This is a genomic window from Kroppenstedtia guangzhouensis (genome assembly GCF_014637345.1).
GTDB lineage: Bacteria > Bacillota > Bacilli > Thermoactinomycetales > DSM-45169 > Kroppenstedtia > Kroppenstedtia guangzhouensis.
In genome coordinates, this window is the sequence record NZ_BMEX01000001.1 from 109,140 (window position 1) to 224,482 (window position 115,343).

General features: G+C 54.6%; 102 protein-coding genes, 2 pseudogenes, 1 CRISPR repeat array and 1 other annotated feature (2 of these 106 cut by a window edge). Of the genes and pseudogenes, 90 read left to right on the forward strand and 14 right to left on the reverse strand.

Features of this window, described 5'->3' with window-relative positions:
• The 24 genes from IEV46_RS00740 to ileS form a co-directional block, all read left to right on the forward strand.
• A protein-coding gene (locus IEV46_RS00740) for a stage V sporulation protein D (protein WP_188428785.1) crosses the window boundary here: on the forward strand, nt 1-1,907 show its 3' portion. It extends 10 nt beyond the left edge of the window; the window shows 1,907 of its 1,917 coding nt (coding positions 11-1,917); its start codon lies off the left edge, out of view; it ends in the stop codon at nt 1,905-1,907.
• A gap of 258 nt (nt 1,908-2,165) precedes the next feature.
• Nucleotides 2,166-3,644: a UDP-N-acetylmuramoyl-L-alanyl-D-glutamate--2,6-diaminopimelate ligase gene (locus tag IEV46_RS00745; RefSeq protein WP_188428787.1), complete on the forward strand. Its 1,479-nt coding sequence runs from the start codon at nt 2,166-2,168 to the stop codon at nt 3,642-3,644.
• Between the two features lie 11 nt (nt 3,645-3,655).
• Nucleotides 3,656-5,047 (forward strand): UDP-N-acetylmuramoyl-tripeptide--D-alanyl-D-alanine ligase, encoded by a 1,392-nt coding sequence (locus IEV46_RS00750; protein ID WP_188428789.1) that lies wholly within the window; start codon nt 3,656-3,658, stop codon nt 5,045-5,047.
• Nucleotides 5,048-6,049, forward strand: a complete 1,002-nt coding sequence (mraY, locus tag IEV46_RS00755) for a phospho-N-acetylmuramoyl-pentapeptide-transferase (protein WP_188428791.1) — start codon at nt 5,048-5,050, stop codon at nt 6,047-6,049. It abuts the gene before it with no gap.
• The gene (gene murD / locus IEV46_RS00760) at nt 6,046-7,413 is read left to right on the forward strand and encodes a UDP-N-acetylmuramoyl-L-alanine--D-glutamate ligase (RefSeq protein WP_229735795.1); all 1,368 of its coding nucleotides are present in this window, start codon (nt 6,046-6,048) and stop codon (nt 7,411-7,413) included. Before mraY ends, murD begins: the two co-directional genes overlap by 4 nt.
• A 41-nt stretch (nt 7,414-7,454) precedes the next feature.
• Entirely contained in the window at nt 7,455-8,552 is a 1,098-nt protein-coding gene (spoVE, locus tag IEV46_RS00765) for a stage V sporulation protein E (protein ID WP_188428795.1), read from the forward strand.
• A gap of 298 nt (nt 8,553-8,850) precedes the next feature.
• Nucleotides 8,851-9,966, forward strand: a complete 1,116-nt coding sequence (murG, locus tag IEV46_RS00770; protein ID WP_188428797.1) for an undecaprenyldiphospho-muramoylpentapeptide beta-N-acetylglucosaminyltransferase — start codon at nt 8,851-8,853, stop codon at nt 9,964-9,966.
• 117 nt (nt 9,967-10,083) lie between these two features.
• Nucleotides 10,084-10,992 carry a UDP-N-acetylmuramate dehydrogenase gene (gene murB / locus IEV46_RS00775; RefSeq protein WP_188428799.1) on the forward strand — a complete coding sequence of 303 codons (909 nt, stop codon included), beginning with the start codon at nt 10,084-10,086 and terminating at the stop codon, nt 10,990-10,992.
• A gap of 14 nt (nt 10,993-11,006) precedes the next feature.
• Entirely contained in the window at nt 11,007-12,278 is a 1,272-nt protein-coding gene (gene murA / locus IEV46_RS00780) for a UDP-N-acetylglucosamine 1-carboxyvinyltransferase (protein WP_188428801.1), read from the forward strand.
• Between the two features lie 138 nt (nt 12,279-12,416).
• Nucleotides 12,417-13,151: a cell division protein FtsQ/DivIB gene (locus tag IEV46_RS00785; protein ID WP_188428803.1), complete on the forward strand. Its 735-nt coding sequence runs from the start codon at nt 12,417-12,419 to the stop codon at nt 13,149-13,151.
• 165 nt (nt 13,152-13,316) lie between these two features.
• Nucleotides 13,317-14,552 (forward strand): cell division protein FtsA, encoded by a 1,236-nt coding sequence (gene ftsA / locus IEV46_RS00790; protein ID WP_229735796.1) that lies wholly within the window; start codon nt 13,317-13,319, stop codon nt 14,550-14,552.
• 40 nt (nt 14,553-14,592) lie between these two features.
• Nucleotides 14,593-15,702, forward strand: a complete 1,110-nt coding sequence (gene ftsZ, locus IEV46_RS00795; protein WP_188428805.1) for a cell division protein FtsZ — start codon at nt 14,593-14,595, stop codon at nt 15,700-15,702.
• Nucleotides 15,703-15,891: 189 nt separating this feature from the next.
• Nucleotides 15,892-16,800 carry a sigma-E processing peptidase SpoIIGA gene (gene spoIIGA, locus IEV46_RS00800; RefSeq protein WP_188428807.1) on the forward strand — a complete coding sequence of 303 codons (909 nt, stop codon included), beginning with the start codon at nt 15,892-15,894 and terminating at the stop codon, nt 16,798-16,800.
• A 55-nt stretch (nt 16,801-16,855) separates the two neighbouring features.
• Nucleotides 16,856-17,578 (forward strand): RNA polymerase sporulation sigma factor SigE, encoded by a 723-nt coding sequence (gene sigE / locus IEV46_RS00805; protein WP_188428809.1) that lies wholly within the window; start codon nt 16,856-16,858, stop codon nt 17,576-17,578.
• 173 nt (nt 17,579-17,751) lie between these two features.
• Nucleotides 17,752-18,531 (forward strand): RNA polymerase sporulation sigma factor SigG, encoded by a 780-nt coding sequence (sigG, locus tag IEV46_RS00810; RefSeq protein ID WP_188428811.1) that lies wholly within the window; start codon nt 17,752-17,754, stop codon nt 18,529-18,531.
• Nucleotides 18,532-18,591: 60 nt separating this feature from the next.
• The gene (locus IEV46_RS17930) at nt 18,592-18,720 is read left to right on the forward strand and encodes a cation diffusion facilitator family transporter (RefSeq protein ID WP_229735797.1); all 129 of its coding nucleotides are present in this window, start codon (nt 18,592-18,594) and stop codon (nt 18,718-18,720) included.
• A 37-nt stretch (nt 18,721-18,757) separates the two neighbouring features.
• A complete protein-coding gene (locus IEV46_RS00815) occupies nt 18,758-19,060 on the forward strand; it encodes a YlmC/YmxH family sporulation protein (RefSeq protein WP_188428814.1) in 303 nt (100 codons plus the stop codon).
• Nucleotides 19,061-19,124: 64 nt separating this feature from the next.
• Entirely contained in the window at nt 19,125-19,949 is an 825-nt protein-coding gene (pgeF, locus tag IEV46_RS00820; RefSeq protein ID WP_188428816.1) for a peptidoglycan editing factor PgeF, read from the forward strand.
• A 6-nt stretch (nt 19,950-19,955) separates the two neighbouring features.
• Nucleotides 19,956-20,654 carry a YggS family pyridoxal phosphate-dependent enzyme gene (locus IEV46_RS00825; protein ID WP_188428818.1) on the forward strand — a complete coding sequence of 233 codons (699 nt, stop codon included), beginning with the start codon at nt 19,956-19,958 and terminating at the stop codon, nt 20,652-20,654.
• 23 nt (nt 20,655-20,677) lie between these two features.
• The gene (locus IEV46_RS00830; protein WP_308420257.1) at nt 20,678-21,091 is read left to right on the forward strand and encodes a cell division protein SepF; all 414 of its coding nucleotides are present in this window, start codon (nt 20,678-20,680) and stop codon (nt 21,089-21,091) included.
• A 4-nt stretch (nt 21,092-21,095) separates the two neighbouring features.
• Nucleotides 21,096-21,362, forward strand: a complete 267-nt coding sequence (locus IEV46_RS00835; protein WP_188428821.1) for a YggT family protein — start codon at nt 21,096-21,098, stop codon at nt 21,360-21,362.
• Entirely contained in the window at nt 21,362-22,141 is a 780-nt protein-coding gene (locus IEV46_RS00840; RefSeq protein WP_188428823.1) for a YlmH family RNA-binding protein, read from the forward strand. Before IEV46_RS00835 ends, IEV46_RS00840 begins: the two co-directional genes overlap by 1 nt.
• A 127-nt stretch (nt 22,142-22,268) precedes the next feature.
• On the forward strand, nt 22,269-23,123 hold the full coding sequence (locus IEV46_RS00845) for a DivIVA domain-containing protein (RefSeq protein WP_188428825.1): 855 nt from the start codon (nt 22,269-22,271) through the stop codon (nt 23,121-23,123).
• 156 nt (nt 23,124-23,279) lie between these two features.
• Nucleotides 23,280-23,506: a binding site (T-box leader), on the forward strand.
• A 40-nt stretch (nt 23,507-23,546) separates the two neighbouring features.
• Nucleotides 23,547-26,312, forward strand: coding sequence for an isoleucine--tRNA ligase (ileS, locus tag IEV46_RS00850; protein WP_188428827.1), 2,766 nt, complete (start codon nt 23,547-23,549; stop codon nt 26,310-26,312).
• A gap of 201 nt (nt 26,313-26,513) precedes the next feature.
• Here ileS and IEV46_RS00855 read toward each other — a convergent pair whose 3' ends face one another.
• Nucleotides 26,514-27,275: an SDR family oxidoreductase gene (locus IEV46_RS00855; RefSeq protein ID WP_188428829.1), complete on the reverse strand. Its 762-nt coding sequence runs from the start codon at nt 27,273-27,275 to the stop codon at nt 26,514-26,516.
• A gap of 375 nt (nt 27,276-27,650) precedes the next feature.
• Between IEV46_RS00855 and IEV46_RS00865 the strand changes: the two genes are divergently transcribed.
• Nucleotides 27,651-28,586 carry a TetR/AcrR family transcriptional regulator gene (locus IEV46_RS00865; RefSeq protein WP_188428832.1) on the forward strand — a complete coding sequence of 312 codons (936 nt, stop codon included), beginning with the start codon at nt 27,651-27,653 and terminating at the stop codon, nt 28,584-28,586.
• Between the two features lie 346 nt (nt 28,587-28,932).
• Here IEV46_RS00865 and IEV46_RS00870 read toward each other — a convergent pair whose 3' ends face one another.
• Both IEV46_RS00870 and IEV46_RS00875 read right to left on the reverse strand, forming a co-directional pair.
• Nucleotides 28,933-30,162, reverse strand: a complete 1,230-nt coding sequence (locus IEV46_RS00870) for a cytochrome P450 (protein WP_188428834.1) — start codon at nt 30,160-30,162, stop codon at nt 28,933-28,935.
• 33 nt (nt 30,163-30,195) lie between these two features.
• A pseudogene (locus tag IEV46_RS00875) lies at nt 30,196-30,427 on the reverse strand (ferredoxin).
• Between the two features lie 425 nt (nt 30,428-30,852).
• Between IEV46_RS00875 and IEV46_RS00880 the strand changes: the two are divergent.
• From IEV46_RS00880 to IEV46_RS00950, 15 genes are all read left to right on the forward strand, one after another.
• Complete coding sequence (locus IEV46_RS00880; RefSeq protein WP_188429521.1) at nt 30,853-31,029, forward strand: alpha/beta-type small acid-soluble spore protein; 177 nt, start codon at nt 30,853-30,855, stop codon at nt 31,027-31,029.
• 281 nt (nt 31,030-31,310) lie between these two features.
• Complete coding sequence (locus IEV46_RS00885; protein WP_373284532.1) at nt 31,311-31,577, forward strand: DUF5665 domain-containing protein; 267 nt, start codon at nt 31,311-31,313, stop codon at nt 31,575-31,577.
• On the forward strand, nt 31,578-32,291 hold the full coding sequence (locus IEV46_RS00890; protein WP_188428838.1) for a TraR/DksA C4-type zinc finger protein: 714 nt from the start codon (nt 31,578-31,580) through the stop codon (nt 32,289-32,291). It begins immediately after the preceding gene.
• 235 nt (nt 32,292-32,526) lie between these two features.
• Complete coding sequence (gene lspA / locus IEV46_RS00895) at nt 32,527-33,009, forward strand: signal peptidase II (RefSeq protein ID WP_188429523.1); 483 nt, start codon at nt 32,527-32,529, stop codon at nt 33,007-33,009.
• Nucleotides 33,006-33,938, forward strand: a complete 933-nt coding sequence (locus IEV46_RS00900) for an RluA family pseudouridine synthase (protein WP_188428840.1) — start codon at nt 33,006-33,008, stop codon at nt 33,936-33,938. Before lspA ends, IEV46_RS00900 begins: the two co-directional genes overlap by 4 nt.
• Before the next feature lie 164 nt (nt 33,939-34,102).
• Nucleotides 34,103-34,636 carry a bifunctional pyr operon transcriptional regulator/uracil phosphoribosyltransferase PyrR gene (pyrR, locus tag IEV46_RS00905; protein WP_188428842.1) on the forward strand — a complete coding sequence of 178 codons (534 nt, stop codon included), beginning with the start codon at nt 34,103-34,105 and terminating at the stop codon, nt 34,634-34,636.
• A 141-nt stretch (nt 34,637-34,777) separates the two neighbouring features.
• A complete protein-coding gene (uraA, locus tag IEV46_RS00910) occupies nt 34,778-36,142 on the forward strand; it encodes a uracil permease (protein WP_188428844.1) in 1,365 nt (454 codons plus the stop codon).
• Between the two features lie 165 nt (nt 36,143-36,307).
• The gene (locus IEV46_RS00915) at nt 36,308-37,231 is read left to right on the forward strand and encodes an aspartate carbamoyltransferase catalytic subunit (RefSeq protein ID WP_188428847.1); all 924 of its coding nucleotides are present in this window, start codon (nt 36,308-36,310) and stop codon (nt 37,229-37,231) included.
• A 1-nt stretch (nt 37,232) separates the two neighbouring features.
• Entirely contained in the window at nt 37,233-38,528 is a 1,296-nt protein-coding gene (gene pyrC / locus IEV46_RS00920) for a dihydroorotase (RefSeq protein WP_188428849.1), read from the forward strand.
• Between the two features lie 28 nt (nt 38,529-38,556).
• A complete protein-coding gene (carA, locus tag IEV46_RS00925) occupies nt 38,557-39,645 on the forward strand; it encodes a glutamine-hydrolyzing carbamoyl-phosphate synthase small subunit (RefSeq protein WP_188428851.1) in 1,089 nt (362 codons plus the stop codon).
• Entirely contained in the window at nt 39,638-42,859 is a 3,222-nt protein-coding gene (gene carB / locus IEV46_RS00930) for a carbamoyl-phosphate synthase large subunit (protein ID WP_188428853.1), read from the forward strand. The genes carA and carB overlap by 8 nt, the downstream gene beginning before the upstream one ends.
• Complete coding sequence (gene pyrF / locus IEV46_RS00935) at nt 42,856-43,602, forward strand: orotidine-5'-phosphate decarboxylase (RefSeq protein ID WP_188428855.1); 747 nt, start codon at nt 42,856-42,858, stop codon at nt 43,600-43,602. Before carB ends, pyrF begins: the two co-directional genes overlap by 4 nt.
• The gene (gene pyrE / locus IEV46_RS00940; protein WP_188428857.1) at nt 43,595-44,185 is read left to right on the forward strand and encodes an orotate phosphoribosyltransferase; all 591 of its coding nucleotides are present in this window, start codon (nt 43,595-43,597) and stop codon (nt 44,183-44,185) included. The genes pyrF and pyrE overlap by 8 nt, the downstream gene beginning before the upstream one ends.
• Before the next feature lie 127 nt (nt 44,186-44,312).
• Entirely contained in the window at nt 44,313-44,708 is a 396-nt protein-coding gene (locus IEV46_RS00945; protein ID WP_188428859.1) for a hypothetical protein, read from the forward strand.
• A gap of 349 nt (nt 44,709-45,057) precedes the next feature.
• On the forward strand, nt 45,058-46,017 hold the full coding sequence (locus IEV46_RS00950; protein ID WP_188428861.1) for a polysaccharide deacetylase family protein: 960 nt from the start codon (nt 45,058-45,060) through the stop codon (nt 46,015-46,017).
• A 166-nt stretch (nt 46,018-46,183) separates the two neighbouring features.
• Here IEV46_RS00950 and IEV46_RS00955 read toward each other — a convergent pair whose 3' ends face one another.
• The gene (locus IEV46_RS00955) at nt 46,184-46,561 is read right to left on the reverse strand and encodes a DMT family transporter (RefSeq protein ID WP_188428863.1); all 378 of its coding nucleotides are present in this window, start codon (nt 46,559-46,561) and stop codon (nt 46,184-46,186) included.
• Between the two features lie 462 nt (nt 46,562-47,023).
• On the opposite strand from IEV46_RS00955, the gene IEV46_RS00960 reads away from it, so the two are divergent.
• Nucleotides 47,024-47,272, forward strand: a complete 249-nt coding sequence (locus IEV46_RS00960) for a hypothetical protein (protein WP_188428865.1) — start codon at nt 47,024-47,026, stop codon at nt 47,270-47,272.
• 180 nt (nt 47,273-47,452) lie between these two features.
• Here the strand turns inward: IEV46_RS00960 and IEV46_RS00965 are convergent, their stop codons facing one another.
• Nucleotides 47,453-48,448, reverse strand: coding sequence for an N-acetylmuramoyl-L-alanine amidase (locus IEV46_RS00965; protein ID WP_188428867.1), 996 nt, complete (start codon nt 48,446-48,448; stop codon nt 47,453-47,455).
• Nucleotides 48,449-48,655: 207 nt separating this feature from the next.
• Nucleotides 48,656-50,362 (reverse strand): Rqc2 family fibronectin-binding protein, encoded by a 1,707-nt coding sequence (locus tag IEV46_RS00970; protein WP_188428869.1) that lies wholly within the window; start codon nt 50,360-50,362, stop codon nt 48,656-48,658.
• Between the two features lie 303 nt (nt 50,363-50,665).
• Between IEV46_RS00970 and IEV46_RS00975 the strand changes: the two genes are divergently transcribed.
• Both IEV46_RS00975 and dapF read left to right on the forward strand, forming a co-directional pair.
• The gene (locus IEV46_RS00975; RefSeq protein WP_229735851.1) at nt 50,666-53,371 is read left to right on the forward strand and encodes a calcium-translocating P-type ATPase, SERCA-type; all 2,706 of its coding nucleotides are present in this window, start codon (nt 50,666-50,668) and stop codon (nt 53,369-53,371) included.
• Nucleotides 53,372-53,513: 142 nt separating this feature from the next.
• Nucleotides 53,514-54,353 (forward strand): diaminopimelate epimerase, encoded by an 840-nt coding sequence (dapF, locus tag IEV46_RS00980; RefSeq protein ID WP_188428873.1) that lies wholly within the window; start codon nt 53,514-53,516, stop codon nt 54,351-54,353.
• A gap of 118 nt (nt 54,354-54,471) precedes the next feature.
• Here dapF and IEV46_RS00985 read toward each other — a convergent pair whose 3' ends face one another.
• Nucleotides 54,472-55,515 carry a YeiH family protein gene (locus IEV46_RS00985; RefSeq protein WP_188428875.1) on the reverse strand — a complete coding sequence of 348 codons (1,044 nt, stop codon included), beginning with the start codon at nt 55,513-55,515 and terminating at the stop codon, nt 54,472-54,474.
• Between the two features lie 129 nt (nt 55,516-55,644).
• Here IEV46_RS00985 and IEV46_RS00990 point away from each other — a divergent pair, with 129 nt between their 5' ends.
• On the forward strand, nt 55,645-56,556 hold the full coding sequence (locus IEV46_RS00990) for a LysR family transcriptional regulator (RefSeq protein ID WP_188428877.1): 912 nt from the start codon (nt 55,645-55,647) through the stop codon (nt 56,554-56,556).
• Nucleotides 56,557-56,753: 197 nt separating this feature from the next.
• Nucleotides 56,754-57,992, forward strand: coding sequence for a threonine ammonia-lyase IlvA (ilvA, locus tag IEV46_RS00995; RefSeq protein WP_188428879.1), 1,239 nt, complete (start codon nt 56,754-56,756; stop codon nt 57,990-57,992).
• Nucleotides 57,993-58,481: 489 nt separating this feature from the next.
• Nucleotides 58,482-58,983: direct repeats of the CRISPR family, unit length 31 nt; unit sequence CGTTTAGAATGTACCTATGAGGAATTGAAAC.
• 517 nt (nt 58,984-59,500) lie between these two features.
• Here the strand turns inward: ilvA and IEV46_RS01000 are convergent.
• The 3 genes from IEV46_RS01000 to IEV46_RS01010 form a co-directional block, all read right to left on the reverse strand.
• On the reverse strand, nt 59,501-59,980 hold the full coding sequence (locus IEV46_RS01000) for a CarD family transcriptional regulator (RefSeq protein ID WP_188428881.1): 480 nt from the start codon (nt 59,978-59,980) through the stop codon (nt 59,501-59,503).
• 376 nt (nt 59,981-60,356) lie between these two features.
• A complete protein-coding gene (locus IEV46_RS01005) occupies nt 60,357-60,833 on the reverse strand; it encodes an S-ribosylhomocysteine lyase (protein ID WP_188428883.1) in 477 nt (158 codons plus the stop codon).
• A 38-nt stretch (nt 60,834-60,871) separates the two neighbouring features.
• The gene (locus IEV46_RS01010) at nt 60,872-61,588 is read right to left on the reverse strand and encodes a 5'-methylthioadenosine/adenosylhomocysteine nucleosidase (protein ID WP_188428885.1); all 717 of its coding nucleotides are present in this window, start codon (nt 61,586-61,588) and stop codon (nt 60,872-60,874) included.
• A gap of 447 nt (nt 61,589-62,035) precedes the next feature.
• Between IEV46_RS01010 and IEV46_RS01015 the strand changes: the two genes are divergently transcribed.
• Entirely contained in the window at nt 62,036-63,391 is a 1,356-nt protein-coding gene (locus IEV46_RS01015) for a glucose-6-phosphate isomerase (protein WP_188428887.1), read from the forward strand.
• A 142-nt stretch (nt 63,392-63,533) separates the two neighbouring features.
• Here the strand turns inward: IEV46_RS01015 and IEV46_RS01020 are convergent, their stop codons facing one another.
• The gene (locus IEV46_RS01020) at nt 63,534-63,770 is read right to left on the reverse strand and encodes a hypothetical protein (RefSeq protein WP_188428889.1); all 237 of its coding nucleotides are present in this window, start codon (nt 63,768-63,770) and stop codon (nt 63,534-63,536) included.
• Nucleotides 63,771-64,202: 432 nt separating this feature from the next.
• On the opposite strand from IEV46_RS01020, the gene galT reads away from it, so the two are divergent.
• The 13 genes and pseudogenes from galT (at nt 64,203) to IEV46_RS01085 (ending at nt 77,906) form a co-directional block, all read left to right on the forward strand.
• Nucleotides 64,203-65,180 carry a galactose-1-phosphate uridylyltransferase gene (gene galT / locus IEV46_RS01025; protein WP_188428891.1) on the forward strand — a complete coding sequence of 326 codons (978 nt, stop codon included), beginning with the start codon at nt 64,203-64,205 and terminating at the stop codon, nt 65,178-65,180.
• On the forward strand, nt 65,177-66,373 hold the full coding sequence (locus tag IEV46_RS01030) for a galactokinase (RefSeq protein ID WP_188428892.1): 1,197 nt from the start codon (nt 65,177-65,179) through the stop codon (nt 66,371-66,373). Before galT ends, IEV46_RS01030 begins: the two co-directional genes overlap by 4 nt.
• Nucleotides 66,358-67,377 carry a UDP-glucose 4-epimerase GalE gene (gene galE, locus IEV46_RS01035; protein WP_188428894.1) on the forward strand — a complete coding sequence of 340 codons (1,020 nt, stop codon included), beginning with the start codon at nt 66,358-66,360 and terminating at the stop codon, nt 67,375-67,377. The genes IEV46_RS01030 and galE overlap by 16 nt, the downstream gene beginning before the upstream one ends.
• Before the next feature lie 163 nt (nt 67,378-67,540).
• Complete coding sequence (locus tag IEV46_RS01040) at nt 67,541-68,722, forward strand: ROK family transcriptional regulator (protein WP_229735798.1); 1,182 nt, start codon at nt 67,541-67,543, stop codon at nt 68,720-68,722.
• Between the two features lie 174 nt (nt 68,723-68,896).
• Nucleotides 68,897-70,123, forward strand: a complete 1,227-nt coding sequence (locus IEV46_RS01045; RefSeq protein WP_229735855.1) for an ABC transporter substrate-binding protein — start codon at nt 68,897-68,899, stop codon at nt 70,121-70,123.
• Between the two features lie 135 nt (nt 70,124-70,258).
• On the forward strand, nt 70,259-71,155 hold the full coding sequence (locus IEV46_RS01050; RefSeq protein ID WP_373284533.1) for a carbohydrate ABC transporter permease: 897 nt from the start codon (nt 70,259-70,261) through the stop codon (nt 71,153-71,155).
• Nucleotides 71,152-71,970 carry a carbohydrate ABC transporter permease gene (locus IEV46_RS01055; protein WP_188428900.1) on the forward strand — a complete coding sequence of 273 codons (819 nt, stop codon included), beginning with the start codon at nt 71,152-71,154 and terminating at the stop codon, nt 71,968-71,970. The genes IEV46_RS01050 and IEV46_RS01055 overlap by 4 nt, the downstream gene beginning before the upstream one ends.
• An 83-nt stretch (nt 71,971-72,053) precedes the next feature.
• Nucleotides 72,054-72,551, forward strand: coding sequence for a DUF1648 domain-containing protein (locus tag IEV46_RS18540; protein ID WP_188428902.1), 498 nt, complete (start codon nt 72,054-72,056; stop codon nt 72,549-72,551).
• A gap of 21 nt (nt 72,552-72,572) precedes the next feature.
• Nucleotides 72,573-72,832, forward strand: a pseudogene (locus tag IEV46_RS01065) (carbohydrate ABC transporter permease); the annotation flags it as partial.
• A gap of 222 nt (nt 72,833-73,054) precedes the next feature.
• Nucleotides 73,055-73,879 (forward strand): MIP/aquaporin family protein, encoded by an 825-nt coding sequence (locus IEV46_RS01070; RefSeq protein ID WP_188428904.1) that lies wholly within the window; start codon nt 73,055-73,057, stop codon nt 73,877-73,879.
• Between the two features lie 117 nt (nt 73,880-73,996).
• Nucleotides 73,997-75,505, forward strand: coding sequence for a glycerol kinase GlpK (glpK, locus tag IEV46_RS01075; RefSeq protein WP_188428907.1), 1,509 nt, complete (start codon nt 73,997-73,999; stop codon nt 75,503-75,505).
• A 164-nt stretch (nt 75,506-75,669) separates the two neighbouring features.
• Nucleotides 75,670-76,251, forward strand: coding sequence for a glycerol-3-phosphate responsive antiterminator (locus IEV46_RS01080; RefSeq protein ID WP_188428909.1), 582 nt, complete (start codon nt 75,670-75,672; stop codon nt 76,249-76,251).
• Nucleotides 76,252-76,265: 14 nt separating this feature from the next.
• Nucleotides 76,266-77,906, forward strand: coding sequence for a glycerol-3-phosphate dehydrogenase/oxidase (locus IEV46_RS01085; RefSeq protein ID WP_188428912.1), 1,641 nt, complete (start codon nt 76,266-76,268; stop codon nt 77,904-77,906).
• A 51-nt stretch (nt 77,907-77,957) separates the two neighbouring features.
• Here the strand turns inward: IEV46_RS01085 and IEV46_RS01090 are convergent, their stop codons facing one another.
• Nucleotides 77,958-78,254 carry a DUF3817 domain-containing protein gene (locus tag IEV46_RS01090; protein WP_229735799.1) on the reverse strand — a complete coding sequence of 99 codons (297 nt, stop codon included), beginning with the start codon at nt 78,252-78,254 and terminating at the stop codon, nt 77,958-77,960.
• A 523-nt stretch (nt 78,255-78,777) separates the two neighbouring features.
• Between IEV46_RS01090 and IEV46_RS01095 the strand changes: the two genes are divergently transcribed.
• The 13 genes from IEV46_RS01095 (at nt 78,778) to IEV46_RS01155 (ending at nt 92,252) form a co-directional block, all read left to right on the forward strand.
• A complete protein-coding gene (locus IEV46_RS01095; protein ID WP_188428916.1) occupies nt 78,778-79,668 on the forward strand; it encodes a YicC/YloC family endoribonuclease in 891 nt (296 codons plus the stop codon).
• A gap of 59 nt (nt 79,669-79,727) precedes the next feature.
• Nucleotides 79,728-79,994 (forward strand): extracellular matrix/biofilm regulator RemA, encoded by a 267-nt coding sequence (remA, locus tag IEV46_RS01100; RefSeq protein WP_188428918.1) that lies wholly within the window; start codon nt 79,728-79,730, stop codon nt 79,992-79,994.
• A 142-nt stretch (nt 79,995-80,136) separates the two neighbouring features.
• A complete protein-coding gene (gmk, locus tag IEV46_RS01105) occupies nt 80,137-80,760 on the forward strand; it encodes a guanylate kinase (protein ID WP_188428920.1) in 624 nt (207 codons plus the stop codon).
• A gap of 1 nt (nt 80,761) precedes the next feature.
• Nucleotides 80,762-80,971 carry a DNA-directed RNA polymerase subunit omega gene (gene rpoZ / locus IEV46_RS01110; protein ID WP_188428922.1) on the forward strand — a complete coding sequence of 70 codons (210 nt, stop codon included), beginning with the start codon at nt 80,762-80,764 and terminating at the stop codon, nt 80,969-80,971.
• 45 nt (nt 80,972-81,016) lie between these two features.
• Nucleotides 81,017-82,216, forward strand: a complete 1,200-nt coding sequence (gene coaBC / locus IEV46_RS01115) for a bifunctional phosphopantothenoylcysteine decarboxylase/phosphopantothenate--cysteine ligase CoaBC (RefSeq protein WP_188428924.1) — start codon at nt 81,017-81,019, stop codon at nt 82,214-82,216.
• On the forward strand, nt 82,209-84,680 hold the full coding sequence (gene priA / locus IEV46_RS01120) for a primosomal protein N' (RefSeq protein ID WP_188428926.1): 2,472 nt from the start codon (nt 82,209-82,211) through the stop codon (nt 84,678-84,680). The genes coaBC and priA overlap by 8 nt, the downstream gene beginning before the upstream one ends.
• A gap of 5 nt (nt 84,681-84,685) precedes the next feature.
• Nucleotides 84,686-85,156 (forward strand): peptide deformylase, encoded by a 471-nt coding sequence (def, locus tag IEV46_RS01125; protein ID WP_188428928.1) that lies wholly within the window; start codon nt 84,686-84,688, stop codon nt 85,154-85,156.
• A gap of 3 nt (nt 85,157-85,159) precedes the next feature.
• Complete coding sequence (gene fmt, locus IEV46_RS01130; protein ID WP_188428930.1) at nt 85,160-86,107, forward strand: methionyl-tRNA formyltransferase; 948 nt, start codon at nt 85,160-85,162, stop codon at nt 86,105-86,107.
• Complete coding sequence (gene rsmB, locus IEV46_RS01135) at nt 86,104-87,486, forward strand: 16S rRNA (cytosine(967)-C(5))-methyltransferase RsmB (RefSeq protein ID WP_188428932.1); 1,383 nt, start codon at nt 86,104-86,106, stop codon at nt 87,484-87,486. Before fmt ends, rsmB begins: the two co-directional genes overlap by 4 nt.
• Before the next feature lie 54 nt (nt 87,487-87,540).
• Entirely contained in the window at nt 87,541-88,293 is a 753-nt protein-coding gene (locus IEV46_RS01140; protein ID WP_188428934.1) for a GAF domain-containing protein, read from the forward strand.
• A gap of 122 nt (nt 88,294-88,415) precedes the next feature.
• A complete protein-coding gene (locus IEV46_RS01145; RefSeq protein WP_229735800.1) occupies nt 88,416-89,987 on the forward strand; it encodes a spore germination protein in 1,572 nt (523 codons plus the stop codon).
• Nucleotides 89,984-91,141, forward strand: coding sequence for a GerAB/ArcD/ProY family transporter (locus tag IEV46_RS01150; protein ID WP_188428936.1), 1,158 nt, complete (start codon nt 89,984-89,986; stop codon nt 91,139-91,141). Before IEV46_RS01145 ends, IEV46_RS01150 begins: the two co-directional genes overlap by 4 nt.
• The gene (locus tag IEV46_RS01155) at nt 91,122-92,252 is read left to right on the forward strand and encodes a Ger(x)C family spore germination protein (RefSeq protein WP_188428938.1); all 1,131 of its coding nucleotides are present in this window, start codon (nt 91,122-91,124) and stop codon (nt 92,250-92,252) included. Before IEV46_RS01150 ends, IEV46_RS01155 begins: the two co-directional genes overlap by 20 nt.
• A 48-nt stretch (nt 92,253-92,300) precedes the next feature.
• On the opposite strand, the gene IEV46_RS01160 is transcribed toward IEV46_RS01155, so the two are convergent.
• Nucleotides 92,301-93,674, reverse strand: coding sequence for an FMN-binding glutamate synthase family protein (locus IEV46_RS01160; protein WP_188428940.1), 1,374 nt, complete (start codon nt 93,672-93,674; stop codon nt 92,301-92,303).
• Nucleotides 93,675-93,883: 209 nt separating this feature from the next.
• Here IEV46_RS01160 and IEV46_RS01165 point away from each other — a divergent pair, with 209 nt between their 5' ends.
• The 12 genes from IEV46_RS01165 to IEV46_RS01220 all read left to right on the forward strand — a co-directional run bounded on the left by IEV46_RS01165 (nt 93,884) and on the right by IEV46_RS01220 (nt 108,495).
• Nucleotides 93,884-95,269, forward strand: coding sequence for an FMN-binding glutamate synthase family protein (locus tag IEV46_RS01165; RefSeq protein WP_188428942.1), 1,386 nt, complete (start codon nt 93,884-93,886; stop codon nt 95,267-95,269).
• Between the two features lie 243 nt (nt 95,270-95,512).
• A complete protein-coding gene (gene rlmN, locus IEV46_RS01170) occupies nt 95,513-96,565 on the forward strand; it encodes a dual-specificity RNA methyltransferase RlmN (RefSeq protein ID WP_188428944.1) in 1,053 nt (350 codons plus the stop codon).
• Between the two features lie 50 nt (nt 96,566-96,615).
• Nucleotides 96,616-97,368, forward strand: coding sequence for a Stp1/IreP family PP2C-type Ser/Thr phosphatase (locus tag IEV46_RS01175; RefSeq protein WP_188428946.1), 753 nt, complete (start codon nt 96,616-96,618; stop codon nt 97,366-97,368).
• Between the two features lie 30 nt (nt 97,369-97,398).
• Complete coding sequence (pknB, locus tag IEV46_RS01180) at nt 97,399-99,048, forward strand: Stk1 family PASTA domain-containing Ser/Thr kinase (RefSeq protein WP_229735858.1); 1,650 nt, start codon at nt 97,399-97,401, stop codon at nt 99,046-99,048.
• A 126-nt stretch (nt 99,049-99,174) separates the two neighbouring features.
• A complete protein-coding gene (rsgA, locus tag IEV46_RS01185) occupies nt 99,175-100,050 on the forward strand; it encodes a ribosome small subunit-dependent GTPase A (RefSeq protein ID WP_188428950.1) in 876 nt (291 codons plus the stop codon).
• 3 nt (nt 100,051-100,053) lie between these two features.
• Entirely contained in the window at nt 100,054-100,731 is a 678-nt protein-coding gene (rpe, locus tag IEV46_RS01190) for a ribulose-phosphate 3-epimerase (protein WP_188428952.1), read from the forward strand.
• 11 nt (nt 100,732-100,742) lie between these two features.
• The gene (gene thiT / locus IEV46_RS01195) at nt 100,743-101,291 is read left to right on the forward strand and encodes an energy-coupled thiamine transporter ThiT (RefSeq protein WP_188428954.1); all 549 of its coding nucleotides are present in this window, start codon (nt 100,743-100,745) and stop codon (nt 101,289-101,291) included.
• Entirely contained in the window at nt 101,288-101,935 is a 648-nt protein-coding gene (locus tag IEV46_RS01200; RefSeq protein ID WP_188428956.1) for a thiamine diphosphokinase, read from the forward strand. Before thiT ends, IEV46_RS01200 begins: the two co-directional genes overlap by 4 nt.
• 111 nt (nt 101,936-102,046) lie before the next feature.
• Nucleotides 102,047-102,130, forward strand: a complete 84-nt coding sequence (spoVM, locus tag IEV46_RS01205) for a stage V sporulation protein SpoVM (RefSeq protein WP_040387229.1) — start codon at nt 102,047-102,049, stop codon at nt 102,128-102,130.
• Between the two features lie 568 nt (nt 102,131-102,698).
• Nucleotides 102,699-105,359: a hypothetical protein gene (locus tag IEV46_RS01210; protein ID WP_188428958.1), complete on the forward strand. Its 2,661-nt coding sequence runs from the start codon at nt 102,699-102,701 to the stop codon at nt 105,357-105,359.
• Between the two features lie 13 nt (nt 105,360-105,372).
• A complete protein-coding gene (locus tag IEV46_RS01215; protein ID WP_188428960.1) occupies nt 105,373-107,034 on the forward strand; it encodes an SWIM zinc finger family protein in 1,662 nt (553 codons plus the stop codon).
• Nucleotides 107,035-107,037: 3 nt separating this feature from the next.
• Nucleotides 107,038-108,495, forward strand: coding sequence for a reverse transcriptase family protein (locus IEV46_RS01220; RefSeq protein WP_188428962.1), 1,458 nt, complete (start codon nt 107,038-107,040; stop codon nt 108,493-108,495).
• Nucleotides 108,496-108,547: 52 nt separating this feature from the next.
• Here IEV46_RS01220 and rpmB read toward each other — a convergent pair whose 3' ends face one another.
• Entirely contained in the window at nt 108,548-108,736 is a 189-nt protein-coding gene (gene rpmB, locus IEV46_RS01225; RefSeq protein ID WP_188428964.1) for a 50S ribosomal protein L28, read from the reverse strand.
• A 242-nt stretch (nt 108,737-108,978) separates the two neighbouring features.
• Here rpmB and IEV46_RS01230 point away from each other — a divergent pair, with 242 nt between their 5' ends.
• From IEV46_RS01230 to recG, 6 genes are all read left to right on the forward strand, one after another.
• Complete coding sequence (locus IEV46_RS01230) at nt 108,979-109,344, forward strand: Asp23/Gls24 family envelope stress response protein (RefSeq protein ID WP_188428966.1); 366 nt, start codon at nt 108,979-108,981, stop codon at nt 109,342-109,344.
• Between the two features lie 9 nt (nt 109,345-109,353).
• Nucleotides 109,354-111,054 carry a DAK2 domain-containing protein gene (fakA, locus tag IEV46_RS01235; RefSeq protein ID WP_188429529.1) on the forward strand — a complete coding sequence of 567 codons (1,701 nt, stop codon included), beginning with the start codon at nt 109,354-109,356 and terminating at the stop codon, nt 111,052-111,054.
• Nucleotides 111,055-111,076: 22 nt separating this feature from the next.
• Complete coding sequence (gene fakB, locus IEV46_RS01240) at nt 111,077-111,934, forward strand: DegV family protein (protein ID WP_188428968.1); 858 nt, start codon at nt 111,077-111,079, stop codon at nt 111,932-111,934.
• A 47-nt stretch (nt 111,935-111,981) separates the two neighbouring features.
• Nucleotides 111,982-112,638, forward strand: coding sequence for an L-serine ammonia-lyase, iron-sulfur-dependent subunit beta (gene sdaAB / locus IEV46_RS01245; protein ID WP_188428970.1), 657 nt, complete (start codon nt 111,982-111,984; stop codon nt 112,636-112,638).
• 195 nt (nt 112,639-112,833) lie between these two features.
• Nucleotides 112,834-113,721, forward strand: a complete 888-nt coding sequence (gene sdaAA / locus IEV46_RS01250; RefSeq protein WP_188428972.1) for an L-serine ammonia-lyase, iron-sulfur-dependent, subunit alpha — start codon at nt 112,834-112,836, stop codon at nt 113,719-113,721.
• 1 nt (nt 113,722) lies between these two features.
• Nucleotides 113,723-115,343, forward strand: partial view of an ATP-dependent DNA helicase RecG gene (gene recG, locus IEV46_RS01255; protein ID WP_188428975.1) — the 5' portion only. Its footprint extends 425 nt past the window's final position; the window shows 1,621 of its 2,046 coding nt (coding positions 1-1,621); the start codon lies at nt 113,723-113,725; its stop codon lies beyond the right edge, outside the window.

A 115,343-nucleotide genomic window follows, 5' to 3' on the forward strand; every position in this document is an offset into this window, starting at 1 on the left:
CCGGCAATCTGGTTCGGAAACGGTTGTTTATCGCCCTGGTGGTGGGTCTTCTGTTGTTTGCCGGTTTGCTGACCCGTCTCGGTTATGTTCAGTTGGTTCAGGGTAAATGGTTGAATGAAAAAGCTCAGGATCTGTGGACGCGGGATATTCCCTTTGAAGGGAAGAGAGGGCGTATCCTGGATCGAAACGGTGAGGTACTCGCCTATAATGTCAGCTCCCCTTCAGTTCTCGCCATCCCGGCCCAGATCAAGGATCCTTCCATGACGGCCAGGGAATTGGCCCGGATCCTGGTGGCCCCGGAAGAGAAGATCTACCGGCAGATCACTAAAAAGGAACTGATCGTCCGCCTCAACCCTTACGGCCGGAAAATCAGCGAGGATCGTGCCCGAGCCATCCAAGACCTTCGACTTCCCGGGATCACCGTGGCCGAGGATAACAAACGCCATTATCCTTTGGGAAGTTTGGCCGCCCATGTTCTTGGTTTTGCCGGGATTGACAACCAAGGGTTGGCGGGTTTGGAGCTGGTCTATGACGAAAAGCTCCGGGGCACGAAGGGACGTGTCTCCTTCGGTGCCAACGCCAAAGGGGAAAAATTACCCGGCAGTGATGAGCGATACACACCTTCTGAAGACGGAATGGATTTGGTCCTCACTTTGGATAAGAGTGTACAGGCGATCATGGAGCGGGAAATGGACCAGGCCATGGCTCAGTATGAGCCGGACAACGTCTTGGCCATCGCCATGGATCCAAAAACCGGGGAGATTCTGGGCATGGGAAGCCGGCCCACCTTTGAACCGGCCAATTATCGCCATGCGGACCCCGAAGTGTACAACCGGAATCTCCCGATCTGGCGAACCTATGAGCCGGGTTCCACCTTTAAGATCATCACCCTGGCCGCCGCTCTTGAAGAGAATAAAGTCAATCTGAGAGAACGATTTCACGATCCGGGTTATATCAAGGTGGGGGGAGCGAGACTTCGCTGTTGGAAACATGGGGGACACGGATCCCAAACCTTTCTCGAAGTTGTGGAGAATTCCTGCAACCCGGGATTTGTCACTTTGGGGCAACGCCTCGGCAAGGAGAAGCTGTTCCAGTATATCCACAAATTCGGCTTTGGAGAGAAAACCGGGATTGATTTGAGTGGGGAAGCCAAGGGGATTCTGTTTAAACCGGAGAAAGTGGGGCCTGTGGAATTGGCCACTACCTCCTTTGGTCAGGGGGTTTCGGTAACCCCGATCCAACAGGTGACTGCGGTGGCGGCGGCGGTCAACGGGGGCAAGCTGATGGAACCCCGGTTGAACAAAGCATGGCAAGATCCGGAAAGCAAAGACGTGGTGAAAAAAACGGAACCCAAGGTGAAGCGCCGGGTGATTTCCGAGGAGACCTCGGCCCAGGTGAGGAGGGCTCTGGAGAGCGTGGTGGCTAAGGGAACCGGTCGCAGGGCCTTCATCGACGGATACCGGGTCGGGGGAAAGACCGGGACCGCCCAAAAAGTGGGCCCCGAAGGTCACTATCTTCGGAACAATCACATTGTCTCTTTTATTGGGGTGGCTCCCGCCGATGATCCGGAGATCGTGGTGTATGTGGCGGTCGACAATCCCAAGGGGATTCAGTTCGGAGGGGTGGTGGCGGCTCCGATCGTGCGAAACATCCTGCATGACAGCCTTCGTTATATGAAGGTGGAAAAACGGAAGAAACAGATTCCCCCTGAGACCACCCCCTTAACTGAAACCTACGTAAAAGTGCCTGATCTGATCGGAGAAGAGATTGCGGACCTTCGCAACAGTCTTTATGACACGCCTCTTCAAGTGAGCGGAAAAGGAAAAATGGTGATCAATCAGGCGCCCAAACCGGGAGAACGGGTGAAGAAGGGAACTCCCATCCGCATCTATCTGGGTGACAAATGAGCGCTGTCGGATTAAAATAAGGTAGAATAAACGGTTGTATGCCAGGAAAGCCCTGGCATTTCTCTTGTTTCACAAGGCATGACGGAAAACCCCGAGAAGCGTTGTGAAGAAGTCGTCACAGGAAGGGGTCGGTTTTTACATGGAGCGCTTTTGGCTCGTCAGAACTTTGGCGCCGGAATGTAACACCCAATCCCGCCCGACTCAGAATGCACGAAAACACAATGCTCTGACGGGGTGAACCGGTGAGGAGGGTCTTTGTTGAACCTGAAGACGCTGATCGATTCACTCGCGGTTGCACAGATCACCGGAAATACTGATCTCGAAATCACAGGTATGGAAGTGGATTCCCGGCGAGTCCGGCCGGGTGACCTATTTATCGCTTTGAAAGGATTCACCGTGGACGGGCACCGCTTCATCCGCCAGGCGGTGGAAAAAGGAGCTCGGGCCGTTGTTTTGGAAGAGGAGATGAAGGTGGGAGTGCCCAGTATCTGTGTGCGCGACACCCGCAGGGCCATGGCTGTTCTGGCAGATGTTTTTTATGGTCACCCCACACATGATCTGAACTTGATCGCGGTGACGGGAACCAACGGCAAGACCACCGTCACCCATCTGATCCGCAACATTCTCCTGGAATGCGGATATGAAACGGGTCTGATCGGCACCATCAACATGCAGATCGGGAATGAGACTTATCCGGTGAAGAACACGACGCCGGATGCAATCGACTTGCAACGGGGATTCCGCAAGATGGTGGATCATGGTTGCACTCATGCCGTCATCGAGGCTTCTTCCCACGCGTTGCATCTGGGGCGGACCCGGGGTTGTCAGTTTAAAACCGCTGTCTTCACCAATCTGACCCAGGATCATCTGGATTATCACGGCACGATGGATCACTACCGTGCCGCCAAAGGGATCCTCTTCGGTCAGCTGGGAAACGTCTATGCGGACAAGGCGGGGGATCAGTCACTGGCGGTATTGAACATCGATGATGAAGCGAGTGAGATGTATATGGAGTCCACCTCCGCTCAAGTGATTACATACGGAGTGGAACACCCGGCTGATGTCCGCGGGGAGAATATCCGCTTTTATTCCGGCGGAACTCGCTTCACGCTGAATACCTACCGGGGCAGCGTCGACATCGATATGAAGCTGATGGGAAAATTCAGCGTCTATAATGCTTTGGCGGCAGCGGCGGTCGCTTTGGGGGAAGGAATTTCCCCGGAGAAGATCGGCGAAGTTCTGTCCCGGGTCAAGGGAGTTCCAGGCCGTTTGGAGGCGGTGGATGCCGGTCAGCCCTTTCCTGTGCTGGTCGATTACGCTCATACCCCGGACAGTCTGGAAAATGTGTTGACCACGGTCCGTGGATTTACCAAGGGAAACATCATCTGCGTGGTGGGTTGCGGCGGGGACCGGGATCGGAGCAAACGGCCGCAAATGGCACGGATAGCCGCGGAAAACAGCAATCTTGTCCTCATCACCAGCGACAATCCCCGTACTGAGGATCCCCGTCGGATCATCGAAGACATGCTGGCCGGGGTGAAAGATTTTCCCGAAGACCGGATCCAAGTGACTCCGGATCGGGCGGAAGCGATCCGGTATGCCGTCCGGCACGCCCAAGCGGATGATGTGGTACTTATCGCCGGGAAAGGACACGAAACCTACCAGGAAATCAATGGAATCCGCCACGATTTTGATGATCGTAAAGTGGCGCGAACAGCCATCCTTGGCGAGGAATAGAGGTTAAGACCATGCAGAAAACTCTGAGAGAGATCACAAACTGGACCCATGGAAAACTTGTTGGCGGCGTTTCCGACCCCCATCTGCTCGTAGATGGGGTGTCCACCGACACGCGAACTTTGGAGCGAAATAATCTGTACGTTCCTTTGAAAGGGGAACGGTTTGATGGACACGCATTTTGGATGGATGCCGTCCGTGCCGGGGCTGCAGCCTCCCTCTGGAGCCGGGAGGTACCTCTCCCGAAGGATCCTCCCGTCCCATTGATCCAAGTGGAGGATACACTGATTGCCCTACAGGAACTGGCGGCGGAGTATCGCCGGGAGTTGAAAGTGAAGGTGGTGGGTATCACCGGAAGCAACGGAAAAACCACCACCAAGGATCTGACTGCGGCGATTCTGGCGACACGATATCGAGTTCATCACACACAGGGGAACCTGAACAACCATATCGGACTCCCCCTTACACTGTTGTCCATGCCATCGGCTACGGAAGTGGCCGTGGTGGAAATGGGGATGAACCACGCCGGAGAAATCGCCCGCTTGTCCAAAATCGCCGCCCCCGACCTGGCGCTGGTGACCAATATCGGGGAAGCGCATCTGGAATTTCTGGGAAGTCGGAGGGCGATTGCCGACGCTAAACTGGAAATTCGGGAAGGGATGCCTCCCACAGGAACTCTGATTATTAACGGAGATGAACCTCTCCTGAGGGAACGCCTCGCGGGTGAGAAACGCCCCGTGATCCGGATCGGTTTTGAGGAGTTCAATGATGATAGAATCCTGGATCTGGAAGTGAAGGGCAGGTCGGGGATTTCCTTTTCCTCCTCCACCACACACACCCGGTTTGAAATGGGGTTGATGGGTAAACACAATGCTTTGAATGCCCTGTTGGGCATTCATGCAGCCCGGTTGTTGGGATTGACGGAAACAGAGATCCGGCAGGGGGTGAAAGGGGCCGAGGGCTCGGGAAGGCGTCTGGAAACCTCCATAGCCTCCAATGGTATGCTCCTGGTTGATGATTCTTACAATTCCAGCCCGACAGCAGTACGGGCTGCCATCGACTGGATCATCTCCCTGGAGGATTGCAGGGAGAAATGGGTATTACTGGGGGATATGTTGGAATTGGGGGTCCAAGAGGAAACCCTTCATCGGGAAGTGGGCAGTTATGCCGTCCAACAGGGAATCTCCCGGGTGTTCACCCTGGGCGAGCGGGCCCGCTGGATTTCCGAGGGTGCCCGTGCCGCCGATCCAGATCTGCCTGTGCTCCATTTCACTTCGGTTGAAGAAGCAATCAACACCCTCCGCCGGCAGGGAGGACCGGGGGTGGCGATGTTGGTGAAGGCATCTCTGATGGCCCGTCTGGACCGGGTTGTGCAGCAACTTACAAAAGGAGAGATCCAAGGATAAATGGATATGAGGTTGATCCTGGTTCCCCTCGCCGTGGCTTTTGGCCTCGGTGTGTTGCTGGGACCTTTCGTCATTCCGATCCTGCGACGTTTGAAGTTTGGTCAGGCAATCCGGGAAGAGGGGCCCAAGGCCCACCTGAAAAAAGCGGGAACTCCCACAATGGGAGGAACCATTTTTCTGACCGTTCTGGTGTTGACGGCAATTCCGTTGAGCAATGTATTCTTTTTTGAACGGCTCTCGGATTTATTCTTTCTTCTGTTTGCCACACTCGGTTATGGGATTTTGGGTTTTATGGATGATTACATCAAGGTCGTGATGAAGCGTAACCTGGGACTGACAGCACGACAGAAGCTTCTGGGCCAGCTCTTCATCGGTCTGGTTCTCTTCTGGGTCTTGTGGGAAGTACGGATCGTCCGGGGAGAAAACCCGGCGATCTCCAATATCGGAATTCCGGGGACGGATATCCATTTCCAGCTGAGCTGGCTGTATCTGCCCCTGTTGGTGATCATGATGATTGCCGCATCCAATGCGGTCAATCTGACGGATGGTTTGGACGGCCTGGTGGCGGGAACCGCCGCGGTCGCCTATGGTGCCTATGCTGTCATCGGGATGGTCCAGAGCAACTATATGGTGGTCATCTTTTCCGCTTCGGTGGTGGGGGCTCTGTTGGGCTTCCTGGTCTTTAATGCCCACCCGGCCAAGGTGTTCATGGGAGACACGGGCTCCCTTGCATTGGGCGGGGGATTGGCGGCTCTGGCCGTCATCACCAAGACCGAACTTTTATTGCCGATCATCGGAGGTGTGTTTGTGATTGAGACGCTTTCGGTGATGCTCCAGGTCATCTCCTTCAAAATCAGGGGGAAACGGATCTTCCGCATGAGTCCCATTCATCATCACTTTGAACTGGTGGGTTGGTCCGAATGGAGGGTCGTCACCACCTTTTGGTTTGCTGGGTTCCTTTTTGCCGCCTTGGGCATTTACCTGGAGGTGTTCCTGAAGTGAAGCCGTCTGACGAGGGATATGCAGGCAAGAAGATCCTGGTGCTGGGTCTGGCCCGCAGCGGAGTGGCCGTGGCCCGGCTTCTCCACCGTCTGGGGGCTGAGGTCACGGTGAACGATCGCAAGCCCCGCAGGGAAGCACCGGAGGCGGAAGCGCTTGAGAAAGCGGGCATCCAAGTGGTGCTCGGCGGACACCCGGAAGATCTGATTCACCGGGAGTGGGATCTTCTGGTGAAAAACCCGGGAATCCCTTATCAGGTGCCATTGATACGGGAAGCGGAGACTTTGGGAATCCCTGTGGTCACTGAGGTGGAGATCGCCTGGCAACTGACAGAAGCTCCAATGATCGGGATCACTGGCTCCAACGGAAAGACCACCACTACCTCCTTGGTGGGGCGCATGTTGGACAGAGGAAAAATTCCGGCCCGGGTGGCGGGCAATATCGGAATGGCTCTGTCCGAGGTGGCACCGGGCATGGGCGAGGAGGAGTGGTTGGTCTCCGAGCTGAGCAGCTTTCAGCTGAAAGGGACGCTACAATTCCGGCCGCGGATCGGGGCATTGCTCAATCTTTTCCCCGCCCATCTCGATTATCACGGCTCCATGAAAGATTACCTGGACTCGAAGAAAAAGCTGTTTGTCAACCAACAACCGGGAGATATCGCCCTTTTGAACAAGGATTCCGGTGTGTGTCGCGAGCTGGCCAGAGAGATGAAAGGGGAAGTCTGGTGGTTCAGCCGTCAGGAAGAAGTGGAGCGGGGAGTGATGGTGAAGGAGGGGTGGGTGACGGCTCGCCTGCCCGTTGGGGAGGAATTCCCACTGTTACCCGCCTCCCAAGTCCGGTTGCCAGGGGTTCACATGGAGAACGCCCTGGCGGCATCCGCCATCTCTCTGGCGGCGGGTTGTCCGGCGGATGCCCTCCGGGAGGAATTGCGCAGCTTTACCGGGGTGGAGCACCGGTTGGAATTTGTGGCTACTATCGACGGTGTTCAATATTACAATGATTCAAAGGCGACCAACGGGAAAGCAGCCACCTCGGCGATGGAATCCTTTACAGAACCCATCATTCTGATCGCCGGCGGATTAGACCGTGGGGTTGATTTTCGTGAGTTGGTTCCGGTGTTTCAAAAACGCCTCAAAGGGATTGTCACCTATGGAGAAGCGGGGGATGTTCTGTTGAAACGGGCGAAGGAAGCAGGGGTTCCCTTGAGGGAAAGAGCGGAGGAAATCACCGAAGCGGTGGCCCGGGCCTCCCGCCTCGCCGCCGCTGGAGATGTGGTTCTTCTGTCCCCGGCCTGTGCCAGCTGGGATCTGTACACCTCATTTGAAGAACGGGGGAGCATGTTTAAACAAGCCGTGCATAATCTTTAAACAGGGCTTGCCCCAAACTCTTCACCGAGGTGAAAACGTCCATGGTCAAACCGCGGAGCGCACCGGATATGGTGATTATCATCATCATCCTGCTGTTATTGACGATCGGCGTCATCATGGTGTACAGTGCCAGTGCCGCTTATTCTCACCACAAGTTTGGTGACAGTTTCTTTTATGCGAAGCGCCAGATGTTGTTTGCCGCTTTGGGCGTTTTTTTGATGTGGGTTGTATCCAGGATGGATCCTGCGCTGTTTTACCGCTGGGCCAAACCGGGTCTGATCATATGTTTTTTTCTGTTGGTGCTGGTTCTCATCCCTGGCGTTGGCATGGTTCGTGGAGGTGCCCGCAGTTGGTTGGGGATCGGAGCCTTCAGCATTCAACCCTCGGAGTTTACGAAGTTGGCCGTCATCCTGTTTTTGGCTCGTTATCTGTCGGATCATGCCCGCCAAACCGTCACCTTCACCCGGGGAATGTTGTATCCACTGATCTACTCCGGGGCGGCTTTTGCCCTGATCATGTTGCAACCGGATCTGGGGACGGGGACGGTTCTGATGGGAACGGCTGCGGTATTGATCTATACGGCGGGAGCGAGGATGAAGTATCTTTTCAGCCTTTGTATGGCGGGAGCAGTCGGCTTTGCCGGTCTGGTGTTGGCGGCACCGTACCGGATCAAGCGAATCACTGCCTTTCTCGATCCCTGGGAGGATCCCCTGGGGGCAGGTTATCAGGTGATCCAGTCCCTGTTTGCCATCGGTCCGGGTGGTTTGATGGGATTGGGTTTTGGACTGAGTCGGCAGAAACATTTGTATCTGCCTGAACCGCACACGGACTTCATCTTTTCCATCCTTGCGGAAGAATTGGGCTTTCTCGGTGCCGGAACCGTTATCGTCCTTTTTGCTCTGCTGGTGTGGAGAGGGCTCAGGGTGGCGATTATGGCCCCGGATCAGTTTCACAGTTTGATTGCTGCCGGGGTGACGGGGATGATCGTGATTCAGGCTGTGATCAATATCGGAGTGGTGACGGGGGCGTTCCCGGTGACCGGAATCACCCTCCCGTTTTTGAGTTATGGCGGTTCTTCTCTCACCTTGACCCTGGCGGCGGTGGGGATTCTCTTAAACTTATCCCGCTACACCGATTGAGAACCCACACCAAGTGTGCTGATCAGCTGTATTTTTGGGGGGTAGATCGTGTATCCCACGTGACCGTTGCACCCGTAGCCGGTCTCGTTACGACACGACTCCCTTACTAACGCCTATTTTCTGATTCATCGACAGTCCTGGCGCCACATACTGAAGGGTTGTCGGGGCTTACCGGCTTGCACAAATCCGGATGTAATCCACTTTTCAAGAGCCTCATCCCGGGAGATGAGGCTCCATGGATGGTGGAACCCCATTCGGACCGACTCGAAAAAAGCAATCAAGGGAAACGGGTGATATCATGAACAGACTCATGCTCTCCGGAGGAGGAACCGGTGGACATATATATCCCGCCCTGTCGATTGCCAAGGCTTTTCGCCTTCGCAATCCGGGAGCGGAGATTGCATATATCGGAACCCAAAACGGACTGGAAGCCAAGATTGTCCCCAAAGAGGAAGGCATCCGCTTCTTTCATGTGGAAATCCAGGGGTTTCGCCGGAAGATTTCTTTGGACAACCTTCAGACTCTGGCCAAATTTGTCCGTGCTGTCCGCGATTCCAAGCAGTATATCCGTCAATTCCAACCGGAGGCGGTCGTGGGCACCGGCGGGTATGTGAGCGGTCCGGCCCTTTACGCGGCCGCCCAGCTGGGAATCCCGACATTGATCGTGGAACCCGATGTATTGCCGGGGCTGACCACCCGGTTTCTCTCCCGCTATGTGGATGTAGTGGCGATCAGCTTGAGCGGATCGGAGAAACATCTGACCAAGGCGAAACGTGTTCTGCACACTGGAAACCCCCGGGGAACGGAAGTGACCCACGCCCAGGCGGAAAAGGGAAAAGAATCCCTCGGCATCGCGGGAGAGGACAAGCCTCTGGTGCTCATCTTCGGCGGAAGCCGGGGCGCCAAGCCGATCAATGATGCTGTCAATGAGATGGTGCCCTGGATCCGTGAAGCCAACCACCTCCATTTTGTCTATGTGACAGGCGAAGTGCATTATGAAGAGGTTGCTGCTAAGATAGAGAGCGACGGGGAGATTCCCAATCTGACCATCCGGCCATTTCTCTACAATATGCCCGATGTGCTGGCGGCGACTTCCCTGGTGGTCGGACGGGCGGGGGCTTCCACTTTGGCGGAACTGACGGCACTTGGAATCCCGTCGATCCTGATTCCGTCACCTTACGTCACCAACAACCACCAGGAAGCCAACGCCCGCTGGTTGGAAGGACAGGGGGCCGGTCGTATGATCTTGGAACGAGAGTTAACCGGAGAGAAGTTGTGGAGCACTATTTGTGAGGTTGTGGAAGATTCCGGGTGTCGTCAGCAGATGAGTGAAGCGGCGCGCAAACTGGGTCGACCAGATGCAGCGGAGGTGATTGTCGATGAGCTGGAACAATTATCCCGCGGAAAAAGCTGAAACGATTCCAGGTGTATGCGGGCTTCCGTCACACAAATGGTTCATAGGCATAGACTATCGTATATCACACCCGGAACTCACCTTTGAGGTGAATATCGGCGAAAGGAGGACCCGCTTTTGGAAACGATCGCTCAGGAAATGAAGCAGGCCGATATCCGGGATGTACGCATCAACGAACCGCTGTCCCGCCATACGACTTGGAAAGTCGGCGGTCCCGCCGATCTTTTGGTCTATCCCACGGACAAGGGTGAACTGGAGCGGGCCATGTCAGTGATCCGAAAACACGGCATTCCCTGGCGGGTGATCGGCAGGGGTTCAAACCTGTTGGTACGAGATGGGGGAATCCGTGGCGCGGTGGTCAAAATGGGAAACGGATTGGACCATTTGCAGGTGGAGGGAGACCGTGTCACCGCGGGAGGCGGGTATTCCTTTGTCAAATTGTCGGTTATGGTGGCCAGACACGGCTTGACCGGACTGGAATTTGCCGGCGGAATTCCCGGTACCGTCGGGGGTGCGGTGTTCATGAATGCCGGTGCCCACGGGTCCGAAGTCTGCGAAGTGCTGGAAAAAGCGGAAGTACTTCTGGAAAATGGAGAGTGGGCTGTATTTCATAATGAGGATCTACAATTCAGCTACCGCACTTCCATTCTGCAAAAGGAAAAGCGCGGGGTGGTGACAGAAGCCACATTCCAACTGAGAGAAGGGAACCGGGAGGAAGTAGCGGCGGTCATGGCCCGGTTCAAAGAGCGACGCAGACAGACCCAGCCCTTGCAAGATCGTTGTGCGGGAAGTGTTTTTCGGAATCCTCCGGGGGATCATTCCGGCCGCCTGATCGAAGCTGCAGGGCTGAAAGGGTACCGGATCGGCGATGCAGAAGTGTCCACCCGGCATGCCAATTTCATCATCAATCGCGGAAACGCGACGGCAAACGATGTTCTCACCCTGATTAGGCACATCATCAGAACCATTGAGCAAGAGTACGGTGTCACTCTGGTACCGGAAGTTCAGGTGGTGGGCGAGGGGTAGACGGAGGTGGAACATTGGAGCAGTTTGTCATAAAAGGAGGGAAACCTCTGTATGGCACCATACGGGTTCAAGGTGCCAAAAATTCAGCTCTGCCCATCCTGGCAGCGACACTGTTGGCCGGGGGATTCCATGAGATCCGGGATGTCCCCCGCCTCTCAGACATCGATGTGATGGATCGCATTTTGAGAGCACTCGGTGTTAAATCGCGTTGGGATGGAAACCATGTCAAGTTGGAGACATCCACTCTCAAAACGACACGGATTCCCGAAGCGTTGATGCAACAGATGCGCTCCTCCATCTTCTTGATGGGGCCGCTTCTCGCCCGCACAGGGGAAGTGATCGTCACCCGCCCCGGAGGGTGTGCAATCGGGGCCCGACCCATCGATCTTCATCTGAAAGGGTTGCGGCTGTTGGGAGCCGAGATCCAGGAAGATCAAGGCAACATCCGTTGCTCTGCGGGTAAGTTGACAGGTGCGGATATCCACTTGGATCTCCCCAGTGTGGGAGCGACGGAAAACATCATGATGGCGGCGGTTTGTGCCGAGGGGGAAACCGTGATTCGAAACGCCGCCCGGGAACCGGAAATTGTCGACTTGCAACGTTTCCTGAACCGGATGGGAGCCGATGTTCACGGTGCGGGAACTGACAAGGTGGTGATCCGCGGTGTCAGACAGCTTCATCCGGTCTCATACGAAATCATTCCGGATCGCATTGTGGCCGGAACGTTGGCTGTCGCCTCCGTTGTCACCGGTGGAGAGATCCTGTTGACCCATGTCATCCCGGCTCATATGCGATCCACCCTCCATTTGTTGGAGCGTGCAGGCGCTCAGTTGAAAAGTGAGGGGGATGCCTTGTGGATTCGGGGTGGTGCCCGGCTGAAGGCGGTAGGCGAGGTGGTGACGGAGCCTTATCCGGGATTTCCCACGGATATGCAGCCCCAGATCGTTGTCTTGTTATCCCTGACCCAAGGGAAGAGCAAATTGTCCGAGAAGATCTTTAACGGGCGCCTGAATCATGTCCATGAGCTGATTCGAATGGGGGCGGATCTCACCGCCCGTGACAACCAGGTGGAAATCCGGGGAGTGCCTTATCTGAGCGGAGCGGTCGTGGAAGCGACCGACCTTCGGGCAGGTGCTGCCTTGGTCACGGCAGGATTGGCCGCCCGGGGAACCACCCATGTACATGGACTCAACCATATTGACCGGGGATATGAACGGCTGGATGCCACCCTTCAGCTTCTGGGCGGGCAGATTCAACGCTATCATGGAAAAGTGGCCTCTCTTTAATTGGCAGCAGCACATATTGTGCCGCTGCTTTTTTGGGATTTTGTCGACCCTGTCCGAAGATCTGGCACTTTGTGATAACATAGGGTGAGATTGCATCAGCATTTCCCTTTTCGGGGTATGTAAAGGAGTTGGATCTCCATGGAGCAGCGGGTCCCGCCCTTGCGTTCCCCAGGTCGGGGTCGAAAGCCTCCCTCGATTGTGGCCATCCTGTTTATTCTTCTGTTTTTCCTCGGGATTTCTATGGTTTTGTTCTTGAAGTCCCCCTTGAGTGAAATTCGGGAGATCCGTATTGAAGGAAACCGGTGGCTGAGTGACAGGGAAGTGATGGAGACCGCCCGTTTGATGAAAGAGGCCTCCTGGTTCCATTGGGATGCCAAGCGGGCGGAGGATCGCCTCCGGGATTTGCCGGAAGTGAAGGAAGCATCTGTGATCAAGTCCTTTCCCGGAATGGTACGGATTCAGTTGCGGGAAGTGAATCGGGTGGGCTATTTGTCGGAAAGGGGCCATATTTACCCGTTGCTGTCCGACGGTTCCGTCCTGAAGAAACGCCCGTGGAAGGGAAAGGTGGACCGTCCCCTGGTAAAAGGGCTGAATCAAAGTCCAGAGCGCAAAATGATCGCCGCGGGATTGGCTCAACTTCCGCTTCAGGTGTCAGCTGAGATTTCAGAGATCCGGCCCGGTGGGAACGATACATATCCTGATCTGGTCAAGGTGTATACCCTGCGCGATCATTTGATTCGCGTCCGCGCCCGGGATTTTGGCGAAAAGATGAAATACTACCCCCATTTCATGGACCGTCCCCCAGGAACGATCCATCTGTTGGAGAGCACATGGTATGTGCCTGGGAATCAGCTCTCCGGTGCAGAAGAATGAGGTGGAAGAAAAAGTTGGGTGGGAAAAAGGGTAAAAACTCCTTGGCGTTGAATAACTTTGGTACGAGCGGAATTCTCCCCTTCGCTTCTCCCCACTTATTTTTCAAAGAAAAAATCCATTTCCACCACCATGTCAAAAGTTCTCGGGCAAGGAGGTGCCCAGGATTTGAGCAGTGGAGAGTTTATTGTCAGCCTGGACATAGGCACATCCAAAGTTCGCGTGATCGTCGCCGAAGTCACCCGGGAGAACATCCAGATCGTCGGCGTCGGTTCCGCTTCCTCCAAGGGGACGAAGAAAGGGGCGATCACTGACATTGACCAAGCGGTTCAATCGATCCGTGAAGCTGTTGCACATGCGGAGCGGATGGTTGGTATAGAAATATCCAGCGTGTTTGTGGGAATCGCCGGAAACCATATCTCTTTGCACCCCAGCCATGGGGTGGTGGCTGTTTCCGGAGAGAACAAGGAGATCGACCTGGAGGACGTGGATCGGGTGATACAAGCTGCCCGGGTGGTGGCACTGCCTCCCGAGCGGGCGGTCATCGAAGTGGTGCCCAAGCAGTATGTGGTGGACGGCCTGGGAGATATCCAGGACCCTCACGGGATGGTGGGAGTTCGGCTTGAAGTGGAAGCCACCATCGTGACCGGTTCCAAAACGATCATCCACAATGTCCTCCGCTGTGTGGAAAAGGCCGATTTGTCGGTGGATGGAATCCTCTTGCTTCCGCTAGCTGCCGGGGAGATCTGTCTTTCCGACGATGAAAAGAACATGGGGGTCGTCCTGGCGGATATCGGAGGTGGAGCCACGTCCCTGGCTGTCTTTGACCAAGGGGATCTGGCCGCTGTCGGGGAACTTCCCATCGGTGGCGACTTTATCACCAATGATATCGCCTACGGACTTCGAACCCAAACGGAGACTGCGGAAAAATTGAAGCGGAAGTATGGTGTGGCCCTCGTGGAGGAGGCGGACAAGGAGGTCAACTTCGGAGTGCCCAGAATTGGCAGCAACCGAGAGAGGACCATCTCCCAGGAAGAATTGGCCATGATTATCGAACCTCGGGTGGAGGAGATCTTCCAGTTGATTCGGGAACAGGTGGAATCCCTCGGTTTGCCCGGGGAGCCTGCCGGAGGGTATGTTCTGACTGGTGGTGTAATGTCCACTCCTCATATTCTCGGGGTGGCCCGTTCCCAACTGGGACATGCTGTCCGGATGATCTCCCCGAAGGATATCGGGGCGGAGGATCCCTCCTTCACCGGCGGGGTGGGAATAGTTCATTACATCCAGCGACGCTGGCTGCACCGGCTCCCGGAATATGACAACCGGAGTCACTCTTCCAAGCGAAATAAAAACAAACCCTCAACCTGGGTGAAGATCAGGGATTTCATCGGGCAGTTCATTTGAGGGTGATACAGAGAATCGACAGATAATGGAGGGACAATCGATGTTGGAGTTTGATATGGAAGTTGAACAAATTGCTCAGATCAAAGTGATCGGTGTGGGTGGCGGTGGAAGCAATGCTGTCAACCGCATGATTGAAAGCGGGGTGCAGGGGGTCGAGTTCATCGCTGTGAACACAGATGCCCAGGCACTCAACCGTTCCCATGCACCGGTCAAACTCCAGATCGGTGAAAAACTGACCCGGGGACTGGGCGCCGGTGCCAACCCCAATGTGGGAAAGAAAGCCGCCGAGGAAAGCCTGGAGAATATCGAAAATGTCCTCAAAGGGGCCGATATGGTTTTTGTCACCGCGGGGATGGGCGGAGGTACAGGTACGGGAGCCGCTCCGGAAATCGCCGCAGCGGCCCGGGAACAGGGAGCGCTGACTGTCGGTGTGGTGACCCGTCCCTTCACTTTTGAAGGGAGGAAACGTTCTCTTCAGGCGGATCAGGGGATTGCTGCCCTCAAGGACAAAGTGGATACCCTGATTGTGATCCCCAATGACCGGTTGTTGGAGATCGTGGATAAAAACACGCCCATGCTGGAAGCTTTCCGTGAGGCAGACAATGTACTTCGCCAGGGGGTGCAAGGCATCTCCGATTTGATCGCGGTTCCCGGTCTGATCAATTTGGATTTCGCAGATGTGAAAACGATTATGACAGAACGGGGTTCCGCCCTGATGGGAATCGGTATGGCCACCGGCGAGTCCAGGGCGACAGAGGCAGCCAAGAAAGCGATCTGCAGTCCTCTCTTGGAAACATCCATCGATGGAGCTCGGGGCGTGTTGATGAACATCACCGGCGGTACCAACCTGAGCCTGTACGAAGTGAACGAAGCGGCTGATATTGTCGCCTCAGCTTCCGACCCGGAAGTGAACATGATTTTCGGAGCGGTGATCAACGAGGATTTGAAGGATGAGATCCTGGTGACGGTGATTGCCACAGGTTTTGATCACCAGAAGGAGCCGGAACAAGCCAAAGGAAAACCTCAGTTTGGACTGGATCGGGACGTCCGGCCCGCAGATAAACCGAGCCAGATCGATATCGTCAAACCCAAATCTGAAGGCGGGGGGCTCGAAATCCCCACCTTCCTGCGGCACCGTCGGAAGAAGTGAATCGATGGGTCGCCGCCCCAAAGCCCGAACAGGGCTCCTCGTACCAGGATGACCTCTATGGACCCGGAGGTCATCTTTTTTGCGTCAAGAACTGACAAAAAAAGTCCTCCCGCGTCTGCAAGTTTAGACAGACATTGAAATCGGATTGGGATATACTGATGACACCTTGAACGGGGGAAGGAACCAAAAATGGTTGTATATGCCGATATGGTCTTCACCCTTAACCTGTGTATCGACTTTCTTCTCTTGTGGCTGACATCTGCGATCCGTCGCCAGCAGACTTCTATCCGACGGATCTTGGCAGCTGCGCTTCTCGGTGCCTGCTATTCTGTAATCCATCTGTTTCAACCTTTGCTCCTTTCTTACACGTTTATCGGAAAGATGTTGTTTTCCGTGTTGATGCTGTGGGTGGCCATGGGATATCGCGGACCTCTCGCCTTTTTGCGCAACTTGGGAGTCTTCTACCTGATCTCCTTTGTTACCGGTGGGGGCATGTTTGCACTCCATTATTTCTTTTCCGGAGGGGTCCAAGCATCCGATGGGATGTTGCTGACCCAATCTTACGGGTGGGGTTCTCCTGTATCCTGGGTGTTCGTCCTGGTGGCGTTTCCCTTGGTTTGGTTTTATGCCCGGTTATCCTTCGGAACGATTCAAGAACGTCACAAGGTGAACCAGTTCCTGGCCCCTGTGGCGATATGGATCCATGGACAAAAGGTGGAATGTGTCGGTCTAATCGATACCGGAAACCAGCTGCGCGACCCGATCAGCCGGATTCCGGTCATGATGGTGGAATTGGAACCTCTGGCTCCCTTTCTGCCCCCTCCGTTGGTCTCCATGACACAGGAAAAGAATTGGGGAAGGTTGGGAACCGATTTGTCGGAAGAGTGGATGACCCGGATCCGCTTTGTTCCCTTTCGTGGAGCGGCCAGTGACGATGGCATGATGCTCGCCCTGAAACCCGACGGGGTAGAAGTGTTCCAGGAAGGAAGATGGCACGAGGTGGGGAAGGTGCTGATCGGACTGGACAGCAAGCGATTATCCACGGATGGGACGTATCAGGCAATTTTGCATCCCGCCAGTATGCCAGTTGCGGGATAAAATCCCGTTGAATCTCCGGGCTTGTCTTGAAAGATTGAAGGAGGAGGTCGTCCCTATGGTTCTGAAGTGGAAATTAGCGCTCCAATTACTGTGGTACCGTATCCTTATGCAGATCGGGTTGAAAGGAGAAGAGATATATTATATCGGAGGAAGTGAGGCCTTGCCTCCACCCCTGACCCGGGAAGAAGAAGAGCATCTGTTGATCCGATTGCCCAGCGGTGACGCGGCCGTTCGGGCCATGCTGATTGAACGAAATCTCCGGTTGGTCGTCTATATCGCCCGCAAGTTTGAAAATACGGGAATCAACATTGAAGATCTGGTATCCATCGGAACCATCGGTCTGATCAAAGCAGTCAATACCTTTGACCCTTCGAAGAAGATCAAGCTGGCCACATATGCCTCCCGCTGCATCGAAAACGAGATCCTGATGTTTCTGCGACGAAATAACAAAATCAGGTCAGAGGTTTCTTTTGACGAACCTCTAAATATGGACTGGGACGGCAATGAGCTGTTGCTCTCCGATGTGATGGGGACAGATAACGATACGATCTATCGCAACATCGAAGAACAGGTGGACCGGAAGATTTTGCGCACGGCTTTGTCCCGATTGTCCGAGAGGGAGCGAAAGATTATGGAGCTCCGGTTTGGCCTCAATGGTGGAGAAGAGAAGACTCAAAAAGACGTGGCGGACCTTTTAGGGATCTCCCAATCATATATCTCCCGTCTGGAGAAGCGTATTATTAAGCGGCTTCGCAAGGAATTTAACAAGATGGTGTAGCTTGTGGCGCAATGCTCTTGTAAGGAGGGGAAAACCCTCCTTTTTTGATGCGAAAGGGAGCCTCATGCAACCGCGCTTATAACGAGTCGGGGGCCGGATTCATATATGGGACATTATAATTTTTCCTCCTCAGGAGATACTTAACAGTAATTGTTTCCGTAGGAGGGGAATCCATGGCGCGAAACAAAGTGGAAATATGCGGAGTTGATACTTCGAAATTGCCTGTTCTAAAGAACGAAGAGATGCGCGCCCTTTTTCGTTCCCTGCAGGAGGAGGGAGACCGCTCAGCTCGGGAGAAACTGGTCAACGGCAACCTCCGGCTGGTCCTGAGTGTGATTCAGCGCTTCAATAACCGTGGGGAAAATGTGGACGACCTGTTTCAGGTGGGTTGCATCGGTTTGATGAAAGCGATTGACAACTTCGACCTGAGCCAAAACGTCAAGTTTTCCACTTATGCGGTCCCGATGATCATCGGGGAGATCCGTCGTTATCTTCGGGACAATAACCCGATCCGTGTTTCAAGGTCTCTGAGGGATGTAGCCTACAAAGCGCTTCAAGTGAGAGACTCGTTGACCTATCGCCATTCCCGGGAACCGACGATCCAGGAAATCTCCGAAGAGCTGAATGTATCCAAGGAAGAAGTGGTATTCGCTCTGGATGCCATTCAGGACCCGGTTTCCCTTTTCGAACCCATCTACCAGGATGGAGGCGATCCCATCTATGTGATGGACCAACTTGCAGATGATGGGAACAAGGACCTGCACTGGGTTGAAGAAATTGCTCTCCGGGAAGCGATGGGTCGATTGAACGATAGGGAGAAAATGATTTTATCCATGCGTTTCTTTGAAGGGAAGACACAGATGGAGGTGGCGGAAGAGATCGGCATCTCCCAGGCCCAAGTCTCCCGTCTGGAAAAGGCAGCGATTCAACAGATGAATAAATATATTCTCTGACCGCACGGGAGTGCGGTTTTCTTTTGAATCGGCCTGAAAAAACTGTGCTCACAGAGAGGGTTGGGTTTTACATGGAGTGATTTTGGCAGTTCGGAACAACGAAAAGGTCATGTGAAACCCAATCCCGACCACTTGGCTAGCACTCATTCACATGGCTTCCAGGGTATATCCCGATCCTGTCTCATATAATGGAAAGTAAACGACTCAAACGACAGGGTGGGGGGTCATGATCAAGATATCCGAACTGCAGGCAAAAGATGTGGTCAATGTCAGCGACGGGCGGAAACTGGGACAGATCTACGATCTGGAGATCGACCTCAGGCTGGGAAAGGTGAAGTCCCTCATCATTCCCGGGGAATCCCGTCTGTTCGGCCTGTTCACCGGCGGGAAAGAATGGGTGATTCCCTGGAGTCAGATTGTACGGATCGGAACAGACGTGATCTTGGTCCGTTTGGAACCCCGGCGGAGTTATGAAGAAGTGCCTGAGCCCCGCCCTCTTCTGTCCACCAACCTGGATTCTGAAAACTGACGTCTTGACCAACTGCTTTGTCTCCTTCCGGGGCTGTGGTAATATGGGGGGGGAGGGGAGCCAGATGGAACCTTTTCAGCTGCAAAGGGAGATGGGTGTGCCATATTTTGTTCTCGTTCCATGGAAAAGGGATTTTCCGGAGGTTTTGGCAGGAATGAGCGCAAGGGATGGAGAATCCATTGAAGACCCGGACCGCACCAATTATGCATTACACACTGGCGCCCCGGCAGAACGTGTAATCCAAAACCGGAGACGGCTTTTAACACAATTGGCTGTCCCATTCTCCGCATGGACTTGCGGGGATCAGGTGCACGGGGTGAACATCCGGGAAGTGACCGCCGACGAATGTGGAAGGGGCGGGAAGAGCATGGAAACCGCCATCTCCGGAACCGATGGGTTATTCACCAGGGAGCGGGGCATCCTCTTGACCTCTTTTTACGCGGATTGTGTCCCATTGCTGTTTTACAGCCCCGACGCGGGGATCGCCGGGGTGGCCCACGCCGGATGGCGAGGAACCGTGGGCGGGATCGGCCCGCGGATGGTCCGTGAACTGGTTCGCTGCGGAGCGGCGAGGGAGAACATCCGGGCGGCCATCGCACCATCGATCGGCGGCTGTTGCTATGAGGTGGACGAACATGTGGCGACACCTGTTGCAAAACTGTTGCCCGATGCCGGTCCAGAAATCTTGAATCCGACTGAAGAAGGTAAATGGAAGTTGGATCTCAAGGAGGCGAATCGCCGTCTGTTGCTGAAGGAAGGTTTGAAAGAGCACCGGGTCCTGGTTACGGGCTGGTGCACCAGCTGCCATCCGGAACTCTTCCATTCCCATCGCCGGGACAAGGGCCAAACCGGGCGAATGGTTTCTTTTATTGGAATGGGGAAAGGATGACGAAGCATGGATGAGATCAAAGAGCAGTTGGATCAAGTGCAGAAAAATATCCTCAAAGCATGTGGACGTGCCGGACGAAGTCCGGAAGAGGTGAATGTGATTGCCGTCACCAAGTATGTCGACGTGGAGACCACCCGCCGGGTGTTGGATGCCGGTCTGACCGACATCGGGGAAAGTCGTGCCCAGGAAGCTATCCCCAAATGGGAAAGGTTGGGAGATCGGGGCGTCTGGCATTTTATCGGCCATCTCCAGCGCAACAAGGTGAAAGCGGTGGTGGGGCGCTTTACATATGTTCACTCCTTGGATCGTTATTCTCTCGCTCGGGAATTGAACAAGCGTTCGGAAGCGTTGGAGCAGCCGACGCGCTGTTTTATCCAAGTGAATGTGGCGGGAGAAGAGTCCAAGCACGGGTTGAAGCCGGAAGAAGTGATCGATTTTGTCCGTGAAGCGGCGGAGCTTCCCTGGCTCCGGTTGGTGGGATTGATGACGATGGCTCCGTTTACGGAAGATCCGGAGGAAGTGCGTCCCGTTTTTCGACAATTAAGGGGCCTTCAGCAAGAGATCAGGAAGCTCGGGGATTCCCGCCTGGAGCTTCCCCACCTTTCCATGGGGATGTCTCGGGATTATATGGTGGCCGTCGAGGAAGGTGCAACCTTTGTCCGCCTGGGTTCCGTTTTAGTGGGTGGACCTCCCGGGCGACGGTGAGGAGGCGGTTTCCGTTGAATTTCATGGAGCGTGTAATGATGTTCTTTGGAATCAACGAAGAAGAGAGACAAGGCCGATTTGCCGCAGACTCCGACGAAGAGCAACCGTCGGGCGTCCGGGGCCGGGGAAATGTGGTCTCTTTGCATTCCGCACAAAAACAAGTGCGGGTAATGCTGGCCGAACCACGCTCTTTTGATGAAGTGCAGAGTATCGCCGATTATCTGAAAAACAATCGCACAACAGTGGTCAGCCTTCAACGTCTTCCGAAGGACGAGGCCTTTCGGGTGATTGATTTTTTAAGCGGAACAGTTTACGCTTTAAACGGGAACATCAGCAAACTGAGTCCGGAAACCATCATCGTAAGCCCATCCAATGTGGATATCCAGGGATCCATCAGCGAACTGATTCCCGATGACGCCAATGACTTATTGAGGTGACCTCATGATCTTCCAAATCGTTAACACATTGTTCACCATATATCAATTTATGATCTTCGGTTATATCCTTCTTTCCTGGTTCCCCAATGGGAGGGAATCACCCATCGCTCTCTTTCTCGGCAGGCTGGTGGAACCCTATCTGTCCATATTTCGCAGCTTTATCCCGCCCCTGGGCATGATCGATATCTCTCCAATCGTCGCTTTAATTGCGTTGAGATTTGTTGAGCAAGGCGTCTATTTTATCCTGCAGCTGATCTTGGGTGCTTTTTAATGGTTCATAAGGAAGATTTGTTCCGTCATTTTCGGTCGGACGAGCGCCCTTTTGCGGAGCGGGTGCTGGATTGGATGGATCAGGTGGAAAGACGGTCCCGCCCTGTTTTGACCCCTTTTCTCAATCCGAGGGAACAAACCATCACCGATACGCTGGTGAAAAGGGCCCCTGAACTCGGCGTCGCCTTTGACGGGGGCTTTTTCGATGCAGAGCGAAAGCGGGCGCGCATTTTTCCACCTTGGCAAGAAGATGGGGACAACGGTTTGGCTTTTTTGGAGCTGAAATCGGTGGATCGTTCCAGCCCGTTGAAACACCCGGATGTGCTGGGTTCACTGCTGGGCTTGGGAGTGAAACGGGAAGTGCTCGGGGATCTTCTGCCCCGGAAATCTCACTGTCAGGTGATCATTGCCGGGGAAATTTCGGACTTTATCCGGATGCAACTGAATCGGGTCGGAAGAATTCCAGTTCGGCTGATGGAAATCAAACGGGAAGAGATCCGACCGCCGCGACAAGAGACGGAGATGGTGACGGTATCCGTCGCCTCTCTCCGGGTGGACGCGCTGGCGGCGGAGGCTTTCCGTCTGTCCAGATCGAAAACGAATCTTTTGATCAAGAACGGAAGATGCCATATCAATTGGAAATCGGCAGAAAACCCTGCGGAAACGGTCTGTGAAGGGGATGTGATCTCCTTGCGCGGACAGGGCCGGGTTCGTGTCGGGGAGATTTTGGGTGAGACGAGAAAAGGTCGCCGCCGGATTCAGCTCATCCGTTTCCTATGACAGAAAAGAGAGAGCACTTGTCCGGAAAGTCAATGAACTGGGATAAGTTGGTGTAGCCAATTGGAAGGAATTCTGCTAACATTGTAGAATAGAAAATGGCGAGGCCAATTCCTGAGGAGGTGTCAGCATGCCGCTTAGTCCTTTGGATATACACAATAAAGAGTTTAAACGCTCCTTTCGCGGCTATGACGTAGACGAAGTCAACGACTTCCTCGATCAGATTATCAAGGATTTCGAGTTTCTCATCCGTGAGAAACAGCAGTTGGAACAACAGGTGGAGGAATTGCAACAAGAGTTGGAACAGGTGATGGATGAGCAATTGTCTGCTACCGCCCAACACACGCCCCCACCGGCACCACCACAACCTCAACCGCCGCAACCCCGCTATCCGCAACATGCGGAACCGCCGGCACCGATTCAACAACAGCCTTCGGCCACTTCGCTCTCTTCTATGGAGCAGAGCATCCACAAGTCGATCCGCGTGGCTCAGGAAGTGGCTGAAGAGGTGCGCCTGAACGCCAAGAAAGAAGCGGAACTCATCGTTCAAGAAGCGGAGAAAAACGCGGATCGGATCATCAACGAAGCCTTGCAGAAAGCCCGGGATGTCCATACCGAATTGATGGATCTCAAACAAAAGGCGACGGTGTACCGGGCCCGCTTCCGCACGTTGGTGCAATCTCATCTTGATATTCTTGACAATACCGACTGGGAGTCTCTCGAGGAACTTGAAGAAGGTCTGGAAGAGGCGGGCAAGCAGCTGGACCAATATGCGGAAGACCGGAACGATAACATGATATTACAACAGCCTGGAGATGATTACAGACAAACCCAGGATTACAGTCAGGATTCCTTTGTCTCCCACTCTCCCTTGGAGGATACGAACCCTCCCTACGACCAGAGAGCATATATGGGAGAAGAAGAGGAGCCCCATCGCGATTTGCGTCGAACATCCCGAAAAATGAAACGGAAAGCGATGTTCTGATTTCCTGCCTTGACATTTTCAGTTATATTCGGTATTATGATCCAGATTCAAGGGTGAATTTCGCCAAACTGTGGCGCATTGAAGACAGGGTGGGGCGAGATCACCCGGCCCTGAAAAACTATGGCAAACCCTGTGTATGCGGCACGGGGTTTCGCTGTACAGGCGAAGAACGGGAGAGTAGGCAGCAGGGTTTCGGTTCAGCGAGTTAGGGAGGGTGAAAGCCTAACACGATTCCTCTGTCGAAGATCACCCGGGAGCTGCCCCCTGAAACAGAGTGAGTAAGGGAGGCCGCCTGATCCCCGTTACGGATCATCAAGCGGGTCCTTCCGTTCCGACTGAAGGGCTTATTAGGGTGGTACCGCGGGTAACTTCTCGTCCCTGCCGGGATTGAGGAGTTTTTTTATTTTGGAAGGAGTGAGGGAAATGGACTATAAACAGACGTTGAACCTTCCACAGACCAAGTTCCCGATGCGGGGCAATCTGCCCCATCGGGAACCGGAGATGCAAGCTTGGTGGGACGAAAGAAACATTTACCATCAAGTCCGGGAAAAACGCAAGGGAGAACAGAAATTTGTTTTGCATGACGGACCCATTTATTCCAATGGGAATATTCATATCGGCCATGCCATGAACCGGGTACTGAAGGATATGATTGTCCGGTTTAAATCTTTGCAAGGCTTCGATACTCCCTATATTCCCGGATACGATACACATGGGATGCCGATTGAGCATGCGGTTATCACAAAGAAAAAACTGAATCGCAGAGATATGGATCCTGTCCAATTGAGAGAAGAGTGCAGAGAGTACGCGCTCTCTTTTGTGAACCGACAGAGAGACCAGTTTAAACGGTTGGGAATTCTCGGGGATTGGGAGAATCCCTATGTGACCCTGGCGCCCCGGTACGAGGCGAAACAGATTCGCATTTTCGGTGAAATGGTGAAAAAGGGCTATGTTTATCAGGGATATCGGTCCATTTTTTGGTCCCCTTCTTCGGAATCCGCGTTGGCCGATGCGGAGGTGGAGTACAAAGAGAAACGTTCCCCCTCCATCTATGTCACTTTCCCGATCAAAGAGAGTCGTGGGCTCTTCCCGGTGGAAAATGCTTATGTAGTGATCTGGACTACCACTCCCTGGACGATTCCCGCCAACCTCGGAATCGCTGTGAATGCCGACTTCACCTATGCACTGGTGAAAACAGGGGAGCGTCATCTTTTGTTGGCTGAGGAATTGGCGGATGATGTGATGAAGGTGGTGGGGGTTACATCCTACAAAACCGTTGCCTGTTTCAAGGGAGCGGAGCTGGAGGGGGTGGTTTGCCGGCATCCCTTTTATGATCGGGAAAGCCCGGTCATCTGTGGTGATCACGTGACGCTGGACGCCGGAACCGGTTGTGTACACACGGCACCGGGCCATGGAGCGGAAGACTTTGAACTCGGAAAGAAGTATAATCTCGGCGTTCTTTGTCCTGTGGACGAAAAGGGGCGGTTTACGGCGGAGGCCCCGGGGTTTGAAGGAATGTTTTATGACGATGCCAACAAGGCGGTCACGGAAAAGCTGGAGAAGCAAGGGGATCTGTTGAAACTCTCCTTTATCACCCATCAATATCCTCATGACTGGCGTACCAAGAAACCAGTCATTTTCCGGGCGACGGAACAGTGGTTTGTTTCCATCGACGGTTTTCGGGAGAAGTTGCTGGAAGAGATCCGCAAGGTGAAATGGACACCTGCCTGGGGTGAAGTGCGACTGGCCAATATGGTGAAGGATCGGGGAGACTGGTGCATCTCCCGGCAACGGGTGTGGGGTGTGCCGCTTCCCATCTTCTACTGCCGCTCTTGCAACCATCCCTATGTCACCGATGAATCTATCGACAAAATCGCCAATATCTTTGCCGAAGAGGGTTCCAACGCCTGGTTTTCCAAAGAGGAGAAGGAGCTACTTCCGGCAGGGGCGGTCTGCTCCCAGTGCGGACACGACACCTTCCGTAAAGAGACGGACACGATGGATGTCTGGTTTGATTCCGGTAGCAGCCATGCCGCCGTGTTGGAGCAACGGGAAGAGGCCCGGTGGCCGGCGGATCTCTATCTGGAGGGTTCTGATCAATACCGGGGTTGGTTTAACTCTTCCTTGTCCACTGCCGTGGCCACCAAAGGAACCGCGCCCTACCGGCAGGTGCTCTCCCACGGATTCACTTTGGACGGGGAAGGGCGCAAGATGTCCAAATCTCTGGGCAACACGATTGATCCTCTTCAGGTGATGAAGACCTATGGCGCCGATATTCTTCGTCTTTGGGTGGCTTCCGTCGATTATCAGGCGGACGTCCGGGTCTCCGAGAAGATCCTGAAGCAGATCGCCGAGGTTTATCGCAAAATCAGAAACACCTTCCGATTCCTTCTCGGCAACCTGTCCGATTTCCATCCGGAAACGGACCGGGTGGAGCCCCAACGGTTGGATGAATTGGATCGTTATGCCCTGATGAAGCTGCAACGGCTGGTGGAACAGGTGGTCAAAGGCTACGAAGAATATGAGTTCCATTCCGTCTACACTCACATCCATCACTTCTGCACAGTCTTCCTCAGCCAGTTCTATCTGGATGTGTTGAAAGATCGCCTCTATATCCTCCCCCAAGGGGATGAAAAACGGCGGTCCTCCCAGACGGTGATGTATGAAATCCTGCTGGGACTGGTCCGGATGGTCCATCCGATCCTTCCTCATACAACGGAGGAGGTGTGGAGGTTCATTCCCGGAGTCCGGGAGGAGAGTGTCCTGTTGACCGATTTTCCCCGGATGGAGACCGACCTGCTTGACTCAAGCCTGGAAAGTAAGTGGGATGCGCTGATGGAGATGCGGGATGTGGTGCTGAAGGCTTTGGAAGAGGCGAGAAATGAAAAGGTGATAGGCAACTCTCTCGGAGCTCGGCTGGAACTGTATCCCTCCGAGGAAAACTTCCGCTTGTTAAACAGTGGGGTTCATTTGGAAGAGCTGTTCATCGTCTCCCGGGTCCATCTGTTCCAACCCGGGGAGAAAACCGTGAACGGTGCCGGCCTGGAGGTGAAAGTGAAACCCGCACAGGGGGAGAAGTGCCAACGTTGCTGGATGATTACCTCCACCGTTGGCCAAAGTGAACACCACCCCGACCTCTGCCACCGCTGTGCCGAGATTGTGGAAAAGCATGTTGCGGAAATGGAGTGAAAAAGTCATAAAAGAACCGCCGATTCCATGCGGCGGTTCTTTTTAACGGTGAATAACAGTCGCTGAAAGGGTCGTAAAGTCCATCAGAGGGAGGTTGTGTTCCGCGGAGTGCCTTGGCTCGTCAGTACAACGAAACGAAGCGGAAAACACCATCCTTGCCGGAGACCGGATCCAGTGATGGATTTTATTATAGACACCTCCTTAAAAGGCGGCGGTCCAACCGGCATCTGCTGTAATCACTGCACCGTTTATAAAGCTGGAATCATCGGAAGCCAAAAAGAGGGCAACCTGTGCGATTTCCTCCGGTTTTCCGATCCGCGGCATGACAGCCTGCCCCAACTGTGTGCGACTGGCACCGAATTTATTGATGTTTTTCATTGTGGAAGCAATGTTTGTTTCCACTCCACCTGGGGCGATGGCATTGCAACGAATGCCTTTTTGGGCATACATAAACCCGGTGTTTTTTGTGATACCGATGACAGCATGTTTGGATGCGGTATAAGCCACACCGGCATGTGCTCCGTTGAAGCCCCCTGTTGACGCGGTATTGATGATGACACCCCGTTGTTTCTCCAAAAAGATCGGCAATGCTTTGCGTGTTGCGCGCATCACACCTTTAGTATTGATGTCGAATATGAGATCCCACTTTTCATCATCGATCTCACCCACAGGTTCCATGCTGTCCGAGATCCCGGCGTTATTCACGAGTATATCCAGTGTTCCGTATTCTTTTACAGCTGTGTCAATCATATTTTCGACATCTTTCAACTCTGCAACATTTGCTTTTACCGCTTTAGCCGTTCCGCCATGACTCTCGATTTCTTTTACAGCGGTTTCAGCACCATCAACATCAAGGTCGGCTACAATCACTTGAGCCCCTTCCTTGGCATACAAATTTGCGATGGCCTTCCCCATGCCCGATGCTGCTCCGGTTACTACGGCAACCCGATCCTGAAGTTTCATCAAAAACCCTCCTCGAATGCATCACATCCACATGATTTTACCAGGAAAGTGGTTTCAATTGGGGAGCGCCGCCTTTGGATCGCCAAAACTTTGATTCCGAAATGGGCCCCTCAACTGCAGGAACGCACGAAATCACAACGCTTCTAGCCAAGCTTTCTGTCATATATTGCCCAATTTCTTCGATGGACTCACGTCCTTTTGGAGCATTTGCTGCCTCCCCCGCCGATTGCAATCTTTTCAGGAGAGACTACGGATGAAATAGGCGATTGATACGCCGTAATCGCGTCTTTAATCGCAGCCGGATAAGGATGTTCGGGGGAAGCCTGTACCTAAAGAGAGTGCACGAGTAGCTGTTTTGCGCTGTATTATGATAATATGTATGATTATTACCACGGTTCAGCAATCTTACAAGGTGATATGCCCATGAGAAGGAAAGATGTTGATAAAAGGAGACATATCTTAATAACGGCGATGAGACTTTTCTCATCCAAAAATTACAACCGTACATCCATGCAGGAAATCGCTGACATTTGCGGCATTTCGAAAGGGAGTCTGTATGTGTATTTTAAGTCAAAGGAGGATTTGCTTTTAAATATTCTTCAATATTACTTTCAATATATTGAGGATCAAATCATGCTTGTTGAAGAAGATACTTCCTTGTCCACAAGGGAGAAATTCATGAAGGAGCTTGAAATCAAATTACGTCATTATATTGAAAATCAGGAGTTCTACAGGTTGCAAGGGCAGGAATTTTCAGGTCTGATGGATCCGAACATTTATCGCTATATACATCGGCAAAATATTGCGCAGGTTAAATGGTTTGAACAGTATTTGATTAAAATATATGGAGATCAAATGAAGCCTTATGCTGCCGACGGGGCATTTTTGTTGATAGGAATGATTAAACAATATATGGAACTGATCATCTTGAAACAGTTCCCGCTAAATGTAAAAAAGGTCGTTCTGTTTTTAACGGATCAAATGGACTCTATGATCAAAGGGATGTTGGACGGTGATTGTGAACCGTTAATGAATGAACATTTATGGTCTTTATACTTGGCGGAAGCCGGTGGTGAAGAAAGGGTCCATCCGCTTGAATTGATCAAACAGATGAAGGACCGAATAAAAGACGGGTCGATCCCGGAAATCCAAAGAGAAGAAGCGGATCAGTCCCTGACGATCCTGGAACAGGAGCTGATGAGCATGCAACCGCGAACCGCCATTCTCAAGGGAATGCTTCATAACCTGGAACCGATTCATTCGCTGAAATCGCTGAGGATGAAGCTTGCCGACAGTCTGCAGATAAAATAAAACCCAAGCGGATCAGAGATGGAATCTGTATAGACTGAACGATTTGTGTAGAATTCAGCTCAGCGTCGGTGATTACAGTCGGCAAGGTTTTCACAAAAAATCCTCCCAAACCCGGGGAGGGTTTTTTGTGAGCTAAAAAGCCACAAGTTCATCTCTATCTTCGCTAAACAGGTGAAAGACTACATTCTCCAGAGGTTAGATCTGGAATATTCATAACCCTCTTCCCTTCACAACAATCGTTCGCTTCATGCATGGACATAGTTCTTTTTTTGAGTCACTATTTCTTTCCTCCAAAAAAAACCGTTGCATGAGTGTTGGAATTTCCAGAGGATGTTCCGCCCAATTTTTATTTATATACTTTCATAGGTAGATGAGTTAAGGTCTGACCGGTAGCCGAGTCGGTTAAATTTGCCTCCAAATCGAAGGATTCCACTGGTTCGATCCGGGAGAAACTTTGTAAAAATGTCTTTAATGCAAAGGTTAACTCCAATCGTGCAAGAGGAGCACCCAAACAAAAATGCGGCCCTTTTCCGAATGTCAGATGCTTTTTGTTGTTTGGTCGATGAATATTGAGAGAGAAGGGATCGTCAAACATCTCTTCATCCATGTTGGCCGCACTCATCCATGCAATGACCATATCCCCTTTTTTCAGCTCAGGACCCAATAACTGATTGTCTTGTTTAACGGTGCGGTCCCTCTTTGAAATATGAAAACGGTAGCGAAGCATTTCCTCCACAGCCTTTGGAACCAGGTCCAAATCATTTCGAAGTTTTTCATACAGTGACCGATCATCGTACAGCATTGAATAAAACGTATTTGCCAGCGCATGACTGGTGGTTTCAACACCTGCCCCCAATATGAACATCGATATCCGTACAATTTCATCATCCGTAAACTTGTCACCATCTACCTCGGTCAGAATTAAGTCAGAGAGGATATCATCGGATGGGTGGGATCGTTTCTGAACCACGACAGGGTACAGATATTCGTAATATTCCTTGGCAGCCACTTGTTTTCTCAGACTCACTTCTTCTTGGGTTGCTTTGTCATAAGGCTGAAACAGAATATCCACCCAATGTTTAAACTGGGCTCGATCCTTAACGGGAACACCAAACAATTCAGTGATCACCATACTGGGCATAGGAGATGCCAATGCTTGAACGATATCAACAGTGGAATTTCCATGTATGTTTTCGATCAGTTCATTGACAATCCGTTGAATGCGAGGTTCCCAATCTCTTAAACTGCGAGGTGTAAAAGCTGCGGATAATAGAGAGCGATTTTTTTGATGACGGGGGGGATCTAAACTGAGATTGATTCGATCAGGGGTGGTTCCTTCTTTGTTGTTAGCTCCCACTGTATTTGTAGTTTTGGAGCCTTCACTTGAAAAGAATTCATAGTTGCTCAGGACTTGTTGAACGTCCTTATACTTAAAGACATGCCAGGTATTTGTTTCCTCATGGAAATAGACCGGGGTGCGGGTGAGCATTTCTTTATACCAAGAAATCGGGAAGAATTCTTCTGAACGTGTCTGAAACTTTTTGACTTCTTTCAGCAAAATAATTTCTTTATTCATGCGGATGGCCCCTTTCTGAAATTACCGGAGATTTTAACCATTGCCAAAAGGTTGATCAGCCACCTTGATTGAATCCGTGGGGCATTCTTCCTTGGCTTCTACCAAGTGATCCACTTGATCCTCCGGCACAGGGACACATCCTTGATTCCCCTAATTTCACAAAGGCGAATCCGTTTTCATCCAGGTCGAAAATGGTTGGAGCCAACCCCTCGCAATTTCCACAACCGATGCAGGTTTCTTGATTGATGATCGCGTATGTTGCCATCGTAAGGCCTCCGATCTTCCCAAATTTTATATTATCAAACTCACTTTAATATTCTCTCGGTAGGAGCGCAACATTGAAAAATGACCAAATGGTTCTGTAACCGATCGTGAGGTCAATCGTCCAATGCCATACGAATGATTTCGAGAAAATTCATCTTATATTGAAAAAATATTTCAGGTATTCCACTGGCCCTGGTTTTTGCTTGTGACGGATTTCCGTTGAAGAGGTGTATTCAGGGTCGGGAAGAGAGAGGGGGGCCAATATCGGACAAAATTGTTGAAGGCTCTCTCCCTCCGTGTCTTCCGGCATAAAAGGGGAAGCAGGAGCAAATCCTGTCCTTGAAGGGAAGGAGAAAGGAGGGATTCCCAATGCCATCTGAATGGAGAAGTGAGCAGTCGGGAGCGGGGTTTTTGGATCATGAAACAATGGATGCCCAAGTTTGGTGGATTGCATGGAAAGAGCGAATCGCCAGTGAATTTGGAGTAAATCCCGGTGCGGAAGCCACAGCCCGGGCCAATGGGTCCATTGGCGGGGAGATGACCAAGCGAATGGTGGGTCTGGCGGAGGCCAACCTCTCCGACCAGCCCATCGACTGGGATTGAACCGCTGGCGAAAACAGGCGGAAGTCCCAATTTCACGAGGATCCATCCGGTTCACCACCACCAACCATTCCCAATCTTGACAATCGAGCCGGGGGTGTCATCCTTTGACACTCCTTGAACCGTTGTCAAGGAAATAATTATGCCGGGAGCGCTTTATCCGAAAGAAAAGGCAGTCGTCGGGGCACATTGAAAAGAGGAGTGACAGCGGGGAGGGACGGATGATGAGCGGACAGGATCTGAAAGAGGCCCGAGAATGGATGCGAAGTGTGGACGATCGGTTGATGAAGATCGGGCGCCGAATGGAGATGGAGGAGATTGCCGAATATGTTCAACTGTTGAATTCCCCCAGACGGCTGATCTTGATCAATATCCTGACCGGGATCGCCCGGGGGGTGGGAATCGCCATCGGGGTCACGATCTTTACCGCAACCATCGTCTATCTTCTGCAAAAGCTCGGAGCGCTGAATCTGCCCGTGGTGGGAGACTTTATAGCGGAGATTGTTCGTATCGTTCAGGCTCAATTGGAGCTGGATGGAAGGAAATATTAAGTGAAAAGGGGAATTCAGGTGACGGATCAACAATTGGCGCAACTGAAAAAACAGCTGGAAAAGGAGAAAACCCGTCTCACAAAAAAACTACAACAAAATGACCATTATGGAATGGAAAAGGGTATGAAGGAGTCTGTCGGGGAACTGTCTGGCTATGACAATCATCCGGCGGATCTCGGAACAGAGCTCTTTGAACGGGGGAAAGATGTCGCCCTCAATGAGCAGGACGAAGAGCATCTGGAGGAGGTGGAGCTGGCTCTTCTCCGCATGGAAACCGGCCACTACGGGACCTGTGTGGTCTGCGGAAAGGAGATTCCCTTCGAACGTTTGGAGGCGGTTCCGGAGACTCCTTATTGCATGGAGCACAAGCAGGACCGGGATCTCTCCAACCGGCGGCCGGCGGAGGAGAAGATCATCCATCCACCCTATGGTGACCACTTTCATGATGATACGGATACCAATTTCTACGATGCGGAGGATGCCTGGCAAGAAGTGGCCCAATATGGTACTTCCAACCCGCCGGATTATTTTCGTGAGGGAAAAAGCTACAATGAACTGACGATTGATCACGATGAACGCAGGGGCTATGTGGATGATGTGGAAGGAATCGCTCTCGCGGGGTTGGACGGGCGTCCGGTGGACAATCCGGCGGAAATCACCCATAACAGTGCCACCCGGCGCAAAGAAGCGGAGGAGGATCAGCGCCCCTCCTAAAAAGCATCGCGAAAAGCCGTTCACAGGGAGGGTTGGGTTTCACATGGAGTGATTTTGGTGGCAGTTCAGACACAACGAAAAGGTCATGTGAAACCCATCCTGACGACTCGGAAAGCACTAAATCACAACAAGCTTCTAATGCTTCACTTCAGTTGTGTGCTTTTGATAACTGTGCTACAATGAGGTCTTGGAAGAAGACGGTATCACCCGGATACCGGTAAAGGGGGAGCCAACCATACTCAGATACATTTTTGTCGCACTGGCCATTCTGGGCCTGGATCAATGGACCAAATGGCTGGTCGTTGATAAAATGGACCTTTACCAGACTATCCCCTTGTGGGAAGGTGTGTTCCATATCACCTCCCACCGGAACCGCGGGGCGGCATTCGGGATTCTGGAGAACCAACAATGGCTGTTTATCGTGGTCACCGTTCTGGTGGTTGTGGGTATATTGGTTTATCTCGCCCGATTGAAAGAGAGTCAGCCGCCCATGTCCTGGTCTCTCGCCCTGATTTTGGGGGGGGCTCTCGGAAATCTGCTGGATCGGATCCGGATGGGTGAGGTGGTGGATTTTCTTGATTTCCGGTGGATTAATTACCCGATTTTCAATGTGGCGGACTCAGCGATTGTGATTGGTGTGGGTATCATGCTCTTATATACCCTGCGTCAGCCCCAGGAAAAAGAGCGACTTACCGAAGGAGTGGAGGATCCCCGATGACTGCCGAGGGAGAGATCCGATTCTGGCAGGCGGATGAGTCCGATACCGGAGAACGGGTGGATAAATTTCTGGCAGGTAAAGAAGCAGATTGGTCCCGCATGGCCGTCCAATCTTGGATTCGGGAACACCGGGTCCGGGTGGACGGCTGTATTGTGAAGAGAAACTATCGCTTAAAGAGCGGCGAGCGGGTGGAAGTGGTGGTCCCGCCGGCGGAAGAGCCGGAGGTGAAGCCGGAGGCGCTTCCGCTGGAGGTGGTTTTTGAGGATGAGGATGTGATTGTGGTCAACAAGCCCCGAGGGATGGTGGTCCATCCGGCTCCAGGCAGCCCCTCCGGCACCCTGGTGAATGCCTTGTTGGCCCATTGCGACGATCTGTCCGGGATCGGCGGGGTGTTGCGGCCGGGGATTGTACACCGCATTGACAAGGACACCTCCGGGTTGATCATGGCGGCCAAAAATGATTTTGCCCATCGGTCCTTGGCAGCCCAACTGAAAAATCACACGGTGGTTCGGGAATATACAGCTTTGGTCATGGGGAATATTCCCCATGACCGCGGGACCGTGGATGCTCCCATCGGCCGGGATCCCCATCACCGCAAGCGGATGGCGGTGGAGCACAGGCACGGGAAAGCGGCTGTCACCCATTTTGAAGTGATCGAGCGTTTTTCCCGGGCCACGTTGATCCGGTGTCGGTTGGAAACAGGGCGGACTCACCAGATTCGTGTCCATATGAAATCGATTGGTCACCCTTTGGTGGGAGATCCGGTCTACAGCACTCAGTATCGTCACTTTCCCATCGATGGACAGGCCCTCCATGCCCGCCTCCTCGGGTTTGATCACCCACGGACAGGGGAGAGAATCTGTCGGGAAGCTGAGATGCCGGAGGACATGAGGTCCCTTGTGGAAGGTTTTCGTCGGGAGACCTTGTAGTTGGCCATTGACAATTGACAGATCATCCGCCATAATGATACCAACTGAAGAGGAACCTTTAATTCAGTCCGGAGAGGCTGGCAAGGGAACGTGTGGGGAGACGTGTGCGCTTCTTGCCGATTCGGGCGGGGAGTGTTTTTTTATGGGAAAGGAGGCGCAGTCCGATGAGTTTTCAAAAGACCATTCTGGATGAGGCCGCGATCCGGCGGGCGTTGACCCGGATTGCCCATGAGATTTTGGAGCGGAACAAGGGAGTGAAGGATTGTGTCCTCATCGGGATTCGCACCCGGGGGATCCATCTGGCCCGGCGACTGGCGGAGCGAATTCACCGGATTGAGGGGGAGGAGGTTCCCGTCGGTGAATTGGATATCACCTTGTACCGGGATGATCTGAGCGAAAAAACGGAGCAACCGGAAGTCAGGGATTCGGCTCTTCCGGTGGAGATCCACGGCAAAACGGTGATATTGGTGGATGATGTGCTCTATACGGGTCGTACCGTCCGCGCGGCTATGGATGCTTTAATCGACCGGGGTCGTCCCCGCATGATTCAGCTGGCCGTCCTGGTGGACCGGGGGCATCGGGAACTTCCCATTCGGGCGGATTATGTCGGGAAGAATGTGCCCACCTCCAAAAACGAAATCGTCCATGTAGCGGTATTGGAGCATGATCAGCAAGAACATGTGATCATTACCAAATAAAAAACAAGTTCGCCCTTTAAGGCGGTCCCGTGAGACCGACAAGGGAGGCGGTACCTTGGTGTGTTGTTAAACATGCACGGGGATCAAACCTCTCTGTCGGTGGACGGAGAGGTTTTTTGATGAGGAAAGGGAGGAAACACCATGAAAACCATGGTTCTCGATGTACACGAAAAACCGAAAGCATGGAAATGGATCGCTCTCAGTCTGCAACATCTGTTCGCCATGTTTGGTGCGACGATCCTGGTCCCGCTGTTGACCGGACTGCAGCCGGCGGTTGCTCTTTTGTCCAGCGGGGTGGGGACCCTTGCATACCTGATCATCACCCGGGGCAAAATCCCGGCCTATCTGGGCTCATCCTTCGCTTTCATCGTTCCGATCATCAGTGTTTCAAAAACCGAGGGCATGGGAGCCGCCCTCTTTGGGTGTTTCCTGGCCGGGATTGTCTACGGAGTGGTTGCCCTGATTATCACCCGCTTCGGATCCGGCTGGTTGCATCAGATGTTGCCGCCAGTGGTGATCGGTTCGGTGGTGATTGTGATCGGCCTGTCTCTGGCGGGAACCGCCGTCGATATGGCCAGCACCCATCAGATCACGCAAACACTGCCGGACAATGTGAAGGATTTCCAATCACTTCCTGGCACGGTGGAGAGCATTGATGAACAGGCGGGCACCGTCACGCTGAAAGTATACTCTCTGCAACATTTCGGTGTGGCTCTGGTCACACTGTCGATTGCGGTGATCGCCAGTCTGTTCTTGCGGGGATTTCTCAATCTGATCCCGGTTCTGTTGGGGATTGTTGGAGGCTATCTCACCGCTTTGGCCGCTGGGATGGTGGATCTCTCCCCCGTCCGGGAAGCAGCCTGGTTCGCTCTGCCCCGGTTTACGACACCGGAAGTCTCCTGGACGGCGGCCCTGGTGATCATCCCTGTCGCTTTGGTGACCCTGGCCGAACACATCGGTCACCTGATGGTCACCAGCGGCATCATGAACCGGGATCTGACCAAGGACCCAGGACTGCACCGCTCCTTGCTGGGCGACGGAGTGGCCACCTCCATCGCTTCCCTGTTTGGTGGGCCGCCCAACACCACCTACGGGGAAAATATCGGGGTGATGGCTATTACCCGCATCTTCAGCATCTGGGTGATCGGGGGGGCAGCAGTGATTGCCATCGGCTTCTCCTTCATCGGAAAATTGTCTGCCTTGATCTCCACCATTCCTTCCCCAGTGATGGGAGGTGTCTCCATCCTTCTCTTCGGCATCATCGCCTCCGCCGGTCTGCGGATGTTGGTGGAAAACCGGACGGACTTCGATGATAAGCGCAATCTGGTGATCGCCTCGGTGGTGCTCGTCATCGGCGTTGGCGGGGCAGCACTCAAGTTTGCCGGCCTTAATTTCGAAGTGGAGGGCATGGCTTTGGCCACCCTCACCGGGATTCTGCTCCATCTGATCCTGCCCCGTTCCAGCGAAGACAAAGGAAAATCGGAGGCAGCCACCCCCGCTGCCTGATCATTGAATATAAAGCACAACCTTTAAATCCGGCCCTGTGAGGCCGTGGAAGGAAGTGTTTGGATAAGCGGTTGGGCCGTGGCCCGACCGGGCTGAAGCATGCCCACAATTCCGACTCCTTCCTCCTGGAAGGAGTCTTTTTTATCACCGAAGGAGGGGTTATCCATGGTTCAAACCCGGATTCGGACCGGCCATCTGATCGATACAGACCAACTGAGCCGGAAGGAGATGGAGGCGCTGTTTGAACGGGCGAACGCCATCCGCCGGTTTCCCGATTCCCACAGGGGACGCTATGGGGGGCGTTTTGCCGCCAACCTGTTCTTCGAGCCCAGCACGCGGACGCGCCTCTCCTTTGAAGTGGCGGAGCGGAAGCTGGGGATGGAAGTGCTGCGCCTGGATGAAGGCAGTTCCAGTTCAGTCAAAGGGGAATCCTTTTATGACACCCTTCGCACCCTGTCCTCTGTCGGGGTGGATGTGGCTGTCATCCGTCACACCGGGGGAGGATTGTTGGCGGAGATGGCGGCCCGTTCGCCGGGGATTGCTCTGGTGAATGCGGGTGAAGGGAAGGGAGGTCATCCCACACAGGCACTCTTGGATTTGTTCACCCTCCACAGTCATTTTGGAGCGCTGTCCGGTCTGCGAGTGGCGATCGTGGGGGATTTGCGGCACAGCCGGGTGGCCCGGTCCAACCTTCGGGCGTTGCAGGCATTTGGTGCCCGGCCGGTGTTGAGCGGTCCGGAGTCGATGCGGGATCCGGCTTTGGAGAAGGATGCCCCTTATCTGCCGATGGATGAGGCGCTCCGGCAAGCCGATGCGGTGATGATGCTGCGGATTCAGCTGGAGCGGCACCGGGAAAAACTGATCACCTCACCGGAAGAGTACCGCAGAAAATTCGGTCTTACCCCGGAACGGTTGGAGATGATGCCCTCCCATGGGGTGATCCTTCACCCCGGCCCCGTCAACCGGGGTGTGGAAATCGACGGGGAGCTGGTGGAACATCCCCGGTCCAAGATATTTGAGCAGATGGAAAACGGTGTCTGGATCCGAATGGCTGTGTTGGAGCGGGCTGTCGAAGGAGGAATGATGTAAAATGAATACCCTGCTTTTGAAAAACGGTCAACTGTTGGACCTCGATACAGGAGAAACAACTATCGCCGATGTGAGGATTCGGGATGGAAAAGTGGATCGTATCGGGCGGGAACTTCCGGGGGAAGCGGATCAGGTGCTGGATCTGGCCGGCAAGCTGCTGATTCCGGGTCTGATCGATCTGCACATTCATTTGCGGGAGCCCGGTTTTGAGGAGAAAGAGACGATTGCCACCGGTACCCGGGCGGCGGCACGGGGAGGTTACACCGCAGTCGCCTGTATGCCCAACACCCGGCCGGTGACGGACACCCCCGACGGAGTCCGACGGATTTTGGAGATCAATGAGCGGGAGGGGTGTGGGGTGCGTGTTCTTCCCATCGCCGCCATCACCAAAGCCTCCTCCGGGGAAGAGTTGACCGACATGGCGGGGTTAAAGGAAGCGGGGGCGCTGGGGGTCTCCGATGATGGAGTGGGGGTGCAGAGTCCTCGGATGATGAAGGCGGCGATGCGCCGTGCCGCCGCCCTCAATCTTCCGGTGGTGGCTCACTGTGAAGAGGAAGATTTACTGGTTCCCGGAGCTTGTGTCCATGACGGGGATTTCGCCCGTCGCCACGATCTGCCCGGAATTCCGGGAGAAGCGGAATCGGTTCATGTGGGCCGGGATCTTCTGCTGGCGGAAGATACCGGGGTTCATTACCACGTCTGTCACATCAGTGCGGAATCTTCCGTCCGGCTGGTGCGGGAAGCCAAAGCCCGGGGACAGCGGGTGACCGCCGAGGTGACACCGCACCATCTGCTGTTGTGTGAAGAAGACATTCCGGGGCCGGATCCCTTGTTCAAGATGAATCCGCCCCTTCGCTCCCTCCGGGACCGGGAGGCCTTGATCGAAGGCTTGAAGGATGGGACCATCGATTTTATCGCCACCGACCATGCCCCCCATACGGCAGAGGAGAAAAGAGAGGGAATCCGGGAAGCTCCCTTTGGAATCGTAGGTCTGGAGACGGCATTTCCTTTGTTGTATACCCACCTGGTGCAGACCGGTGAGCTGACCCTGGCTCAGCTGGTGGATCGGATGACCCGGCTTCCGGCTCTGGCTTTCGGACTTCCCTGGGGCGTGTTGGAAGAGGGCGGCATCGCCGATTTGACCGTGGTGGATCTGACAGCGGAGCGTGTTATCGATCCAAAAAAATTCGCTTCCAAAGGGAAAAATACTCCCTTCGCCGGGTGGAAGGCGAAGGGATGGCCGGTGATGACTTTGGTGGAAGGGTGGATCATCCATCAGGATCCGGAGTTGAGTTGAGAAGAAAGAGAACTGGGGAGGGAAAGCCATGGAGGCCCGTCTGTTATTGGAGGACGGAACGCGCTTGGAGGGGCAAGCCTTCGGAGCGAAGACGGAGAAACTCGGAGAAGTGGTGTTCAGTACAGGGATGACGGGGTATCAGGAGGTGCTGACCGATCCTTCCTGTTGCGGACAAATGGTCATCATGACCTATCCCTTGATTGGAAACCGCGGCATCAACCGGCACGATTTCGAATCCAAGCAGTCCTTTATCCATGGATTGATTGTGCGGGAGCACGCCACCTCCCCAAACTATTGGCGGAATGAACAAAGCCTGGATTGTTGGTTGAAAGAAGGCGGGATTCCGGGGATCGCCGGTGTGGATACCCGGATGCTGACCCGGAAGATCCGGGCATTTGGCACGTTGAAAGGGGTTTTGTCCACAACGGGAGCCCCTTGGGATGTCCTGGCTGAAAAGCTGGAAGCCGGTTCTGTGATGAGAGACCAGGTAGCCCGGGTCAGCACCCGAACCATCCATTTCTCGCCAGGATCCGGTCCCCGGGTGGTTCTGATGGACTTTGGGGCCAAGTACGGGATTCGGCGGGAGCTGACCCGCCGGGGTTGCGATGTGGTCGCGGTGCCTTGGGATACTTCGGCGGAGGAGATCAAACACCTCGGCCCCGACGGGATCCTCCTTTCAAACGGACCCGGAAATCCCAAGGATGTACCTGGGGCGATCGCCACTGTGGGCATTCTGTTGAAGCAATACCGCCTGTTTGGAATCGGTCTGGGCCATCAACTGTTCGCCCTGGCTGCCGGCGCAGATACGGAGAAGATGAGGTTTGGACACCGGGGTTCCAACCATCCCGTCAAAGACCTGCAATCCGGAAGGATCCATATCACCTCTCAGAATCACGGGTATACGGTGCGAACAGACTCTCTGGATCAGACGGATCTGACCTTGACTCACATCGCGTTGAATGATGGCACCTGTGAGGGCCTGGCCCATAAACACCTCCCGGCTTTCTCAGTCCAGTACCATCCGGAAGCCGCACCGGGACCCCACGATTCCGGGGAGCTTTTTGACCGGTTTCTGAAATTGTTAAATCTGAATCGGGAGGGGATGGCACGTGCCTAAAGATCATACGCTGAAAAAAATTCTTGTGATCGGATCCGGCCCGATCGTGATCGGTCAGGCGGCGGAATTTGACTATGCCGGAACCCAGGCTTGCCAATCCCTGAGAGAAGAGGGAGTGGAGGTAGTCCTGGTCAACAGCAATCCGGCCACGATTATGACGGACATCGATGTGGCGGACAAGGTTTATATCGAACCGATGACTCCCGAGTTCCTCACCCAAGTGATCCGCAAAGAACGTCCCGACGGTTTATTGCCCACTCTGGGGGGGCAGACGGGCCTCAATCTGGCGGTGGAGCTGGCAGAGTCCGGTGTTTTGGAGCGAGAGGGAGTGCGTCTGTTGGGAACTGATCTTCGGGCTATCAGCTGCGCCGAGGACCGGGAGCAGTTCCGCCACCTGATGCAAGAGATCGGAGAACCGATACCGGACAGTGAGATTGTCCACTCCGTGGGGGAGGCGGTCCGATTTGCCGAGAGGACCGGTTACCCGGTGATCGTTCGCCCCGCCTATACATTGGGTGGTTCCGGCGGAGGAATCGCCGAAACGGAAACAGAGCTTCGGGCAACGGTGGAAAACGGAATCCGCCACAGTCCCATCGGACAATGTCTGATCGAGCAGAGCATCGCCGGGTTCAAGGAAGTGGAGTATGAGGTGATGAGAGATGCCGCAGACCATGCGATCGTGGTTTGCAATATGGAGAACTTCGACCCTGTGGGGGTTCACACAGGTGACAGCATTGTCTTTGCCCCCAGTCAAACACTGTCCGACCGGGAGCACCAGATGCTCCGCGACTCCGCCCTGAAGATGATCCGTGCCTTGGATATTCGTGGCGGCTGCAACGTGCAGTTTGCCCTCGATCCGGAAAGTTCCCGGTATTATGTGATTGAAGTCAATCCCCGGGTGAGTCGCTCCAGTGCCCTGGCATCCAAGGCGACAGGGGTTCCCATCGCCCGGATCTCTGCCAAAATCGCCCTGGGCTACCATTTGGATGAGATCCCCAACCCGGTGACGGAACAAACCCGGGCCTGTTTTGAGCCGACGTTGGACTATGTGGTCACCAAAATCCCTCGCTGGCCCTTTGACAAGTTTGTAGGAGCCAACCGGAAACTGGGAACGCAGATGAAGGCCACGGGAGAAGTGATGGCCATCGGACGGACTTTGGAAGAGTCCCTGTTGAAGGCGGTCCGCTCCTTGGAGATCGGACTGGATCACCTGCAACTTCCCGAGGCGGTGGAGATTCCGGTGGAAGAGTTGCAAAAGCGCCTGGCGGTCCCCGACGATGAGCGGCTCTATCTGGTGGCGGAATGGTTCCGCCGGGGCGGTTCGGTGGAAAAGGCCCACGCCTTGACCCGGATCGATCCCTTTTTCCTGGGGAAGATCGAGGGAATCATTCGCCTGGAACAGGAATTGTCAGCGATGAAAACCTGGGATTCGACACTGGTGAAACAGGCGAAGCGAAGCGGTCTGACTGATGCCGCCATTGCCCGTCTGACCCTTCTGGAGGAAGGGGAAGTCCGGAAGCGGAGACAGAAAGCGGGCATCCGCCCCGTCTACAAAATGGTGGATACCTGTGCCGCCGAGTTTGAGGCAGCCACCCCTTACTATTACTCCACCTATGAACAGGAGGATGAGGTGGTGTCCACCGAACGTCCCAGGGTGATAGTCCTCGGTTCCGGTCCCATCCGCATCGGACAGGGGGTGGAATTTGATTACGCCACCGTCCATGCTATAAAGGCCATCCGGGCTGCCGGTTTGGAAGCGGTGATCATCAATAACAATCCGGAGACGGTTTCCACTGATTTCAACATTTCCGACCGTCTGTACTTTGATCCCCTGTACACCGAAGATGTCCTCAATATCATCGAGAAGGAGCGGCCACTGGGGGTGGTGGTCCAATTCGGGGGGCAGACCTCCCTCAATCTGGCCCGGGATTTAAAGGAGCACGGGGTTCCTTTGTTGGGAACCGACCTGGAAGCGATTGACCGGGCCGAGGATCGGGAAAAGTTTGAGCAGCTGTTGGGAGAAGTGGGGATTCCGCAGCCACCGGGAACTGCAGTCACCTCCGAACTGGAAGCTCTGTCGGCGGCCCGGGAGCTGGGTTTTCCCGTCCTGGTCCGACCTTCCTATGTGCTGGGGGGACGGGCGATGGAAATCGTCTACAGCGAAAGCGAACTGAAAAACTACATGGATGAGGCGGTCAAACTCAACCCCATGCACCCGGTCCTTATCGACCGCTATCTTCAGGGAAAAGAGATTGAAGTGGATGCCATCTCCGACGGTGAAGGGGTGTTGGTGCCCGGAATCATGGAACACGTCGAGCGGGCGGGAGTTCACTCCGGGGATTCCATCGCCGTCTATCCGCCCCGTTCGATCACAGAGGAACAGAAACAGCGACTGGTGAACATGACGACCGAGCTGGCCCGGGCCCTTCAGATCAGGGGGCTGATCAATATTCAGTTCGTTCTGTATGATGAGGAGCTCTATGTCCTGGAGGTGAACCCCCGTGCTTCCCGAACCGTCCCTTTCCTCAGCAAAGTGACCGGGATTCCGATGGCACGTGCCGCCACCCGGATCATGCTGGGAGGATCGCTGGCGGAGCAGGGTTACCCGGAGGGTTTGTGGCCGGAGAAGGGAGAGACGGCGGTGAAGGTGCCGGTCTTCTCCTTTGCCAAACTGCGCCGGGTGGATGTCACACTGGGTCCCGAGATGAAGTCGACAGGTGAAGTGATGGGGCGTGACCGGGATTATGCCCGGGCGGTTTACAAGGGATTGTTGGCTGCGGGGATCTCCCTGCCCCGGTTTGGCACCGTGGTCGCCACCATCAGTGACAAGGAAAAAGAGGCATCGGTCCCTCTCTTCCGTCGTTTCCACAGACTGGGGTACCGAATCATCGCCACCAGCGGCACGGCGGAGCTTCTGGAAGCCGCCGGTCTGCCGGTGGAGCGGGTGAACAAATTGAAGGACGGCTCTCCCCACATCCTGGATCGGATTCGGCAGGGAAAAGTCGATCTGGTTGTGAATACCTGGACCCGGGGGAAAACCCCGGAACGGGACGGGTTCCGGATTCGGCGGGAGGCGGTGGAGCACGGCATCGCCTGTCTGACTTCCCTGGACACGGTGGATGCCCTTCTCTCCACCCTGGACTCCATTTACATGACAGCGGAGCCCATGGATCATCCTGTGAAACCAATCCGCGGAAAGCTGGTGACGACATGATCTGCCCGATCGAATCGAAAGCCGATTCCCCGGTGATCATCGCCTTGGACTTTGCCTCTCCGCTGGAGGCGGATCCTTTTCTCGCTCTGTGGGGAGGGAGGGAAAAACCTTTTATCAAGGTGGGAGTGCAACTCTTTTACGCGGCGGGGCCGGTCTGGGTGAAGGAGCTCGTGGAAGCGGGGTACTCGGTTTTTCTCGACCTGAAACTGCATGACATTCCCCATACGGTGGCCGGTGCCGTCAGGTCCCTCACCGGTCTGGGGGTTCGCCTGCTCACCCTTCATGCTTCCGGGGGACGGACGATGATGGAAGCGGCCCGGGAGGCAGCGGAAGCTTCCTCCGGTCCGGAACCTCCTCGACTGTTGGCGGTCACCCAGTTGACCAGTACTGATGACCGGATGTTGAACGAAGAGCTGGGCATTTCCGGATCAGTGCGGGATTCCGTCCTCCGCCTGGCCCGTCTGGCTCACCGTTCGGGGATCGACGGGGTGGTCTGCTCCGGGGAAGAGGCGGGCTGGATCAAAGAACAGGTATCCGGGGAGATGTTGACCGTGACCCCGGGGATCCGACTGGATGGACAGGAAAGAGGAGATCAAAAACGGGTGATGACGCCGGAGGCTGCGGTCCATGCCGGTGCCGATCTGTTGGTCGTGGGGCGCCCCATCACCCGGTCCGCTGATCCGGTGGCCACTTATGAGGCCATTGTGGAACAAATCAAGAAAGGGAGGGGTCACCGTGAATAAAAGGCAAACATGGCGGCTGGAAGAGGCGATGGAACGGACAGGAGTGCTGAAAGAGGGACATTTCTCCCTCTCCTCAGGCCGACACAGCGCTTGGTATATGCAGTGCGCCCAACTGCTCCAACATCCCGGGGAAGCAGAGGCGGCGGGAACAGCCTTGGCAGAGCTGTTCCGGGGCCAAAAGGTGGATGTGGTCGTCGGTCCCGCCCTCGGCGGAGTGATTATCGCCCATGAAACGGCACGTGCTCTCGGAGTGCGCTGTCTGTTCGCCGAACGGAAAGAAGGGAAGATGGTCCTGCGACGGGGCTTCACGCTCCACCCGGGGGAGCGGGTGCTGTTGACGGAGGATGTGGTTACCACCGGCGGCTCTGTGGGGGAAGTGGCTGACTTGGTGGAAGCCGAAGGCGCTGTAATGGTGGGCATCGCCTCCCTGGTCGACCGCAGCGGCGGCCGGACCTCTTTCCGGGTTCCATTTCGCTCCTTGCTGCAGCACACAATTGAAAGCTTTGACCCTGCCGACTGCCCTTTGTGCAAACAAGGGCTACCTGTGGAACAGCCGGGAAGCCGGCAGACAGAAAAAGTGTAACCCCCATTCCAACCGTTTCCGGGGATGCTCCACGGAAGCGGTTTTTTCGTCTATTCCTCCGGTATGTTGCCACCCCGACCCCAGTATACTGAAGAATGAACATGGTATCGGGACGGGAGTTGAAGAGATGATCCGTTGGTTTCGAGCGGTGACGATATTGTGGGCGGGGGCTTTTGTCTTGATGTTGATCGGACTCTGGTTGGAAACGGCGCTCCATGTGGCAGCTGGATCGATGTTTGCCCTCTATGCGGGGAAACGGGTGTGGAACTCGCCTTCAGTGGTCCAGTCCGTCTACTTGATTCCGCTTGTCTTGGCGGCAGGAGTGATCTGGTGGGGGCTGGATCTGTCACTCCACTCCCATGAAGTGGGCATCTTGTATGTTCACGGAGTGATCCCATATATCCGGCACACTTTGTCAGTGCTGTTCTCTTCTGAGGGGGTCTGGTTCAGTCTGTTGACCTGGCTCAACCTGGGCTTGATGGGGGGGATCGTGTTCGTGCTGGAGAAGAGACAGAGCACCTGAGTTTTGAAAACCGGCTCCTGTCAGATTTTTAAGGTCAACCCGTCTATGGAAGGAGTTGTGAAAAACTACGCCACAGGAGGGTTGGTTTCACATGGGGTGTCTTCGGCTCTCCAGAACTTTTGCACGGAATGTGAAACCCCATCCCGACTGACTCAGAAAACACTAAAATCCAAGGATTCCAGGGTTTCGTGTCCGATGGGTAGATTTCTCTTGAAAAGTTTTGGAACCTATGAGACTCTCTTAATAAAAGAGTGTTAAACTCTTGTGTGGGCACAAGGAACTCTCGTTTTTGAACAGAACAAACAGAATGGTTGTTGGATCAACAGAGAGAATGGGAGAGGACTTAGTTATGAAGGGGACCTTGTTGCGCACGGGGCTCTTTTTGTTTATGGCCACCTGGGTGGGCTTTTCCACAGCCTGGAATGCTTCCTATGCGAGCCAAGCGGGGAAGCGATTCCTAACTGCTTCGGAGGAAAAGTCTACGGGGGCGGTGAAGACGCCTTCTTCCAGGTCCGAGTCCCGGAAAACGCAAGGGGAGACAGGAGATCGCGAACTGGAAAAACAAGCTCCAAAAGAGGAAATCAAGCAGAAACCGGAGTCACAGCAGGCGGTTCAGAAACAGCCGGAGGAGAAGCAGGTCGCCCAGGGGACGGAAGGGGCCCGGGAGAAGGCAGAGAAGAAGGCGAACCTCCCGCTGGTAGTTTACCAGGGACCGACAGAGAAGAAACAGGTGGCCCTCACTTTTGATGATGGTCCGGACAGGACTTACACGCCCCGGGTGCTGGATATACTCAAACGGGAACAAATTCCGGCCACCTTTTTTGTCGTCGGGAAAGAGGTGAACCGAAACGGGGAGGTGGCCCAACGGATCGTCTCCGAAGGTCATGTGATCGCCAACCACACTTGGAGTCACCTGTATCTGCCCGGCCTGCCCGACAAACGTGTCCAGGGGGAGCTGAACCGCACCGTCCAGGCAGTGCAACAGGCGACCGGCAAAAAGATGTCCCTGATGCGCCCACCCTACGGGGCAGTGAAAGGGAAAGAAGAACGGATCACCCATACCGGACACCGGATCATCAACTGGGATGTCGACACCCGTGACTGGAAGCCGGGACGCACCTCTCAACAGATCTTGTCGGCGGTGAAAAAGCATACGGTTCCGGGAAGTATCGTCCTGATGCACTCCGGCGGAGGCAACCGCTCCGCCACAGTACAGGCTCTGCCTGAGATCATCCACTATCTGAAACAACAGGGGTATGAGTTTGTCACTGTGGATCAAATGTTGGATGTCCCTGCCTACATAGACTGAATTACAGAAACCCGGCTCCCAGGAGCCGGGCTTTTGGCGTGGATTTGGGTTTCAAATGGTGAAGTGGAAGTGGAAAGGGGGCTGAAATGGAGTTGCGCCTCCCCGCCGGGGGTACTCCTCTGCCGTTGGAGGCGGTTGGCCGCCCAGATAAAGGAGAGGACCCGCCTCAATCCCCATCGACGGTTTCCACCGGATGCCGATCTGGATCAGGTGAGTCCGATGCACCGGATCCTTCTCCCAGATTGAGCCCGATCACCCCGAGAACGATCAGCAAAATCGAGCCGGCTTTCCACCAAGTCATCGATTCCTGGAAAATCAGATACCCGATCACGGCGATGGCAGCCGTGCCCAGACCGGACCAGACGGCGTATGCGACGCTTACCGGCACGTGCTTCAATGATAACGTCAGGCCGGCAAAGGCCAAAATATAAAAAACAACCATCCCCAGGGAAGGCCACAATTTGGTGAATCCATAGGAGAGCTTCATCGACATGGTACCGGCAACTTCGAAAAGGATGGCAAAGATCAAATAAACCCAATGCATGTGAATTCACATCCTTTACTGAATCCGGATCGACAGCCGGGATTGGGAGAAAAGGAGTTTCATGTAGATGTTATATGAACGGGTCGGCCAAGGCAATATGACAGAAGTCTATCCTCTGGATGAGGACGGATGATCAAGATTTTTGCAAACGGGTTGAGATGAACAATTGAGATCCCTGAATAGGAAAGAGAGTGAATGAGAGCAGTTGAAGGCGGGAGAGTCTTCCGGACAGATGTGGTGACAGCCATATTTCAGGTGGGAAACAGGGGGGCGGCCGCCACCTTCCCGTCCTCAAAACCACCTCCTGGTCATCGACAGTCCGATCATATGAGAATCAGGACTCATTCTGGGATCTGCCACAATTTAAGGTTTGTGGAGATCCCGCGGGATGACCAACCATACGCTTATCGTATCCCTGTCATAAGGTATACAGAAAAGCAGATGGGAAGGAGGTCATCCACCATGAGAGGAAGCCATCCCAAATACCGGTCTGCCCCCCATCGCGTGCCAGTCCGTCGCAGCCAGCCGGTTCCGATGGTTCGGACCGCCAACGGGTATGCTGTCCCGATGCAAACAAAAGTGGCTTTGGGGAAAGGAAAACCGAATCCGAAGACGGAGGAGGTACTATTTTTCTTTCCACCGTTTTTCTTCCCACCGCCTTTCTTCTTTTTCGGTCCCTTCAGCCCCTTCGGTGCAAGATTTTTCATCTAAAAGAACATTCCCCTATGAAAGCCCCCGTCATTTGTGACGGGGTTTTTTGTTTTTTCGTCCCCCATCGCTGATACACGAGCCTCATAACGTGATCGGACGGATGCCGGGGGATCGGCTGTTTTTACAGAATCCCCGATTGGGATATAATAGAAAACCGGATGAAACACGCTTGGATCAGATTCACTGATTGACCAAACTCATATACCAGTTCCAATCCCACAATGGACCGGGGTCGGTGTGTGTGGCGCCGGGGACTTGATTGTGTCCGATGATGTGATTCCGATCCCGGGGAATGCCGTAAGTGTCACACAACCATCGGGTGAGGGCGGCGGAAGAGCGGTACAGGGAGTCTGTGTACCATCCCGGTTGCTCGACGTACCCTTCATGTTCGATCCCGATGCTGTGCACATTGTAATCCCAGTTGCCCGCATGCCAGGCGATATCCTTGTTTTGAACCATCTGGGTGACCTCTCCGTCACTGGAGCGGATGACGTAGTGGGCGCTGACATTGGAGTCCGGGTTTTGAAACCAACTGATCGAGCCGGCATAGGAACCCTGGGTAGTGTGAATGATCACATACTGGATCCGTTTCCCGTCTCCCTCACGGTTGGCGGCGGTGTAGTTACTGCTGTGGGCGGCGATCCAACGGGCGTTGGGGTAATCCGGGGTGGATTTTTTCCCGATCGGTTTTTTTGCTTTCTCATATTTACCTTTGTATGGTTTTACCTTTGTGGGGGATAAGAGGAGGGTTTCCCCTTTCACCTTTCTCTTGGCTCCGCTTTGTATCACCTGGAAGACTTCATCCGTGTAAATGCGGGTGACGGCTTCATCCTGATACCCGGCGTACTCCGCCACCACGGTATACCATTGTCCCAGCTTCTCGGGCAGGTGACCGCCGTTCTGTTTCTTGGCAATCCAAGCCAAAACGGCGGCACCGCCCCGGATGTTCAGGGGGATCTCTGTTTTGAGACGTTCCGGGGATTCGCCCAGCAGGCGGCTGGCTTGTCCCAAGGTGTGATGGTTGGGGTTATCCACCAAGTGCATCATCCCGTACCCATTCAGGTGGCTGGGTTGGCCTTGGTGATCATTCCAGCGGGTTTCTGCATAGCTGACCGCCATCAGCAACTGGACCGGCACATCAAATTCCGCTGCGGCTGCCTCAAAAGCGTGTTGCAAAAAGTAGTGATCCTCAGAGGCCCACACCTCCGGGGAGATCAGAAGAGTGACGACCAGCACCATTTACCAGTAAGTACGTACATCCTCTTTTGAACATCACAAACTCCCTTCCGATACTTCAGTCATCAGAATAGATTGAATTCAAGAATACACATTTCCTTCCATACTTTTGAAAATGAAAAGGAGGCCGGCGGCCTCCGTTGCGGGTCAACCCTGTTTCAATTTGCGGATCTCACTCTCTTCCGGCGTGACATAGAGCGTTTTCTGCTCTTCGTAGATGACAAAGCCGGGAGGGGTGCCGGAAGGTTTCTTCACATGCTTGATCAAGGTGTGATCCACCGGGACCTGACTGGATTCCCGGGCTTTGCTGTGCCAAGCGGCCAGCATCGCCGCCTCATGAAGAGTCGCCTCCCCGAAATTCTTTCCCCGGATGACCACATGGGAGCCCGGGATCTCTTTGGTATGAAGCCAAGTATCGGTGGGGGAGGCGATCCGGTGGGTGAGGAGATCGTTCTGCTTGTTGTTCCGCCCCACCAGTATCGGAATCCCTTCCGATGAAAAGTAAGTCTCCGGTTCCGGTTTACGGGTCTGTTTTTTACGCTTTTTTTGCGGTTTGGCCTTGAGCCAACCTTCCTCCTGAAGCTCCTCCTTGATCTCTTCCGCTTCCCGGGGACCGGCATCCTGCAATTGGACCAGGACGGTTTCCAGGTACTCGTTTTCCCGGCGGGTTTTTTCGGTCTGCTCCCGGTTCCATTTCCGAGCGGATTTGGCCTTGTTGTACAGCCGGAAGTAACGCTGGGCGTTTTCCGAGGGGGTGAGCCGGGAGTCGAGGGGGATGGTCACCTCCGGTGATTCCGGGTCATAGTAGTTGACAACTTTCAGCCGCCGATCCCCCCGCTTCACCTGGTGCATAAAGGAAGTGAGGAGTTCCCCATAGATTCGGTAGGTCTCCGCCTTTTCAGTCTCGGACCATTCCTGTGTCAGCTTCGCAATCTTGGTTTCATTTTTGTCGAGGATGTTTTTCAGATTTCGAATCAGATCGTGGTTTTGTTGCCGGGCCCGGTCCCGTTCGGCTTTTCCATGAAAAAAGGATTCCAGGCAACGGCTGACTGAATCGAAGGTTTCCCGTTCCCCCTGGAGATGGGTGAGGCGGATGACAGAGAAAGCCGGTTTGCGGTCATACACGATTTGGGGATGGTACAGGTGGTTTTGGACCTCATCCATCAAGTGGTGAAAAGCGGACCAAAGTTGTTCCCGATCCCCCAGACCGCTCCGGTGAAGGATCTCCCGGGCGGTCTGGGGGCCGATCCCGGCAAACCGGGCCACGATCTGTCGGTCCAGTTTTCCCTGATTGAAATGGAGGGAGCGTAGAAACTCTTCCCGGTCGGCAGACAATGGATCTTTTTTGTCCTGCTCCGGAGGGGCCTGGTAGAGGAGACCTGGCATCACCTGGCGGTGACGGCTGATGTCCGGGGTGACCCGCCGGATGCCGTCCAGAATTTTCCCTGAGGCCGGATCGATCAGGATGATGTTGCTGTGCCGTCCCATCACCTCCACCACGAGGCGGCGGATCACTTCGTCCCCCAGCTCATCCCGGCCGCGAAGATCCACATGTACGATCCGTTCCATCCCGATTTGGCGGATTCCCTCGATCACACCCCCTTCGCAGTGTTTCCGCAACAACATGCAGAACATCGGCGGGGCCAGGGGGTTTTCCGTCGGCTCTTTCGTCAGGTGAAGGCGGGGATAGGCGGGGTGGGCCGACAGGAGCAGTCGCCGATTCCTGCCGCCGGCGCGGACATGAAAGATCAGATCCGTTTCCCCCGGCTGATAGATCTTGGTCACCCGGCCCCCGATCAGCACCTCCTCCAACTCGTGAACCACAGCCCGGATTGCGATTCCATCTATGGACATCGGTTATTTCACCTCTCATTGCAGCGGGAAAAATCTATCTTTCAGTATAGCATGAAGGATTCCATTCTGTGGACTCGATCACAAGGTTTGAAGAGGGGAGGACGGATCGTTTTCAGGGTTACAAATCCCGACTCCCGGTTGAAAAAAACCAACATCTTCAAGTCTGCCGAGTTCCGGACCCACCCAACGTCTCTTTTTCCCCGGGCATGATTCACAGCCTGTCTGAATATGGTTAGCATGAGATGCATTTGGGACAAAGGGGGAGGGAACGTGTCGGAAGGCAGCCGTTATCTGGACTGGGACATGGAGAAGTTGACCACCCACTTTGATGTGGATCCGGCTGAAGGGCTGGAGCATTCAGAAGCGGAGAAACGACTGGAAAAAGTGGGGCCCAACCAGCTGGCCGAGGGGCAGAGATTATCCCCGCTGGCTCTGCTGTTAAACCAATTCAAGGACTTCATGGTGCTGGTGTTGCTGGCAGCCACACTGGTTTCCGGACTCCTGGGGGAATATACCGATGCGATCGCCATCATCGCCATCGTCCTGTTGAACGCTGTCCTCGGGTTTATTCAGGAATTCCGGGCGGAGAAATCTTTAAAGGCGTTGAAGGAGTTGTCCGCCCCCATGGCCCGGGTGAAGCGGAACGGTTCCTGGAAGCGGATTCCGGCGGCGGAGCTGGTACCGGGAGATATCGTCTCCATTGAGAGTGGGGACCGGATTCCCGCTGATTTGCGCTTGATCCACGCGGAGAATCTGTACATTGAAGAATCGGCTCTCACCGGGGAGTCGGTACCGGTCAGCAAGACCGGCGGTGTCATCCGCGGCGGAAAGGAGATTGCCCTGGGAGATCGGAAAAATATGGCCTTCCTGGGGACAATGGCGGTTCGGGGCACTGGGGTCGGGGTGGTGGTGTTCACCGGGATGAAGACGGAGATGGGCAAGATCGCCCACCTGATCCAAACCACGGAATCGATGCAGACCCCTCTGCAGAACCGGTTGGAGCAGTTGGGGAAAGTATTGATCGTTGTCTCCCTGTTCCTGACGGCAGTGGTGGTGTTGACCGGGATCGTTCACGGGCATGATGCTTACAAAATGTTCCTCGCCGGTGTCAGTTTGGCGGTGGCCGCGATCCCGGAGGGATTGCCGGCGATTGTCACCATCGCTCTGGCCCTCGGGGTGCAACGGATGATTCGGCGGCGGGCCATTGTCCGCAAGCTGCCGTCCGTAGAGACCTTGGGGTGTGCCTCGGTGATCTGTTCGGATAAGACCGGAACTCTCACCCAGAACAAGATGACCGTCACTCATTTGTGGCTGGACGGGCGCCAGTTGGAAGTGTCGGGATCCGGCTATAAGCCTGAAGGGGAATTCATCTTTGACGGCCGAAAGGTGAATCCCGGCAGAGACCCGGGGTTGAAGCGACTGTTGGAGGTAGCGGTCCTCTGCAACAATGCCAGGCTGATCCGGGAAAGCAGCCGGGAAGGCATGCTCCGACGGAAACAGGAGAGCTGGCGGGTGGACGGGGATCCCACGGAAGGGGCACTGATGGTGGTCGGAGCGAAGGGGGGGCACACCGGGGAAGCCCTGGAGAAAGAATGGAAGCGGGTCCGGGAGTTTCCCTTTGATTCAGAACGGAAAATGATGTCTGTTCTTGTGGAAAAGGGGAAAGGTCAGCGCGTGCTGATGACCAAAGGTGCTCCCGATGTGCTGCTGAACCGGTGCACCCACCTCCTGCGAGGGGGGCGTCCGGTTCCACTGACTGAGGCGATGCGGGAGAAGATCTTGTCCCATAACGATCAGCTGGCAGCGATGGCTCTTCGAAACCTGGCCTTCGCTTACCGCGAATGGAAAGGGGTCGAGCCCGGCCGGGAGACTGAGGCAGAGCGGGAGTTGGTGTTTGTCGGTCTGGCCGGGATGATCGATCCTCCCCGGGAAGAAGTGAAAAAGGCGATCCGAACCTGCCGTCGGGCCGGAATTCGGACCGTGATGATCACCGGGGACCACCAGACCACGGCCGTGGCCATCGCTCGGCAGTTGGGAATCTTGACCGAGGGAGGGCTCACGGTCAGTGGAAATCAACTCCAGCGGATGAGCGACCGGGAGTTTGAACAGAAATCCAAAAACATACAGGTCTATGCCCGAGTCTCTCCCGAACACAAACTGAAGATCGTGAAAGCCCTGCAGAAGGACGGGGATGTGGTGGCGATGACGGGAGACGGGGTAAACGATGCACCGGCGATCAAGGCGGCGGATATCGGGATTGCCATGGGAATCACAGGAACGGATGTGTCCAAGGAGGCCTCTTCCCTGATCCTGTCTGATGACAACTTTGCCACCATTGTCTCGGCGATCGAGGAAGGGCGCAGTATCTACGACAATATCCGCAAATTTATCAGTTACCTGCTGGCCAGCAATGTGGGGGAGATCTTGGTCATGTTTTTGGCGATGTTGGCCGGAATGCCCCTGCCCTTGGTCCCGATCCAGATTCTCTGGGTCAATCTGGTCACCGATGGACTTCCGGCGATGGCCTTGGGAGTGGATCCTGCAGAAGAGGACACCATGGACCGGCCGCCCCGCAACAGCCGGGAAAGTATTTTTGCCAGAGGGGTCGGATGGAAAATTGTCTCCCGGGGTCTGCTGATCGGAACTTTCACCCTGGCCTCTTTCTGGGTGGCGTATCAGGAGGCACCGGATGACCTGGTCCGGGCCCAGACCATCGCTTTTGCCACCTTGGTGTTGGCCCAGCTGATTTATGTTTTCGACTGCCGCAGCAGTCAGTCGGTTTTCCATCGCAACCCCTTGAACAATCTGCCACTGGTGTTGGCCGTCGTTTCCTCGGCTTTGTTGTTGCTGGTGGTGATGTACTATCCCCCGTTGCAGCCCATTTTCCATACCGTATCTCTGGGCTTCAGGGAATGGGCCTTGGTGGTTGCGGCATCGGCGCTTCCCACCCTGCTGGCAGGGCTGATCGATCTCATCCGGCCTGTCCGGCAGCCGGTTCATCATGGATGAGCCGTTGAAAAAAGCGCCTTCCTGGGTTATGCTCAATGCATATCCCATGAAAGAGGAGAGATCCGATGGTGCCATGGGTAACATCGGATTCTTCTTGATCCCGGAAAGGAAGAGAAGGCGTTCTGTGGGGGCGCCGTGAGTGATGCGATTTACAAAAATGCACGGATTGGGTAACGATTTTATCGTGGTTACAGAACACACCCTGCCAAAGGAGGCCCCGGAGCTGGCTCGTCGCCTGTGTGACCGTCGCTTGGGTGTGGGGGCCGACGGTTTGGTCTTTCTTCTCCCGTCCCGGGCGGGGGACGTCCGGATGCGGATTCTGAATGCGGACGGAAGTGAGGCGGAACAGTGTGGCAACGCCGTCCGTTGCGTGGCCAAGTACTATTATGAACGGATTTCCGGAGAGAAGAAGGAGATCATCGTGGAGACGGGAGCGGGTCTGCAACCGATCCGGCTGGAAACCGACGGGAGTCAGGTGGAGGATATATGCGTCGATATGGGACAGCCGATCCTGGAAGCGAGCCGGGTCCCGGTGGCGCTGGAAGGAAAGCAAGTGGTGGATCATCCCGTGACGATCGGGGAAAAGAGTTTCCGGTTTACTGCGGTCTCCATGGGCAATCCCCACGCGGTGATCTTTGTGGATGATGCCGCCGATTTTCCGGTGGAGACTTGGGGTCCCCGACTGGAGACTCATCCCCTTTTCCCCAATAAAACCAATGTGGAATTTGTGACGATTCACTCTCCCCGGGAACTGGAGATGCGGGTTTGGGAACGGGGTGTCGGGCCCACCCTGGCCTGTGGCACCGGGGCCTGTGCCTCCCTCGTGGCGGCAGTCCTAAACGGAGCCGCTGACCGTCGGGCACGGGTCCGTCTCAAGGGCGGCGATCTGGAAATCCAATGGAGCGAAAGGGATGACCGGGTCTACATGACCGGTCCCGCCCGGATGGTCTTTGAAGGGGAGTGGGGGGAGGAGTTCAGCTGAATCCGGTTTGAAAGCAAACACTTGTTTGATCTCCCCGATCAAACAAGTGTTTGCTTTTCTGAACTCCCGATCGTGGTGGAATGGGGGATGGAAATCAGGGGTTCCGGTTCCGGACCTGTCAAGTGACAAAGAAGGTGACAACGGAGAGCAGAACCGAAGTGATAACCATGGCGATGAGAGGGCGGAGGGCCTTGTTGCGCAAATCCCGAAGATGGACGTTGAGACCGAGACCGACCATGGCCATGGTCAGAAGCAAGCTTGCTGCATTGGACAAGCCCTCCATCACACTCTCCGATACGGGAATCGCTTTGCCAAGGAGATAGGTTCCGACGAAACTCATCAGGATAAATCCGACGAGGAACCACGGAAACTCGATGTTGGCACGGGCCTCTCCGGCGTGTTTCCGTTTCATCCAGTATATGAGGATGAAACACAGGGGGACCAGGAGGAAAACGCGGCCCAATTTCGCCAACAGTGCGATGGCCAGTGCATCCTGACCGGCGGGGGCGGCGGCCAATGCCACATGGGCGATCTCATGAAGGCTGATCCCGGACCAGATCCCGTATGAGACACTGTCCAGGGGCATCAAGGGTTTGATGAGCGTGTAGCCGATCGCAAACACAGTGCCGACCAGGGCGATGATGCCGACACTGATCGCCGTATCCTCATCCTCAGTCTTCAGAATGGGAGAGACGGCGGCAATGGCGGCGGCACCACACACCCCCGTACCCACTCCGAGGAGAAGGGAAACAGTGGTGTTCGCCTTCAACCAGCGGGCCAACAACAGGGTCAACCCGATGGCGAACAGGATGGTCCCCGCTCCCCGCACCAACAGGGGCAACCCGTCATGAAGCACGACTTCGATGTTTAACCGTAGCCCATACAGGACAATCGCAATGCGGAGCAATTTTTTGGAGGAAAATTGAATCCCGGAACGGATCGATTCCGGGTAACCTGAAAATTGGCGGAAAGTGACAGCAATCACTATTGCGGAGGCCAAGGGACCGATCCGATCAAACCCGGACAAATGGGATAAACCGTAACCCAACACAGCAATGACAAAGGTGAAGAAGATGCCGCCGATCCATCCTTTCCAGCGGCTCGTGCCGGAGGATTTGGTCTCCATATCCGGATGTTGCACACTTAGGGTTTGCTCTGACATGTGACCCCTCCTCTCGCTCTTTAATTAACGTAAGTGATTTTCGCTTATAAGTGAAATAAATTATATAAATATGGGCCATAAGTAAAATCATATAATCATGCGGGACATCTGTCGGGGAGAGGATACGGTATGGATCCACATTTGCGGGTTTTTGTCACAGTGGCGGAAAAGAAAAACTTCTCACGGACAGCAGAAGAGCTACACATGACTCAGCCCGCTGTCAGTCAATACATTCAAGCATTGGAACGGACGATGGGTACCAAGCTGATTGAGCGAAACAACAAGTTTGTCTGTCTGACCAAAGCGGGTGAGATCGTCTATCATCATGCGCGGGAGATTTTGGGTTTGTATACACATATGCAGTCGCTGGTGGATGATCTTATGAAGGTGGCGAGCGGAAACCTGTCGATCGGAGCCAGTTATACATTTGGTGAATATATCCTGCCCCAAGTAATCGCCCGGCTTTACGGGCAGTACCCCTTGATCCAACCGTCAGTCACCATTGGAAATACGACGGAGATCGCGGAATCGGTTGCCGATCGGCATCTGGATGTGGGAATCGTGGAGGGGGAGTTCAACGATGAGCGGTTGAATACCGAACCCTTTGCAGAAGATTGGATGCATATCATCGTCCCTGCCGATCATCCATTGACCCGACAAAAACAGGTCACTATCCGCGATTTGAAAAAGGAGAACTGGATTGTGCGGGAGCAGGGCTCCGGTACCCGGGAGGCAACGGAGAAGATGTTTAAAAAGTTGGGCTTCGCACCGGATCATCTGATGGAATTCGGCAGTACCCAGCTGATTAAGGAATCTGTGGAGGCGGGCCTGGGGATCAGTTTTTTGTCGAACTGGGCAGTGCGGAAGGAAGAGTCTCTGGGAACCATTCATCTGTTGAAAATGGAAGGAACCCCGATTCCCCGGAAGTTCACCCGGATCACTCAGGATACCCCCTTCCAAACGAAGGCGCTGGAGGTTTTTATAAACGAATTGCACCGGTTGGAACCGCTTTTCTCCACCGAAAATCTCGGAAAGGAATGAACCGGGGATCAGGTCCCATCGGTCAGGTCCAGAGAATGAGGGGGCAGTTACTCGAGCACTTTTTCACTTTTTTGCAGAAAAGCATTGCATTGGGAAGGGGGGGACGTTGTATAATGGTCTGAAAAGATCGGGGGATACTTATGGAACCGTCATCACCAACACCGACTAGTATAAAAAAACGGGAAACACTCTCCCGGATGTCTGTAGAAGAGATCATCGTCGCCAATCACATCCTCAAGGATGTGATTATCCATACTCCCCTACAGAGGGATCCCGTGCTGTCAGCCAAATATGACTGCAATCTATATCTGAAACGGGAAGATTTGCAGGTGGTTCGTTCTTTCAAAATCCGTGGAGCATACAATGTGATCCGCCATCTCGATCCGCAAAAGTTGGAACGGGGAGTCGTCTGCGCCAGTGCCGGCAATCATGCCCAGGGTGTTGCCTTGTCCTGCAAAATCTTGCAAATTCCTGGCCGGATTTTTATGCCCAGCACCACTCCCAAACAAAAGGTTTCCCAAGTGAAAAGATTTGGCGGCTCCTTTGTGGAAGTGGTGCTCACCGGGGACACCTTTGATGACTCCCTGGCAGAGGCGCTGCGATACGGGAAAGAGAAAGGGATGGAGTTTATTCATCCCTTTGAGAATCCCCTCACTATCGCCGGTCAGGGAACGGTGGGTCTGGAGATCCTGAACGACCTGCAGGAACCGGTGGACTACCTGTTCGTCAGTGTCGGGGGAGGGGGCTTGGCGGCGGGGGTGGCCTCCTATGTGAAAAGCCTCAGCCCTGCCACCCGGGTGATCGGGGTGGAACCGGCGGGAGCTCCCTCCATGAAAAGGTCTGTAGAAGCCGGTCGGATCATCGAATTGAATGAAATTGAAAAATTCGTCGACGGTGCTGCAGTCCGTCAGGTGGGAGAGCTCACCTATGCCATCTGCCGGGAAACGGTGGATGAGTTTACTCTGGTACCGGAGGGCAAAGTTTGCACCACGATCCTGGACCTGTACAACGAGAACGCGATTGTGGCCGAACCCGCCGGTGCTCTGTCCATTGCCGCCCTCGACGGATACCGGGATGAGATTCGCGGCAAGACGGTGGTTTGCGTGGTGAGCGGGGGCAACAACGACATTGACCGCATGCAGGAGATCAAAGAGCGCTCCTTGATCCACGAGGGATTGAAACATTACTTCTCCGTCAATTTCCCTCAACGGGCCGGCGCCCTTCGGGAGTTCCTCGATGAAGTGCTCGGCCCCGATGATGACATCACTCGCTTTGAATACATCAAGAAAAACAGCAAGGAAAACGGCCCCGCCCTTGTCGGAATCGAATTGAAACGAAAAGAGGACTACGCCCCCCTGATCGACCGCATGAACCGCAAAGGCTTTCACTACATCGAAATTAACAAGGACCCCCACCTGTTCCACCTGTTGATCTAAAGCCGGAATGGCGGGAGGTCTCACGGAACCATCCTCTGTAAAATGTCGTCGACCCCCGGTAATGCAAAAACCCCCGGGGATCGACGACATTTGTTATATGATGATTGAACTTGATCTACCAAGGGTCGGGCGATCACCAGCAAGGATCCAGCGGAATCCGATCTGGGATCAGATCTTGAAAAGCCAGCGGGCATGCAGGTAAAATGGGTTTAGAATGTACCTATGAGGAATTGAAACACCAGTTCCACCCTCCCCGACTTGATACCCCTGGCTCGTTTAGAATGTACCTATGAGGAATTGAAACAACGGAATTTGTATTTCCAAGCTAATCCAATGGTCAACCGTTTAGAATGTACCTATGAGGAATTGAAACCTCCAGCGTGCAAGCCTTTGATCAGGTCAGTTGTGCCGTTGTTTCCCCGCTAACCTCTCAAACGCTTCCGCTATCCGCTTTGCCGTCTCTCCCGTGTTCTCACCTAACGCCTTGCACGTTTAGAATGTACCTATGAGGAATTGAAACCAGAGAGGCGTGAAAGCCACACGCGAAATCCCTGTTCCGTTTAGAATGTACCTATGAGGAATTGAAACAGCCTTGGCTGGAAGAGCAGGGTCTTGACGCGTTTCGTTTAGAATGTACCTATGAGGAATTGAAACCCTAGAAAAAGATATGATATCGATAGTGATAATACTATCGTTTAGAATGTACCTATGAGGAATTGAAACACTTCTTCCAACTGATTCTGTAACCATTCAAGAATCTCGTTTAGAATGTACCTATGAGGAATTGAAACCTTGATCGGACGTGTATCTTCAGCAATCCGATACGAGTTTAGAATGTACCTATGAGGAATTGAAACGGGCTCAACCTCCTGCATCGGAACCCGGGAGAGAGTGTTTAGAATGTACCTATGAGGAATTGAAACGTTGGCTTGTGTCTGCTGTAAACCTTGCTGAAACTTGCGTTTAGAATGTACCTATGAGAAATTGAAACATGGTTATCATGAACATTTTCAAATCACTTATTAGACTGAGGGATTGAAACTCCTCCGATTCCCGGTAGTCCGCTTCCACATTGCCGATCGTATACATCTTGTCTAGTATTGTTTGGATCGTACGAGGCCTGTTGATTAACCGGGAAGGGTTACTGAAAACAAAAATTGCTTTTGCGCTTTCCTTTCTCCGGGGACGGTGGGACGGCTGTGATCTCTTGCAATAAGCACAAACGATGACTGGCTTCACGGATGCTGGTCCATGATTTGGTTGGCAATAGAAAAAACCGGGGCTCTCAGCCACGGTTTTTTCGGTTTAAGTATCTTTTTAATCTTTACACCATTTTTCAGGAGCAAACCCCTTGTTTATCACATAACCCGGACAAGCCCGGATGCCAAGTTGCTTTTTTTATGTGCTTCCCATTCAGATGCCTGAAGATTCGAACAAGTACGACGTATGCGGTCGAAGGTATTGAAACAAATTAAAAAACGGAAAATCCGGATTGTTCGGGTTTTCCGTTAACAATGGGCGGCTTCATTCAACAGCCGGGTGGCTTGTTCCTCCTCAATCCCCTTTACCAGCACCAGTTCGCTGATCAAAATCTGTTTGGCGTTGTCCAGCAGTTTTTTCTCACCGGTGCCGAGGGCTTTCTCTTTGCTGATCTGCGTCAGGTCCCGGATCACTTCGGTGGTTTTATAAATGTCACCGGTTTTCATCTTATCCAGGTTCATGCGGAACCGTTGGTTCCAGGAGCCCGATGCAGAGGAGGGATCGTCATTGAACAGGAGCAATACGTCCTCCATTGTGTCAGGGTCGACGATATGCCGGAGTCCCATATCGTCGATTTTTGCTGCGGGAATCATGATTTGCACGTTTCCCAGAGACATGTGAATGATGTAGTAACGTTGTTTTTTTCCGAGGATCTCTTTTTCTTCTATGGCCTCAATCACACCGGCTCCATGGAGAGGGTAAACGATTTTGTCACCAACTTGGAACAATCAGCCCACCTCCGTAATTGAAACCCTTGTTTAAAGAATACCACACTTTAATACACAAATCAAACAAAATTTAAAATGATACCATGAATATAGGTTATTCGTCAAGAAGGTATGATAAAAAATCACCTGTATGGGGTTTAACCCAGATAAGGGGTCTGGATTCATCGGGGAGGAAGGCAGAGGAGGGTGTGTTGATTTATTTTCCCCAATCCAGAGGCAAGGAATGGAGAAGGATTTTGGTGGACTCACCGTCTTCCCATGACAGATCGATTATAAAAGTCCCGCCGATGGAAGGCGGGACCATGAACAGCAACCTGATTTTCAAAAAAGATCTGTTCTATCCGGCGGGCCCGGGCGGGAGGACTCATGGTTAGTCTCACAAATCATCCTCGTGGAACACCTTCAGCAGATCTTCCATTCCAGCGGTGAGGAAGCGGCGGGCCCACAGTTTGGCAGCGTCAAGGTCGTGGTCCCGGTAATTGCCGCAATGGACGGGGGAACAGCCTGGCACCTCCCGGGCTTCCAGGACATCCGCCAGTGTCTTCCGCAGAAGTTTGGCGGCTTCCGTGGGCGTCTTTTCTCCATGCATGATCAGGTAAAATCCCGTCCGACAGCCCATGGGAGATAAGTCGATCACATTATCGCTGTGGTTGCGGATGTACTCTGCCATCAAATGTTCCAGGGAATGGAGAGCATCCGTGGGAATGAAGCGTTCATTGGGTTGTGTGAATCGGAGATCAAATTTGGTAATTGTCTCCCCGTTCAGTTGCTTGACTTCGGCCACCCGAACATAAGGGGCAACGACCCGGGTATGATTCAGGTTGAAAGATTCCACATTGTACCGATCAGACACAACGATCCCTCCCCATGGCAAAGATTTCAGATTCCAAGTCAGGAAGCGAACCCTGTCTGCTCCACTTTGGATTTTAGATACGTTTCCAACAGAGTGGCGTTTCGTTTTGAGATCTCCGTCAGAAAGGTTTGAAAGGAAATATCGGCCTCTCCGTCGGCATTGTCGGAGACGGAGCGGACAGACACGAAGGGAATTCTGTTGAGGTGGGCGATCTGGGAAAAGGCGGCGGTCTCCATCTCCACCAGGACAGCTTCCGTTTCACGCTGGATGGAGAGTCTTCTTTTCTTGTCGGAAACGAAAGCATCCCCAGTGGCCACCCGTCCCAAATGGCTGGGGATGCCGAGCTTCGCCGCCATTTGGGACAGGTCCCGGATCAGTGCAGGATCGGAGGGGATCACCCGGGGTACACCAGGGAAGGTATGGGGGGGTTGCCCCACTCCGGTGCAATCCACATCGTGGTAAATGGATTCCTCCACCAACACGAGATCGCCGATGTGGAGTTGATCGCTCAACGCCCCGGCAGAACCGATGTTTATCACCTCTGTCGGATGGTGACGGGTGATCAGGTATTGCATACAGGCGCCGGCTTGAGCCTTTCCGATCCCGGAGACGGCGGTGATGACCTGGAGGCCGTTCCATTCTGTCATGGAGAGTTCAAGGCCGCCTATCTGCTCCACTTTGTGGATCCCGAGCCGTTGTCTCAGGGGTTCCACCTCTTCCGGCATTGCGGAGATGATGGCGATGGTTTGGGTCACTGCGATTTCTCCTCCTTTATTGGGTGGAAGGGATCGATGGCAAGAAGCATGTGAAAAAGTGTTTACAAGGAGGATTGGGTTTTATATGGAGTACCCTTTTGAAGTTCAGAACAACGAAACGGAATGTAAAAACCCAATCCCGACTCTATAAATCCACTAAATCACAAAGCTTCAACCCACGGGTCGCACATTCCACGGCTCATGATACCAAAGATCGGCGCGGATGACATCACTCTGTTGCAACGGCCAGAAGCATTGTGAAAACGCCGTTCCCAGGGAGGATCGGGTTTCTGGATCCTCAGAATTTTGGCGCGAAATGCGAAACAAGAGTGAACTCATTTACAACGACTCTAGTGGATTGCCTTCCAATTCCATGGAGCTTCCAGTAAAATTGCCTTGACATCCTATGGGGATATCGACACAGGACTCAACAGGAGGGTGCAAAAAATGGGGAAACGCCTCAGGTTCGATTATGCTAATGCGCTCACTTTTTTCGGTCCACACGAATTGGAACAGATGGAGCCCGCTGTCCAAATGGCCCATGATCAGTTGCACAGGAGGACCGGTGCGGGACAGGAGTATCTCGGCTGGATCGATCTGCCCGAGATTTATGACCGGGAGGAGTTTCAGCGGATCCAAAGGGCGGCGGAAAAGATCCGTTCGGATTCAGACGCACTGGTGGTGATCGGGATCGGCGGATCCTATCTGGGAGCCCGTGCCGCTCTCGGGATGCTGACTCACACCTATTACAATGAACTGCCGGCAGGGGATCGTCGGGGGCCGGAGATCCATTTCGCCGGCAACCATATCAGTTCCACCGGACTGACTCACCTGCTGGAACATTTGAAAGGGAAGCGGGTGAGTCTCAATGTCATCTCCAAATCGGGAACGACGACAGAACCGGCGATCGCCTTCCGCATCCTAAGGGGTTGGATGGAACAGCAGTATGGGAGGGAAGGGGCGAGAAAACGGATTTATGCCACCACCGACCGTAAACAAGGAGCTCTCAAGCGATTGGCTGAGACGGAAGGATATGAAACCTTTGTCATTCCAGAGGATGTGGGCGGTCGATATTCGGTGCTGACAGCAGTGGGTTTTTTACCCATCGCCGCGGCGGGGATCGATCTCGATCAGATGATGGCGGGAGCCCGGGAAGCGAGGGTTGCCTTTGGCACCCCTGATTTGGCGAAAAATGCCGCTTACCAATATGCGGCGATCCGCAATATTTTGTATCGGAAGGGCAAGCATGTGGAGCTTTTGGTTCATTATGAGCCGTCTCTTCAATATTTTTCCGAGTGGTGGAAACAGCTTTTCGGTGAGAGTGAAGGCAAAGATGGGAAAGGAATTTTTCCGGCGTCGGTCCAGTTCACCACGGATCTGCATTCCATGGGACAGTATATCCAGGAAGGACACCGGAATCTCTTTGAGACGGTGATCCAAGTGGAACAGACGGCAGAGACCCTCACGATCCGGAAAGACCCTGACAACCTGGACGGTCTCAATTATCTGGCCGGACACACCATGGACGAAGTGAACCGCAAGGCTCTCGAGGCCACGATGTTGGCCCACAGCGATGGGGGAGTGCCCAATTTACTTCTCCGCATCCCGGAAATCAGTCCCTTCACCTTTGGAGAGATGGTCTACTTTTTTGAAAAAGCCTGTGGAATCAGCGGCTATCTGATGGGGGTCAACCCCTTCGATCAACCGGGGGTGGAAGCTTACAAAAGGAATATGTTCGCCCTGTTGGGTAAGCCGGGCTTTGAAGGAGAAGGAGAAAAATTGAACAGACGGCTGAAGTCTTAAACACCTCCTGCCCCTGTCGGAACTGGATCCGGGACAGGATTTTTGCCCAAAGAAAAAAGCGGCCGATGCAGGCCGCTCTACATAATGTGAGGATGAGGTTTTGAAGGATAAGGAAAGATGATGGCGTCTGTCTGTCAAACCCTCATCCCCTGACCAAGGATGATATGAACAGGATCGCCCCAGCCAGGATGAAACCGCAAAAGATGTAGAGCAGTTCAATTCCAAGCGCGGCCTGTTTCTTTTTCCGTCTGGCTTCTTTCTTGGAGTTCACCTTTTTTATCGATGGGTTTTTCTTCGTCTGCTTCACCTTCCTGGTCTGCTTGCTCCTTTTCTTGTTTTTGCCGGCTGTCGATGACTTCTCTTTCTCGGTTTTTTTCATCAGAACCTCCTCCTTTCCTGCGGGTTTACTCCCGGGCGAACCCGTTCCTCTGTCGATTCCGCATAAAGGGACGAAGTGAATTGCGGGAGGTGCATAAAGTTGGTTGAGAAAATTACTTCATCTGAAATTTAAGATGATCTCCTGTTCCAGTCGTTAAAAAGCAATCGGAGGGAAGAGTGGGGGTTTCCGCAGAGTGCCCTTTTGTCTTGGATGAAAATCCCTGGGTCCTCTTCATCCATATCGAATTCGATTTTTGGCGGGTCACCGGCGGTCCAATCCAGAAAGTATTTTAACATATGGATGGAGAGAAAACCCTTTCTTTCCGCGATGGGGTTCAATACACCGTTTTTCAGTCCTTGCCCGTATTTTGTAAATTCTGATATAATGTAATACAGTGATAATTAAATAATTTAAGTATTGGAGGGACCCGGAGTGGAGTTGCGCTACAATCCGTTGTTGGACGATTGGACCATGGTGGCCTCCAACCGGAAAGACAGGCCCACCCTTCCCCAAAGGGACTGCCCGTTCTGTCCGGGTTCGGGTAAGGTGCCTGACAGTTACGAGGTGTTGAAATATGACAATGACTTTCCGGCACTGATGCCGGATCCCCCCGCTCCGGACCCGGTGGGATCCGCATTTTACCGAACGGAGAAAGCCCGCGGCAAGTGTGAAGTGATTCTGTATTCGCCGGAACACAGGGTGACACTGCCGGAGTTGCCGGTGCACCATATTGAAAAGTTGGTGGATCTGTGGACGGAACGATTTGCGGAACTGGAGAAGGATCCGCATCATCAATATGTACTGATTTTTGAAAACCGGGGAGAAGAGGTGGGGGTGACCATGCCCCACCCCCATGGACAAATCTATGCCTATTCCCGGATGCCGCTGAAAATAGAAAGGGAGTTGTCCAGCTGCAAGGCACACCATGAACGGACCGGTCGGTGCCTGATCTGTGATATGAACCGGGAGGAAATGAAGTTCCAAGGGAGAGTGGTCGCCGAAAACGATCATTTCCTGGCTTATCTTCCCTTCTTCACCGACTACCCTTACGGATTATTCATCGTCAGTAAGCATCATGTGACGGCACTCACTGATTTCAACCGCAGCCAGAAGCGGGCTCTGGCAGGGATTTTGAAGGAGATGACCGGGGCGATGGACACCCTGTTTGACCGTCCCTTTCCGTATATGATGGTGTTGCACCAACGCCCCGTCAACGGGGATGATGTGGAGACGTATTACCATTTTCACATCGAGTTTTATACCCCTCTCAGGGAACGGGATCAGATCAAGTATTATGCTTCTTCGGAAATGGGGGCCTGGGCCGCTTGCAATCCCTGCTCCGTGGAAGAGACGGCAGAGGAGCTTCGGGAAGCTTATCGGCGGTTTCTGAAGAAGGAAGAGAGCGGATGAGGGTGAGAGTCGAAGCGGCGAGGGAGGCCTTTACACGACTCTACGGCCCGGGGGAGGTCCGGCTTTTTTTCGCCCCGGGCCGGGTCAACCTGATCGGGGAACATACTGATTACACGGGGGGGTATGTATTTCCGGCCGCACTCACCCTGGGTACCTGGGCCGCCCTTCGGCCACGGAAAGACGGAGTCTTCCGGCTGGTATCCACCCGGTTTGCAAAAGGGGCAAGGTTTACGAGGAATGAGGTGAGATTTCGTCGGGAAGAAGGATGGGCCAACTTTCCGAAGGGAATGATTCGGGAGTTGGCCGAGTCCGGGGCCAGACTGCCGGGAGCGGATATTTTGTATTTCGGAGACCTGCCGCCGGGCGCCGGCTTGTCATCTTCCGCCTCCCTCGGGCTGGTGACGGGGGTGGCTCTCTCCGCTTTGGAAGATCGAAAACCGACGATGTTGGACTTGATTCAGATGGTTCGGCGAGCGGAAAACCGGTTTATCGGGGTTCAGTGCGGGATCATGGATCCCTTCGCCTCCGGGATGGGCAAAGCGGGTCACGCGATTTTGCTCCATTGCCGTCGGTTGGAATATCACCATGTTCCCTTGAACCTGGGGGATTACCGGTTGTTGATCATTCACACCAACAAGGCACGTGATCTGGCCGAATCCAAATACAACGAACGACGCCGGGAGTGTAGGGAAGGATTTCACCAATTGAGACAACAACTCCCGGAAGCGACAGATTTGGGGGGTGTTGGGGAAGAGGCGTGGCAGGAAGCACAGGATGCGGTGAAGTCTCCTCGGTTGAGAAAACGGTTGGCACATGTGATCACGGAGAACGCCCGCGTCCTTCAGTCGGAGCAGGCTTTGAAAGCAGGGGACCTGCATCGCTTTGGTGAGCTGATGAAAGCATCTCACCGATCATTGAGGGAAAATTATGAAGTCACCGGCCGAGAGTTGGATGCTCTGTTTGATGCAGCGATCCAGGTGCCGGGGTGTATCGGTGCCCGCATGACTGGAGCGGGATTCGGCGGTTGTACGGTAAATCTGGTTCATCGGGAAGCGGTGAAATCATTCCGGCAGCGGGTGGGAGAGCAATATTTTGCTGAAACAGGGCGTCAGGCGGTGTTCCACGCGACAGCGATCGGGGACGGTGCCCGAGAGATCAGGGAGGGGGAGGAACGGGAATGGCAGTGCTGGTGACCGGGGGAGCCGGTTATATCGGGAGTCATACCGTGGTTCATCTGCTGGAGAGGGGAGAAGAGGTGGTGGTACTCGACCATCTGGGTACTGGCCATCGGGCAGCGGTGAAAGCCCCGGTTTTTTACTGGGGGGATCTGAGGGATGAGATGCTCTTAAACCGGATTTTCCAGGAACACCGGATCGAGTCGGTGATCCATTTTGCCGCACTCTCCCTGGTGGGGGCCAGCGGAGAGAATCCTCTCGCCTATTACGATAACAATGTGTCGGGAACCCGCTGCTTGCTGTCGGCCATGGTGACTCACGGGGTGAAGCGGATCGTCTTCTCCTCCACCGCCGCCGTCTACGGAGAACCGGAGACAGTCCCGATCCCCGAGACAGCTCCCCTTCGCCCCACTAATCCTTATGGGGAGACCAAGGGGGTGATCGAAAGGATGTTGGACTGGTGCGGCCAAGCCTATGGGATGAAATCCATCTCCCTTCGTTATTTTAATGCGTCGGGAGCCCATCCCGCCGCTGATGTGGGGGAGGATCATCATCCGGAGACTCATTTGATCCCGATCGTATTACAAGCGGCCCTGGGGCGGAGGGAGTCGGTTCAAGTCTTTGGTGATGATTATCCCACCCCGGATGGCACCTGTATCCGGGACTATGTTCATGTGATGGATTTGGCTGAGGCTCACGGATTCGCACTGGAACATCTCAGGGCCGGCCGACCGGGAGGCGTGTACAACCTGGGGAACGGAAAAGGGTTTTCCGTCCGGGAAGTGATCCGGACGGCAGAACGGATCACCGGGCGCCGGATCCCAATTCGGACAGCTCCCCGCCGCCCGGGAGATCCTGCAGTCTTAGTGGCATCCGCAGAGAAGGCACGGGCGGAACTGGGATGGCATCCCCGCCATCCGGAGCTGGATGAGATCATCGCCAGCGCCTGGAAGTGGATGCGACGCCATCCCCGGGGGTTTGAAGAAGGAGAGAGTTTCGAATCGAAGGGGTGCAGAATTTGACGAAAAGAAGGACATTTCTAACTAAATGTATAAAAAGGAGGTGGAATCCAGTGAGAGGGTGTCTGGCACCGGCATGATTGGAGCCGGTGGCCGGAGGTTATCCACCCTTGGAAAGGGGGTGTCCGCCATATCACAGTCGATCAAGACCGGGAGTTTCCGCTGGATGAAATCGATCAACAAATCGACGATCCTGAATGTGATCCGCCTTCAAGGTCCGCTTTCCCGGGCGGAGATCGCCAAGGTGACACACTTGACCCCGCCTACAGTGACCAATATTGTGAGTGAGCTCTTGCGGGAGGGGTGGGTGGTGGAGTGTGAATTGGGGGAGTCCACCGGTGGTCGGAAACCCATCCTGCTGAATATTAACCACAAAGCTTTCAACGTAGTCGGGGTGTATGCGGGGGTGAAGACCATCCGGGTGTTGTCTGCGGATCTGGCGGGAAACACAGGGGAGGAGCGGTTGCTATCCGTTCCGGCCCGTCCATCCGGGAAAATCTATGCGGATCTGTTGATTGAAGCGGTCGGATCCGTGGCTGACCGGATCCGGGAGAAGGGAATTCCCTTATTGGGGATTGGAGTGGGGATGCACGGTCTGGTGGATCCTCGGGAAGGTGTCTCCCGATTTGCTCCCAACCTCCCCTTCTCTGACCTTCCCCTCCGTTCCATTCTGGAGGAGAAATTCAGTGTTTCCGTGGAAGTGGAAAATGATGTTCGTGCCCGAGCGGTGGGGGAGAGTTGGTTTGGACACGGACGGGGGGCGGATCCCTTTATCTGTGTTCATGTGGGGACCGGGGTGGGGGCAGGGATGATGTATGAAGGTCGTCTGTTGTACGGCCCCACTTTTACCGCCGGAGAATTGGGGCATACGGTGATCGATCCGGCCGGACCGGCGTGCGGATGTGGAAACCGAGGCTGTTTGGAGGCTTTTGTTTCCGGTCCTGCCACCTTGGAGCGGGTCCGAAGGCGTCTGGCGGCGGGGGAGGCATCCCTGTTGCGGACCCGGATGGGAGTCGATGGGAAGCTTACAGGTCCGGATCTGACCAGAGCTGCGGCGGAAGGGGATCGATTGGCCGTAGAAGAGCTGGCCGAGACCGGACGCTGTTTGGGCATTGCACTGGCCAATCTGATCAATCTTCTGAACCCACGAAAAATTATCCTGAGTGGCGGGATGATTGCTGCCGGTGATTTTGTCCTGAATCCGTTGCGAAGGACGGTGGAGGAGAGGGCTTTGTCCACTCCCGCCAAAGAAGTCTCCATTGTTGTCTCTGAGCTGGGCGACCGGGCGGGAGTGATCGGAGCTTTCACTCTGGTCTTGCAAAAACTGTTTGAACCCCAACAGGAGTGAACAAGCAAATCCGGAAACAATGGTCCCAACCTCGTTTTGAAGGGATTGCCATCATTCTGACGTCTGTTTCTGTTTGATGAAACCGGCGATGACTTTGTCGCCTTGGAGGAGGAGATGATCGTGAGAAAATCATCCCGTGGGATGATCCTGTTGATTTGCCTGGCATTGGTCTGGATGACAGCGGCTTGCGGCGGGCAGTCCGACGGAGAGGGAGCCGGGGAACGCAAACAGGTGGAAATTTTCAGCTGGTGGACGGGGGCCGGTGAAGAAGCGGGTCTGAAGGCGCTGATCCAATTGTTTGAAGAGAAGAACCCGGACATCCAAGTCAAAAATGCGGCGGTGGCCGGAGGGGCAGGCACCAATGCCAAGGCGACCCTGGCCACCCGTATGCAAGGGGATGATCCACCGGACACCTTTCAGGTTCATGGAGGCTCGGAACTGAATGACAGCTGGGTGGCGGCGGGGAAGATGGAACCGCTGAACGAACTTTACAAAGAACAGGGATGGATGGATAAGTTCCCGGAAGAGCTGATCGACATGGTCAGCAAGGATGGGAAGATCTACTCGGTTCCGGTCAATATACACCGAGGAAATGTTCTCTGGTACAACGCAAAAATCTTTGATGAAAACGGGATCGAACCTCCAACGAGTTTTGATGATTTTTTCAAGGCGGCTGAGAAACTGAAAAAGAAAGGAGTCGTTCCCCTTGCCCTCGGTGACAAGGAACCTTGGGGAGCCACCCATCTTTTGGAGACGGTTTTGCTCGGGAAGCTGGGTCCGGAGGACTACGGAAAGTTGTGGACGGGGAAACTCTCCTTCGAAAATCCGAAGGTAAAAGAAGCATTGAAAACCTACAAGAAGATGCTGACCTACACCAATAAGGACCACGCCGCCAGGAACTGGCAGGACGCCGCCCAGATGGTGGCCAAAGGGGAGGCCGCGATGAATGTGATGGGCGACTGGGCCAAGGGATACTTCACCACTGATCTCAAATTGAAGCCGGGAAAAGACTTCGGTTGGACTGCAACCCCGGGCACCGAAAGCAGCTTCATGGTGATCACCGACACCTTCGGTCTTCCCAAAGGGGCCAAACATCCGGAAGCGACACAAGAGTGGCTCCGGGTGTTGGGTTCGGCGGAAGGACAGGATGTATTCAACCCCTTGAAGGGATCGATTCCGGCCCGGGTGGATGCCGATGTAAGCAAATATGATGAATATGGAAAAGAGGCGATCAAGCAGTTCAAAGATTCAAAATTGGCACCTAGTTTGGCCCATGGCTCCGCCGCTCCGGAAGGTTTTGTGACCGAGGCGGATCAGGCGGTTAACACCTTTGTCACCCAAGGGGATGTGGACCGACTGGCTCAGACATTGAAAGAGACACTGGAACAAGCAAATCGGTAATATCCTATCCGGGCGGCGGCACGCCGCCTTTCTTCAAGGAGGGGTCGATGAGTGGAGCCGCTTCGACCGGCGCACAAAACTGATGACCGTCCGGGCACTTCCGTCCAGACACGAACAAGGATCGATGACAGATGGATGGGTTTCTTTTTGCTTATTCCATCCCTTTTGGCGATCGCTGTGTTTGTTTACGGGTTTATCGGGTGGACGGGCTATGTTTCCTTCTCCGACTGGAATTCCTTGATTCCCCGCATGAACTGGGTCGGCTTCGAAAACTATCGATCGTTGTTCCAGGATTTTCGGTTTCAGTCCGATCTGAGAAACACCTTGGTGTTCACCGTCCTCTTCATCTCGGTCTGTCTTGTGACAGGCTTGATCCTTGCTGTTCTGCTGGATCGAAAACTGAAGGGGGAACATCTTTTTCGCAATATTTTCATCTTCCCGATGGCCCTCTCTTTCATTGTCACCGGGGTGGTCTGGCAATGGATCTTCAACCCCTCCACAGGGGTGAACCTCTTTTTGAACAAGCTGGGGTTAGAAGAGCCGCCGGTCTGGTATGTGGATACCCGGATCATTCCCGGGGTGGAGTGGGGACAGATCCAATTCGGCATTCCCCTGGCTCTGGTTGCGGTGGTGATCGCCGCAGTCTGGCAGTTGTCCGGTTTTACGATGGCGATGTATCTCGCCGGATTGCGGGGGATTCCCGACGAGATCCGGGAAGCGGCCCGGGTGGACGGGGCCGGGGAGTGGCAGGTGTTCAGAAAGGTGATTCTTCCTCTCCTCCGGCCGATCACTCTTAGCGTCATCATTATCCTGGGTCATATTTCCCTCAAAATTTTTGACCTGGTGATGGCGATGACCGGTCCGGGGGCCAACTTTGTGACCGATGTTCCCGGTGTCTACATGTTTGAGACCACCTTCCGGGGCAATCACTATGCCCAGGGGGCGGCCATTGCGATCTTGATGTTGATGATGGTGTCGGTTCTCATCATCCCGTACCTGGTCTCCTCCATGAGAAAGGAGGCGGACAGATGAAGCTCAAACCGGGCCGAATCGTCACCTATCTTTTGCTCATCCTGGCAGCAATCTTCTTTCTGACTCCAGTGTTTGTGATGATAGTGACCAGTTTTAAGGAGGTGGAGGAGGCTACTCTGGATCGGATGTGGGAGCTGCCCTCTTCCCTGAATTGGGAGAGTTACGCCATCGCCTGGGAGAAGCTGTCGCCTCATTTGATGAACAGTCTCTACTTGGCCCTTCCCGCCACCTTCTTGTCCGCGCTGTTGGGTTCCATCAACGGTTATGTCCTCTCCAAATGGCGGTTCAGAGGGTCGGATCTCCTGTTCACCCTCATCTTGTTCGGTATGTTCATCCCCTATCAGAGTATCCTGATCCCGATGATCCGTTTTCTTCAGGAGATTCAGTTGTACAATTCGATTCCGGGCTTGATCTTTGTCCATGTGGTCTACGGAATCCCGGTCACCACTCTGATCTTCCGCAACTTTTACGCCGGAATTCCCGATGAGATCCTGGAGGCGGCCCAAATCGACGGAAACGGCATCTTGGGCATCTATCGGCGAATCATCCTGCCTCTGTCCATTCCGGGCTTTGTGGTGGTGGGCATCTGGCAGTTCACCCAGGTGTGGAATGAGTTCCTGTTTGCCGTCACCCTGACGACCACTTCCCAACATCCGGTGATGGTGGCGTTGCAAAATCTGTCCGGCAGCCAGATCGTCCAGTGGAACATCCAGATGGCGGGAGCCCTCCTGGCGGCACTGCCCACCCTGCTCATCTATGTATTGCTGGGCCGTTACTTTATCCGGGGACTGTTGGCCGGGTCTTTGAAAGGTTGAATGTGGGGATGGGATAATTAACTCTCTTCAAACCACGGACTTATGTGGTTTGAAGAGAGTTATAATCAAGAAAGGGGATTTCCGTGTTTGAGGCTCCTAAGATCCACATCAAAAAAACGAAAATGGAATGGTTTCACGATATCCTTTGTATCTGTTTATTTGTTGGCATTCTACTTTATTTAGCCTACATGTGGCCGACTTTACCCGACCGTATCCCGATTCATTATGATTTACAAGAGCATGCCGATCGTTGGGGAAGTAAATGGTTTATATTACTATTGATTCTCCTTAACGTTCTGATTTATCTCGGATTCACTTTCATCAGGAAGTATCCTCACAAGTTTAATTACCCCAGTCGTTTAACAAAAGAGAATGCAGAAAATTTTTATCGAAACGCAAATCTGACTATCAGTTGGGTGAAATTGGAAACAGTTATTTACTTCTCGGTATTAGGAAAAAACTTTATTGATTCGGCGGCGAACAAGTCTGATTTTATGAATGTATACGGATTTTTGGTTTGGATTTGTGCCCTTGTTATTACTGTTGTCTACTTCCTTGTTCAACGGCGTCGCATTAAATGATCCGGAATGACCGGGGTCTATCGGCGAATCATCCTGCCTCTGTCCATTCCGGGCTTTGTGGTGGTGGGCATCTGGCAGTTCACCCAGGTGTGGAATGAGTTCCTGTTTGCCGTCACCCTGACGCCACTTCCCAACATCCGGTGATGGTGGCGTTGCAAAATCTGTCCAGTGGAACATCCAGATGGCAGGAGCCCTCCTGGCGGCACTGCCCACTCTTGCTCATCGATGTATTGTTGGGCCGTTACTTTATCCGGGGACTGTGGGCCGGGTCTTTGAAAGGATCGGCCGGTGGAATTAAAGTTGAGCAGGAGGTCTTGCCTGGTGCCTTTTCTCGCAATATAATAAGAATTGAAAACGCTGTCATACGACCGGAGATACAGGAGAGGTCGTACCACACCGGCAAACGGGCCCTCAAAGGCTTGTGGACGGGTGAGGTGCGGCCTTTTTTGGCTTTCTTCGCCGGTCAATCTGGCGGTGAAGGATGAAAAAGGGGGAGATGCCTTTTGGACAGAAACCTCAGGGGAGCATGTTTTTCTGAATTTGTCGGCACTTTCATCCTGATCTTTCTCGGTTGTGGAACCGTGGCCGGGCTGGTACTCAATCAGGTGGAACTGGGGCAGTGGGAAGTCTCCTTGCTTTGGGGGTTGGCGGTCACCCTGGCCATCTATGTGACCGGGGCCGTCTCCGGCACCCATATCAATCCGGCGGTGACAGTGACCATGGCTCTTTTTCGCGGGTTTCCCTGGAAAAACGTCATCCCATACATTGTCTCCCAGGTGGCGGGGGCCTTTGCGGGAGCGGCAGCGGTCTACGGCCTGTACAGGGGAGCCTTCACCCAATGGGAGGAGACGGAACATGTGGTTCGGGGTTCAGCGGAAAGTGTGGAATCCGCCAGTATTTTTTCCACCTATCCCGCTCCGTTTCTATCCAACTTTGACGCTTTTCTGGTGGAATTCGCCATCACCGCAATTTTGTTGATCGTGATCCTGGCTGTGGTGGACGACCGAAATCCGCTCTTACCCGCTTTAAACAATCTGGGCCCCCTCGTCATCGGCCTGACGGTGGCCGTCATCGGGGGTTCCTTTGGGAGTTTGACCGGTTTTGCCCTCAACCCGGCACGGGACTTCGGTCCGAAGCTGTTCGCCTGGATGGCGGGATGGGATTCGGTGGCTCTGCCCGCACCGTCGGGATATGTCTGGGTTCCGATCTTGGGGCCGATTCTGGGGGGATTGGCGGGAGCTTTGATCTACGATTTCATGGTCCGACGTTACCTGCAAGAGAAGGAGGAGCTCCCGGCGGGGCAGACTGGCAAGGGTGTGGATGCTTGAGATGAATCGATGAAAGCCTTTTCCGAAGTTGGGTGATTCGTGATAAGGTGAGATGGGTGAGGATGAACCCGGCAGTTGAATGGATCAGACACATCAAAGATAAAGGAGGGAATCGCTTTGGGGAAGGAAAAATTTGTATTGGCGATCGATCAGGGGACGACCAGCACCCGGGCCATGCTCTTTGACAGGCAGGGAAGTATCCGGGGGGTCTCTCAGCAAGAATTCACCCAGCTGTATCCTCAGCCGGGCTGGGTGGAACACGATGCAGAGGAGATTTGGGAATCCACCCGCCATGTGCTGAAGGGACTGTTTCAGGAGAGTGGGATCCACCCCGATCAGGTGGCCGGGATCGGTATCACCAATCAACGGGAAACCACTGTCATCTGGGATAAAAACAGCGGCAAGCCGATCTATCCCGCCATCGTCTGGCAGAGCCGCCAAACTGCGGAGATTTGTGAAGAGTTGAAACAGCAGGGACTGGAGAATACCTTCCGGGAGAAAACCGGGCTGGTGGTGGATGCCTATTTCTCCGGAACCAAGGTGAAATGGATCCTGGATCATGTGGAGGGGGCCCGGGCACGGGCGGAGCGGGGCGAGTTGCTCTTCGGAACCATCGACAGCTGGCTGATTTGGAATCTGACCGGGGGAAAGGTGCATGTGACAGATTACACCAACGCCTCCCGCACCTTGATGTACAATATTCATGAGTTGGACTGGGACGATCAGTTGTTGCAGCTTCTGGATGTGCCCCGTCCAATCCTGCCGGAAGTTCAGCCTTCCAGCTATATCTACGGAACTACGGCGGAAAGTGAGTTTTTCGGCCGGCGGGTCCCTATTTCCGGGGTGGCGGGAGACCAGCAGGCGGCGCTTTTCGGTCAAGCTTGTTTTGCTTCTGGCACAGCCAAAAACACTTATGGTACCGGCTGCTTCATGTTGATGAACACCGGGGAGAAGGCGGTCGCATCTTCCCACGGACTATTGACCACCATTGCTTGGGGTGTGGACGGAAGAGTGGATTACGCCCTGGAAGGAAGCATTTTCGTGGCCGGGGCGGCGATTCAGTGGTTGCGTGACGGTCTCAAAATTTTGGAGAAGGCCTCCGATTCCGAGGCCAGTGCCCGCCGGCTCGCATCCAATGAAGGTGTTTATTTCGTGCCAGCCTTCGTCGGATTGGGTGCCCCCTATTGGGATATGGACGCCCGGGGAGCCATTTTCGGTCTCACCCGGGGGACGGGACGGGACCATTTTGCCCGGGCGGCGTTGGAGTCCTTGGCATATCAGACCAAGGATGTATTGCACGCGATGGAACAGGACGCGGGAATCCAGTTGCAGGAATTGAATGTGGATGGAGGAGCCGCCCTCAATAACTTTCTGATGCAATTTCAGAGCGATCTTCTGAATGTGACGGTGACACGCCCTACTGTCAACGAGACGACCGCCCTGGGAGCGGCCTATTTGGCGGGTCTTTCGGTGGGTTATTGGAACGACAAGGAGATGATCCGGCAAAACCGGGCCGTGGATGCCCGATTCCTACCCCAAATCTCTGCTGAGGAACGGTCTTCCCTGTATAATGGGTGGCAGGATGCCGTCAGCCGCACCATGACCCGAACTCGGGTGAGAATCTGAGGGTTTTCACCGCTCTCTAAATGGGGTAAACTGAATCATGAACAGATCATACAGTTGAACATCTCAGATTCGGGACCGGAGACCATAGGAGAGTCCCTCGCCAAGGTAAACGTTACCATCGGTGGGGACTCTTTTTGCATTTTTCAGGGAGGGAGTCAGGGACGATGGGATTTCAAGAGGGGATTCGGCGGCATCCGGTGATCGCCGCCGTCCGGAATGAAGAGGAATTGAAGAGGTTGGAGAATTCCAGGCCGCAAGTCTGTTTTCTTCTGTTTGGCGATATCAATACACTGCCTTCCATGGTGAGTCAGGTACGGAGGATGGGCAAACAAGTCTACCTCCATCTGGATCTGGCGCAAGGTTTCAGCAACGACCGGGCCGCTCTGAAATATATTCACAAGGAAATCAAACCGGACGGGGTGGTGTCCACACGGACCCATCTGGTTCGCAACGCCAGAGAAGAGGGGTTGTTCGTGATCCAACGTCTCTTTATCCCGGATACGATGTCGGTGGAGACGGGAAAACATTTGTTGAAGCAATCCAAAGCGGATGCGGTGGAAGTGATGCCGGGAATTGTTCCCGACTGGGTCTACGATGAACTCCGTCGAAAACGGGATCTTCCCATCGTGGCCGGGGGGTTGCTGCGGCAGGCCGGGGATGTGATCCAGGCCCTCCAAAACGGCGCCAGCGCCGTCTCGGTCAGTGGGGGGGATCTTTGGAACCTGGATATTCAGATGAAATCATAAGGGGGATCAGATCTATGTCATTTTCCGCTCACCACCGGAAGCGCCTGCTGGAGGAGATGCAGGCCGAACCGCTGGATCTCTTGGTGATCGGTGGCGGAATCACCGGAGCGGGAATCGCTTGGGATGCAGCATCCCGCGGTCTTTCTGTCGGCCTCGTGGAAAAGGGGGATTACGCTGGAGGCACCAGCAGTCGCTCGACCAAATTGATTCACGGAGGGTTGCGTTATCTGAAACAGCTGGAGATCCAATTGGTGAAAGAGGTGGGGAGGGAGCGCGCCCTTCTGTATGAACGGGCCCCCCATCTCGTCCTGCCCCGTCCGATGATGCTTCCGATTTATAAAGGGGGCACTTATGGAAAGTTAACCTCTTCCATCGGTCTCTGGCTGTATGATCGATTGGCGGGGGTCAAAAGAGAGGAGCGGCGCCGGATGCTCTCCCGGGAGGAGACCCTGGAGCGGGAGCCGCTGTTGAGGGAAAAAGGATTGAAAGGTTCGGGGCTTTACGTGGAGTACCGTACCGATGATGCCCGCCTCACCTTGGAAGTGATGAAGACCGCTTTTTCCCTCGGGGCGAAAACGGTCAACTACGCTGAAGCGGAATCCTTTGTCTATGACGGGGACAGGATGACGGGGGCCCGGGTTCGTGATCGTGTCACGGGAGAGATCTACCGGATCGGTGCCCGGGAGGTGGTGAACGCCGCCGGCCCCTGGGTGGATGAGCTGCGCAAACAGGACGGTTCCTTGAAGGGAAAACGCTTGCATCTGACGAAGGGGATTCACTTGGTGGTGTCCCATGAGTGCTTGCCCTTGGGGCAACCGATCTACTTTGATGTGCCCGATGGCCGCATGATTTTTGCCATTCCCAGAGGGAGGATCACCTATATTGGAACGACGGACACCGATTACGATGGCCCGATCGATTCTCCAAAGTTGACCCCGCAGGATCGGGACTACCTTTTGGAGGGGGTCAACCATATCTTCCCCAGGGCCGGTCTGACACCGGAAGATGTGGAATCCGGTTGGGCGGGTCTCCGTCCTCTCATCCATGAAGAAGGAAAAAGCCCCTCCGAGTTGTCCAGGAAGGATGAGATCTTTCAATCGCCCACCGGACTGATCACCATCGCCGGGGGAAAATTGACCGGATTCCGCAAGATGGCGGAAAGGGTGGTGGATCTGGTGTGCCGTCGTTTGGAAAGGAAGGGACGGATCCCCTTCACCCCTTGCCGCACCGACCGTCTCTCCATCCTGGGTGGGGGTGATTTGGGCGGAGATGGATTTATCCATTTTCGGAAAGAATGGATGGAAAAGCTGAAAAAAGGGCATGTGACCGAAGAGCGGGCCAATCAGCTGATCCATCTTTACGGCACCCAGTTGGAACAGGTGTGGGAACGTGCTGAATACTCGGCTGAAAATCTGTTGATGGCCCAGTTGGAACATGCTGTCGAGGAGGAAATGGCAGTCACCCCAAGCGACTTTCTCATCCGACGAACAGGGGATCTTTATTTTCACCGCCAGCTGGCGGAGGCGGAAGCCCCCATGGTCTTGGATTACATGGCCGGGAAATTCAATTGGGATGAAAAGGAGCGTGAGGAACAGGAAGAGCGGGTACGGAAAGAGATGGAACGAACCCGACCTCAGCCCGTTGCTGTCGAATAAAAAAACCAGGCCCCGGGGCACATCACTCCGGGGCCTGGTTTTTGATGGAAGTCACCATTTCCGATCCCGTCTCAATCGCGCATCAAAGATGAAGGGACCAAAGGGAAGGAGCGAGGCGATCAAGGCTCCCGTCACCCGTTTGAGTGACCAACCATCAGCAAAGGTGACCTGGGCGACGGCGGCGATATAAAGAACAAACAGGACACCATGGATCCAACCGACAAGGGTGACCGCCATCGGGAGGTCGGCGAAGTATTTTAACGGCATAGCAATCCCGAGAAGAATAAGGAAGGAAAGTCCTTCGATTAGGCTGACTATACGAAAACGGCTCAGGGGCGTGTTTAACAACGGATGCACCTCCATTGATTTTACAGACTTCCCCTATTGAAACACAGAACGCAATCCAAATGGGATTCTTTCTTGAAAATACAGCGACGATTCAATAGGCACCTCAGGCCTTGTGGCACGGATTGCAAACGGTTGTTAAACTGTCACTTTGCACAATAGCAGATAAGAGAAGGTTTTAATAGAAGGGAGCCACATCACCGGTAAATGCTGCGATCAAAAAGTCGGGAAAAACTTGTTCACCTAGGCGATGAAACGGGTTTACAGTTATTCCCGTAAGTAAAATTCCCATTGACACGATAGATCGCTTCGTTCTTCTTGCAAGTTGATCGTACCTGACAAAGGAATGTTGAACTGAACTATCGATATGACGAGAATCTCCGGGAAATAATAGAAGAAATCATAGCCACGGGTCTTTCAGCTGCATTTCTTCCACCATCCATACTTGATTGAAGGGCCCAGCAGGGATCGGGACCTTCCGCCTTTACTTGAGGCGCTTCCCCAAATCCATTAAAATGGGTTCATGATGAGCGAAAGCAAGGTTCAGAGCATGACGGGTTACGGTCGGGGGGAATCGGATGCCGAAGGGGTTGGATTCACGGCGGAGATTCGTTCCGTCAACCACCGGTTTCTGGAAATGACGGTGAAGTTGCCTTCCGGATGGGGGGCTTTGGAGGAGGAAGTGAAGAGACGGGTGCGCCGGTGGGTTCGACGGGGACGGGTGGATGTGACCGTTACCCTGAATGGTGACGGGGCCGCTTTTCGGAAACTGACAGTGGATTGGGAAGCAGCAGAGTCTCTCCTGCAGGCATCCAGGGAATTGACAGAGCGGTTGGGGATCACTGGAGAGCTCACCCTCGGGGATCTCCTCCATCATCCAGAAGTGCTGAAGGCGGAAGAACGGATGCCGAATCCCGAAGGTTGGAAGACTCCCTTGCTGGGGGCAGTGGAGCAAGCATGTCAATCCCTGAGCAAAATGCGGAGACGGGAAGGAAGGGTACTGGCGGAAGATTTGATGCATCGAATCGGAGTTTTGGAGCAAAGGGTGGAGGAAATCAGGAGCCGGGCGCCTCAAGTGGTTTCGGATTACCGTGGAAGATTGGAGGAGCGGATCCGGGAGTTGTTGGGTGGTGTCGATCCGGAGCCCGACCGTCTGTTGACTGAAGCGGCCCTCTTTGCGGACAAATCGGACATACAGGAGGAGTTGACGCGCCTTTCCAGCCATATCGGACAATTCAGGGAGGCCCTTCGACAGGAAAAGCCCGTCGGAAGACGCTTGGAGTTTCTCCTGCAAGAGATGAATCGCGAGGTAAACACCATCGGATCCAAGGCCAATGATGCCCAAATTGCGGGAAAAGTGGTCGATTCCAAGAGCGAACTGGAAAAAATGAGAGAACAAGTGCAAAATATAGAGTAAACGGGTTATAATGATTGCGGATGGAGAACAAGATCTTTTTGGATCGAGGAGGTACTCCATTGAGTATCAAACTGATAAATATCGGGTTCGGCAATATTGTGTCCGCCAACCGCATTATCTCGATCGTCAGTCCGGATTCGGCTCCGATCAAGCGAATCGTCCAGGAGGCCCGGGACCGCGGGGCGTTGATTGACGCAACATACGGCCGTCGGACCCGGGCTGTGATCATCACGGACAGTGATCATGTGATTCTGTCCGCTGTCCAACCGGAGACTGTGGCTCATCGTCTGGCCAGCAAGGATGCGGCAGAGGATATGGAAGACTAGAAGTGTTGTGAAAAAGCTGTCACAGGGAGGATCGGGTTTTCATAAATCTTTTGGCTCGTCAGAACAAATGAAGCGGGATGTGAAGCCCCATCCGACCGTTCAAGAACGATTTAAATCACAATGCTTCTAGAAAGGGAGAGTTATGGGTATTCAAATCAGTGGAAAGGGATTGTTGATCGTCTTGTCCGGTCCGTCGGGAGCCGGAAAAGGGACAGTGTGTTCAGCTTTGAGACAGCAGGCGCCGGAATTGGTATACTCGGTGTCCGCCACCACACGTCCGCCCCGGGAAGGAGAAGTGGAGGGGATCAGTTATTTCTTTAAAACCCGGGAAGAATTTAAGCGGATGATCGATCAGGGTGAAATGCTGGAATGGGCATGCTATGTGGATAATTACTACGGAACCCCGCGCCGGTTTGTGGAGGAGCGCCTCGTCGAAGGCAAGGACGTGTTGCTTGAAATCGAGGTGCAGGGTGCCAGACAAGTGAGGGAACGCTTTCCGGAAGCGGTGTTTATTTTTCTGCTTCCGCCATCCATGGATGAGCTTTATGCCCGTATCAAAGGCCGTGGAACAGAGTCGGAACAGGTGATGGAGGATCGGATGAAGGCGGCGCGGGAGGAATTGAACCAAATTTATTCCTATGATTATGTGGTGGTCAATGATGAAGTGGCCCGTGCCTGTCACCACATCCGTTCCATCCTGGTGGCCGAACATCATCGGCGGGATCGGATCTTTAAAGAACAGCCCGATTGGTTGGAGGGAATCTGATATGCTTTATCCGTCCATCGATAAGTTGATGTCCAAAGCGGACAGCAAATACACGTTGGTCATCCTGGCGGCGAAAAGGGCCCGTCAACTCCTGGACGGTGCCAGCCCCCACTTGGAGCCTCGCTCCCACAAGTATGTGGGTGTGGCACTGGAGGAGATTGTGGAAGACTATTTGGTACCGCCGCTGGAAGCTGGCGGGAGGCAAAAATAACAACCTGTTCGGGTTGTTATTTTTTGTCGGAGAGGAGGGGGAACCTTGATAGGAAAACGTATTGTTGTGGGTGTGACTGGAGGAATCGCCGTTTTCAAGGCGGCCGGACTGGTAAGTCAATTGGCCCAGCGGGGGGCGGATGTGCGGGTGATCATGACCCGATCCGCCTCCAAGTTCGTCACGCCGCTTACCTTTCAGACCTTGTCCCGAAATCCAGTCGCCGTGGACACTTTTGAAGAGAAGGATCCCTCTGTGGTTTCCCATATCGACTTGGCCGACCATGCGGATCTGTTTGTGATCGCCCCTGCCACGGCCAACATCTTGGCCAAAATGGCCCATGGATTGGGGGACGACATGCTCAGCACCACCCTGCTCGCCACCCGGGCTCCCATCCTGATCGCCCCGGCGATGAATGTCCATATGTATCAAAACCCGGTGGTTCAAGAAAACATTCGCAGACTGAAGCAATTGGGCCACCGCTTTGTGGAGCCAGTCTCGGGTCAATTGGCCTGCGGTTATGTAGGTCAAGGGCGGATGGAAGAGCCCGAGCGGATTTTGGAAGTGATCGAAGAGATGCTGAAGGAACCCACATCCGTTCTTCAGGGCCACCGGGTGTTGGTTACGGCGGGTCCCACCCGGGAGCCTCTGGATCCTGTCCGTTATCTTTCCAACCGTTCTTCCGGCAAGATGGGATATGCCATCGCTGAGGCTTGTACCCGTGCCGGAGCGGAGACGGTATTAGTCAGCGGCCCGACGGCATTGACATCTCCCTCCGGCGTGAGACGGGTTCAGGTGACCACTGCCGAGGAGATGTGGCATGCGGTGATGGAGGAGATGACCGACTGTGATGTGATCATCAAGGCGGCGGCGGTAGCCGATTACACCCCGGTGACGGTGGCATCGCAGAAGATGAAAAAATCCGGAGACCGCATGCAGCTGGAACTGAAACGGACTCCCGATATTTTGACAGAGGCAGGTCGGCGGAAAGAGGGTCGCTTCCTCGTCGGATTTGCGGCGGAAACGGAACAGGTGGCCAAACATGCTATGGACAAGTTGCACCGGAAAAAGTTGGACCTGGTGGTGGCTAATGATGTTTCCCGGCCAGGGGCGGGTTTTGACGGCGACACCAATATGGTGACCGTGTTTGATGCGGAAGGGGAGGTGGTGAGCCTTCCCCGGATGAGCAAAAGGGAAGTGGCTGACCGTTTGGTGGCTCTGATCGGGGAACGACTGCGCCATGGGTGATCGACGGATTGCGGCAGTGATCGTGGATGTGGCCGCTGATGGCACGGACAAACCCTTCGATTATCTCATCCCCGCAGAGTTGGAGACAGAGGTGGAGGTGGGGAGTCGGGTCAAGGTTCCCTTCGGACCTCGAAAACGGATCGGCTATGTGATCGATTTTCCCGAGAAGCCCCAAACCGATCGCCTTCGGCCGATTCTGGAGGTGATGGATCTCTCCCCGCCTCTCACCCCGGAACTGGTCCGACTGGCCCGGTGGATGGCCGAGGTGTATCTGTGTCCGCTGATCACGGTCCTCCAGGCGATGGTTCCCGCTGTCCTGAAAGGAAATTACCGGAGATTTCTGCGTCCGGGCCCCGCTTTTGCGGGGGAGGACTTGCTCCCGGAAACGGAAGCGCGCTTGATCCGCCTGCTGCGGGAGCGGGATGAGCTGCCTCTGGAGAAAGCCCTCAGTTTGGAAGGGGTGACTCGCCCGCTGATTCGCCGGATGGTGGATGACGGGCGGCTGGAAATGGAAGAGCGGGTGGGGGATCGAACCAGCCGCAGGAAGAGATGGTGGGTGGTTTCGAACCAACCCGCGGCCCGTTTGCGTCAGGAAGCGGAATCACTCCCCAAAAACGCCGTCCGCCAACGGGAGGTATTGTATCATGTTGCGGCCGGTCCGGAAGAGATCCCTCTCCAGGAGCTTCTCGCCAGACTGAAGGTCCCCCGGTCGGCAGTGGACCGGCTGGTGGAAAAGGGTCTGCTCCAGCGGGTGGAGAAAGAGGAATTCCGGGATCCCTTCGGGGGGCGCTCCTTTGAACGGACCCGCCCTCTTCCCCTGACATCGGAACAGGACCGGGCTTTCCAATCCATCCTCCGTCCGCTTCGGGCCGGAGAGCATCGCACGCTCCTCCTCCACGGGGTGACCGGAAGCGGTAAAACGGAGATCTATCTGCAGGCGATCACGGAAACGTTGGACAGCGGTCGGCAGGCGATCGTCCTGGTGCCCGAGATTTCCCTCACCCCTCAAATGGTGAGACGTTTCAAAGGGCGGTTCGGGGATGAAGTGGCCGTCCTCCACAGTGGTCTCTCCGACGGGGAGCGCTTCGATGAATGGAGGAAGATCCGCTCCGGGGAGGTCAAGGTGGCCATCGGGGCCCGCTCGGCTGTCTTCGCCCCTTTCCCGCGTCTGGGGCTGGTGGTGATCGACGAAGAGCATGAGAGCTCCTACAAACAGGAAGAACAACCCCGTTACCACGCCCGGGAAGTGGCCCGGTGGCGTTGCCGGGAGCACGGGGCCGTACTGGTGTTGGGCACGGCCACCCCTTCCGTGGAGAGTTATTTTCGCGCGCGGACGGGTCGGTTTGAGTGGGTCACTCTGAATGAACGGGTACACGGCCAATCCTTTCCCCGGGTGGAAGTAGTGGATATGCGGGAGGAATTGAAGGAAGGCAACCGCTCCATCTTCAGCCGTCCACTGCGGGAATCCCTGGAAGCCTGTGTGGACCGGGGGGATCAGGCGGTCTTGTTTCTCAACCGGCGGGGCTTTTCCACCTTTGTGCTGTGCCGGGAGTGTGGGGAGACGGTGCAATGCCCCCATTGCGACATTTCACTCACTTATCACCGGACCAATCAAACCCTGCGCTGCCACTACTGCGGATATACCACCGGAGTTCCCCGGGAGTGTCCTTCCTGCAACAGTTCCCACATCCGGTATTTCGGCACCGGGACCCAACGGGTGGAAGAAGAGATGGCCCGACTGATGCCGGGGATCCGGGTGATTCGGATGGATGTGGACACCACCGGCCGGAAAGGGGCCCACGAACGCCTTCTGTCCGCTTTTGGTGAGGGGAAGGCCGATGTGTTGCTGGGCACGCAGATGATTGCCAAAGGCCTCGATTTTCCCCGAGTGACACTGGTCGGGGTGATCGCCGCCGACACGATGCTCCACCTCCCGGATTTCCGGGCGGCGGAACGGACCTTTCAGCTGTTGACCCAGGTGGGGGGGCGGGCCGGTCGTCACGAAAAGTCGGGCCGGGTGGTGGTTCAAACCTACTCCCCGGAACATTACAGCATTCGGCTGGCGGCAGGATACGAAACGGAGACTTTCTACCGGCAAGAGTGTCTGATCCGGAAACGACACCGTTATCCTCCCTTTTGTCGCCTGTTCACCCTTCTCCTCAGTCATCCGGACCGGGGGGGACTGATGACAGCGGGTCATCGGGCAGCCCAATTTCTCATGCCCCGGTTGCCGGAGGGGGGGGAGGTGTTGGGACCGGTGCCGGCTTCGATCCCCCGGATCAAGGACCGGTACCGGATCCAGATCATGATCAAATATGAGGATCTTACAGATGAACCAACTGATCTCGTCGAAGCCATGCGTCAACTGAAGACAAGGTTGAAAGACCCGGACCTGCGCATCGGCATCGACCGGGAAGGGGTCAGCCTTCCCTTTGACAGAACCGGTGAGATTAAAGGAGGTTGAAGTCCGTGGCCATTCGCAAAATTGTATTGGTGCCCGATCCCATCTTGAAGGAGAAAGCCAGACCGGTTACGAAATTCACCGAACGTCTGCACAAATTGTTGGATGATATGGCTGAAACGATGTATGATGCCCCCGGTGTCGGTTTGGCCGCCCCCCAGGTGGGCATTTCCAAACGGGTGATCGTCGTCGATGACGGCAACGGTTTGATCGAGGCGGTTAATCCGGAGCTTTTTGACAAAGAGGGAGAGCAGTTGGCCCCTCCGGAAGGTTGCCTCAGCATTCCGGGCTTGCTGGGAGAGGTGCGGCGAGCAGAAAAAGTGAGGCTGAAGGCCCAGGACCGGCAGGGTAAGTTCTTTGAGCTGCAAGCGGAAGGTTATCTGGCACGGATTTTGCAACACGAGGTGGACCATCTCAACGGAATTCTTTTCACTGATATCGCCGACCGCGTGTTTGAACCGAAACGGGAGGAAGAGTGATCCATGGCGAGTGAAGTGCGGATTGTATTTATGGGTACTCCAGACTTTTCGGTCCCCTCTTTGCAAACCCTGGTTGCGGAGGGTTACCGAGTAGTGGGTGTCGTCACCCAACCGGATCGTCCCCGGGGAAGAAAACAGGAGCTCACCCCGCCCCCTGTGAAGGAAGCGGCGATGGAACTGGGACTGCCGGTGTTTCAGCCGGACAGATTGCGAAACCCGGAAAATGTTCGCCAATTGCTGGAGTGGAAGCCGGATTTGATTATTACGGCGGCCTATGGTCAGATCCTGCCCCGGGAGATCCTGGAGAGTCCCCGCTACGGTTGTATCAATGTACATGCGTCCCTGCTTCCCAAGTACCGGGGTGGAGCGCCGATCCATCACGCCCTGATTCAGGGGGAGAGGGAAACCGGTGTCACGATCATGTATATGGTGGAAGCACTCGATGCCGGAGATCTGTTGGCGAGCCGTTCCATCCCGATCAAAGAAGAGGATGACGTGGGCACCCTTCATGACAAACTGGCACAGCTGGGGGCACAGCTTTTGATAGAAACAGTTCCGGCCCTGTTGGAGGGAAAGGTGCAACCCGTGCCTCAAGATGACAACCGGGCCACCTACGCGCCCAATATCCGACGTGAGGATGAGCAGATCGATTGGAACCGGAGCGCCCAGGAACTGGTCAATCAGATCCGGGGATTGCGACCCTGGCCGGTGGCATTCACTCTCTGGAAGGGAAAACCGCTGAAGATCTGGAAAGCGGAGCCGGTTTCTGTAAGGGAGTCCGCAGCTCCGGGAACCGTCTTGTCCCAGGCTGAAGAGGGTGTGATCGTGGCCACCGGGGAGGGTGGAGCGCTTCGCATCCAGGAACTCCAGCCGGCGGGCAAGCGTCGAATGATAGCAGAGGAATTTTTCCGGGGTCGTCAGATGAAGCCGGGAGAAATTTTGGGGCGATGAAGAGAAAAGATTCTGCACGGAACGTGGCACTGGATGTCCTGATCGCCGTAGAGGAGCGGGGAGCCTACAGCAATCTGCTTCTGAATGACAGGTTGAACCAAAGCACCCTTTCTCCCCGTGACCGGGGGTTGGCCACGGAACTGGTTTACGGCACATTACAGCGGAAAAACACCCTGGATTGGATTTTGAACAAACTGGTGAGAAAAGGGGTTCATTCCTTGGATCTCTGGGTTCGCCACCTGCTCCGTCTGGGAATCTATCAACTTCGGTATCTGGACAGGGTTCCCCCACAGGCCGCCGTCCATGAAACGGTGGAGATCGCCAAGGTACGGGGCCATCGGGGAATTCCGGGACTGGTGAACGGTGTGTTGCGTTCCTATCTGCGACGATGCGGCAGAGAATGGCTCCTTCCCGATTCCCCGGAGACGGTGACTGACCTGGCTCTGGTCACTTCCCATCCAGAGTGGCTGGTCCGCCGGATGGTGGAAGTCTACGGAATAAAGACCGCCCGAAGTGTGCTGAAAGCCAATAATCGTCCGCCGGGATTGTCTGTCCGGGTGAACCCCCTGCGGGGAAACCGGGAGAGAGTTGCCCGCCTGTTACAGGAAGAAAACCCTCAGTTGACAATCCGTCGCTCTTCTGTCTCCGGACAGGGGCTGATTCTAAGCGGTGGTGGTCATCCCGTTTCCGGCCGCTTGTTCCGGGAAGGGTGGTTCACCGTTCAGGATGAAAGCTCGATGCTGGTCACCGATCTCCTCGCCCCCCGCCCGGGGGAACGGGTGCTGGACGGATGCGCCGCTCCTGGGGGAAAGACCGGCCATCTCGCAGAACGGATGGAAAACCGAGGGAGCCTGTTGGCTTGCGATGTTCACCCCCACAAGGTGAAGTTGATTGAAAACCAGGTCCGTCGCCTGGGTTTGTCCATGGTGGAAGTGCGACAGGCGGATCTGCGGGAGTTGCCCGGGACGGGGGAACCCCAGTTTGATCGGGTGTTGTTGGATGCTCCCTGTTCAGGCTGGGGAGTGATTCGTCGGAAACCGGATATCAAATGGTCCAAAAACTTGCGGGAGGTGGAGAGCCTCCTCCGCCTCCAGGAACAATTGCTGGAAGCGGCTGCCCGGATGGTGGCGCCAGGGGGAACCCTGGTTTACAGTACCTGCACCCTGGAACCGCGGGAGAACCAAGAACGGATGATCGCTTTTCTCAAGAAAAATCCAACTTTCCAAGCGGACTCCACCCTGGTGGAGACACTGCCCGCACCGGTGCGCGAAAAAGCTTTGACCGGGGACGGGTGGGTGCAGATCTTGCCTCATCATTTTGAAAGCGATGGTTTTTTTATCGCCCGTATGATCCGGGAGAACAAACAGAGACAGAAATAAAGAAGAAGCGTGGAACGGGTCAATCGGAATATACACAAAGCGGTGATTCCTTCCATGGATATGGACTTTGTTTTGAAAATCATCATCAACAAGCCTTGGCTGGCTTATACTTTGCTCGGGTTTGCCGTGATTCTGGGAGGGATCATTCTATGGAGGGCCAAAAACGGGGATTCTGTCTCCATTTTGGGCCTGAACCTGCAGTCCGACTCCCAATTGACGGAAATGGAGAAAAAGGTCCGCTCCCTCGATGAAGACAGTAAACAGAAAGCCTACGTCATTCAATCGATCAGCACTCTGGCGGGGGAAATCTCTCTGATCCTGTCCCAACCGGACAAGAATTTCAGGGAGCATCGGCAATATGTCTACAACTATCTGTTGTCCTCCCTCCTGGCCACCATGTCGGGGAACAAGGGGAACAATCCGAAGATCTGCATTTTCATCGATGCCGGGGACGGCACCCTGAAAGTGCATGAAGCGGCGGCCCACAGTCCTGACGGGATGCGGAAATTGCGGCTTTCCATCGCCGATTCCGCCGCCGGCTATACATTTCAGACCGGGGAGCCCTTTTTTTCCGGAGAGATCCATACCCCCGGCAGTCGCTTCAAGATTCATCCCAAGGCCCATTCCACCTACCACTCTTTGATCTGTGTTCCGATCCGGACAGGGGATGAAGTTCTGGGCGTCCTCAGTGTGACCGGGGATGAAGAGCGTTCCTACACAGAAGATGAGAAAATGTTTCTGATGGCCTTTGCCAATGTGTTGTCCCCTCTGTTGCACCTGGAACTGTCTCAAAAACTGAAAGCGTAATGCCCAATCTAGACCCCGGGATTACCCGCCGGGTCTTTTTTGCACCCTGTATATGGGTTTTATTGGAATTTAAGGTATGTTTTTTGAGGGAAAGGGGGAGTTTAACAGTTGTGGTGATGTGCATGCGAAAAGGATGGCAACGCCGTAAAAACCTGAAAAAGCAACAGCAGTTGGAGCGGCGGTCTCGGGAAAAGCTGAATCAGAAATTGGATGAAGCTCCGGTCTTTCCTGAGGTGAAGAAAAACGCGGATTTTATAGTGGAACTGCTCGGGGACAGTACGGATCTGATCACGCGATGGTTCACCATCCAATATACCCCGGATCGACGGGCGGTAGTGATGTTCATCGATGGGATGGTAGACAGCAAAACGATCGATGAGTCGATTTTTCGTCCGTTGATGCTCAAAGGAGAAGAGATCCGGGTTAAGGAAGACCTGTGGAAGATCATCTATGAGAGCTTGGTTCAATCGGGGGAAGTCAAAAAAGTCAACCAGCTCAAAGAGATGGTGGGCTCCCTCCTTTCCGGGGATGCGATCCTGTTTGTGGATGGGTACAGCGAGGGGGCGGTGATCGGTACTAAAGGGTGGCCGCAACGGGGGGTGGAGGAGCCCCGGGCGGAGTCCGTGGTCCGGGGCTCCCGGGAAGGCCTGACCGAGACTTTGCGTGTCAATACGGCCATGATTCGCCGCCGCCTGAGGGACCCGGACCTTCGGCTGAAAGATTACAAGATCGGAAAGAGGACTCAAACCAGTGTTACCTTGTTGTATTTGGAAGGGATTGCTGATGAAGCGGTGGTCAAGGAAGTGGAGCGGCGACTGTTGGAGATCAATATCGACTCGGTTCTGGAGAGCGGGTATATCGAGGAGATGATCGAGGATGACACATGGTCTCCTTTCCCCCAAATTCAAAACACGGAGCGTCCCGACTCCGTGGTGGCCCATCTGCTGGAGGGGAAGGTGTGCATCCTGACCGACGGCACTCCCCACGCTCTGATCGCACCGGCGGTGTTCACCCAGTTCTACATCAGCCCGGAGGATTATTTTGATCGTTTTATGATCGCCACCTTTCTTCGTCTGTTGCGGGCGGCTGCTTTTTTGATCGCTCTGTTATTGCCCACACTCTATATCTCTTTCGTCTCCTTCCATCCGGAGATGATCCCGCCCCCCTTGGCTATCGCGCTGGCGGCGGGGAGATCCACGGTTCCTTTTCCCTCGATTGTGGAGGCGATGATGATGGAGTTGAGCGTGGAGATATTGCGGGAAGCCAGTATCCGCCTTCCCGGCCCCATCGGTCCCACCATCGGGATCGTCGGCGCGCTGGTGATCGGGGAGGCCGCGGTGACAGCGGGGGTTGTGTCGCCACTGATGGTGATCGTGGTCGGGTTGACCACCATCAGCTCCTATGCCAACCCCAGTTACAATGCGGCGATCTCGTTGCGATTGCTGCGCTTTCCCCTAATGATCCTGGGTGCCCTTTTCGGTTTGTACGGAGTGGTGGTCGGGCTGTTACTAATGTTGGCCCATCTGGTGAAGCTTCGCTCCTTCGGCGTCCCCTATATGGCTCCCTTTGCGCCTTTGCGCTGGAAGGACTTGAAAGACACCCTGATTCGGGTTCCCTGGCGGTGGATGGACAGACGTCCCACATTTTTTCGTCCGGAGGATCACCAACGGGAAGAGGGAGGAAATTCGCCATGAACCGAAACCAACAGCAACTGAATCAATCGATTTCCCTCTACCAAGGATACGCACTGGTCATGTCCACGCTGATCGGGGTGGGGGTTCTCCAGTTCCAACGGGGCATTGTTCAAGAGGCGGGTCCCAACGGAGTGTGGACGATATTGATCGGCGGATTGACCCCACTGGCGGAGGTGTGGCTGGTCACCCTGTTGATGAAGCGTTTTCCCGGTAAAAATATTGTTCAACTCACCCGTGATCTGTTGGGAACGGACAAAAATCCCCGCTTGGGAACCTGGTTGAGCCTTCCCTTCCTGGGGGCTTTAAGCTTCTTCTGGCTGGTGGCGACGGCGATCGTAGCCCGCACCTTTGGCGAGGTGCTGATCGGCGCAATCTTGCCGATGACCCCGATGGAGGTGATCATCGGTACCTTGATCTTCTCTGCCACCTTTGTGGTGGTGCAACAGGTGCACATCGTCGCCCGTTTCTGTGAATTTTTGCTGCCGGTTCTCTTTTTTCCAATCACGATTCTTCTCCTCACACTGGTTCAGGGAGTGGAGTTGGAAAATTTTCTGCCCTTGTTTGAACTGAATTGGAAACAGGTGCTCAACAGTGTGTTAAGCTCCTCCTTTGTTTTTGCGGGGATCAGCGTCTTATATATCTTCATGGGTTATTATCAGCAGCCGAAACAGGCGATGAAGCCCCACCTGTTGGCGGTGCTCACCGTAATTTTTGGATATTGGGTGACACTGGCTACATCCATCGGGGTGTTTGGTCCGCAGGAGCTGACCGTCATGATGTGGCCCACACTGGATCTGGTCAAGCAGGCGGAGGTGCCGGGGCAGCTCTTGTCCCGATTGGAATCTCCCATCCTGTCGATTTGGGTGGTGGCGGTGTTCACCACGTTGGTGACAATCTTTGCTTCCTTTGTGGACCTGGGTGTCACCCTGTTCAACCTGAAAGAGCGCCACCGCAAATGGCTGGCCTGGGGGGCGGCTCCTGTCATCTATGGATTGGCCTTCTGGCCTTCCGATGTGGAGGAGTTGCTCAAATGGGGGGATCGAGGAGGCTGGTTTGGCTTCGTTGTTTCCTTCTCAGTGGCACTGATTCTGTTGGGAATCGCCTGGGTCCGGGGCAGAAAGGGGAGAAAATCCGATGCCTCTTCCTCTGCGTAACCTCCTTTTTTGCCTGGTGTCGGCCAGCCTGCTGGGAGGGTGTTGGGATGCCCGGGAGATTGAGGAGCGCACCTCGGTGATCGCCATTGCCTTTGATAAACATCCGGAAGGGTATGAGATCTCGGTTCAGGTGCCCGTCCCCCTCAAAATTGTCGGCTCCGGCGGTGGAGGGGGGAGCGAGAACGGTCAGAATGCGGTGCAGACCTTCCACGGAACGGGAAAAACCTTGTCCGACACCATGGATGATATCCGGGATCAGACCAACCAGCAGTTGTTCCTCGGCCATGCCCGGTTGATTCTGATCGGGGAGGGGTTGGCCCGGGAAGGGATGGGTTCATTGGTGGATGCCATCCGGCGTAACCCGGAAGTGCGACGTCGCCAGTGGCCTTTGGTGGTCAAGGGTAAAGCCAAGGAGGCGTTGCAGACCAATCCCAAATTGGAACAGATCCCGGCACAATATATCATCACCATGATGGAAACCGGACAACGAACGGGACGATTCAGTGACGAAGATCTGGGGAAGACCTATATCAATTTGTCCAACCCCGCCAAAAATCCGCTGATGAACTATATGGAAATCAGTGAAGGGAATTTGGTGTGGAAAGGACTGGCATTGTTTGAAAAGGACCGGATGGTGGGGAAGTTGTCCAGGGAAGAGAGTCAGTCCATGTTGCGCCTTCGGGAGCAGGAATTGGGGGAGACGGCCAACATCCCCTGCGGTCATAAAGAAGGAAAGCTGGTGTTCCGGCCCAAGGAATTGGAGCGAAAAATCCAGGTGAAGCCACGGAAAGGTGCTCTCCCCGAAATTGAGATTTTCGTCAAAATGAAAGGGGAAATTATCGAGAAGATCTGCGATTTGGATTTGAGGAAACAGGGGATTTACGAAAAAATCAACCGTTGGGTGGCCGACCGATATGAACAGACGGATCGGAAAACCATACGGGCTGTACAGAAAAAATGGAAGGTTGATGCTTTCAACTTTGGGAACCAGATTCGGGCTCATCATCCGGATTTGTGGAAAACCATGGACTGGAATCGGGAGTTTCCCCATGTGCCGATCCGGGTCCGCTATGATGTGCAAGTCCTTCGAAGCGGATTGGAAGCCAAGTAAAAAAGAGTACAAAACAGCGAACGGTTTGTCCCCGTTCGCTGTTTTGCACTATATCAGGGGTACCCGGGCGATGGCCGCGGAGACCGGGTCCGGGGCGGCGAGGTCTTTGCGGTCCACATCCTGTAAACGGCTCTTTCCCAGGGCGATTGTTGCCAATTTCATCTCCGCCACGGAGGATTGGAGGTAGCAAGCGACGCATTTGGCTCCTTTCTCCACATTCAATTCCTCTTTTTGATCCCCTTGGTACAGGACCAATTGGGTGGGAGGCTCCCAGGGAAGTGTTTTTTGGCTGCCTTGGCCATGACTGGCCGCGAAGAGAACTGCGGACCCGATAGCCACTGCATCCGCTCCCATGGCCAAAGCTTTCAGAAAATCTCCGGGGGTGGAGAGTCCTCCGGAGACGATGAGGCTGATTTGGTCTTTTTTTTCTTTTTTTTCAAGGTAATCGACGGCCCGGGCCAATCCCATCACCGTCGGCAAACCAAAATCATCCTGCAAAATGGGGGGAGTCCCCTTGGTGGCCGCCTGGGCTCCATCCAGGGTAATAAAATCTACACCGGCGTCCACGGCGATCTCCAGGTCTTGTTCCACGCGGCCGGGGATCATTTTCATGCCGATGGGGACCCCGCCGGTCCATTGGCGCAATCGATCAATCAGCTTTTTCCAATCCTGTTTTCGATGAATCCCTGGCATTCGGCTGAAGATTTCCGCTGTATCATCCGGTTTCAGTCCCATCAGTTCCATCGCCCGTCCCTTGAGATGAATGGCCGGTATTTGACTGGGAGTCCCGGCAGAGGCACCTTGGCCGACGTGGATTTCAATCATATCCGCCTGTTTGAGAATTTCGGGATCCTTGGCCCATTGCGCCCGGCTGTACTGGAGGATCAGTTTGTCGGCATACTTCCGTTCTTCCGGAAGAAAGGGGCCTTCCCCGCCATTGGTGGCGGTTCCTGCCATGGCCGATCCCTTGGCGAGGGCCACTTTCAGTTGTTCACTGACTCCGAGGCCGAAGGCCATCCCTGCGATCAACAGCGGAATTTCCAATTCCAGCGGTTTTTTTGCACAGGGGCCGATCACGGTGCGGGTCTCGATGTTTTGATTCTCCGGGGTCGGCAAACGATCCAGCTGGCAGGGCAGAAAAGTCAATTTCCGAAAGTCGGGCATCTGTTTTGGGCTCCCCAGAGGCCGTTTCACCATCACTCCTCCTTGGGCCCGCATACTGTTCTCAATGAGAGTCTGGGGAGAGATATGGCGGGTAAGGGTGACCATCTCCCATATATTTGCAGGGAAGGGATCCGTCTCGATCAATATGACCGCCTTTCTGAAGAGCTTTTTGATCAGTGGCCGGATACTGACGGCCATTCCCACGGCAAAGAGCAGGACAGCGGCAACAGCGCCACCCAAGGAACCGAACCATCCCATGTTTGACACCTCATTTCACCAGTGATGTTTTTAAGGTTCCCGAACATGGAAACCGTAGTCATGATTCAGTGGGGGGAGGGCCATAATATACCGGAAAGCCTAAGGTGATAACTCGGAAACAGGGGCCTTTTATTTTCTCTGTATCACCGTGAGGACTGTGAGTGGGGATCGGCAGTGAGGAAAAGCGGTTTGAGAGGAGGTGGATGGACATGAATGATTTTTGGCAGGGGTTTGCGGTGACATTGCCAGCGGTGTTGGTGGTGGCGGGCTTGGCAGCTCTTTTTTCCCGCAACATCATCCAAAGGATTTTCGGGTCGGCTCTTCGATCGATTCTGACCGAGACCTATTCCAAGAATCTCATGGAGATCTTCTCCTCCGGCAGACGATTTCACACGCAAAATATCGTGGAAATGGCGCTCCGATCGGAAACGGATCAGGGGATTCACCGCTCCCTGGGCACGCCTTATCCCGAAAAGGGGTGGGATCGATTGATGTTTTTGCCAGCGCAGTTGGCGGTAATGCCGACAAAAGAACATGTGAAAATCGACACCCGGACGGTGATCGGCCCCCGCGCTTCGCGTCCTTTAAAGCTGGACATTCCGCTGATGGTGGGTGGATTGGGTCCTGGACCCACACTGAGCGGACCGATGAAGGAAGCCCTTGCCAAAGGAGCCCGGGCGGTGGGTACGGCCACCCATACCGGAGAAAGCGTCCTCACCGAATCGGAGCGAAAAGAGGCGGACAAGGTGGTGGTGCAATACGGACGGGCGGACTGGAATCAACCGCCCGGAACACTGGAGCAGGCCGATATGATTGAGATTGTGGCTGGAAGTGGAGCCACGTCAGGGACTCCCTTCACAATCCTGAAGGTCCCGGGAAGCATGCGGCAACTGTTGGGACTCAATCCGGGGGAGCCCCTGAAGATCCAGTCCCGTGTTCCCGGAGTGAATCGGCCGGAAGATTGGCGGGAGCTGGTAGCCCGCTTGCGGGAGATGGGAAAGGGAGTCCCGGTGGGGATCAAACTGGTTCCCTCCCGGATCGAGGCCGATCTGGCCCAAGCCCTGGATGCCGGGGTCGACTTCATTACCATCGACGGAGCGGGCAGCGGGGTCAAGGAATCGGCTCCGATCCTGCAGGATGATTTCGGCTTGCCGACGATTCGCGGATTGGTCCGGGCCGTTCGGTATCTGGAGAAACATTATGTTCGACACAAGGTGAGTCTGATCGTCTCCGGGGGGCTGCACACTCCCGGGGATTACCTGAAGGCGTTGGCTTTGGGGGCAGATGCCGTGGCGCTGGACCTTACGGTGGTGATGGGAGCGGTGCACACTCAGATCACCAAGGTGTTGCCTTGGGAACCTCCCTCGGGATTGCTCTGGTATGACGGTAAGTTTGCCGATCAGTTGGATGTGGAGAAGGCGGCCAAATGTGTGGCCAATCTGTTTAATTCCTCTGTGGAGGAGATGAAATTGGCCACGATCGCCCTGGGCAAAAAGTCTCTGGGTGAGATCAACCGGGAGGACTTGACGGCACTGGATCCGCTGGCACGGGAGATCACGGGCTTGCCTTTGGCTTATGAGGCGCAATCCCGGTGAAGAGGAAGAAGGGATGTCCGAGAAGATATCCCTTCTTTTTTTGAGGAGGATTTAGTAAACAAAAGTTTTTTCCGATGGACCTACATATAAAATAAGGGATGAAGGACCAAAATCAGCCAGAATGGTTACTCCGCCCCAAAAAGGGGGATTTACATCGGGATCTCTTTTCTTTCCGGTCCGGTATTGATATAATAAGGAAAGTTTTGAGGAATGATTTGACTTTATAATCAGGAGTACTTCCAAATGCAACCAAATGCATACAACTGGACCCATGCAGATTGGAAAAGATGGATGAAAGGGGTGGGGGAGCCTGTTTTTCGTGCCGATCAAGTGATGGATTGGCTGTATGTGAAGCGGGTTTCTTCCTTTGCTGAGATGACCAATCTCTCTCGTGGGTTGCGGGAGCGGTTGGATCGGGATTTCCAATTGAAGCCTTTGGAAACGATCACTGTCCGGCAGTCCGCCGACGGAACAATCAAGTTTTTGTTTCAACTGAATGACGGCCATGCCATCGAAACGGTGATTATGCGTCATAACTACGGCAACAGTGTCTGTGTCACCACCCAGGTGGGATGTCGGGTCGGTTGCACCTTTTGCGCCTCCACCCTGGGCGGGTTGAAGCGGAATTTAGACGCCGGAGAAGTGGTCGCGCAGGTGGTTGAAGCCCAACGTTACCTGGATTCATGGGGGGAGCGCGTCCATTCTGTTGTGATCATGGGAATCGGTGAACCCTTTGAAAACTATGATGCATCCGTACAATTTATGAGGGTGATCCAGGATGCAAAGGGATTGAACATCGGTCAACGCCGGATCACGGTTTCCACCAGCGGAATCGTGCCTTCGATTTATCGCTTCACCGAGGAAGGGTTGCAAGTGGGGCTGGCCATTTCCCTTCACGCACCCAACCAGGCGCTGAGAAAAAGGCTGATGCCGGTCAGTTATCGCTATCCCCTGGAAGAGTTGCTGGTAGCATGCCGGTACTATGTGCAGAAAACCCGGCGTCGGATCACTTACGAGTACGCTCTCATCGGTGGGAAGAACGATGCTCCGGAACATGCTCATGAACTGGGGCAACTTCTGCAAGGGAGCGGTTCACTGATCAATCTGATCCCAGTGAACCACGTTCCCGAGCGGAACTACATCCGGACCTCCCGAAACCGGATTTTCAAGTTCCGGAACATCCTTCAATCCTACAACCTGAATACGACCATACGCAGGGAGCATGGCAGCGACATCGAAGCGGCCTGCGGGCAATTGCGGGCCCAACACCTGGGTTTGGAACAACAGACAGTCTGAATTTGTCGCATCGTGTGAATCGGAATTGAACAGGGAAAGGAGTCACCGGTATGGAAAAGGTGTGGCTTACCCACAAAGGACGGGTGCGGGAGCACAACGAAGACAGTGTGGGCCTTTTTCAGTCCGACCATGGGGTTCCCGTGGCCGTTCTCGCTGACGGCATGGGCGGCCACCAGGCCGGTGATGTGGCCAGCCGCACGGCAGTCCAGGTGATCCAGCGGGAGTTGGGCGGGCTCACTCCTGAAGCGGGGACGGAAGAGCGGCGGGAATGGATGTTGAATGCAGTGACGGCGGCCAATCGCGAAATCTATGAAATGGCCAGCCGGAACAAGGGTTACAAAGGGATGGGAACGACGGTGATCGCAGCCGTCCCGGGAAAGGATAAAGTAACCCTGGCCCATGTGGGGGACAGTCGTGCTTATCTCCTGCATGAGGATGGACTCTATCAACTGACAGAGGATCATTCGCTGGTCAACGTGCTGAAAAAGCACGGTGAGATCACAGAGGAGGAGGCGAGAGTCCATCCCCAGCGAAATGTGATCGTCCGTTCCGTGGGAACCAATGAAGAGGTGGAGACAGATTTCATCGTCACTCCGTGGTATTCGGGGGACATCCTATTGATCTGCTCCGACGGGCTGTGTGATATGGTGCCCGTCGATGTGATCGGAACCATTCTCACCTCTTCCCTTCCTCTCCAGGAGCAGGCGAACCGTCTGCTGGAGAGCGCCCTGGAAGCCGGAGGAAAGGACAATATCTCCGTAATTCTAATAAAAAACGACGGCCTGATAAATAAAAGCGATTGAGACAGAGATGGAGAGCGAGGTGAGATGACAGTGGAAGGCAGAAAATTAGGCGGTCGCTATGAAGTGATCAGCCGGATCGGCGGCGGGGGCATGGCGGTGGTATACAAAGCAAGGGATGTTCTTCTGAACCGCCATGTCGCGATCAAAGTGCTCAATGAGTCCCTGAGCAACGATGCGGAGTTTGTGAAACGCTTCAGCCGGGAAGCGCAGGCCGCCGCCAGTCTGTCCCATCCCAATGTGGTCAATGTGTATGATGTGGGTCAGGAAAACCATACTCATTATATTGTCATGGAGCTGGTGGAAGGCCCTACGTTGAAAGAATATATCCAGCAGTACAGTCCTCTGACACCGGAAGAGATTGTGTCCATTGCATCTCAGATCTGTGATGCCTTGGCCCATGCCCATGAAAATCAGATCGTTCACCGGGACGTCAAACCCCATAATATCTTGCTGGGGTACAACGGCCGGGCCAAAGTGACCGACTTCGGGATCGCCCGGGCGTCCACTTCTTCCACGATCACCCAGGCAGGTTCCGTGATGGGGTCGGTTCATTACTTCTCCCCGGAGCAAGCCCGGGGCGGGTTGATCGGGCACAAATCGGACATCTATTCCCTGGGTGTGGTCCTGTATGAGATGGTGACCGGGCGGCTTCCCTTTGACGGGGACTCCGCCATCAGTATTGCCATGAAACATCTGCAGGATCCGGTGGAGGATCCTTCCGGGTTGAATCCAGATGTGCCCCCGGAGATTCATCGGATCATCCTGAAGGCGATGGAAAAGGACCCGGATCAGCGGTTTGAGACGGCTCTGGAGATGAAACAGGAGCTGGATGAAATTTTCCATTATGACCGGATGGAAGAGCCGCGACTTCGAACCGATCGGCATGAATCCGCCGGAGCCAAACCATACGCCGCTGCGGGGGCTGCCTCCTCTGATGGTGGGGACGGGAGCCGACAGACACCCAACCGGGTGGGCGATCAAACGATGGCCAATCTGGAACGGCTCCGCAATGTCCCGGCGGACAAGGACAAGACCATGCTGGAGCGGACCGTCGTCTGGCTGGAGAACGTCCAAGCCAACATGCCCTGGTGGCAGAAACTTCTCTTCGGTCTGTTCACCTTGGTCGTCATCGGAGCCCTGGCCATTTTCACTTTTGATATGGTGATGGGGTGGATGTCCAAAGACGGAGACGAGGAAGTTCAGGGGCAGCAGCAAAAGGGTTCCGCTGCCGTTGAAGTGGCCAAAGTGGTCGGGATGGACGCCGATGAGGCTGAGGCCAAACTGAAAAAAATGGGGTTTCAGGTGAAGGTGGAGACAGGGGACACCACCCACTTCGGTGCGGAGCACGACACGGGAAAAATCTATAAACAGACCCCTGCTGCGGGGGAGGAAGCCGTCCCGAAGGAGACGGAAGTGGTCCTGTACAAGAACCCGGAGATGTTTCAGGTGCCGGAAGTCAGGAATGTATGGCAGACGCGGATCGAGGGTGTTATGGCTCGGGAATACAATTATACCCCGAAAATCACCTTTCATGATGAGTCAGGGGTTGGCCACGGTAAAGGAATCACGACCCGTCCCAAGCCTGGACAATACTGTCCCAAGGGTGGCACGCTGCATGTGTGGATCCAAACCGCGGGCCAAAACAACCCACCTCCCGAACCCAAAGAGATTTATCCGTAATGAGGGGTATGTTTACAATTGATTGCAATCATCCCGGTTGATGACAACCCATTACTTAGATCATAATGAGAACGAGGCGAACGCCTCGTTTCCTTTGTGTTCAGCGCCTGAAAAAGGAGGGAAGTTATGCCGGAAGGGAGAATTGTGCGGGCTGTCAGCGGTTTTTATTATGTGCGGTCTCCCGAGGGGGATGTACAGTGCCGAGCGCGGGGGATCTTTAAAAAGAAAAAGGAGTCCCCTTTGGTGGGGGATCGGGTCACCTATGAGGAGACGGCTCCCATGGAGGGGGTGGTGACCCGGATCCACCCCAGGTCGACGGAGCTCCTGCGCCCCCCGGTGGCCAATGTGGAGCAGGCGGTGGTGGTGAGTTCCCTGCGGCAGCCTGGGTTTCAGCCGGAGCTGCTGGACCGGTTTTTGGTCCATGCGGAGCGGGAAGGGTTGAAAGTGGTGATCCTGCTCACCAAGCGGGATCTGCTGGAGGATGGGGCGGAGGTGGAGAGGATCCGGGCCATATACGCTCCGGCGGGATACAGGGTGCTCCCCACCAGCGTCCGCAGCGGAGAAGGGATCGAAGCGGTGAAGGGGGTCTTGCAGAATCAATTGTCCGTCTTTGCCGGTCCCTCAGGGGTGGGGAAATCCTCCCTATTGAACGCGGTGTTGCCCACAGCGGAATTGCAGATCGGGGAAGTGAGCAAAAAACTGGGCCGCGGCCGCCACACCACCCGCCATGTGGAGATTCTTGACCTTCCCGGAGGAGGTCAGGTGGCGGACACCCCCGGTTTCAGCCAGCTCTCCTTCAGGAACCTCAGGGAGACGGAGCTGGGGAAGTGTTTTCCCGAGATGGCTGCCAGAGCCCCCGGTTGCCGCTTCCGGGGCTGCCTCCATAAGAATGAACCCGGATGCCGGGTGAAGGAAGCGGTGGAAGCGAGGGAGATCCACGGGTTCCGTTACCGGAACTATTTGCATTTTTTAGAGGAAATCAACGAGCAGCGGAGGTATTAAATCATGGTAAAAATCGCACCATCCATCTTGTCCGCCGATTTTTCGCGGTTGGGAGAAGAGATCGCCGATGTGGAGCAGGCGGGCGCCGACTGGATTCACGTCGATGTGATGGACGGTCATTTTGTCCCCAACCTGACTATCGGTCCCCTGATCGTGGAGGCGATCCGGCCCCGGACGCAACTGCCCCTGGATGTTCATCTGATGATCGAGGAGCCGGACCGGTATATTCCCGCCTTTGCCCGGGCGGGGGCGGACTGGATCTCGGTTCACCAGGAGGTCTGTCCCCATCTGCACCGCACCATCCATCTAATCAAGGAGGAGGGAGTCAAGGCGGGGGTGGTGCTCAATCCGTCCACTCCGGCGGAGGTGTTGCAGCCGATCCTTCGGGATTTGGATCTGGTGTTGTTAATGACAGTCAACCCCGGTTTTGGGGGACAGGCTTTCATTCCCGGTGTGCTGGATAAAATCCGGCAAGTGCGTCGGATGCTGGAGGAGGCCGGACTCTCCGATGTGGAGCTGGAGGTGGACGGCGGAGTCAACCCGGATACCGCCGCAGAGACAGCATCTGCAGGGGCATCAGTACTGGTGGCCGGTTCCGCGGTCTTCAGCCGGAAGGATCGCGGAGAAGCGATCTCCGCCATCCGTGCGGGAGCGGGATCCGGTCTTACGAACCGGGGATAAGGAGGCGTCCAATGGAGAGAAAGCGCTTGATCAATTTGACGGAAATTGCGGTGATGGCTGGGGTGGGTGCGGTTCTCAGTGTGTTTGTCACCCTTCGCCTGTGGCCCCAGGGAGGTTCCGTCAGCCTGGCCATGGTGCCGATTGTGTTGGTGGCTTATCGCAGGGGGTGGGTCGCCGGAGTGATTTGTGGATTGTTGGTCGGGTTGTTCAACCTGATGACCCACCCCCTGATCGCCCATCCCGTTCAGGTGGTGCTGGATTATCCCCTGGCTTATGCGGCTCTCGGGCTGGCCGGTCTGTTTCCGGTAAGAGGGGAGGCACCGGGATGGACCGGAACGGGACGGATCGCTTGGGGGGTGACGGTTGCCGGTTTGATCCGGTTTCTGTCTCATTTTGTATCGGGGGTCGTCTGGTTCGGGGCCTACGCTCCCGAAGAATTTTCCCCTGTTCTGTATTCGGCACTGTATAATCTTTCCTATATCATTCCCGACATCCTGGTCTCCATCCTGATCGTCTCTCTGTTGGCCGCCAAAGCTCCCCGGCTGGTGAAGACAGGATGAGCCGGCGCTGGGTGGTGGTGGCGGGGGGAGAACTGGCGGTTTCGGAGTTGGGAGTGATCCGGCCCGGGGATCGGGTGGTCGGTGTCGACGGCGGTGTCCGGGCCCTTCAGCAGGCAAATCTCCCGATTCACCTGGCCGTGGGGGATTTTGACACTTTGGGGTCCCAGGTCCCCCCATCCTTGAAAAAGGCGGGTATCCCGGTGAAGCGATTGCCTGCGGAGAAGGATATGACGGATACCCAATACGCGGTGGAGACTGCGATTGCGGAGGGGGCACAGGAGATTTTGATCTTGGGGGCCCTGGGCGGGGCACGCTTTGACCACGCCTTGGCCAATCTGTTTCTGTTGGAAAAAGTCGAGGCGGCCGGCATCCGGGGCGTGATTGAAAACTCCAGCAACCGGATTCGCCTTCATCCGGGAGGGGGGAAAGAGCTGTGGCTGGAGCGGGGGGCCTTCCCTTATGTCTCCCTGCTCGCCCTGACGGATCAGGTGGAAGGGGTTTTTTTGGAAGGGTTTCGCTATCCTTTGTATGACGCCACCTTGTACCGCCGGTATCCCCGGGGAATCAGCAATGAGCTCACGGCAAGACGGGGGAAGATCCGCATCCGCCGCGGGAAGCTGTTGGTGGTGGAGAGCCGCGACTAATTTGGGCGCGGCCTGTTTCCTGTTCTAGGCACCTTGACCCCTCTATAGAATATATATAAGTGACAGGGTGATGCGTTGCCTTGCGAGCAACAGGGTGAAGGAGGGATCGGGGTGAAATTTTACACCATCAAACTTCCTAAGTTCCTCGGCGGGATGGTCAAAGCCCTATTGGGTGTTTTTCAGAAGGAAAAATAGGTGGCTGACCTGGTGCCCCCCGCCCGGGGTTCGTCGGAAAAGTCGAACTGATGATCCATTTTATCGCCCGGGCTTCCGGGTCTTGCCACGAAGAATGAGGCGGCGTGGTCCGTGTCACATCTGTTTCTACCGCGGGGAACCAAAGGAGCGGCCGTCGAAGCGGCCGTTTTTTTACTGTTGCGAAGGAATTGGGATCTTTTAAAAAAATGTTTGACACCGAATGTTTGTTTGTTTTATAATTTGCATGAAATCATTGATTGCCCATCCTTGTTCAGCATGATTGTATGGCGTTCCGCCATGCTTGCGTTGACGGTACCAATCCGTCACCCGGCTCCGCCCTACTTGGCAGTCGGGGGTGTACTACCACCCGACTCGGCTGCCTAAAAAGGCGTAGCCGCAGCCTCTTTTGTCGGGTGGTAGTACACCCCCGACTGTTCAGTGGCGAAACCGACTCGATGGAATTTTAGTGAACACGGATGGGAGGAAACCCGGCCTTGAATGGTCGGGTTTTCTGTTATCCCGGTCGCCGCGGTCGCCGGGTTGCAGATGTTTTAAGGGAGGGAAGGGCATGGATGAACAATCTTCCCCAAGGGGAGAAGCTTTTGATGAGGAAAAAAAGTTTGAGGCATGGTGGCAACAGGAAGATCCGGTGGAGCCCTTGTCCAAAGAATATCAGTCATTGTTGGATCAAGAGAACCCCCTTTTTGTCTCCAAATTTAGCTTTAGGCACAGATACGAATGGGGTTCCCATCCGGCTTGGTTTTGGACCTTGTACCTGGATGGTCGCCCTCTGGCCCGTGAGGCATTGCAGCAATGGATGAGTAGCAGGTATTATTGGTTCAATCAAGATCAGTACCGCTACCTGAAAGCGGTACTCAAACTGGCGGAGCAACGGCGGGATGCGGAAATCTGGGGAAGGCTGGCATACTGGTTTGATATTTCTTCCCGGTCATACAGGCGTCCCTACTCTCACCGGACGGATCTCTATCTCCGGCGTCGGATCTGGCGGGTCTTGCGCAACCTGGGCAGGGAGGGAGCCTCCGACTACACCCGGATGGCGGCGGAGATTTTGATCCACTACACTCCGGATGATGAGTGGCCTTTATGGCGGGAGACCCGGGATGACCAGATCGGGGGCTATTTGAACTTCTATGTGCTGAATCAGATTTTGTATCGCAACAGTTCCCGGTTTGTCTGTGAAGAAAACCGGAAATGGAGACTGGCTGACCGGCCGCCGGCGGAGTTGGAGAGGTTTCCGGAGGAGCGGGAGGAAGCCTTCCCGGAACTGTGGGACCGGGAGCCGGAGCGGCTGTGGCATATCCTGGTGAACGGGAAAGCGAAGCCGGTGATTCAGTTTGCGATCCGGGCCTTGAAGAAAGGAAATCCGGAGTACTTGGGAGGATTGGATTCCGAGGCGTTTTTGAAGTTGCTGAATGCAAAGGAGCCCGTCAAAAGAGCTTTTGCTGCTGATGAGATCATCGCCCGGATGAATCCGGATCAGCCGGTGTTTCCCCTGTTGTTCAATATGCTGATCAATCCTGATCGGGAAGTTCGAAACAAAGCCTTCTCCTTTGTGGAATGGAACGTCTCCCGCTGGTCCTGGGAGCAATCTTTGGAGCTGACCCGGTTATTGCTGAACAAGCTGATTCAAGATCCGGAGTTGGATGGACAGGTGTCCCATCTGCTGGCGGATCTGTTGGTCAAAGTATTGGGAACCCCTCTTCACCACTTGTCCACCCTGGACCTTGCCACCCAGCTTTTGAAAGGGAAATCCCATATGCATCGGATGATGGTGGCGGAAGTGTTATATCGCATTCATTATCAACGTCATCCCTATACGGAGCGGGATCTGTTACCCTTCTTAAAAAGCGAAAATGAGACCATTCGGGTGGTGGCCAAAAATCAGCTGGTTCTTCACCGGAAAGATTGGCAGATCGACCGGGATTTTCTGTCGGAACTGATGAATACCCCGGACAGTTTCCGGTTCTTTCTCGAGGAAGAGGCACTGGTGGAGATCTTGAAGGGATTTCCTTTGTTGGAAGTAGCTGAGGAACTGCTGGAGTCATCGGTGGCGGCATCCCGGGAACTGGCGGCATCCGTTCTGTCTTTGTTGAGAAACCAACCGTACGTGAAATTTCCGGTTCGGGAACTGCTACCCTTTTTGTCCAGCGAACTCCCCCGGGTGAAGGAAACTGCTCAAAATCTGCTTCGTTATCAGTACTGGCACTTTCACCATGACGCGGATTTTGTGATGGATCTGCTCTCCATCTCCGATGAGGATCACCTTCGTTTGGTGCAGGACACTTTTTCTCGGTGGGAATATTCGTGGTTCTGGATTGAACTTCTGTCAAAGCACGGGGACGAGTTGTTCCAGCGTCTTTGGGCCAAGATGACGCAGCCGGAGACGCCGGATTCCATTCGCAATCTGATCCGGGAGGAATTACTGGAGAATCTCTTTCGGGAGAGACTCAATTCCCTGCCCATGGAACGGATTCTTCCTCTGTTGGAGAGTACGGACACAGGCTTGCAGGAATTGGGGATCCGGTTGCTGAATCAGTTGGATCCGTCACCGGATGCATTGGAGAAGGAGCTTCTGTTTGATCTGGCTCACAGCCGGGTGGCGGTGGCGAGGGAGACAGGACGCCGCCTGCTGGAATACCGGTTGTCTGAGCTGGAGTCCGGTGATTGGGCCAACCTGGCGGAAACCGATTGGGAAGATACCAGGGAGTGGGTGTTTTTGCGGATGGAGACAGAGGTGCCGGAAGAGGAGGCAGATCCGGAGCTGGTCTGCGGATTGGCAGACAGCAGCATTCCCGAAGTTCGGCAAAAAGGGTTGCAGTGGGCCGCCCTTCCCGGGATGTGGCCCCATCGCCGGAGGATGGTTCAGCGTTTGGGGGAAAGCCCCTATCCCGAAGTTCAGCTGTTTGCCTTGGAGCAAGCGGGTCAACTGGATTGGGGAGCCAAGGGGCTGGAAGAAATGGAACTGTTCTTTCGACGGGTTCTGTTTCAGGTCAATGGAAGCCGAAAAGCGAAGGATCTGGCTTTGGAATTGTTATGGAGGGAAGGCGCTGCCGAAGAGGAGCGGGCCCGATTGGCGGTTCGTCTGTTGCAGGATTACTTAAGGAATGCCGGCAAGCGGGATTTTGAAAAGGTGATGGTGATCTTGACCCGGTTATCGGAGTGCCATCCGGGATTGAATACTCCGTTGTGCCGGGTATCAGACAGCTGAAGGGGGAGAGACGATGCAGTTTCAACAGGTATACGCAAACCCGAGCCGGATCCGTCACAGTGACGGGGGAACGACGGTCTCTTTTTCCCCGGACCTGGGTCGGGAACCCACCTATTTTCGGGGCCGGATCGCTGATCCTATCCGGTATCGGGATGCGATGAGCGCTCTAAGGGATGTGGTGGTATCCGACTTGAAATACAAGCCGAAGGATCACAGCGCCTACCAGGCCTGGGTGCGGGAGCAGTACATACAGGACATCGCAGAGCAAGTGTCAACCAAACAGGAATGGGTGAGCCGGATGCAGGAGGTTCATGCACGCATCCGGGAGTTGGAACGGAAGATGGATGTGAGGAACCGGGATTACAATAAGGCGATGCGCCGGTATTTCAATTACCTCTATACCCATGACAAGGCGGGGTGGTTTGTCCTCGATCCGGTGATCACTGTCGCTCCGGACCAGGTTTTCTTTGAAGCTTTCTCCCAGGATGAGTCTTCCTATGGACGATTGGCGGTTCACGAAGAGATGTTCCGGGATGTGAAGGAATTTGAGTATGGTACGACCAATATCGACTTTTCGGACTCCCTGCACGGGGAATTGCTTCGGATGAGAACCTACCGGCCCACTGAGTTCCAGATCGATCCCGGCGGTTTTGAAGTGGCCACAGAGGGACGGGAGGTGTATAAGGAGCAGAAAATCGATGTGCCGGAAAGCTGGATTCGCGGTTTTCTTCAGGTGCAGTCGGCGATGAGCCTGCCGACGGTCTCCTTCCGGGTCCAGCCCATCGACATCTACAATCTGTGCACTTTCCTGAGGCGAAACCGGGAAAAGCATGGTCCCCGCTCCCTTCGCTATCGTTTGCGGCCGGGACAGCCGGTCCAGGTGGCGATCGACCCTTGGGGGGAAGTGCTCACCTTCAGTGAAACCATCTATACAGGGGATGTGGACAGAGAGATCCGGACCTGGGGTCGCCGTCGTCTCTTTCTGTTGGAGAAGCTGTTACCCCTCGCCCGCAGTGTCACGATTCACCTCCTCGGAACCGGGATGCCCAGTTTCTACATCGTCGATCTGGGTGGGGTCAGCTTTACATTGGGACTCTCCGGCTGGACCAGGAATGACTGGTCCGCCTCAGGAAATTTTGATCTGATGGTGGGAGGCGTCCCTGTCTCTCCCGTGGACAGCGGTCGGGTATTCGCCGAGCTCAAACTCCGGAAAACAGCCACTTCCGAGGAGTTGGCCCGCCGCACCGGTCTCTCACCGGAGGTGACTCAGTCTGCCCTCCGTCAACTGTGCCATGCCGGACGAGTGATGTTTGATCTAGAGACCGGCTGGTTCCGGTTGCGGGAGCTGACCCGGGATCCCTTGCCCATTGACGATTTGAAATATAACAATCCTCGGGAAAAAGAGGCGGAGAAGCTGATCTTGGAAGGGAAGGTCACACTTCTCTCTGTGAACCGGGAAGGAAATAGAGACCTTCTCAAGGGAGAGGTGGCAACCCGATCCCGAACCCGCCAACCGGAAGTTCAGCTGGACGGAGACGGTCGGATCGTCCATGCCGCCTGTGACTGTTATTTCTTCAAGCAAAACAAATTGATGCAGGGGCCATGTGAGCACATCCTGGCAACGGTGGTCCTTTACCGCCGGAGGATGAACGGATCCCAGGGGAAAGGGTTGTGAACATTGCAGGGAAAAAATGATGGGGAAGTGCAGCCCCTCTCCCGAGAAGAGTGGCTGGAACGAGTGATGCAGGAGGGCCGGGACGAGGTGATCCGGCGGGAAATGATCCGGATGGGTTTCTGGTCGGAGGAGCCCCTCCCTCCTGAAGAATTGGAGAAACAGAAACAGGAAGAAAAAGAGCTGGCTCAACTGAAAGAGGAATTGGAATCCCTGGAGGAAAAGACCCGGAAATTGGGAGACCTCGAGGCGATGATCCGAAGACGGAGACAGGAACGGATCGAGGAAAGCCGACGGCGGCGTGCACAACGCAAGGAAGAGCGAATTCGCCGACGGGCCGAGGCCCAGGCCAAGTGGAAGGAATACCGGGAGCAACATGTGGTCCATGTGGGGGAAGGTTTTTCCGGGGACCTGGAGCTCCTGAACAGCGATGAGGAAAGGCTGAGGGAGTCGGGACTACCTCTGATTCATACTCCCCAAGAGCTGGCAGAGGCAATGGAGATTCCGCTGGGACGTCTGAAATGGTTGACTTATCACCGGGACACCGCCACCATTTCCCATTATCACCATTTCACCATTCCCAAGAAAAACGGTGGAAAGCGGATCCTCTCCGCCCCCAAAAAGCATCTGCGCCAGGCGCAGGAATGGATCCGGGCGCATTTGCTGAACCGGGTGGAGGTGCACCCTTGCGCCTATGGATTTGTCCGGGGAAAAAGCATCGTGGATAACGCAGCCCACCATGTAGGTAAGGCAGCGGTGATCAAAATGGATCTGAAAGATTTTTTCCCCAGTGTCCATTACCCCCGGGTGAAGGGAATGTATCAGTCTTTCGGGTACAGTCCAGCGGTCAGTACGCTGTTGGCTCTGTTGTGCACCGAGCCGCCCCGCCGGAAAGTGGAATTTGACGGCAGGATCTACCATGTGGCTGTGGGGGATCGCCATCTGCCACAGGGAGCCCCCACCAGTCCGGCGATCACCAATATCCTGTGCCGTCGGCTGGACGAGCGGTTGCTGGGGTTGGCGGATTCCCACGGTTTTGCATACACCCGCTATGCGGACGATCTCACCTTTTCCTGTTGGCCGTCCGGCGAGAAGCGGATCGGGGCATTGCTGGGAACGGCCCGGGGGATTGTTCGGTATGAAGGATTTGAGGTGAATGAAGAGAAAACCAGGGTCCTTCGCCGCTCCAGGAGACAGGCGGTCACCGGGATCATCGTCAATGAAAAAACCAACCTCAACCGTGGCGAGTTGCGCGCTTTTCGGGCCCTTCTGCACCAGGTGGAACAAAAGGGATTGAAAGGGCAGAATATCCATAATCACCCGAACTTCTGGGAATATATCAAAGGTTATACCAGCTATATCGAGATGGTCCGGGGAGAAGCCGCCGCACCCTACAGGGAGCAGGTGAAGCGAATCGCCCGCAAGTACGGACTGGATCCAAAAGTGGCGAGTGATCACGCTTAAAGAAAAGACAAAGAAGCACCCTGCAGGGTGCTTCTTTGATAAAACCCGCCAATCAGGCGCGGGTTACTTTGCCCGATTTGAGAGCCTTGGTGCTCACATAGACGCGCTTCGGTTTGCCATCGACCAAGATGCGTACTTTTTGGACGTTGGCGCCCCATTTGCGACGGGATTTTCGGTGAGAGTGGCTGACCTGGTTGCCGGTGCGCCCCTCTTTGCCGGTGATGTAGCAACGACGTGCCATGTTCCCCACCTCCTGTCCTGTTCGGGAGAACGAGTGTTGAAATTGGTTCTGGCCCGCACGTTCCGAATGTAGGAATCTGCAGACCATTCCGGGAAACAAAATACTTCACCATTCTAGCACAGGAAGTGTTCCCTTGCAAGAAGTGCCCCCCTTGAGTAAGATGGGTTTGTCTGCTTTTTTTCTGACAGGGGTTGTTGTACAATAGGCCTAGTATGGAACCCGCCTTCGGGGAGGAATCTGAGATGACTTTGGATGTATCCACTCATTATGGAGAGGTTGAAGTATCCAACGAAGTGATCGCAACCATCGCCGGCGTTGCAGCCATGGACTGTTACGGTCTGGTGGGGATGGCTTCCCGCAGCCAATTGAAAGACGGTATCGCCGAACTCCTGGGCAGGGAAAACCTCAGCAAGGGAGTCGAGGTCCGGGAAGATCAGGGCCAAATGGAGATTGATATGCATATCATTGTGGGATATGGAACCAAAATTTCCGAGGTGGCTCACAATGTGCAATCCAAGGTGAAGTACACCCTGGACCAGATGGTGGGGCTCAAAGTGAGCCGGGTGAATGTCTTTGTGCAAGGGGTCCGGTTGGTGAGCGAAGAGTAAGGGGGACCACTGTTGGTACGAGTGATTGATTCACAGACATTTTTGGACATGGTTCGTTCGGGAGCGGAGAGACTCAACCGAAGCGTGGATCAGGTGAACGCGCTCAATGTATTCCCGGTCCCGGATGGTGACACCGGAACCAATATGAACCTGACACTGACTTCTGGTGTAAAGGAGCTGGAAAGGCAAGCGGCTTCCAAAGGCCATGTGGGCCAGATGGCGGAAGCGCTTTCCAAGGGTCTGCTCATGGGTGCCCGCGGAAACTCCGGGGTGATCCTCTCACAATTGTTCCGAGGTTTTGGAAAAGGAGTGGCCGAGAAGGAGGTTTTGACTTCCAGGGAGTTCGCCGAGGGATTGAAGCGCGGCGTGGACACTGCCTACAAAGCGGTGATCAAGCCGGTGGAGGGCACGGTTTTGACCGTGGCCCGGGAAGCTGCTGAAAAGGCAGTTCGGATGTCCCACCGAACGGAAAGTCTGGCAGAAATGATGGAGATGGTTCTGGAGGCGGCCCGAAAAGCTCTCCAACGGACCCCGGAACAGCTGCCGGTTCTGGCCCAGGCCGGTGTGGTCGATGCAGGGGGACAAGGGCTCGTCCTGATCTATGAAGGATTTCTGGCAGCACTGACCGGTGAAGATGTTTCCTACACGGTGACCGAGGCTGACGCCGGGACCGCCGATTTGGATCGACTCGGGGAGATTGCCCACAAACAGAGCGCCCAATCCCATTTTGAAACCGGGGATATTGAACATGGTTACTGCACGGAGTTTATTGTTAAATTGAAACCGGACAAACTGTTGGAGACGCCTTTCTCGGAAGAGAAGTTTCGGGCGGACATGGGCGGGTTCGGCGATTCCCTCCTGGTCGTCGCCGACGATGACTTGGTCAAAGTTCATATCCATGCGGAACATCCGGGGGAGACTTTGACCTATGCCCAGCGTTACGGGGAGCTGACTCGGATCAAAATTGAAAATATGCGGGAGCAGCACGCCTCGATTCTCGATTCTGAACACCGGGACACGCAACAAGGGGAAAGTGTCTCCAAGCCGGTGACGAAACGTTACGGATTGGTGGCGGTGGCCATCGGAGATGGAGTTTCGGAGATTTTCCGAAGCCTGGGCGCCGATGTAGTGATTCAGGGGGGGCAAACCATGAATCCCAGCACGGAGGAGATTGTGCAGGCTGTGCAGGGGATTCCAGCGGAACATGTTTTCATTCTGCCCAACAACAAAAATATCATCATGACTGCCGAACAAGTGACGGAGTTGGTGGAAGTTCCGGTGACAGTTCTGCCCACCCGGACCATCCCTCAGGGATTGGCGGCTCTTCTCTCCTTTTCAGAAGAAGAGGACGTAAAAATGAACCAAAAGCGTATGATGGAGAGCGTTCAGGGCGTCTCCTCCGGCGAGGTCACCTATGCGATCCGGGATTCACAGTATGAAGGTGGAGCCATCAAAGAGGGAGACTTCCTCGGCATCCGTGAAGGTCGGATTGAGGCAGTCGGTGCAGAGATGCTTGCAACCTCCCGGGAGCTCCTCGCCCGTATGCTCGCCAATGGCGGCGATGTGGTCACACTTCTTTACGGAGAAGATGTGACACAGGCTCAAGTACAAGAATTGACCCACTTCCTCGAGAAGGAGTATCCCGACGTGGAATGTGAGGTTCACTACGGAGGACAACCTCTCTACTATTTCTTATTCTCCGTGGAATAAAAAGATCAGTGGGGGTGCTCAAATGACAAAAGTGCAGGTAATCACGGACAGCACGGCGGATATTCCCAAGCATCTCATCGAGGAACTGGGGATCGTGGTCGTTCCGCTGAAAGTGCATTTGTCAGGGGAATCTTATCTGGACGGTGTAACCATCAGTCCGTCCCAGTTTTATGAGCGCCTTAAGGAAAGCGATGAGATGCCCACCACCTCCCAACCCTCTCCCATCGACTTTGTGGAAGCTTACAGGGAAGCGGCCAAGGATGGGAATGTGGACATCCTGTCCATCCATCTTTCTTCCGCTTTCAGCGGAACCTACCAGTCTGCCTTGCTGGCCCGTTCCATGGTGGAAGACGAGTTCAAGGTGACAGTGGTCGATTCCAAAAAGGCCTCTTACGCCATTGGGATGATTGTGGTCGAGGTGGCCCGGGCAGCCAAGGAAGGAAAATCCCTGGATGAGTGTGTGGCCATTGCCAACCGTCTGATCGAGGAAGAACAAGTTTTCTTCCTGGTCGATACCTTGGAGTATCTGCAGAAGGGTGGACGCATCGGGAAGGCTTCCGCCGTCGTCGGTTCGTTGCTCAATATCAAACCGATCCTCTCCATCAGTCCGGAGGGAGAAGTCTTTCCCGTGGACAAAGTGCGAGGAAAGGCCAAGGCGATCTCCCGTATCTTTGAAATGTTAAAGGAAAACTTGCCGGAAGGTGCGAAGGATGTCGCCGTATTATATACGGACAACCGAGAGGAAGCGGACAAGTGGGCCGATCGTCTCAAAGAAACTTTTCAAGTGGATCATGTGGAGTATACCGAGATCGGTCCGGTGATTGGGGCCCATGTCGGTCCGGGAACCATCGCCGTGGTCTGCACACCCAAAACATCCTGAGTCCGGCAGATCCGCAGCAATCGGGTGTGACCAAGGAGGGAACCCGTATGAAATTTCGGTCTGTTTTTGATATTATCGGTCCTGTGATGATTGGGCCCTCCAGTTCGCATACCGCAGGTGCGGCGCGGATCGGAAGGGCTGCCCGAACTCTTTTCGGGCGGTTGCCCCAACGGGTGACCATTACCTTGTACGGATCCTTTGCCAAGACCTATCAGGGACACGGGACTGATGTGGCCCTGGTCGGGGGATTGTTGGACTTTGACACCGATGACGAACGCATGGTGCAGGCTTTGGAGATTGCCCGGGAATCAGGAGTGGAAGTCACCTTCATCGAATCGGAAGAGGTGGCGGATCACCCCAATACAGCTCGCCTCCATCTGGAGGATGACCAAGGGGATCTGGAAGTGACGGGAATCTCCATCGGCGGCGGAAAGATGGAAATCGTGGAGCTGAACGGTTTTGAGTTGAGACTTTCCGGAAGTGCGCCCGCGCTGCTGGTGACACATCATGACCGATATGGCGCGGTGGCCAAAGTGGCGACCGTACTGGCAAATCATCGGATCAACATCGGTTATATGCAGGTATCCCGAAAAGAGAAGGGTTTGGAAGCGTTGATGATCATCGAAACAGATCAGCATGTGGATGATCAGGTTCAACAGGAGATATCCTCCCTTGAGGATATCACCGGTGTGACCGTGTTCTGAATCTTGGGAGGATCGACTGGCAAAAGGCCGCCGTTTTCCAGACGGCGGCTGTTTTTTTGCCGGTTGTTCATGTCGAGAGTCCGGGTGTGTTAAAATGTCGGGAGAGGTTGCGGGAAAAGCGCTTTCCTTCCATAACAGGACAAGAAATACATCGGATCCATTCCGAATCATGGATAGATCTGGGGGTGGAGGCACATGAATTTTCGTACAGTGGCGGAATTAGTGGAGCTGGCAGAATCCAAAGGGATGCCGATCTCCGAAATCATGATCCAAAAAGAGATGGACACTTTTAACAAAAGCAGACAAGAAGTGTTTGAGCAGATGGCAGGAAATTTGGATGTGATGGAAAAGGCGGTTCGCAAGGGATTGAATGAACAGATGAAATCCCACAGCGGCCTCACCGGGGGTGACGCCATGAAAATCCGGACTTATATGACTGAAGCCCCAGTCCTTCTCTCCGGGAGAGATGCCTTGGATGTTGTCTCCCGGTCCATGGCCGTTTCCGAAGTGAACGCCGCCATGGGTACAGTGGTGGCGACACCGACAGCCGGCGCTTGCGGAATCCTCCCCGGGTGTGTATTCACAGCAGCGGATCGACTGGACTCCGACCGGGAGACAATGGTGCGGGCACTTTTTGTGAGCGGTGCAATCGGTTACTGTATCGCCAACAATGCTTTTATTTCCGGAGCGGCAGGGGGCTGTCAGGCGGAAGTGGGGTCCGCGACGGCCATGAGCGCGGCAGCGATGGTGGAAATGGCTGGAGGGAGCCCTTCCCAGTCAGCGGAGGCGGTGGCCATCGCCCTGAAAAATATGCTGGGCTTGGTCTGCGATCCTGTCGCGGGGCTGGTGGAGGCCCCCTGTGTGAAACGAAACGCCATGGGAGGCGCCATCGCCATGGTGGCGGCAGACATGGCTCTGGCCGGTGTGAAGAGTGTCATTCCCACCGACGAAGTGATTGAAGCCATGTTCCGGATCGGGCGGGACATGCCGGTCAGTCTGAAAGAGACTGCTTTGGGAGGGTTGGCGGCAACCCCGACGGGCCGTGCCCACGAGCGCCGGATCTTCGGGAAGTCTGCCGAGTGAGATGGATTTAAACCTGAGACCAGTGACTGAGGTTCCGGGGGTGGGGCCCAAACGGGCTGAAGACCTTGAAAAGTTGAGAATCCGGACCGTGGCTGATCTGCTGGGATATTTCCCCTACCGATATGATGATTTTCGGGTTATTGATATCAGCGAAGCGATTCATGATGAGAAAGCGACTTTGGAGGGGATCTTGTACGGTCCCTCCAGTATTCGCTGGTACAGTAAGAAAAAATCACGGCTGACGGCCCGCATCGAAGTAAACGGGGTTCATGTGGGAGTGGTCTGGTTTAATCAGCCCTTTCTGAAGAAAAAATTGAAGCCAGGCCTCAGAGTGGTCGTCTCCGGAACCTGGAATGCCCACCGACTGCAATTGACCGCTGACCGTACTTGGATCGGCGATGAAAGCAAAGGGAGGATCAATCGGATGGAACCGGTCTATTCCGTGACTGGTTCCATTCAGGTTTCTTGGTTACGGCGGACCATTCATCAGGCTTTTGCCGCTTTTGGACGGGAGATCGAGGAGATTTTGCCGGAAGGGATTCGGCGGCGCTATCGACTTCTCGACAGGGCCAAAGCCATGTATATCCTTCATTTTCCCAAGGGAAGGGAGGAAGGTAAACAGGCCCGCAGGCGGATGGTGTATGAAGAATTATTCCTCTATGAACTGAGGCTCCTCTGGCACCGTAAACAGCAAAAACGAAAGGATCAGGGCATTTCGCGCCGCTTTGACCGGGAGCGGGTGGAGGCTTTGATCCGGGATTTGCCCTTCCCCTTGACGGGAGCCCAGCGGCGGGTGGTGGAGGAGATCTTGGCGGACATGGAAGCCGACAGCCGGATGAACCGTTTGTTGCAAGGGGATGTCGGTTCAGGGAAAACCGTGGTGGCGGCCATCATTCTGTATGCCAATTGGTTGAGCGGTTACCAGGGGGCGCTAATGGTGCCGACGGAGATTTTGGCGGAGCAGCATCTCCGATCTCTGAAGGAAACCTTGGCTCCGGTGGGAGTTAATCTCGAATTGTTGACAGGGAGCATGACCGTCCGGGAAAAAAGGGATGTACTCTCCCGAATCCAGATGGGGTCGACAGATCTGGTGGTAGGTACTCATGCCCTGATCCAGGAAAATGTTCATTACCGCAACCTGGGTCTGGTCATCACCGATGAACAGCATCGTTTTGGCGTGCGTCAGCGAGGTGTCCTGAGGGAAAAGGGGAAATCACCGGATGTTCTGTATATGACAGCCACCCCGATTCCCCGCACCCTGGCCATCACGGCATACGGGGACATGGATATATCCACCATTGATGAAATGCCGGCGGGACGACAGCCGGTGGAAACTTTTTGGGTTAAACGGGATGTCTGGAGTCGTGTGGTCGATTTCATCGGAAAGACCTGTCGGGAGGGACGGCAAGCTTACGTGATTTGTCCCCTCATCGAAGAATCCGAAAAAGTGGACCTCCAAAACGCCCAAACGGTCTTTGAAGAAATCGCGGTCTCTCTTGCACCGATCCGGGTCGGTCTGCTGCACGGCCGAATGTCACCGGCGGAAAAAGAAGAAGTGATGCAAAGTTTTGCCGACAACCAAACCCAGGTGCTCGTCTCCACCACGGTGGTGGAGGTGGGGG

Coding starts and splice junctions, on each gene's coding strand:
- dapF (WP_188428873.1), top strand. CDS start 53,514: ATGCGATTTACAAAAATGCACGGATTGGGTAACGATTTTATCGTGGTT.
- IEV46_RS00885 (WP_373284532.1), top strand. CDS start 31,311: ATGAAGATCGGGCGCCGAATGGAGATGGAGGAGATTGCCGAATATGTT.
- uraA (WP_188428844.1), top strand. CDS start 34,778: ATGAAAACCATGGTTCTCGATGTACACGAAAAACCGAAAGCATGGAAA.
- ftsZ (WP_188428805.1), top strand. CDS start 14,593: ATGTTGGAGTTTGATATGGAAGTTGAACAAATTGCTCAGATCAAAGTG.
- IEV46_RS01085 (WP_188428912.1), top strand. CDS start 76,266: ATGTCATTTTCCGCTCACCACCGGAAGCGCCTGCTGGAGGAGATGCAG.
- ilvA (WP_188428879.1), top strand. CDS start 56,754: ATGTCTGTAGAAGAGATCATCGTCGCCAATCACATCCTCAAGGATGTG.
- IEV46_RS00835 (WP_188428821.1), top strand. CDS start 21,096: ATGATCTTCCAAATCGTTAACACATTGTTCACCATATATCAATTTATG.
- spoVE (WP_188428795.1), top strand. CDS start 7,455: ATGGTCAAACCGCGGAGCGCACCGGATATGGTGATTATCATCATCATC.
- sdaAA (WP_188428972.1), top strand. CDS start 112,834: ATGAATTTTCGTACAGTGGCGGAATTAGTGGAGCTGGCAGAATCCAAA.
- IEV46_RS00830 (WP_308420257.1), top strand. CDS start 20,678: ATGGAGCGTGTAATGATGTTCTTTGGAATCAACGAAGAAGAGAGACAA.
- IEV46_RS00785 (WP_188428803.1), top strand. CDS start 12,417: ATGGAGCAGCGGGTCCCGCCCTTGCGTTCCCCAGGTCGGGGTCGAAAG.
- rlmN (WP_188428944.1), top strand. CDS start 95,513: ATGCAACCAAATGCATACAACTGGACCCATGCAGATTGGAAAAGATGG.
- IEV46_RS01175 (WP_188428946.1), top strand. CDS start 96,616: ATGGAAAAGGTGTGGCTTACCCACAAAGGACGGGTGCGGGAGCACAAC.
- IEV46_RS00900 (WP_188428840.1), top strand. CDS start 33,006: ATGACTGCCGAGGGAGAGATCCGATTCTGGCAGGCGGATGAGTCCGAT.
- IEV46_RS00840 (WP_188428823.1), top strand. CDS start 21,362: ATGGTTCATAAGGAAGATTTGTTCCGTCATTTTCGGTCGGACGAGCGC.
- IEV46_RS00870 (WP_188428834.1), bottom strand. CDS start 30,162: ATGAATAAAGAAATTATTTTGCTGAAAGAAGTCAAAAAGTTTCAGACA.
- IEV46_RS01215 (WP_188428960.1), top strand. CDS start 105,373: ATGCAGTTTCAACAGGTATACGCAAACCCGAGCCGGATCCGTCACAGT.
- fmt (WP_188428930.1), top strand. CDS start 85,160: ATGGCGAGTGAAGTGCGGATTGTATTTATGGGTACTCCAGACTTTTCG.
- pyrC (WP_188428849.1), top strand. CDS start 37,233: ATGAATACCCTGCTTTTGAAAAACGGTCAACTGTTGGACCTCGATACA.
- IEV46_RS00815 (WP_188428814.1), top strand. CDS start 18,758: ATGATCAAGATATCCGAACTGCAGGCAAAAGATGTGGTCAATGTCAGC.
- IEV46_RS00950 (WP_188428861.1), top strand. CDS start 45,058: ATGAAGGGGACCTTGTTGCGCACGGGGCTCTTTTTGTTTATGGCCACC.
- IEV46_RS01140 (WP_188428934.1), top strand. CDS start 87,541: ATGGATATGGACTTTGTTTTGAAAATCATCATCAACAAGCCTTGGCTG.
- rpe (WP_188428952.1), top strand. CDS start 100,054: ATGGTAAAAATCGCACCATCCATCTTGTCCGCCGATTTTTCGCGGTTG.
- rpoZ (WP_188428922.1), top strand. CDS start 80,762: ATGCTTTATCCGTCCATCGATAAGTTGATGTCCAAAGCGGACAGCAAA.
- fakB (WP_188428968.1), top strand. CDS start 111,077: ATGACAAAAGTGCAGGTAATCACGGACAGCACGGCGGATATTCCCAAG.
- pyrR (WP_188428842.1), top strand. CDS start 34,103: ATGAGTTTTCAAAAGACCATTCTGGATGAGGCCGCGATCCGGCGGGCG.
- IEV46_RS00955 (WP_188428863.1), bottom strand. CDS start 46,561: ATGCATTGGGTTTATTTGATCTTTGCCATCCTTTTCGAAGTTGCCGGT.
- IEV46_RS00960 (WP_188428865.1), top strand. CDS start 47,024: ATGAGAGGAAGCCATCCCAAATACCGGTCTGCCCCCCATCGCGTGCCA.
- IEV46_RS00825 (WP_188428818.1), top strand. CDS start 19,956: ATGGATGAGATCAAAGAGCAGTTGGATCAAGTGCAGAAAAATATCCTC.
- spoIIGA (WP_188428807.1), top strand. CDS start 15,892: ATGGTTGTATATGCCGATATGGTCTTCACCCTTAACCTGTGTATCGAC.
- carA (WP_188428851.1), top strand. CDS start 38,557: ATGGAGGCCCGTCTGTTATTGGAGGACGGAACGCGCTTGGAGGGGCAA.
- sigG (WP_188428811.1), top strand. CDS start 17,752: ATGGCGCGAAACAAAGTGGAAATATGCGGAGTTGATACTTCGAAATTG.
- IEV46_RS01095 (WP_188428916.1), top strand. CDS start 78,778: ATGAGCGAAAGCAAGGTTCAGAGCATGACGGGTTACGGTCGGGGGGAA.
- IEV46_RS01040 (WP_229735798.1), top strand. CDS start 67,541: ATGAAATCGATCAACAAATCGACGATCCTGAATGTGATCCGCCTTCAA.
- IEV46_RS00985 (WP_188428875.1), bottom strand. CDS start 55,515: ATGTCAGAGCAAACCCTAAGTGTGCAACATCCGGATATGGAGACCAAA.
- IEV46_RS01210 (WP_188428958.1), top strand. CDS start 102,699: ATGGATGAACAATCTTCCCCAAGGGGAGAAGCTTTTGATGAGGAAAAA.
- IEV46_RS01045 (WP_229735855.1), top strand. CDS start 68,897: ATGACAGCGGCTTGCGGCGGGCAGTCCGACGGAGAGGGAGCCGGGGAA.
- IEV46_RS00855 (WP_188428829.1), bottom strand. CDS start 27,275: ATGAAACTTCAGGATCGGGTTGCCGTAGTAACCGGAGCAGCATCGGGC.
- gmk (WP_188428920.1), top strand. CDS start 80,137: ATGGGTATTCAAATCAGTGGAAAGGGATTGTTGATCGTCTTGTCCGGT.
- thiT (WP_188428954.1), top strand. CDS start 100,743: ATGGAGAGAAAGCGCTTGATCAATTTGACGGAAATTGCGGTGATGGCT.
- IEV46_RS01230 (WP_188428966.1), top strand. CDS start 108,979: ATGACTTTGGATGTATCCACTCATTATGGAGAGGTTGAAGTATCCAAC.
- IEV46_RS00750 (WP_188428789.1), top strand. CDS start 3,656: ATGCAGAAAACTCTGAGAGAGATCACAAACTGGACCCATGGAAAACTT.
- IEV46_RS01030 (WP_188428892.1), top strand. CDS start 65,177: ATGAGGGTGAGAGTCGAAGCGGCGAGGGAGGCCTTTACACGACTCTAC.
- pyrF (WP_188428855.1), top strand. CDS start 42,856: ATGATCTGCCCGATCGAATCGAAAGCCGATTCCCCGGTGATCATCGCC.
- IEV46_RS00970 (WP_188428869.1), bottom strand. CDS start 50,362: ATGTCCATAGATGGAATCGCAATCCGGGCTGTGGTTCACGAGTTGGAG.
- IEV46_RS01015 (WP_188428887.1), top strand. CDS start 62,036: ATGGGGAAACGCCTCAGGTTCGATTATGCTAATGCGCTCACTTTTTTC.
- rsgA (WP_188428950.1), top strand. CDS start 99,175: ATGCCGGAAGGGAGAATTGTGCGGGCTGTCAGCGGTTTTTATTATGTG.
- IEV46_RS01020 (WP_188428889.1), bottom strand. CDS start 63,770: ATGAAAAAAACCGAGAAAGAGAAGTCATCGACAGCCGGCAAAAACAAG.
- IEV46_RS00915 (WP_188428847.1), top strand. CDS start 36,308: ATGGTTCAAACCCGGATTCGGACCGGCCATCTGATCGATACAGACCAA.
- IEV46_RS00865 (WP_188428832.1), top strand. CDS start 27,651: ATGTATGATTATTACCACGGTTCAGCAATCTTACAAGGTGATATGCCC.
- IEV46_RS01145 (WP_229735800.1), top strand. CDS start 88,416: ATGCGAAAAGGATGGCAACGCCGTAAAAACCTGAAAAAGCAACAGCAG.
- IEV46_RS01200 (WP_188428956.1), top strand. CDS start 101,288: ATGAGCCGGCGCTGGGTGGTGGTGGCGGGGGGAGAACTGGCGGTTTCG.
- IEV46_RS00845 (WP_188428825.1), top strand. CDS start 22,269: ATGCCGCTTAGTCCTTTGGATATACACAATAAAGAGTTTAAACGCTCC.
- IEV46_RS01055 (WP_188428900.1), top strand. CDS start 71,152: ATGAAGCTCAAACCGGGCCGAATCGTCACCTATCTTTTGCTCATCCTG.
- mraY (WP_188428791.1), top strand. CDS start 5,048: ATGGATATGAGGTTGATCCTGGTTCCCCTCGCCGTGGCTTTTGGCCTC.
- rsmB (WP_188428932.1), top strand. CDS start 86,104: ATGAAGAGAAAAGATTCTGCACGGAACGTGGCACTGGATGTCCTGATC.
- IEV46_RS01160 (WP_188428940.1), bottom strand. CDS start 93,674: ATGGGATGGTTCGGTTCCTTGGGTGGCGCTGTTGCCGCTGTCCTGCTC.
- galE (WP_188428894.1), top strand. CDS start 66,358: ATGGCAGTGCTGGTGACCGGGGGAGCCGGTTATATCGGGAGTCATACC.
- sdaAB (WP_188428970.1), top strand. CDS start 111,982: ATGAAATTTCGGTCTGTTTTTGATATTATCGGTCCTGTGATGATTGGG.
- priA (WP_188428926.1), top strand. CDS start 82,209: ATGGGTGATCGACGGATTGCGGCAGTGATCGTGGATGTGGCCGCTGAT.
- ileS (WP_188428827.1), top strand. CDS start 23,547: ATGGACTATAAACAGACGTTGAACCTTCCACAGACCAAGTTCCCGATG.
- IEV46_RS00880 (WP_188429521.1), top strand. CDS start 30,853: ATGGATGCCCAAGTTTGGTGGATTGCATGGAAAGAGCGAATCGCCAGT.
- IEV46_RS01155 (WP_188428938.1), top strand. CDS start 91,122: ATGCCTCTTCCTCTGCGTAACCTCCTTTTTTGCCTGGTGTCGGCCAGC.
- rpmB (WP_188428964.1), bottom strand. CDS start 108,736: ATGGCACGTCGTTGCTACATCACCGGCAAAGAGGGGCGCACCGGCAAC.
- IEV46_RS01080 (WP_188428909.1), top strand. CDS start 75,670: ATGGGATTTCAAGAGGGGATTCGGCGGCATCCGGTGATCGCCGCCGTC.
- IEV46_RS01050 (WP_373284533.1), top strand. CDS start 70,259: ATGGGTTTCTTTTTGCTTATTCCATCCCTTTTGGCGATCGCTGTGTTT.
- murG (WP_188428797.1), top strand. CDS start 8,851: ATGAACAGACTCATGCTCTCCGGAGGAGGAACCGGTGGACATATATAT.
- IEV46_RS01150 (WP_188428936.1), top strand. CDS start 89,984: ATGAACCGAAACCAACAGCAACTGAATCAATCGATTTCCCTCTACCAA.
- IEV46_RS00945 (WP_188428859.1), top strand. CDS start 44,313: ATGATCCGTTGGTTTCGAGCGGTGACGATATTGTGGGCGGGGGCTTTT.
- IEV46_RS00990 (WP_188428877.1), top strand. CDS start 55,645: ATGGATCCACATTTGCGGGTTTTTGTCACAGTGGCGGAAAAGAAAAAC.
- pgeF (WP_188428816.1), top strand. CDS start 19,125: ATGGAACCTTTTCAGCTGCAAAGGGAGATGGGTGTGCCATATTTTGTT.
- IEV46_RS00975 (WP_229735851.1), top strand. CDS start 50,666: ATGGAGAAGTTGACCACCCACTTTGATGTGGATCCGGCTGAAGGGCTG.
- IEV46_RS01165 (WP_188428942.1), top strand. CDS start 93,884: ATGAATGATTTTTGGCAGGGGTTTGCGGTGACATTGCCAGCGGTGTTG.
- sigE (WP_188428809.1), top strand. CDS start 16,856: ATGGTTCTGAAGTGGAAATTAGCGCTCCAATTACTGTGGTACCGTATC.